The sequence below is a fragment of the Olsenella phocaeensis genome (genome assembly GCF_048189965.1).
GTDB classification, from domain to species: Bacteria; Actinomycetota; Coriobacteriia; order Coriobacteriales; family Atopobiaceae; genus Olsenella_I; species Olsenella_I phocaeensis.
The window spans coordinates 56,755-171,601 of sequence record NZ_DBEZHV010000007.1 but is presented as its reverse complement, the minus strand read 5'-3'; the positions used below and the strand labels follow the sequence as shown (position 1 = coordinate 171,601).

Here is a 114,847-nt window from a genome sequence, read left to right as displayed (position 1 = left end):
CGCCCACCATGGCGAAGATGAAGTCGTTGTAGGGGAAGGGCAGGTAGGAGTACTTGGCGCGCCCCATGCCTATGCCCACGCCGAAGAGCCCGCCCGAGCCGAAGGCATAGAAGCCCTGGATGAGCTGGTAGCCGTCCCCATAGGGGTCGCGCCAGGGGTCGAGCATGGTGAGGATGCGCGCGCGGGAGTAGCCGTCCTTGAGCGAGAGGAGCAGGAAGCCCAGGAAGCCCAGGGCGACGGCACCGGCGCAGAACCTCCAGTCGACGCCCGCGAGGTAGGCCATGACCAGGACGGTCACGGCGCAGACCATGGTGCTGCCCTTGTCGGGCTGGAGCACGATGAGCAGCAGGGGCACGCCCAGGACCACCGCCGCCCTGGCCAGGAAGCCCGGCTCGAAGCTGCCGCCCGTGCGACGGAACTCGTCCAGGAGCTCCGCGGCGGCGAGCACCACCGTGATCTTGGCGAACTCCGAGGGCTGGAAGTGCAGGGGCCCCACGGCGATCCAGCGCGTGGCGCCATAGGCGTCCTGGCCCGCGACGGGCAGGAAGATCAGGAGGAGCGCCAGCACGGTGCCCGCCCAGATGGCGGGGCCGATCCGGTGCGTCAGCGCGTGGTAGTCGATGCGGTAGAGGGCGTACGCGCCCACGACTCCCACGAGAGCGAAGCCCGCCTGCCTGGTCAGGTAGTAGGCGGGGTTGTTGCCCGCGTCGTCGGATATGAGGTTGAGGATGGACGAGGACGAGAAGACCATGACCAGGCCGAAGGCGACGAGTCCAAGGACGCAGGCCACGAACACCAGGCGCGGCCCCATGAAGCGCGCGGGGACGCCCATGATGAGGCCCTCGTCCGCGGCCTCCCTGCGAGGGCGCGCGCCTTGGTCCCGGCCTCCCTGGCCTCGACCGGCGTATGCGGCTCCGGGACGCAGGGCCATCTAGCGCCGCCCCTCGTCCGCGTGGGCGGCGACCAGTGACTTGAAGAGCCTGCCGCGCTCGGCCATGTTCGAGAACTCGTCGAAGGAGGAGCAGGCGGGCGAGAGGAGCACCGCGTCCCCCTCGCGGGCCTCCGCCACCGCGGCGTCGAAGGCCTCGCGCAGGTGGGGCGCCCGGACGACGCGGACGGGCGACGCCTGCCGGTCCCGCGCCGCCTCGACCGAGCGGGCGATCCTCTCCCCCGCCTCGCCGAAGCAGACGGCGGCCCTGCAGTCGCGGGCCACGGCCTCGGCGAGCGACCGCAGGTCGGTCCCCTTGTCGTGGCCGCCCAGCATGAGTACGACGCGCCCGGGCTCGAAGGCGGTGAGGGCCTTCTCCACCGAGTCGGTGTTGGTGGCCTTGCTGTCGTTGACGAAGCTCACCCCGCCCACCTCGCCGCAGGGCTCGATGCGGTGCTCGAGGGCCTGGAAGGAGGCGAGCGTGCGGGCCACGACATCGTCCGCGACGCCCAGCTCGAGCGCGAGAGCGGAGGCGGCGAGCCCGTTCTGCAGGTTGTGCTCGCCCCTCAGGGCGAAGTCCGCCGTGGCGCAGACGTCGTGCTCGACGCCGTCGAGGCGCACGACCATGCGGCCGTCGCGCACGAAGGCGGCGCATGGGGTGCCCGCGTCGCGCCTCGCATCGAGCCGCAGGACCCTGAGGCCGCGGGCGTCGAGCCTGTCCGCGATGGCGCGGCACCAGCCGTCGCCCACGCCCACGACGGCGAGGTCGCCGGGGACGAGGTTGGCGAAGACCCTCTCCTTCGCGGCGGCATAGGCCTCGAGGGAGCCGTGCCACTCGAGGTGGTCGGGCGTCACGTTGAGGAGCACCGCCACGCGGGGGTGCAGCCCGACGGAGGTGGCGAGCTGGAAGCTCGAGAGCTCGGCCACGAACCACTCGCCCTCGGCCCGTCCCGCCACCTGCGAGGTGGCCAGGGTGCCTATGTTGCCCACCGTGCGGGCGGCAAGGCCCGCCTCCCGCAAGATGGCGCAGGAGAGGCTGGTGGTGGTGGTCTTTCCGTTGGTGCCCGTGATGGCGACCCAGCGCCCGGGACTCTCGCGCCAGGCGAGCTCGGGCTCCCCTATGAGCTCGCGGGAGTGCTCCCGGGCGCCCCGGAAGAAGCCGCTCAGCTCGCTGATGCCGGGAGAGACCACGGCGAGGTCGTAGCTGCCCCGCACGTCCTCGCTGCCCAGCACCACGCGCACGCCGGCCGCCTCGAGCCTGGACGCGGCCTCGCCCGGCGCGGAGCTGAGGCCGCCGTAGAGCGTGACGGAGGAGACGCGGGCCTCGCCCAGCGACGCGAGGTAGAGCGCCACGTCGACGCCCGTCTTGCCCATGCCCAGCACCAGGACGTCGCCCAGGCGCCCCCCCTTGCCCGTCTGCATTCGAGCCTCCTAGCCCAGCTGGAAGTAGAGAGCGAACCCGAGCGCCGCGAAGGCGGCCGAGACGATCCAGAAGCGGATGACCACGGTGTCCTCCGCCCAGCCCTTCTTCTCGAAGTGGTGGTGGATGGGCGCCATGAGGAAGATGCGCCGGTGCAGGAGGCGGAAGCTCAGCACCTGGCCGATGACCGAGAGCGCCTCGATCACGAAGAGGCCGCCCATGACCAGCGAGGTGACCTCGGTCTTGGTGAGCACGGCGAGGGCGGCGAGGGCGGCCCCCAGCGCGAGCGAGCCCGTGTCGCCCATGAAGATCGAGGCGGGGTGGCAGTTGTGCCAGAGGAAGCCTATGCAGGCCCCGGCGATGGAGCCGGCGAAGACCGAGAGGTTTATCTCGTCGTAGCGGAAGGCGACCATGGCCATGGCCAGCATGACCACGGCGATGCAGCCGCCCGCCAGGCCGTCCAGGCCGTCGGTGAGGTTGACGGCGTTGGAGAGCCCCGCGAAGAGCAGGAAGACGAAGAGGACGTAGAGCCAGGGAATCTGGAGGAGGAAGCCCGACTTGAGGGTGATCACCGTGGTGAGGACGCCCAGGTTGACCGAGCCCCCACCCGGGAACTCCACCCAGGGGGCCACGCCGCCCAGGTTGACGCCCACGAGGCAGAAGGCGACCGAGATGACGCCCAGCCCCAGCATCTTCTGGCGCGGGGTGAGCCCCAGGGAGCGGCCGTGCGCCACGCTCTCGATGTCGTCGAGGAGCCCGATGGCCGCGGCGGCGAGGGTCGCCAGGACGGCCATGACCAGGTCGATGGTCCAGGAGGCCTGCAGGGCGCAGGTGAGCACCGTCCCCACCAGGATGACGGCCCCGCCCATCGTGGGCGTGCCCTGCTTCTGCAGGTGGCGCTGCGGCCCGTCGGCCCTCACCTGCTGGCCCACGCCCTCGTGGCGCATGAGGCGAATGAAGGGCGGCAGGAGCAGGCCCGTCACCAGGGCGGCGATGCCCACGGCGAGGAACACCTGATAGGTGGGATAGCTCGGGTTGCCAAGCATCAGGCAAGCACCCCCTTGACGAAGCGGTCCAGCCCGACGGAGCGAGATCCCTTTGCGAGGACCAGGTCGCCCTCCCCCAGGACGGGACCGATGATGCGCACGGCCTCCTCGGCCGTGGGGACCAGCTCGAGGCGGTCCTCGGAGAAGCCCATTGTGCGTGCCGCCTCGGCCATCTGCGCCGCGGCCTCGCCGCCCACGAGGACGAGAAGGTCGGGACCCTTTGCGGCGGCGTAGGCGCCTATGTAGCCGTGCAGACGGGCGGACTCGTCGCCCAGCTCGCCCACCTCGCCCAGCACCGCCACGCGCCTGCCCTCGTGCCTCATGGAGAGGAGCACGTCCAGGGCGGCGGCGATGGAGCTCGGGCTGGCGTTGTACGAGTCGTCGATCACGCGGGGGCGGCCCGGGGCGGTGACGACCTCGAGGCGCATGTGGGTCTGGGGCATGGTGGCAATGGCGTCCGCAGCCTCGGCGCGGTCCACTCCCAGGCGGTCAGCCACGGCCATGGCGAGGAGGAAGTCCCAGACCACGTGGCGGCCCGGGGTCCCCAGGGTGACGCGCCTCTCCCATCCGTCCGGGAAGGCGAGCGAGAGGGACGCACGGCCCTCCCCGTCGAGCTCGACCCGCTCGGCGCGGGCGACGCTGCCCTCGCCGGGCCCCACGTAGGCGACCTCGACGCCGGCGGGCCGGGCGTACTCGCCCTCGATGAGGGGGGCGAAGTCGTTGTCGCCGCAGAGGACGAGGCAGGAGGCGGGCACGTGGCCGGCCTCGGCGGTGGGGCGCATGCCCTCCAGGATCTCGGCCTTGGCGCGGGCTATGTTCTCGCGCGAGCCCAGCATGCCGATGTGGCTCGTGCCCACGTTGGTGATGAGGGCGAGGTCGGGCCTGGCGCAGCGCGTGAGGCGCGAGAGCTCGCCCTTGTGGTTCATGCCCATCTCGGCCACGACGACCTCGTCCGTCGCCGAGGCGGAGAGGAGGGTGAGCGGGAGGCCGATGAGGTTGTTGAAGTTGCCCGCGGTGGCGTGGACCCTGCGCCCCGTGGCGAGCGCGGCCGCGAGCATGTCCTTGGTGGTGGTCTTGCCCACCGAGCCCGTCACGCCCACCACGACCCACTGGGGGTTGCGCTCCCTCCAGAGGCCAGCGAGGCGCAGGAGGAACTCCTCTCCGTCGTCCCCCTCGGCGCGCAGGAGGGCGCAGCCGCGCTCGTGCGCCGCCGCGACGGTCGCGGCGTCGGGCTCGCGGGTCATGACGACGCAGGCCGAACCGGCCTCGACGGCAGGGGCGGCGAAGTCGTTGCCGTCCACGCGCTCGCCGGCAAAGCAGACGAAGAGGGAGCCGCCGCCGAGCCGGCGCGAGTCGGTCTGGACGTTGGTCACCAGCTTGGACGGGACCGCGACGAGCGCCTTGGCACCCGTCGCGCGAACGACGTCGTCAACCAGAAGTTCGAGCATGCGTCACTCCTCCATAGGGCAGATGTGCCACCTAGTTGGTGGGTGCGACGCCCAGGTCCGAAAGCGCCTCTCCCATGATAGTAGAGAACAGCGGGGCCGCCGAGGCGGAGGCCAGATATGGAGTTCCGTTGAGACCCACGTACACCAGGACCTTCGCGTCGGAGGCGGGCGCGAAGCCGATGAGCGAGCTCACGTAGCTGTAGTCGATGTAGCCGCCCGTCTCGCCCGCTTGCTCGCCGGTGCCGGTCTTGCCGGCCACGTCGTAACCCTCGACCTGGGCGTGGACGGCGGTCCCCTCCTGGACCACGGTGCGCATCATGTCGGTCACCGCGGAGGCCGTCTCGGCCGAGACGGCCTGCCCCGCGGGCCCCCACTCCGCCTCCTGGCCGCCCTTGCTCACGAGGAAGTGGGGGGCGTGGAGGGTGCCCCCGTCGGCGAGGGCCCCCACCGCCTTGACCATCTGGACCAGAGGCACGGCCAGCGACTGGCCGAAGGACATGCTGCCCAGGCTCGCCCCGTCGTACTGGTCGAGGGTCTTGACCAGGCCGGGGACCTCCCCCGGGAAGTCGATGCCGGTGTAGCTGCCGATGCCGAAGCGGGCTATGCCCTCCGAGAAGCGCTCCGCCCCGATCACGTTCTGGGCGAGGAGGGCGGCCCCGGCGTTGGAGGAGCGGCGCAGAATCTCGCGGACGCTCATGTCCATGCCGTAGTCGCGTCCGTCGTCGTCGCTCACGTAGTCGTCCCCTACCTTGAGGTAGGCGGGGACGTCGTAGGTGGTCTCGGTGCCCATGAGCCCGTCGTCGATGCCGATCGCGGTCGTGAGGAGCTTGAATATGGAGCCGGGCTCGAAGGAGGACGAGACGGGCTTGAGGCTCGTGGCGCCCTCCTCGATCTTGGAGGTGTCCGTCACGTCGTAGAGGGGCGTCGAGCAGGCCGCGATGATCTGGCCCGTCTTGGGGTCCGTCACCATGACGGAGCCGGATTCCGCGTCGAAGTCCTCCGTGCCCTTGGCGATGGTCCTCTCCGCCGCCTCCTGCACGTCGATGTCCAGAGAGATGACGATGTCGGTGCCGTCCTGGGCGGTGGAGGCCTGGGCGGACGTGCCGGCTATGGGCGTGCCCTTGGAGCCGGTCTCGAAGACGAGCTCGCCGTCCGTGCCCTTGAGCACGTCGTCGTAATAGAGCTCCAGGCCCGAGAGGCCGTCCCCGTCCGTGCCCACGATGCCCAGGACCTGGCTGCCCACGGCGCCGTAGGGGTAGACGCGCTTGACGTCGTCGAGGAAGTAGATGCCGTTCGCCTTGGCGTCCCTGAGGCTGTCCTCGACCTCCTTGGCCTTGTCCGTGTCGACCTGGCGGCGCACGTAGGAGAAGCTGGAGTCGCCCCTGAGCGTCGCGAGGTAGCTGCTTGCCTTGCCCCCCAGCTTCTCGGCCAGGATGCGGGCCGCCCCATTGGGGTCGTTGACCTTCTGGGGGTTGCAGTAGATGGTCTTGCAGGCCTGGCTCATGGCCAGGACGTTGCCGTCACGGTCGTAGATGGTGCCGCGGCGCGCGTGCACCGCCACCACGTTGGTGCGCTGGGCTGCGGCGGAGGCCGCGAGGCTGGGACCCTGTATGACCTGCAGCCAGACGAGGCGCAGGACGACCACCGCGACGAGGGCGGCGAGCACCACGAACAAGGGGCGGGCGACGCCCTCGAAGCCGTCGTCGGACCCGAAGCCGTCGTTCCTACCGCGCCGGGACGCCACGTCGTACGAGGCGCCTCTCGCTCCCATCCGCACCAGGCGGCTCTGTTCGTTGCGTCTGTCCACGGCGAAGAGTCTAGGACTCCGAGGCAGCCGACCCCGCCTCGTCCGAGTGCTGCGCATCATCTGCAGAAGGCTCGCCCTCCTGCTGCGAGGCGTCCTGGCCCTGGTTCTGGTCCTGGTCCTGGTCGTCCACCTGGATGGTGTCGGTGCTGGTGGCGAAGACCATGCCGTAGTTCTGGGTGGCGATGCGGTCTATGCGAGAGGAGCGGCAGAGCGACGAGCGCACGATCTGGAGGTTCTCGTTGGCGACCTTGGCCTCCTCGATGCTCTGGGAGATGCCCGAGTTGGCCTCGAGGACGCGGACGGTCGCGGTGGAGATGAGGACCCTGCTGCCCCCCAGGACGAAGACGGCCGCGATGAGGCAGAGGGTGACGCGGAAGGCCGCGACGAACTGGCTCGAGACGCCGCGACGCGCGCGGGCGTCCAGGCCGCCGCCTTCGACGACCTCGAAGGGCGCGTGGCCGCGCTCGTCGAGGCGGCGCCTCCCCTCGTTGGCGTCGAGGCTGTATGCCTCGGACCCTGCGTACCTCATGCCCTACCCCTTTTTCTGACGCGGAGTCGGCGGGCCTTGCGGCCCGCCTCCGCCCGCTCGTGCGTTTGTGCTGCGTCTGAGCTGCGATTCTGCTGCGTTGGTGCTACGTGCTGCTGCGTCGTGCCACGGTGGTGCCATGCAAGCGGCCCTAGGGCCGGTGTTGCCTTCGGGCGCTAGGCGTCGAGCTTGACCGCCACGCGCATGAGCGCGCTCCGCGACCGCGGGTTGCGCTCGATCTCCCCCTCGCTCGCCACGAGGGGCTTCCTGGTCCTGACCTCGAGTATCGGCACGTGACCGCACACGCACACCGGAAGCTCCGGCGGACATGTGCACCCCTGCGAGAGCTCCGCGAAGGCGTGCTTCACGACGCGGTCCTCGAGGGAGTGGTACGAGATCACGCAGATCCTGCCACCCGGATTCGCCCAGCGGACGGCGGCCCTAAGGCCCTGGTCCAGGACGTCCAGCTCGTGGTTCACCTCGATGCGCAGGGCCTGGAAGGTCTTGCGCGCCGGATGTCCCCCGTGGCGCCTCCCCGCCGCGGGAATCGCGGCCTTGACCACCTCTACGAGCTGGAGGGTGGTGAGGATGGGCGCCTTCTCCCTCGTGCGGACGACCTGCCGCGCGATGCGCGCGGCGAACCTCTCGTCCCCATATACGCGGAGAACCCGGGCGAGGTCTGCTTCGGTGTAGTTGTTTATGACCTCTGCTGCGGTTTGGGTGTTGTTGCCCGGGTCCATGCGCATGTCTAGCGGGGCGTCCTCATGGTACGAGAAGCCCCTCTCTGGGATGTCGAGCTGGGGTGACGATACCCCGATGTCGAAGAGGAAGCAGTCGATCCCGGGAACCTCCGCCTCGACCAAAAGCTCGTCGAGCTGGCCGAAGTTCCCCTTGAGGAAGCGCCGGTCTGCGCCGGGGACCTCGCGCTCGAAGCGCTCGGTGGCCGCGGCGAGGGCCATGTCGTCCTGGTCGATGCCGATCGAGAGGCCGTCGGGCTGGACGAGCCGGGCCAACTCCACGGAGTGGCCGGCGCCCCCCAGGGTGCAGTCGCAGACGACCTCGCCTGGCTTGGGGTCCAGCTCGCGGATGACCTCCTCGAGCATCACGGGCACGTGCCGATATTCGCCTGTCAAGTGGCTCGCCCTCCCCGCCTGCGCCTAGTCGCGGAACATGAGCGCGTCGAGGTCCTCGTCGAGCTCATCCATCTCCTGGCCGAAGCGGGACGCGTCCCAGATCTCGAGGTGGTCGATGTTGCCAACGATCACGACCTCGCGCTCGATGCCGCACTTCTCGAGGCATCCGGCGCCGATCTTGCCGAGCGCCACGCGTCCTGCGGAGTCGACGTCGACCGTGACGGTCTTCGACGAGAGCGCCCTGCGGAGCTTGTCGTCCCTCCTGCTGCGCGGGTCGAACCCGTCGGGGAAGAAGCTCTCGATCCACGCCTGGTGGCTCTGGGGGGTGAAGCCATAGATCGCGTCTCCGACGGGGACGAGGCACACCTGCTCCTCGAACTGCTTGCGGAACGGGGCGGGAAGCGTGACACGAGACTTGGCATCCAGGTTGTGCTGGTAGCTGCCAGTCAGGTACATGTCCCCCTCCCCTCTCTGCTCGCAGGGAGTCCCCCCTCGAAAACGTGAGACTAATAATAGGTCATCCGCTCCCTTTCGCAACACTTCCCCCCACTTTGGTACACCGAAGGCACCACATTTTGGGCTGAGCGGACCCGGAGCCTGGGTCATGCCCCACATGTCGTGGGAACGCCCGTTCTGGGCACAAGTTCGCATGGCAAGTTGTGTAGGACCTGTGAATCTGCTGGTAGAATGCATCTTCGCAGGTCAGATAGGGTGTTTTTCTCAGACGAGAGGAGTCTGCGGCCTCGGTGGGACGAGGTGTGGGGTGGAGTGCGGACGGAGGCCGGGCGGCGTAGGGGCTGGGCGGTGCCGGAGCCGCGGCACAAGCAGGAAGGCAGGCAAGAAGGCAGACCCTCTCGCTTGTCGGCACTTCTGGGGAGAGAAACCACCGACAAACGGGCCGACATGGCACGCTCACGTCCAGGACAGCCCACTTGTCGGCACTTTTGGAGAAGGAAGCCACCGACAAACGGCCGGCAATGACACGCTTATGGCCAGAACAGCCCGCTTGTCGGCACTTCTGGGGAGGGGAACCACCGACAAACCTGCCTCACCGCGCAGCGCATGCCCCGACGCCACCCCCCTGCCAGGCGCTCCAGCGCGACTACCCCTCCCGCAGGCCGGCCCTCGGATGGGCCTGGAGGTAGGCCATGCGCACGTGGGTGCGGTCGACGTGCGTGTAGAGCTGGGTGGTCGAGACCGACGCGTGCCCCAGGAGCTCCTGGACCATCCTCAGGTCCATGCCCCCCTCGAGCAGGTGCGTCGCGTAGCTGTGCCTCAGCGTGTGGGGGTGGAGTCCCTCGATCCCCACCATGCGGCCGTAGCGCTCGACGAGCGCGTGCACCGCCTGGCGCGTGATGCGGCTCCCCCTCTGGCTCAGGAACACGGCCGGTCCCGGCCGGCCGTGCACGGCGAGCAGGGGCCGCCATTCCTCGAGGTAGCTGACGAGGGCCCGCGCCGCCGTTCCCAGCACCGGCACGACCCGCTCCTTGGAGCCCTTGCCCATGACCCTGAGCAGCTCCTCGTCCAGGAGCACGTCCCTCAGGTCCAGGCCGCAGAGCTCGGAGACGCGCAGGCCGCAGCCATAGAGCAGCTCCAGGATGGCCTTGTCGCGCCGGAAGGCGGCCACGTTGCTGCGGTCGGGCTCGCCCGTCTGGCGCGCCTTGGGCCTGGGGTCCACGCGGAAGGGCTCGTCGAGGAGGCGTGCCGCGTCCTCGCGCGATATGACGTCCGGTAGGCGCTCGGGCTTCCTGGGCAGCGCGAGGTCCGCGGTGGGGTGGTTCTCGCAGATCTGCTCGGCCACCATGAAGCGATGGAAGCCCTTCATGGCCGAGGCCGCCCTCTGCACCGAGGAGGAGGCGAGTCCCATCTCGTGGAGCTCCCTCACGTGCGCCTCCGCGTCCTCCCTCGTCACGTCGTCGGGCGCGACCACGCCGCGCTTGGCCAGGAAGGCCAGGTAGCGGTCGAGGTCGCGCCCGTAGGACTGGATCGTGTTGCGTGAGCTGCCTCGCTCGATGGCAAGGTAGGCAAGGTAGTCCCGGCAGGCCCTGTCGAGGCTCGCGGCCAAACTACGCCTCCTTGGCCCCTGCGTGCAGGGGTTCGACGGCAAGACGGCCGCAGCCCTCGTGGTGGGCGATCGCGGCGCGCACGAACTCGCGGAAGAGCGGTGCCGGGCTGGTCGGGCGGCTCTTGAACTCGGGGTGAGCCTGGGTCGCCACGAACCAGGGGTGCACGTCCTCGGGGAGCTCGACCATCTCGACCAGGCGCTCGTCGGGCGAGAGCCCGCTCAGGCGAAGGCCGGCCGCCTCGAGCCTGGCGCGATAGGCGTTGTTGACCTCGAAGCGGTGGCGATGGCGCTCGTAGACGAGCTCCTCCCCGTAGGCCTCGCGGGCGAGGCTCCCCTCGCCCAGCTTGCAGGGATAGGCACCCAGACGCATGGTGCCGCCCTTCTCGGTCACGTCCTCCTGGTCGGGCATGAGGTCGATCACGGGATACTCGGCGTCGGGGACGAACTCGGTCGAGGTCGCCCCAGGCATGCCGCAGACGCTGCGCGCGAACTCGCAGACCGCCACCTGTAGGCCCAGGCACACGCCCAGGTAGGGGACGAGCTGCGTGCGGGCGCGGTGGGCCGAGAGGATCTTGCCCTCTATGCCGCGCAGGCCGAAGCCGCCGGGGACCAGGATGCCGTCGGCGCCGCCCAGGACCTCGTCCGCGTTGGACTCGTCGAGCTCCTCGCCGTCCACCAGGTCGATCCGCACGTGACGCCCATAGAAGACGCCCGAGTGGTGAAGGGCCTCGATGATGGAGAGGTAGGCGTCGGGCAGCTGGGTGTATTTGCCCACGACCTTGACGGTGACGACGTCCTCGCGGCGGTTGGCCTCGTGCATGGCGTCGGTGAAGCGGCCCCAGTCGGCCAGGTCGCGCTCGCGGGGCTCGAGGCCCAGGCGCTCGAGCACCTTGAGGTCGAAGTCCTGCTCGGCGAGGTGCGCCGGCACGTCGTAGATCGAGGGGCAGTCGGAGTTCTCGAAGACGCAGTCCTCGGCGACGTCGCAGAAGCTCGCGATCTTGGCGCGGATGGAGGCGTCGACCTCGTGGTCGGAGCGGCAGACGATGAAGTCGGGCTGGATGCCCATGGAGCGCAGCTCCTTCACGGAGTGCTGCGTGGGCTTGGTCTTGACCTCGTGGGCCGCGGCGATGTAGGGCACCAGGCTCACGTGGATCACGACGCAGTTGCCCACGCCCTTCTCCTTGCGGAACTCCCTGATGGCCTCGACGAAGGGCTGGCCCTCGATGTCGCCGATGGTGCCGCCGAGCTCGGTGATCACCACGTCGGCAGAGGTCTGCTCCTCGACGCGCAGGAAGCGCTCCTTGATGGCGTTGGTGACGTGGGGGACGACCTGCACGGTGCCGCCCAGGAAGTCCCCGGCCCTCTCGCGCGAGATGAGCGACTGGTAGATGGCGCCGGTGGTGAAGTTGGACTCGCGGGTGAGGTTCTCGTCGATGAAGCGCTCGTAGTGGCCCAGGTCGAGGTCGGTCTCCTTGCCGTCCTCGGTGACGAAGACCTCGCCGTGCTGGAAGGGGCTCATGGTGCCCGGGTCGACGTTGAGGTAGGGGTCGGCCTTCTGCATCATGACCTTGTAGCCCCTGGCCTTGAGGAGCCTTCCCAGAGAGGCGGCGCAGATGCCCTTCCCCAGGGAAGAGACGACGCCACCGGTGACGAATATGTGCTTGGTCATAAGATTGGGCCTCCCGCAACGAGTCGATGTGACTTATCCACGGGACTCGATTGTACGACGGGTGGTACGCCCGTCGGGCCTATGGAGGATTTTTCACAAAGCGCGAACGCAGGCGAGAGGGGCTGCGGCTAACGGGCCCGTCCCGCGGCCGCGGCCTCGAGCATCTGCCGGGCGTGGGCGAGGGACGCCTCGCTCGCGTCGCCCGAGAGCATGCGGGCGACCTCGACGACGCGCTCCTCCCCCTCGATGGGGCGGATCGTGGTCTGCGGGAGCGCGCCCTCGCTCTTCGACACCAGGTAGTGGCGCTCCGCCATGACCGCCACCTGCGCCAGGTGGGTCACGACGATGACCTGGTGGCTGCGGGCGAGACGGGCGAGGACCTGCGCCAGGGCGACGGCGGTGCTTCCGCCCACGCCCGCGTCCACCTCGTCGAAGACGAGCGTCTCCGTGCCGTCCGCCTCGCCCAGGACCACCTTGCAGGCGAGCATGACGCGGCTGACCTCGCCGCCGGAGGCGATCCTTTTGAGGGGGCGCGCCGCCAGTCCCTCGGCGGGGCGGTACATGAGCTCGACCGAGCTGGCCCCCGCGGAGGTCCACTGGGCGCGCGGCAGCCTCCTCAGGGCCACCTCGAGCCGCGCCGTCCCCATCTCGAGGTAGGCCATCTGCTCGCAGACGGCGCGGGAGAGCTCGGGCGCCGCGGCGGCGCGCAGCCCGTCGAGGGCATCGGCGCGCCGCGCGAGCTCCGCCTCGGCGGCGTCGAGCGCCTCCTGCGCGCGGGCGACGAGCCCGCTGCCGTCGCGGGCCGCGTCCACGAGCTCCGCGGCCTTGCGGCGCCGCTCGAGGACGTCCTCCATGCGCGGGCCGTAGCTGCGCAGGAGCCCCTGGAGCTGGGACATCCGCGCCTGCATGCGCTCGAGCGAGTCCTGGTCGAAGTCGAGGGAGTCGCGGTAGCGCCTGAGCTCCGAGGCCACGTCCTCCACGTCGATGAGGCTGGACTCGAGCCGGGAGGCAAAGCCCTCGAGCCGCTCGTCGTAGGCCGCCGCGTCCCTGAGCTCGGACACCGCGGAGGCGAGCGCGTCAGAGACGCCCTCGTCCCCCAGGATGGACTCGTGCGCCCCTCCGGCCGCCCTGAGCAGGGACTCCGAGTGCTCCGCCATGGGGAGCTGCTGCTCGAGCTCCTCGAGCTCCCCCTCCGCGGGCCCCACCTCGTCTATGCGCCTGAGGACGAAGGAGGCCTCGTCCACGCGCTCCTCCGCGGAGCGGCTCATCTCGACCACGCGCTCGAGCTCCGCCTTCGCGGCGCGGGCGTCCCTGAGAGCCTGCGCGTAGGACTCCCGCGCGCTCGTCACGCCCTCCCCCGCCCAGCCGTCCAGGAGGTCGACGTGGCTTGCCACCTGGAGGAGCCTCTGGTGCTCGTGCTGCCCGCAGAGGTCGATGCTCGAGCCCACCCCCTCGGCGAGCTCTCGCACCGAGGCCATGCGGCCGTCCAGCTGCACCCTGCCGCGGCCGCTCGACTCGACCTGGCGCCTCACCACGACGCCGTCCCCATCGCCGCCCGTGAGGAAGAGCCTGCCTTCGACGACCAGGCAGTCGCTCCCCTCGCGCACGGCGCCGGCGTCCGCCCGCTCGCCCATGAGCAGCTTGATGGACGAGAGCAGCGCGGACTTGCCCGTGCCCGTCTCGCCCGTGAGGACGGTGAGGCCCGCCGCGGGCTCGATGGTGGCGTCGTGGATGAGCGCCACGTCCTGCACGTGGAGCTGGTCGATCATCAGCGGTTCTCCCCGTAGAACACGCGCGAGACCGACTGGTAGAAGCTCTTCGAGCTGCGGTCCAGGAGGATGATGTCGCCCGGGCCGCGCCTCACGGTGGCGCGCACGCCGCGCGGGCCGCAGTCCATGGGCTGTCCGTCGGAGAAGAAGAGGCACTCGGCATGGCGCTCGGGGCTGATCGCGATCTCCACGACGTCGGAGGGCGCCGTGAGGAAGGCGCGGGCCCTGATGGAGTGCGGCGCCACGGGCACGCAGACCATGCCCGAGAACTCCGGCGTGACGATGGGCCCGCCCGCCGCGAGGGCGTAGCCCGTGGACCCGGTGGCCGTCGCCACCACGAAGCCGTCCCCCCTCAGGCGCTCGATGTGGTGCCCCGAGACCGCCACGTCGAACTCGATCATGTCCCCCCTCACGCCATGCGTGAGCGAGAGGTCGTTGAGCGCGAAGGAGCGCTTCGACTCTATGCTGCCGTCCGGCAGCTCGAACTCGACCTCGATGTCCAGGGTCGCGCGATGGGACGCGTGGAGCTCGCCCGCGAGGGCGTTCGCCACCGTCTCGATCATGTTGGATGGGCCGCCCGCCGTGAGGAAGCCCAGGTGCCCGTACGAGAGACCGAGGAGGGGTATCTCCTGGTAGCCCACGATGCGTGCCGCCCTCAGCAGCGTTCCGTCGCCTCCGAGCGAGACGACCAGGTCCACGCCCTCGGTGCTCACCACGCGACCGGGGAAGAGCTTCTTGTCGTGGGCCCACTGCAGCTCGACGCCCTCCCCCTCGAGCCACGCCGCAAGGCGGCTGGCGCCCTCCACGGCCTCGGGACGGGAGTAGTTGGGAACGAGCAGCACCTTCATCCTTGACACCCCTCATTTGGAACGCGTGTTCGGTCTTTGCAAGAGTGTAGCACGGAGCCGGAGCGCCTATCCAGTCGCGCCGGGACCGGGCGCGCGGTCGGCGTGCCGCGTGCCCGGCGCGTCCCACGCGACGCCGGCGGCGCGCGCCGTCTCGGCAACGACGCCGGCGAGGTCCAGCTCCGCAGGCGACGTGCCGCGCGTGCCCAGCAGCAGGAACTCCCTGTTGCCCTTGTGTCCGGCGATGGGGCTCGCGCAGCAGCCACGAGGGGCGAGGCCCCTCTCCTCGAAGGCGGAGGCGACCTTGGCAAGCGCCCAAAGCCATACCCCGGGGTCGCCCACGACGCCGCCCTCCCCCACCTGGGAGCGCGCGGCCTCGAACTGTGGCTTGACCAGCGTGAGGAAGGAGCCCTCGGGCGAGAGGAGCTCGCACACGGCGGGCAGCACGGTCGTGACTGAGGTGAACGAGACGTCACAGACCGCGAGGTCGACACGCCCCGCGCGCTCGGGCGAGGGGACGTCCACGATGTTGGTGCGCTCGAGGAGGGTGACGCGGGGGTCCTGGCGCAGCGTCCAGTCGAACTGCGCGTAGCCCACGTCCACGGAGAGCACGCTCGCGGCGCCGCGCTTGAGCAGGCAGTCGGTGAAGCCACCGGTCGAGCAGCCCACGTCCAGGCAGGCGAGTCCGGTTGGGTCGACCCCGAAGGCGTCGAGGCCGCGCTCGAGCTTGAGGCCGCCGCGGCCCACGTAGGCGATGTGACCCCTCACGTGGAGGGGCGCGTCGGGCGCGAGGAGCTCGCCGGCATGGTCGAGCCTCCGGTCGCTGGTGCTGACGTCGCCCGCGAGGATGGAGCGCAGGGCGTCCTGCGCGTTGGAGAAGAGGCCCCTCTCCACCAGGAGCTGGTCAAGGCGGCGACGGCCCCGGCCCATGCTAGTCCCCGCTGGTGGTCGGCTCTGCCTGCCCGTCACCCGCCGCCTGGGGCGCGTGGGAATCGGCAAGCTGGACCTGCTCGCGCGCGGAGAAGTCCGTCGCGTCGACCAGGTCCACCGCCTTGGAGCCCAGGGCTATGGCCTCGTCGAAGAGGTCGAGCGAGCGCTCGAGGGAGGTCTCCTTGTCACGGACCAGGTCTATGATCTGGTCGAGGCGTCCGCTGATGTCCTCGAAGGACTCGTACGCGGAGGTGTCCGGCTTCGCCATGGCCTACTCTGCCTCGACGGTCTGGGGTTCGGGGACCTCGGACTCCGCAGGAGCCTCCGGCTGGGGCTCAGCCGCAGCCTCGGAGTCGACGCCGTTCTCGCCTGGCCGGGCATCGGCCTCGCCGGAGTCGGCCCGGTCGAGGCCACCCTCGTCCTCCGCCTCTCCAGCCTCCACGAGCTCGGCGTCTGCCGCCTCGGCATGCCGGCGTTCCTCCTCCGCGCGGCGGGAGAGTTCCTCATGGGCGTCCGCGACCACGTCGCGACCCGCCTCCATGCGAGAGGCGACGCGGCCGAGAAGGCCGTTCACGAAGCGCGAGGACTCGTCGGTACCGTAGGCCTTCGCCAGTTCGACGGACTCGTCGATTGCCACGGCGGTCGCAACCTCGTCGACCTCGAGCATCTCATACAGGGCGATGCGCAGGAGGTTGCGGTCGACGGCGGGCATGCGCGAGAGCCTCCAGTTGGAGGAGGTCGCGTCGATGACGGCGTCGAGATCGGAGCGCATGTCGTCCGCCCCGCGCGCGAGGCGCTCGCCAAAGGGGTCGAGGGGGCCGTCCGAGAGCGAGTAGTCGCCCTCGAGGACCTCATAGACCGTGCGGCCAGTGGCCTCGGCCTGGAACAGAAGCTGCAGGGCCTGGCTGCGCGCAGTGGTGCGCGGACCGAAGTGCATGTTGGACAACGCTACTCCTTGGGAAATACGAGGCTGTCGATGCAGACGTCGACCGCCGCGACCTGGACGCCGACCTGCTCGGTAATGGCGGCGGCGACGGCCTCGCGAACGGCGGCGGCGAGCTGGGTGAAGGGGTACCCGTAGAAGACGGCCAGGTGGACGGAGACCCTGAGCTCGTCGTCCTCGACGCTGGACTCGACGGCCTGCGCCGCGGGAACGCTGCTGCGGGTGAAGACGGAGACCAGGCTGGAGGCGATGTCGTTGCCGCCCACGCGCACGACGCCCTCGACCTTTTCGGCCGCCAGGGTGACGATGGTCGAGACGACGTTCCGCGAGATGCCGATTCCGGAGATGAAGAGTTCGCTGTCTGCCATGGGAAGTCCTTTCGGGAGGGACGCTCCGTCGAATCCGTTTGCGACGCTCACGGGACCAGTATAGACGTTGGGCATGGCCGGGTGCCGTCGCCCACGAAGCCGCCGCGGGGACACGACGCCGGCACGCCGTTCGCGCGGGCAGGACGGGTGCCCGGTCGGACACGGGCATGCCGGACATGGAAGCCAACGCGCGGTCCCGGCCCTAAAGCGCGGGACCCACGTGCCGCTCGCACGCGGGTCCCGAAGGGGGCATGCCTGGGGGCGCTAGACGCGCGAGACGAACTTGCCGTCGCGGGTGTCGACCTTGATGACCTCGCCCTGGTTCAGGTACATGGGGACCTGGATGGTTGCGCCGGTCTCGATGGTGGCGGGCTTGGTGCCGCCCTGGACGGTGTCGCCCTTGAAGCCGGGGTCGGTCTCGGTGATCTCGACCTCGATGAACATGGGCGGGTTCACGCCCAGGAGCTCGGTGTCGGCGTAGAGGAGCTGGCAGGTGTCGTTCTCCTTGAGCCACTGGGCGTTGTCGCCGATGTAGGAGGGGTCGACGGGGATCTGCTCGTACGACTCGTTGTCCATGAAGACGTAGGCGACGCCGTCGTTGTAGAGGTACTGCATCTCGCGGGTGATGAGCTGGACGCTCTCGAACTTGGTGCCGGCGTTGACCGTCTGGTTGTTGATGGTCTTGCCGCTCTTGAGGTCCTTGATGGTGTAGCGGACGAAGGCGCCTCCCTTGCCGGGCTTGACGTGCTGGAACTCGACGAGGGTGTAGTACTTGCCGTTGATCTTGAGGCCCATGCCGTTCTTGAAGTCTGCGGTGCTGATGGTTGCCACGTGTCTCTCCTTCTCGCCTGCGCCCGCAAGCGCGAGGCGCGGGCTCTTAGTCATATGCGCAGGCAGTATAGCGCAGGGCAGGCTGTCGGCAGATGCTCCTGCCTGGGGCTTCACACAGCCAACAGTTGGCATCGCGACAGTTGGGGCGCCGTCGCGGCGCAGCCTGGCGCACGCGCCACTCGCCCGGCATGCCGTCACGCACACCGCAGCACCACCATGCACGTAGCCGCGCACGCTGCGGCGCCATCATGCACGTAGCCGAGCACGTCCCGCACCACCGCGCACGCCGTCGTGCACGCCGCGAGCGTTCTCCACGCGCGAACGCACGACGCGTGAATCCTCCACGCGCGAGCGCACAAGCTCCCAAGGCGGCAACTGGGCAAACGCCGAGGCGCGTGTGCGTTGGAGCGTGAAGGATGAAATGAGCGTGCGTTGACGCGTGCTCGATGAGACTGAGCGTGCGTTGGAGCGTGCACGGTGAGGCTGCGCGTGCACAGGCGCGTGGACGACGAAGGCGAGAGGCGCAGCCGCCCGCCCGTACGCCCACGCGACGCGCGACGGCGCTACTTCCCGGTGACGTCCCTGAACAGGCGCCGCACGCCTAGCCCGACCACGTCCAGGAAGCTCGGTGACCTCACGAGACGGTCCTCCCCCACGTACGGCCGCATCGCGCGCAGCGTTGCCTTGTTGTCCCTCGTGGAGAACGAGAAGCTGCCGTTCGTCTTCGTGAACACCGCGAAGCGCGAGATCAACCTGCCACCCAGCATCACGGACGCGGCGACGTGGTCCACCTCGCCCCAGGGAATCTGGACGTAGTCCTCGGCGTTCTTTTCGTTGTAGAACTCGATCGCCTTGTTGCCCACCATGAGGTTCCCGTAGGTGGCGAGCCCATGGTAGGAGGTCGCGCGCACGGCGAGGTCCACGCTGCTGTTCTGCGATTGCGCCATCTTCGGGCTCCGATCGGTCGGGGTCTATTCGTGGCGGCACCCGGGGCGTCCGCCAAACCATGCGTTCCAGTGCCAACAAGACGCCCGCTGCGATGGGCGTCCCGATGCGTTCCGGTGCCAAGCGAGAGGGGCCCGCCCCTCGGCTGGGAAGGCTCCCTGCCTCCCACAGCCTACTAGGCGCGGCCCCTCGCGTCGAGCGTCACGCCCGCCGTCGCGGGCGTGCTTCCTACATGAAGCCGCAGACGCGGCCGACGATGCCGAAGGCGAACAGCGCGAGGATGATCGCGATGGGCGAGACGTTCTTCTTCAGCAGCTTGCAGCAGAGCAGGGTCAGCAGCACAGCGGCGAGGCCGGGGATGAGCTGGTCGAGGTTCTGCTGGAGGGTGGTCACCTTGGTCGCGTCAAGGCCGTTGACGCCCAGGGCGCTGTACTGCAGGAGGGCGGTCTTGACGCCCTCGGCGCCGGCGGGCAGGTTGGCCCAGTCGATGTAGGCGCCGGCCTGCTGCGGGATCTTCGAGACGATCGGGGTGAACGAGATGGACACCCAGCGCTCGACCAGCGAGCCGATGATGAACATGCCGAGGATGGAAGCGCCCTCGGTGATCTTGCCCAGCATGCCACCCGAGAGGTCCTGCGCGATGGAGGCACCGGCCTTGTAGCCGAACTCCTGCGTGTAGTACTCGAACGCGAGGCGGATGACGTTCCAGAGGACGAAGAACAGGATGGGTCCCAGGATGTTGCCCGAGAGCGCCAGGGAGGCACCGAGGGCACCCAGGATGGGGCGCACGGTGAACCAGAACACGGGGTCGCCGACGCCGGCCAGCGGTCCCATCATGCCGACCTTGACGCCCTGGACGGTGGCGTCGTCGATGGGGTCGCCGTTGGCGCGGCCCTCCTCGAGCGCCAGGGTGACGCCCATGACCGGGGAGGAGACGTACGGGTGGGTGTTATAGAACTCCAGGTGGCGCTTGAGGGCTGCGACCTGGTCATCCTTGTTGGGATACAGGGCCTTGATGGCCGGGATGATGGAGTAGCACCATCCGCCGTTCTGCATGCGCTCGTAGTTCCAGGAGCCCTGGAGGAACTGGTGGCGCCACGCGACCGCCTTGCGGTCTTTGGCGCTGAGCGTGATCTTCTCTTCTGCCATTTGTCTTCACACTCCCTTGGGGCCTAGTAGTTGTTCAGGATGTCGCCGAGAGGGTCGCCCGAGCCGCCGGCACCGCCACCCTGGGTGGCAAGCTCCTTGAGGCCGAGGTAGATCAGGGCGAGGGAGACGCCGATGGCGCCGAGGGCGATGAGCGTGAGCTGGCTGATGGCGGCGAGGACGAAGCCCAGGGCGAAGAAGGGCCAGACCTCCTTGGTGGCCATCATGTTGATGACCATGGCGTAGCCCACGGCGGCGACCATGCCGCCGCCGACGGCCATGCCGCCGGACAGCCATGCGGGCATGGCGTTGAGGGCGTTGGTCACGGCCTCGGCGGGGATGACGCAGAGCGCGGCCGCCGGGATGGCGATGCGCAGGCCCTGCATGATGATGCCGGCGAACTGCCAGCGCTCGATGGCGCCGAAGTCGGCGCGCTCGGCGGCCTGGTCCATGGCGTGGACCATGCCGGTGGCCAGCGTGCGGGCGATCATCGTGAGGAAGAGGCCGGCGACCGACAGGGGGATGGCCAGCGCGATGGAGGCGTTGACGGCCGTGGTGGAGTCGGCGCTGCCGCCCGAGAGGGCGAGCACCATGATGATGGCGGAGGCGACGGAGGCCAGGGCCGCGTCAGGCGCGACGGCGGCGCCGATGTTGGCCCAGCCAAGGGCGATCATCTGGAGCGAGCCGCCCAGGAGGATGCCCTCGGTGGGATATCCCGTGACGATTCCGATAAGGGTGCAGGCGACGAGCGGCTGGTGGAACTGCCACTGGTCGAGGATGCCTTCCATGCCCGCGAAGAACGCGACGATGACGACGAGCAGGATCGTGATTGGCGACATATTCCCTCCTTCTTACTTGGTCTGGGCGGCAAGCTCGGACTTTGCCTTCTTCATGATGGCGTCAAAGGGCTCGGCGGAGTCGGCGGGCACCTTGCGCACGTCGAACTCGATGCCGTGGCCGGCGAGCTTCTCGAGCGTCTCGACGTCGTCCTCGCCCATGGCGATGGCGTTGGTCACGACGACCTTGCCCACCGAGTGGGCCATGGAGCCGAGGTTGACCTTCTTGATGTCGACGCCGCCCTCGACCGCGCGGAGCAGGTCCTGCGGGGTCTCGAAGAGGAGCATCGCCTTGGTGGCGCCGAAGCGCGGGTCCTTGGCGACGTCGATGATCTTCTGGACGGGAACGACGTGCACCTTGACTCCCGGAGGCGCCGCCTGGACGATCATCGTCTTGCGGAGCTGGTCCTTCGAGACGTCGTCGGATACCACGATGATGCGGTCGGGACCGGTCATCTTGGTCCAGGTCGTGGCGACCTGGCCGTGGAGCAGGCGGGTGTCGACGCGCACGAGCACGAACTTGATGTGGCCGTCGCCCAGGACCGTCCCCTCGGGGATGGCGCCCATGGGGGCGGCTGCGGGAGTCGGCGCGGCCGCGACGGCCTCCGCGGGCTGCAGGGACTCGGGCTTGACCTTGACGCCGCCCTTGGCCTCGGGATAGATCTCCTTGGCCACGTCGGCTGCGGTCTCGGCCGCCATGCGGGAGCCATACGCCGAGACGAGCATGGGCAGGCTGAGGCCGGTCACCGCGACCCAATCCTCCTTGCCCTCCTCCTCAAGCAGACGCGAGGTCTGGTTGAAGGGAGTGCCTCCCCAGAGGTCGACCAGGAACAGGACGTGGTCCTGGTCTTCGAGCTTAGCGACCGCTTCGAGCAGCTTGGCGTGATAGTCGTCCGGCCCCATGTCGGGGGTCAGGGCGACCGCCTCGACGCTCTCCTGGGGACCAAAGATCATCTGTCCCGACTCCTTGATGCCCGTGCAGAGCCCGCCGTGGCTTGCCAAAATGATGCCTACCATCGCTTACCTCCTTCGCCTTTCTTGTACTTCCTTGCCTACAGGTCCCGTGCGACGCGACTCGTCTCAGGTCAACTTGCCGAAGCCACCCGCACGTACATCGCACAGAACAAAATTATATTGTTTTGTGGTTTTCCTTTGACGAGCTGCCGTTCGTCGAACGCTAACTTGTTTGAACAACAATGCATATACAGACGTAGACAGTGCAGACGAATCAGATTAAATTCTTGGTCAAGATGCCGTCCGCCTATATCTTCTTGACTTTGCGGAACATTGCCAGTTTTTTTATCGCCCAAAATGCTCACCTTTGGGCTCTGGCCTGTCCCTTTGGCGCCCACGCGCTCCGTCTGGCACCTACAATCGGCTGGTACGCAAACACGAGGCCCAAGGCGAAGGGAGCCCGTGCCATGCAGAAGGGAGCCCCACCCATGCCCCGGCAAAGCGAGAGCGGCGTCGCGCCCGAGGTCGAAACCGCAAGCGACCGCCTGAGGCTGGTCATGGGCGACGCGGCCCTGGCGCGCGTGCAGGCGAGCCGCGTCATGGTGCTGGGGCTGGGTGGCGTGGGCTCCAACTGCGCGGAGGCGCTCGCACGAGGCGGCATGGGCTCCCTCGTGCTGGTGGACCGCGACGTGGTGGCCCCCAGCAACCTCAACCGGCAGGCCGTGGCATGGCAGCACACGCTGGGCCAGCCCAAGAGCGAGGTCATGGAGCACCTCGTGCGCGACATCAACCCCGACTGCCAGGTCACGGCCCTCCACGCCTTCCTGGGCAAGGACGGCCTGACCGACGCGCTCGCCGCCCTCCCCCGCCCCGACTACGTCGTGGACGCCATCGACACCGTGTCTCAGAAGCTGGCCATCGCCCGCTGGTGTCAGGACGAGGGCATCCCCCTCCTCTCCAGCATGGGAGGGGCAAACAAGCTCAACCCCTGCCGTCTGCGCTTCTCGACCATAGAGAGGACGGACGTGGACCCCATAGCGCGCGTGATGCGCAAGGAGTGCCGCAAGCGCGGCATACGCGGCCTCAGGGTCCTCTATTCCGACGAGCCGCCCATCCCCATCGAGGGTGGCACCGGCCCCGACGGCAGGCGAGACCGCAGCCACTCCATACTGGGGACCATGAGCTACCTGCCCCCCATCATGGGCCAGATGATCGCCGGACGGGTGATCTGCGACCTCGCGGGGCTCTCCAACGAGCTCGACCACCAGGGCTGGCGCTAGCGTGGGCTGGCGGCTGGCAGACATGCACTGCCACCTCGACCTCATGTCCAACGCGCGCGAGGTGGCCGCGGAGGCCGAGGGGCTCGGCCTGGCCATACTCGCCTGCAGCGTGACTCCGGAGGGCTACCTGCGGGCGCGCGAGGAGCTCAAAGACGCCCCCAACGTCCGTCTCGCCGTGGGGGCGCATCCCTGGTGGGTGGCGGACGGCCGCATGACGGACGCCGACGTCGCGCTGGCGGCACGGCTCGCCAGCCGGGAGGGCTTCGTGGGCGAGATAGGCATGGACCTCTCGCCTGCCCACGTCGACCTGGGAAGCGAGGCACGCCAGCTCGCGTCCCTCGAGCGCGTCTGCGCCGCAGCCGCATCGGGGCCCGGTCCGGACGGCAGGCCGCGCGTACTCTCGATCCACTCCGTGAGGTGCGTCGGCACGGTGCTCGACGTCCTGGAGCGCACGCGCGCCCTCGAGCGCTGCGCCTGCGTCTTCCACTGGTTCAGCGGCACCAGCGACGAGCTGCACCGCGCCGTGAAGGCGGGCTGCTGGTTCTCGGTCAACGAGATGATGCTCGCCACCAGGCGCGGCCGCGAGTACGCCCGACAGCTGCCCGAGGGCAGGCTCCTCACCGAGACGGACCTCCCACCCACGGAGGGCAAGTCCTTCTCGGCCGCCAATATAGCCGCTTCGCTCGAGCGGACGCTGGACCAACTCGAGGGAATACGCGGGCGAGACGTACGCGAGGCCTGCGCCGCCAACGCGACGGAGCTGCTGGGACTGAGCTAGGCGCGCGGCGGCGCGAACGCACGGCAGCCGAGCCCGTGCTAGGCGCGCGGCGGCGCAAAAAGGGAGAGAGGCGCACAGACCACAGCCGGTTTGCGCGCCTCTCAAGAAATACCTGCTAAAACGCAAGCTCGCGCGCAGACCACGGCTGGTTTGCGCGCGAGCGGACCACGTGTCCTACACCGCGCGGTGCTTGCCTGCGTCCTCGCGCACGACGCGAGGCAACGTGCCGCCGCCCACCGACTCGGGCGTCACGACGACCTTGGTGATGTCCAGGTCGCTCGGCAGGTCGAACATCGTCTGCTGCAGCGTGGACTCGCAAATCGCGCGCAGGCCGCGCGCGCCGGTGCCGCGCTCTATGGCCTGCCGTGCCATCTCGCGCAGGGCCGCGTCCTCGAACTCGAGCTCGACGCCCTCGATCTGGAACATGCGGCGGTACTGCTTCACGATGGCGTTGCGCGGCTCGGTGAGGATGCGCACCAGGTCGTCCTCGGTGAGCTCGTGGGTTGAGGTGATCACGGGGATACGGCCGACGAACTCCGGGATCATGCCAAACTTGTGCAGGTCCTGGGGCATGACCGCGGCCATGAGCTCGTCCTGGTTCTCCTCCGTCTTCCGGGAGAGCTCGGCGTTGAACCCGATGCCCTTCTTGCCTATGCGGTCGGCCACGATCTTGTCCAGGCCCACGAAGGCGCCGCCGCAGATGAAGAGGATGTTCCTGGTGTCGATGTGGATGAGCTCCTGCTGGGGGTGCTTGCGCCCTCCCTGCGGGGGCACGCTGGCGATGGTGCCCTCCAGGATCTTGAGCAGCGCCTGCTGCACGCCCTCGCCGGAGACGTCTCGGGTGATGGAGAGGTTCTCGGCCTTGCGGGCGATCTTGTCGATCTCGTCGATGTAGACGATGCCCAGCTGGGCCCTCTCCACGTCGCCGTCGGCGGCGGCGATGAGCTTGAGCAGGATGTTCTCCACGTCCTCGCCCACGTAGCCGGCCTCGGTGAGGGTCGTGGCGTCGGCGATGGCGAAGGGCACCTCGAGGAAGCGCGCCAGGGTCTGCGCCAGCAGGGTCTTGCCCGTGCCGGTGGGACCCAACAGCAGGATGTTGCTCTTGGCGAGCTCCACTCGCTCCTCGTCCTCGCTCGTCACGTCGTCGCCGGACACGATGCGGCGGTAGTGGTTGTAGACGGCCACGCTCATCGCGCGCTTGGCCTCCTCCTGGCCCATCACGTACTGCGACAGCTCGTCGTAGATGTCGTGCGGGGTCGGAAGATTCTGTATGGGGCCCTGGGCGAGGTCGAACTGGTCGAAGTCGCCCTCGGGCACGAAGTCCTCGTCGTTCTCTGCCATGATGTCGGCGCACTCGCTGACGCACTCGTCGCAGATGAAGACCCCGTTGGGCCCCTGGACGAGCTTGCGCACCTGGCTGCGGGTCTTGCCGCAGAACGAGCAGCGCATCTCGGGTGGGTTGTTGTCTATCGCCATCTGGCCTCTCCTCGAAGGGCGCGTCGCGCCCGCTTGCTACTCCGCCTGCTCCATGCGCGATGCGATGACCTTGTCCACCAGGCCGTACTCGCGTGCCTCCTCGGCGCGCATGTAGTTGTCGCGCTCGGTGTCGGCGTTGATCTTCTCGATGGGCTGGCCCGTGTTCTGGGACAGGATCTCGTTCAGGCGGTTGCGGATCCAGCGGGTCTCGTCCGCCGCGATCTGAATGTCCGTCTGCTGGCCCTGGGCGCCCGAGCTGGGCTGGTGGATGAGCACCATGGAGTTGGGCAGCGCCATGCGCTTGCCCTTGGCGCCGGCCGAGAGGAGCACGGCGCCCATGGAGGCGGCCATGCCCACGCAGATGGTGGACACGTCGGGCTTGATGAAGTTCATGGTGTCGAGGATGCCCAGGCCAGCGTACACGTCGCCTCCGGGCGAGTCGATGTAGAGCGAGATGTCCTTGTCGGGGTCCTGGCTCTCGAGGTGGAGGAGCTGGGCGATCACGAGGTTGGCGCTGTCGCGCGTGACCTCCTCGCCCAGGAAGACGATGCGGTCGTTGAGCAGGCGCGAGTAGATATCGTAGCTGCGCTCGCCGCGCGGGGTCTGCTCGACCACGTACGGGATGAGGGGGATGTTGGTGGGGTTGATCATGTCTCTCCTAACCTAGAGGAATGCGCTCCGAGAGTTGGTACCCCCGGAGCGCATCTACTAGTCGTGGGTCGCGCGAATGCGGAGGGGGCGTGGGGCAACTCCGAGCCTGCCCTCCCCCGCCGCGGCGGCTGCTACTCGCCGGACTCCTCGTCCTTCTTGGCGCGGGCCTCGGCGATCTCGTCGACCTCGGTGACGGTGGCGTTCTCGCTCAGCCACCTCACGGCCTTGGTGCGGCGGATGGACTCGCGGATGGCGGGCATCTGGCCGCTCTTGGTGAACTCGGCGACGGAGGCGTCGACGTCGTCCACGCCGGCGCGCTCGAACTCGGCGCGCACGTCCTCCTCGGTGGCCTTGAGCTCGAGCTTGGCGGCCAGGGCGTCGAGCGCGAGCGACTGGCGGGCGCGCTCGGCTGCCTGCTCGTGCAGGTCGGCGAGGAAGTCCTCGCTCTTGATCTGGCGCGCGGCGAGGTACATGTCGAGCGACATGCCCTGGCGCTGCAGCTGGCCCAGGACCTCGTTTGCCAGCTCGGAGAAGACCTGGTTCTGGTAGGCCTCGGGGATCTCGTCGAGGGTGAGGTGCTTGCCGATCTCCTCGACGACGCGGTCCTCCTTGAGACCGGGGAGGCTGTTCTTCTTGTCGCCCTCGATCTCTTCCTTCACGGCGTCGCGCAGCTCGGCCACGGTGTCGAAGCCGAAGCTCTTCTTGGCGAACTCGTCGTCGAGCTCGGGGGTGACGGACTTCTTGATGCCCTTGAGGGTCACGGTCACGGCGACATGGTGCTCGTGGTCGTCGTGGGCGCGGGTCCACTCGATGTCCTTGGTCTCGCCCTTGGTCATGCCAACGATGCCGTCGACGAACTCGGTGGGCAGGTAGGCGTTGGAGAGGCCCAGCTGGCGGTCGGTGCCGGCGAGCTCGGGCGCGCCCTCCTTGTTCTGGACGTCGGCCACGATTACGTCGCCGGCGACGACGGTGCGCTCCTCGGTCTCGTCCTCGTAGCTCACGTGGTAGCTGAGGAGCTGCTCGACCTGCATGTCGATCTCGGCCTCCGTGGCCTCCTGGGGAGGCATGTTGATGGCGGGGGCGTCATAGGAGTCGAGCTCGCAGGTGGGAGGGACGCTGACGGTGCAGGTCACGGTGAGGTCCTCGTGCTCGACCACGGTGACGGGGTCGTCGCCGTAGTTGGGACGGTCGACGGGGACGATGTCGAGCTCCTCGAACATCAGGGGCTGGGCCTCGTTCATGACGTCCTCGGTGGCCTGGGCCAGGACGGAGCTGCGGCCCACCATGCTGTCGATGACGGGACGGGGCGCGCGACCGCGGCGGAAGCCCTGGAAGGCGTACTTCTGGGCGATGTCCCTGTAGGTCTGGGCGATTGCCTTGTCGACGTCGGCAGCGGGCACGGTGAGCGTGGCGACTACCTGGTCGTTCTGGGGCCTCTCGGCGGTGACGGTGATGTTCAACGTTCCTCCAGTGTTGTTCTCCTGCTTGGCGGGAGGGCCCGCCTCGCACAGTTCCTCTGCGTCTGCGACGTGGTGCGGGCGAAAGGACTCGAACCTTCACGAGATTTCTCCCACTGGAACCTAAATCCAGCGCGTCTACCAGTTCCGCCACGCCCGCGCATGTCGCATGCAATTTATGGATTCTAGCAAAGGCAGCAGGCCGTGTGAGCTGACGTTGCCCGTCTTCACGCAAACGGGGAGAGGGACACGCCTGGCGTGGCCCGGCGCAGGTGCCGGACGCGGGGTCAGGCCATCAGCACGCCGGGTTGCACGGCCTCTTCGCCGTTGCCGTCAGCATCCTCCGACCGAAGCGGACCCATGCCTCCCCCCGCTCGTCGCACGCCCTGCCTTCGGGCGGCCGGGTCCGGGAGCCTCGGCCAGGCGCGCGTACACGCTCGAGCGGGTGACCCACTCCCTGCCGTCGACCCGTAGGGTCTCCAGATGGTGCTCGGACACCAGCTGAGATACGCGGCCAGGTGTCACGTGCAACATCCTCGCCGCCTCCGCCTTGCTGACCTTCTCGACGGTCTCCTTCCCTGCCACCACCGAGAACACGGCGACTCTGCCCCCGTGCCGCGCCTCGTTGCCAAAGGTGGCGGGAGGCAGCTCCCTCTGGTGCATCTCTGCATCCTCGAAGTAGGCCCTGAGCAGGTCAGCCACCATCTCGCAGCATTCCGCGAACGACTCTCCCTGCGTGCTTATACCGAGGTCGAAGGAGGATGCCACGAACCAGCCATCCTGCTCGAACAGCTCGAACTCATACGTGCCCTGCATGCTTCCCTCCGTTCACTGATTAGGAGCTAAATAATACTTTAGTATTTAGAGGTGAGGCATTGAACACCCATTGGTGTGGCCACGCAAAGACGCATGGACATGGAGCATGTAAGAAACAGACAGCGGAAGGGGCTCTAAGGGGCGCACCGTGCGATTCGGTGTTCTGCCGAATGAGAAGATCGCAGAGGGAAGGCACCGCCACCCCGCAGAATAGTGGCTTTCTTCATAATCGCTCAACGAAAAACCTTCGCACAGCGCACCGAATGTATGAAAATGTGACCAAGAGGCTTTCTGCAGCGCGGGGTATCCAGACAGAAGAGAGATGGAGGTTATTGATGATTCGAACCAAAGTCGTACACAGCAACACACCAAAGCCTTATAGAGCTGCAATCATCGAAGCATACAAGTGGGTAGCCGAAGAAGGCGGAACACTCATTTTTGATTTAATGAGTAGGAAAGGAGAAGCAGCCAGCATCCTTGCTGGGAGCATAGGCAAGCTACAAGTTCGAAATGACTTGCAGAGCAAGCGCGTACGCATTGGCGTAGCACGTGGTCAGCATTACGTGCTGGTCGGTCCGAGGATTGCTATTTTTGACGGCTCCAATACTGACATGAGCCGTATCGAGACGCTTCTGGATGACGAGTATTATGACAGCCACATCGCCGAATTGCGCTCATTTACAATGACAGTTGATACGCATCCAAAGTGGACCAACAAATACGCTCCCATTGTGATTGACCGGAGCTCCAATCAACAGCCTAGAAGATAATTATGTAAAATAACAATGAGGTTTATTGAGTTTTGCAATAACGCTCTCGTCGACAATGGTGCTGGCGTCTTCCGTCTCTGCCTGCCTTAATGACATAAGATGAGCAGAACTTAAACACAGTGAGTAGTGTGACACTCAGAAGGACAAATCGAATTGCCACAAAAAAGCGATTGATTCATACACTCTTAGGCCTTGGCAATTCCGGTAATCGAAAAACTCTAGGTAAGTTAGCTGTTGTGTGCCGTGACGTTGTTGACGCCGACTATGCGTGACATCGGCGGGAGGCCTCCGCAGGCGCTGTGGGGCCGCCCCCAATTGTAGTGCCCCAGGAAGGCCGGGAGCGCCCTGGCCCCCTCCTCGTCGCTCCCGTACGCGCGGGCGTACCGCCACTCCTGGGCCGGGGCGCGGTTCGTCCTCTCGACCCTGCCGTTCTGCCAGGGGCCGTACGGCCTGGCGTAGACGTGCCGGACCCCCGCCGCGTCGAGCCACTCGTTGAACGCCCTCGAGCGGTAGCCGCCGCCGTTGCCGGTCATGACCCCCTCGACCCCGACGCCGACGCCGCGGAAGAAGCCCCTGGCGCAGGCACGCGCCGGGACGCCCGTCTCGGCGGCCAGGGCGAGCGGCGCCAGCGGCAGGGACCTCCTCGCCGCCAGCGCCCTCGCCCCGGCCCCGGGCGGCGCGAGCCTGGCCGGCCCCCCCGGCCGGCTCCTGCGGTCGGGGAGGGGCTCGCCGGCCCTCGCCCTCGCGAGCCACTTGTGGGCGGTCTGTCGGCTGACGCCCACGTCCCGCGCGACGGCCGACGCGCGCTCGCCGGAGCGGACCCTGCCGACGAGCCTGCGGCGCCCGAAGGGGGTGAGCCTTGCGTTAGGATGCCGGAACAGGGGGGCTCCTCTCTCTCCGCCGCAACCTTCGACAAGTCACAGCTTGGAGGAGCCCCCCTCCTTGTCACCTGGAAACTGTCAACAACCTGTTGGCACACAACAGCTAGCTTGCCACCTGGCAAGCCTGAACAGCCCCGACGACCTGCGCTTCGGGCAGCTCTACCGGCCCATGCTCCGGAGCTTCGTGGCCTCCGAGGTCATGAAGGCGTGGCTGGCGGCAAGACGGGGACTCGACGGCTTCAGCTACCTCTTCGACGGGGAGGGCCGCGAGCTCGACCTGGTGCTGAGGGAGGGCAACGTGCTGCACCCCATCAAGGTGGACGCCGGTAGGGCGGCACGCGCCGACGAGGCCCAGAGGGAGTTTGCGAGCCTCCAGGGCGTCGACGGCTGCGAGCTGGGCTGGGGCGAGGTCGTATGCCTGGCACGGGACGCCGGTGTGGCAGGACGGGGCGTCGTCGTAACCCCCGCATGGCAGGTCTAGCGGTCAGACTTGTCCTGGCCCCTCTCTAATCCTAAAACCTAAAACTCGACGGGCTCCAGATGCATGTCCCCCATGTGCCCAGCTCCAACCAGCTGGTCCAGGAAGAGCAGCATGTAGAGCGGCAGGTAATAGACCGGCTTCCCAAGCCTCTGCTCGACGGACACGTTGTGCTCCGAGAGCACCAGGGCCTCGTCAATCCTCCAGTCGCTCGTCCTCAGCAGGTTGTTGAGGGCAAGGTGCAGCTTGTAGTCCTTCCCCGACTTGACCTCGAGCGGGATGACCCTGGCGTCCTCGGTCTGGAGCAGGAAGTCCACCTCGCCCTTCCTGCTGTTGTGGAAGTACCAGAGCTCCCTGCCCGACGATGCGAGCTCCTGGGCGACGACGTTCTCGTACACCGCCCCAAAGTTGGCATCCCCCTCGCCCGACACGACCCTCATGGCAGCGAGCCGCGGATATTGCGCCAGCAGGAGCCCGCAGTCAGACGAGTAGAGCTTGAACTTCTCCCCCACCTTGGTCCTTTGGAGGGGGTACTTGGGCTCCGTGACCGCATGAGCGGGAAGCACCACCCCGGCCTCCTCGAGCCAGGCGAAGTCGTCCCTCAGCCGCCCGTGCGTGGCCCCCGCCCTCACGGACGCCATCTGGAAGCGCTTGTTCTCCTTCGCGAGCTGCGAGGGCACGTTGGAGTAGATGGAGCGGACGTTGAGGCTCTTCTCGCCTGCGTACTTGGAGATGTCGAAGCCGTACTGCTCGACGATGTCCAGGCAGACTTGCCGGGCACCGCCGAGGTCCAGCCCGCCCTCGAGGAACGTCGAGACCGCCTCGGGCATGCCACCCACCACGATGTACTGCCTGAAGAGCCTCACCATGCGGTCGTGCAGAGAGTCCTCGACGGGAGTCCTTGCGTCAAGCGCCACATGGAGCTCGTCGATGATGGAGGACGGTACCCCGCTGGCCCAGCAGAACTCCTCGAAGTCCAGGGGGAACATCCGGCGGACCTGCGCGTATCCGACGGGAAACGACGTCACCCCGCCGAGCGTCGTGCCAAGAAGCGAGCCGGAGAGGATGAGGTCGAAGCGGCCGTCCTCCACGATGAACTTGGACAACGTGACGACGTCGTGCCCCAGCTGCTGCACCTCGTCGAGGAAGATCAGCGAGCCCTCGGGGATCGAGCGTCCCGCCACGAGCGAGAGGCGCGAGAGCAGCTCCGTCGAACTCGACGACGCCGCGAGGAAGGCACCGCTCTCCTGGCTCTCGATGAAGTTGACCTCGACGAAGGAGTCGTAGCTCTGCCGCGCGAACTCACGCACAGCGTACGTCTTGCCGACCTGGCGCGCCCCGAGCAGTATGAATGCCTTGCGAGCGCCTGCGGCCTTCCAGCCTTTGAGCTCGTGGAGCATCTTCCTCTTGAGCATGGCCACTCCGTTTCTAGAGCAGAAGGTATTTGCTCAATTATGTCTCTAACACAGAACGATTTCGAGGGTTTGTGTGTCTAAAACAGAAGGAATCTTGGCGATTTTGTTACTGACGCGCGTTTGCTTCGAAGTTTAATGCTTGTCGCGAGACGACGGCCTCGACCCGAGTGCGGCATGCGGGCCGGGGCTGGATGTCGAACGCCCGGGCCGCCCGTCGCCGCAGGCACGCGGGAACGCACTCCGATAACATCGTCCACGCCATCCCGCACGCCGTTGCGCACGCCATTTTGAACGCGCACGCGGTCGCGCACACGGACTCCTCCCGCCAAATGCGGAAACGCCAAGACCAATGTGCGCTTTCGCGTGCTGGGCGTAAGCGACGTGCGTAAGCGCGTGCGGGATGGCGGCTCGTGTGCGTAAGCACGTGTGGGGTAGCGGCTCGATAGCGGCTCGCATGCGCATGCGCGTGCGGAGCGGCGACGGGCGTGCGTTGTCGCGTGCTGGATGGCCGCCAGTCGCTGCCAAACGCCCGAGCCCCTCTCCCCTACTTGCCCTTCCTCGAGCGCGTACGGTGCGGCGCGGCGTTGACGCTTATGGGACAGTACTCGTAGCGCGGTTCCTGCACCTTGCGCACGATTCGGTCTATCGAGCGCAGCACGCGGTCGTGCTCGAGCGAGCTCACGACCTCCTTGCGCACGTACGCGCAGCCGCAGCCCCCGGCGCAGGAAAACTCGCCGAAGCCCTCGTCGTCGATGGTGACGTCCGGCTCCTCGAACCCCGCCACGCAGCAGAAGGTCGAGCCGGCGTGCCGCGCGCCCACGCGCATGCGCTTGGACCCGCCCTCGGCGTCGGTGAGCACCACGGCCACGCCACTCATGGGGTGGGCGTCGTCTCCCTCGCGGGTCCAGCCTATGAGGTTGGCGTCGTCCAGGTAGTCGTTCTGGGGACCGAAGGCGAAGCGCTGGCGTAGCTCCATGAGCAACGGGAGCTCGGCCACGGCGGGGATGTTGCCGTCGTTGGACATGCCGAAGAGGTCCCCGAAGAAGACGCAGGGGTAGCCCGCCTCGCGCAGGAGGATCAGCATGTAGGCGCTGGGCTTGAACCAGTCCTGGACCGTGCTCTGCAGCGCCTGGTTGGGCTGGGTGTCGTGGTTGTCCACGAAGGTGACGGCACGGATGGGCTCGCGCTGCACCAGCGTGTCGTCGAAGACGTGAGCCAGGTCCCTCTCGCCCATGCTGTTGGAGGCGTCAAAGAGCCGGTAGTGCAGCGGCACGTCGAAGAGGCTCATGGGCACCTCGCCCAGGTAGGCCTCCAGGTCGCCCACCTCGGGAGACCAGTACTCCCCCACCGTGAAGAGCTCCTTGCCCGTGGCCTCGCGCAGGCGCGTGAGCCACCGGTGGAAGAACGCGCGCGAGATGTGCTTGAGCGCGTCCAGGCGGAACCCGTCGACGCCGGTGGTCTTGAGGTACCATTCTCCCCAGCGGCCGAGCTCCTCCTCGACGGCGGGCTCGCTCACGTCCACGTCGGAGCCCATGAGGTAATCGTAGTTGCCGTTCTCGGACTTGTCCACGTCCTCGTCCCAGTGCTTGCCGTTAAAGAGGTAGACGCCGGACTCGTGGGTCGACTCGTCCCAGTCGGTGCCGTGGAAGCAGTGCCAGTCCCAGTGGAAGTCGGAGTACTTGTCGGCGCGGCCGGGGAAGCGGTAGCGCGTCCAAGCGCTGATCTGCCGGGGCTCGCCCGCCTGCTCGTTGCGGTTCGTGGGGTTGATGGGGGTCGCCAGGACGTCCTCGCACTCCTCCCCGCCGAAGCGCTGGTTGAGGACGACGTCGGCCAGAACCTGGATGCCCGCCTTCTGGAGGGCGCGGACGGCCGCGAGGTACTCATCGCGCGTGCCGTACTTGGTGCGGACGCTGCCGCACTGGTCGAACTCGCCCAGGTCCCAGGGGTCGTAGACGGCGTAGCCCACGCCCTCGGCCCCTTCGGAGCTCTTGTAGGCGGGCGGCATCCAGACGGAGCTCACGCCCATGTGCGCGAGGGTGGGCGCGAGCTCGGCCAGGCGCTTCCAGTGCGCGCCGTCCGCGGGTAGGTACCAGGAGAACCCCTGGAGCATCATGCCGTTTTCCATGTGAACCTCCGGAGTGTGGGGGTGGGTGGTTGGGTACGGGGCGGGCCGCGCGCGTGGGCACGTGCGGCGGCACCCTGGGTACGGGCGGCGGCGGTGCTGGGCGCGGGCGTGTCGCGGCAGACGCGGGTGCGTACGACGTGCGGCTACGTTGCGGCGCCTCTCTCGCCATGAAAATGCTAGCGCTCGCGAGGCGTAGGCGCAAAGCAGGGTGGCGACGCAAGGTGTCGGGCCAGAGCACCGTGCATGCAACTACGCACGTCGTTAGCGTCGTGCACGCCGTTGCGCACAACATCCGCAACAAGCACGCTGTTTCGCACGCCACACACAGCGAGCACGCTCGAACGCACATCTTTCAGAGCGAGCACGCTCGAACGCACATGGACGCTCTACGCTATCTGGGCAAACGCAGGAGTGCGTGTGCGCAACAGCGTGAACGTCGAAAAACGTGTGCGCAACGGCGTGCCCGACACGCGTAAGCTAGTGGCCGACGCCAGGTGACGCCACCAACAGAGGAGGCAGCATGCCCACGTGGACCAAGCGGCACATCGTCGACGGCTTCGTGCGCCTCCTGCACAAACACAGCTACCCCTCCATCACCGTCGAGATGATCCTAGCCCAGACCGACGTGAGCAAGACGACCTTCTACCGTTACTTCAGGAACAAGTCGGATGTGATGGATGCCTACTTCCAGCAGGTCTACGACGCTGCCATCCTGGACGAGGGCTGCCGCGACCTCGAGGACCTCTTCGCCGCCATCCTGGAGAAGGCGCGCAGCAACCCCGAGCAGTACCGCATGTTCGAGACCACGGGCTACAACTCCTACCTCCAGTTCATCTACCGCTACACCTTTTCCATGGGCAGCAGGATCATCGAGACCGCCTGGAAGCGGAGCCTGAGCGAGGCCAAGTCCCTGCACGTCGCCTTCTTCTGCGCCGGGGGCAGCCACATGACGGTCGAGGAGATTCCAGCCCCGCAATTCGCCTTCCTCAAGAGCCTGTTCTTCACGTACTACGGACCGACCGTCATCGAGGTCACCGAGCGGCTGGGCCTGGACTACGACGAGTACCGCTGCGACGTGGAGCAGGTCATGGCCGACGGCGAGATGACGACGTCGAACGCCCACATCATGCCGGGCACCATCGGCACGCACCACTTCGTGATGGCGACCTACGACCACGGCCGCGAGGTGGTGGGCTTCCACTTCAACCACAAGGGGTTGAACCAGATTCTGGCCGACTACAGCGTGGACAAGGCGATCGAGATCTTCGGGGAGCCCCACGTGAGGATGGACATCGACGGCATCATCGACCACGAGGACCCGTTCCTGACCAGCGCCGCGCCCAACGTGAACCTGATTCCGGCGATCGTGGACGCGGAGCCGGGCTACCAGGACGCGCTGGACATACCCTTCGGCCGCGTGCCGCGCTAGCAGGAGAAGGGCGCGGGTCCGCTGAAGGACGAGTGCCACATCATCGCCTGAGGCCCGAGCTAGTCGCGGAGGCGCCGGAAAAACTGCGCATGATTCCTCAGAGTTGTGGAGATGCACAAAGAGAATGAGCTCCTGAACTGGCCAGATGCTAATTTCGACCGAAGTTCGAAAATACCGTGCGCAGTTTTTTGGCCGCACACCTTGCTCCTGCCGCTCGCGCGCTCGGACGCACGACCGCCAGCGCCACCCACGCGCCAACGCACAAGCAAAACGACGAGCACGCTCGAACGCACATCGTCGCCTCACGTTACCTGGGCAAACGTCGAGGCACATGTGCGTAAGAGCGTGCGCGTTGCAGGAGTTGTGCGCAAGAGCGTGCTCGGCACCGGTGGCCGTGTGCAAGAGCGTGCGCGACGACGGTGGCCGTACCCGGTGGCGTGCATAAGAGCGTGCCAGGAGAGAGGCGCGGGCGCACGAGCGTGGAAGCCGCACGCACGCGACGACATGCACCTCTCGTCACGCGCCATCGCGCGTCCCTCTCGCTGCGACGACACGCGCCTCTCGCCTGCCCCTCTCGCCCGAGCCACGGCGCTACAGGTCCTGCAGCGCGACCACGTCCAGCGCGCCGCCACCTCGCGCCCTCACCGCCGCCAGCGCCTGCACCAGCGCGATCGTCGCGGACATCGCCGTCACGCAGCAGATGCCATGGTTCACCGCCGCCGCACGCAGCCGCGCCCCGTCGCCGCGTGAGGCGTGCCCGTGCGGCGTGTTGACGATGAACGCCAGGCTGCCCGACTCCACCAGGTCGAGCGCGTTGGGGTGCCCCTCCGCGACGCGCCTCACCACCTCGCAGGCGATTCCCGCCGCGCGCAGCGTACGAGCGGTCCCCTCGGTGGCCACGATCTTGTAGCCCATGTTGGCCAGCGCCAGCGCCACCGGCGCGATCGCACGTTTGTCGCGGTCGCAGACGGAGACGAACGCCGCACCCTCGCGGGGCATCTCATAGTCGATGGCCTGCCGGGTCTTGGCATACGCCTCCGGGAAGCTCGCGGCGATGCCCATGACCTCGCCGGTCGAGCGCATCTCGGGCCCCAGGACAGAGTCCGCCCCCGGGAAGCGCGCCCACGGCATGACCGCCTCCTTCACGGCGAAGTAGCCCAGCTCGCGCCCCTCGTCCGGCAGCTTGCCGGCAGCCCGGAGCCCCGCGATCGTCTCGCCCACCATGACGCGCGCGGCGAGCCGTGCCAGCGGCACACCCGTGGCCTTGGACGAGAAGGGCACCGTGCGGCTCGCGCGGGGGTTGAGCTCGATGACCAGCAGCTGCTCGTCCTTCACCGCGTACTGCACGTTGAGCAGCCCCACCACGCCCACCGCCAGCGCCAGCCGGTGCGTCACCTCGCGCACCTGCCGCACCATCTGGGCCGAGAGCGAGAACGGTGGGCAGCAGCAGGCGGAGTCCCCGGAGTGGATGCCGCACTCCTCGATGTGCTCGAGCACGGAACCCACGTGGCACTCCCGCCCGTCGCAGAGCGCGTCCACGTCCAGCTCGATAGCGTCCTCGAGGAAAGCGTCCAGGTAGACGGGGTGGTCGGGAGAGACGCGGGTAGCGCGCTCCATGTAGCGACCCAGGTCCTCCTCGCCGTAGACGATGGCCATCCCACGTCCTCCCAGCACGTAGCTGGGACGCACGAGGAGCGGGTAGCCCACGCGACGGACCACCTCGCGGGCCTCCTCGGCCGTGCTCGCCGTGGACGAGGGCGGATAGGCCACCTGCAGGCGGTCGAGCAGCGCGGCGAAGCGGTCGCGGTCCTCGGCCAGGTCGATGGCCTCGGGCTGGGTGCCCAGGATGGGCACGCCCGCGTCGCGGAGGCGCCGGGCCAAGTTGATGGGCGTCTGGCCGCCCAGGGTCACGATCACGCCGAGCGGACGCTCCAGCTCGACGACGTTCATCACGTCCTCGAAGGTCAGCGGCTCGAAGTAGAGCCGGTCGGAGCTGTCGTAGTCGGTGGAGACCGTCTCGGGGTTGCAGTTGACCATGACCGTCTGGAAGCCGCGCTCGCGCAGCGCCGCCGAGGCGTGCACGCAGCAATAGTCGAACTCGATGCCCTGGCCGATGCGGTTTGGACCGGCGGAGAGGATCACCACGCTGCGGCCCGCGGGCGCGGCCTGGGCGGCGGGGACAGGCGCGGCCGCGGCACGGGACCCAGCCGCGAGCGAGGCGCCAGCGCAACTCTCGCCTGGCAGGGCGGCCATGGCAGGCACGGAATCCGCAGGCGCCTCCCCCGCCGCGTAGCCGAAGTAGTGGTAGCCCGTGCGCGAGGCGAACTCCCCGGCGCAGCTGTCCACGCTGCGGCGCCGGGGCACGACGCCCAGCGCCTCGCGGACGCCGCGCACCACGTCCTCGCCCGAGCCGACGAGGCGCGCGATCTGCAGGTCGGAGAAGCCGAGCTGCTTGGCAGCGAGGAGCCCCTCCGCGCCAAGCCCCGCCAGACCCCGCCGCGCGATCTCGCTCTCCGCCCGGACGACGTCCCTCATGCGGCAGAGGAACCAGGCGTCCACGCCCGTGGCCTCGTGCAGGCGCGCCACGTCCCAGCCGCGCCTCAGGGCCTCGCCCAGCCAGAGGACGCGCTCCGGCGTGGGGCGCGACACCAGATCGAGCAGGCGGTCGTCGTTCGTCTCGTCCGCCTCCGGGGGGCTCACCAGGCCGGCCCAGCCGCGCTCCAGCGAGCGCAGGGCCTTCTGCAGCGCCTCCTCGAAGCAGCCGCCCATGGCCATGGCCTCGCCCACCGACTTCATGCGGGTGGTGAGCTCCTCGCTCGTGCCCTCGAACTTCTCGAAGGCGAAGCGCGGCACCTTGACCACGCAGTAGTCGATCGAGGGCTCGAAGCAGGCGGGCGTCGCGCGGGTGATGTCGTTCTGGATTTCGTCCAGGGTGTAGCCGACGGAGAGCAGCGCCGCCATCTTGGCGATGGGGAACCCCGTGGCCTTGGAGGCCAGCGCCGACGAGCGGCTCACGCGCGGGTTCATCTCTATGACCACGACCTCGCCCGTCGTGGGGCTGACGGCGAACTGCACGTTGGAGCCGCCGCAGGCGACGCCCACCCGCTCCAGGATGGCAAGCGAGTGGTCGCGCAGGCGCTGGAGCTCGCGGTCGGTGAGGGTCTGGGCGGGGGCCACGGTGATGGAGTCTCCTGTGTGGACGCCCATGGGGTCGAGGTTCTCGATGGAGCAGACCACGATTCCGTTGCCCGCGGAGTCGCGCATGACCTCCACCTCTATCTCCTTCCAGCCCTCGAGGTCCTGCTCCACCAGCACCTCGTGGGCGGGCGAGAGCGCGAGCCCCTCGCGCGCGATGTCAGCGAGCTCGACCTCGTCGTGGGCCATGCCGCCGCCGGCCCCGCCCAGGGTGAAGGCGGGCCGCACCACGACGGGGTAGCCCAGCTGTGCCGCGACCCCCGCGCACTCCTCGAGCGAGTGGGCCACGCCCGAGTCCGCCACGCGCAGGCCGATGTCACCCATGGCCCGAGCGAAGAGCTCGCGGTCCTCGCCGGTCTGTATGGAGGCTATGTCGCAGCCGATGACCTCGACGCCCCAGCGCGCGAGCACGCCCGCCTCGTCCAGCGCCACCGCGCAGTTGAGAGCCGTCTGACCGCCCATGTTGGGGAGAAGCGCGTCCGGCCGCTCCCGCTCGATGACCTTCTCCACGCTGGCCACGGTGATGGGCTCCACGTAGGTGCGGTCGGCGGTCTGGGGGTCGGTCATGATGGTTGCGGGGTTGGAGTTGACCAGCACGACCTCGTATCCCTCCTCGCGCAGGGCCCGGCAGGCCTGCGTGCCGGAGTAGTCGAACTCGCAGGCCTGGCCGATGACGATGGGACCGGAGCCGATGACCAGGACCTTGTGGATGTCGTCGCGACGGGGCATCAGAGGGACCTCCCTTCGGGGGCGGGGACGGCGGGCGTGGAGGCGGCGGGGGCGTGCGACGCAGCGGCTGGTTCGGGCGCGTGCGACGCAGCGGCGGGGACGGGCGACGTTGCGGCTAGTTCGGGCGCGGGCGCGAGGTAGTCCGCCTCGCCGTCCACGAGGCGCCTGAACGAGTCGAAGGCGTAGGAGGAGTCGCTGGGCCCGGGCGCGGCCTCGGGGTGATACTGCAGGCAGAAGGCGCGCGCGTCCAGGAACTGGAGGCCTTCGAGGCTTCCGTCGTTGAGGTTCACGTGCGTGAGGCGGATACGGCCGTAGCGCCCGTTGGCGACCACCGGCGCCACGCGACGGCGGCTCCAGTGCCTGAGGTCGTCGTGGTGGCGCGCCTCTCCCCCGCTGAGCTCGGGGACGAGCGGGCCTAGGCTCGCGAAGTCCGGCACGTAGTTGTGGTTCTGGGCCGTGACCTCGACCTTTCCCGTGAGGAGGTTCATCACGGGCTCGTTGCCCCCGTGGTGGCCGTAGGGGAGCTTCAGCACGCTGCCACCCGCTGCCAGGGCCATGAGCTGGGTTCCCAGGCAGATGCCGAAGACGGGGAGCCTGCCCAGGAGGGCGCGGGTGGCCTCCTGGGTCGCGCCGACGCTCTGGGGGTTGCCGGGGCCGTTCGAGAGGAAGGCGGCGTCGGGGGCCTGCGCCAGCGCCTTTTCGGCAGGGGTGTCCCAGGGCACGACGACGAGCTCGAAGCCACGCGCGCGCAGGGCGTCGGCGATGCCGCGCTTCATGCCGCAGTCGTAGGCGACGACGCGACGGGGACGGACGGCAGCCGTGCCCAGCGGGGAAAGCACGGTCCTCTCCCCCACGCTGACGTCGGCGACGTGGTTGTGGCTGCCTATGCCCGCGCTCGCCCGCACGCGCGCGACCAGGCTCCTCGGGTCGAGGTCCGTGGTCGAGACCGCCGCCCTCATGGCGCCCGCCTCGCGGACCCTCAGCGTGAGCGCGCGCGTGTCCACACCCTGGATGGCCACGACGCCCTCCTGCCGCAGGTAGTCGGGCAGGCTCTGGACGCTCTGCCAGTTGCTCGGCTCGAAGCACATGTCACGCACCACCAGGGCCCTGAGCGCCGGCGCCGCTGCCTGGCCGTCGCTGGCGGTAACGCCGTAGTTCCCCACCTGCGGATAGGTCAGCGTCACGATCTGGCCCGCATAGCTGGGGTCGGTCACGATCTCTTGGTAGCCGGTCATCGAGGTGTTGAACACCAGCTCGCCGAAGGCCTCACCCTCGGCGCCGCAGCACTGGCCGGCGTAGCAGCTGCCGTCCTCCAGCGCCAGGAGTGCCCTGGGCAGCCGGTCCGCACCCGCGAGTAGGTTCATCGGAGCTCCTTTCCCCTGCGACGCCCTGCGCAAAAAGGGGCACCCGCGGCCTGCGGATGCCCCTCCTGGCGAGGTGTCGCTTGCGTCCTTGGCGGCGTCTCGCGCCACCGTTAAAGGCTTGAACGCATTCTAGGTGCCAGATATTCAAATCTGCGCAAATTGCGAGAGCGTTTATCTGCTTGTCACAGTTCCAGGCGAGAGGGGCATCACGGACGTCAGCGGGGGCGTCGCGCACGCGCGAACGCACACGTGGCGCAAGACTGGCGACACCACGCACACGCGAACGCACGATCTTCTCGCCTGCCACGCATGAACGCACATGTTGCGCAGCCGTGGCGGCACCGCGCACGCGCGAATGCACATTTGACATCACCGCTCACGCGTGAACGCACGTGCCTCTCACCTTCCACGCGTTTGCGCACGCTTTTCTCATCCTCCACGCGCCAACGCACAATCAAACCATCGAGCACGCTCAAACGCACATCACCGCCCCACGTTACCTGGGCAAACGTCGCGGCCAATGTGCGCAAGAGCGTGCGCGCTGAAAAAGCCGTGCGTTCAAGCGTGCTCGATGCCAGCGGCAGTGCGCAAGAGCGTGCACGCTGAAAAAGCTGTGCGCAAGAGCGTGCTCGCGCTCAGATTCTGTGCGCAATTGCATGCTGGGTGAGAAAGGCATGTACGACGGCGTGAATGGCATGCACGACGAAGCGCCCGGCACGCAGGCGGCCACGGCGTACCCGACCGCCACCGGAGCGGCTCCCAATCATGTCCCACCCCTGAGCTAAGCTGTGTCCATCACACGACCCGTCTTTCCTCGTACCAAGGAGCGTCCATGGCAACCATCGTCTGCCCACACTGCCACCAGAGCTTCGAGCTGGAGAGCTCGGACTACCAGGACATCGTGAGCCAGGTGCGCACCAGCGAGTTCGAGCGCGAGCTGCACGAGCGCCACCAGCTCATGGAGGGGCAGAAGGCCTCCGAGCTGGCGGAGGAGCGCGCCAAGTCCCAGCTCGAGCTGCAGCGCTTGCAGTCGGAGCTCAACCAGGAGCTCGCCCAGCTCAGGGAGCGCCTCGCCGCCTCTGACGACGCGCGCGCCTCGGCGGTACGCGAGGCGCGGCTCTCGGTCGAGCAGGAACGCGTCAAGGTGGAGCGTGAGCGCGACGAGCTTGCGGCCCGGCTCTCCAAGAGCGAGGACGCCACGAAGCTCGCGCAGGAGAGGACCCGCTCCGAGCTCCAGGCCCAGCAGGCCGAGCTCCAGGCCGAGGTCGCGCGACTCAAGGCCGAGCTCCAGGCGCAGCAGGCCCAAGCGGCGCGCGAGCGTCAGCTGGCCGACGCCCAGGCGAAGTCCGAGCTCCAGGCCGAGCGCTCCCGCCTCGAGCTCGAGCTCTCCCGCGCCAAGGACAGCCTGGAGTCCCAGGCCCAGTCGGCACGCCAGGCGGAGGAGCTCGCCGTGCAGCGCGCCACCTCCGAGCTCCGCACCCAGTGCGTGGCGCTCGAGGGGCAGCTCGCCCAGCGCGACAGCCAGCGCAACGAGCTCGAGGCACGCTACCGCGAGAAGCTCAACGAGGCGCAGAAGTCCCAGGAAGAGATCGTGCGCATCAAGGACGACGAGATAGAGCGTCTCAAGGACTACCGCCTGCGGCTCACGGTGAAGATGACGGGAGAGAGCCTCGAGCAGCACTGCCAGCAGGAGTTTAACCGCTGGCGCTCCCAGGACCCCTCCTCGTTCAAGAACATCTACTTCGAGAAGGACAACGAGGCCGTCGAGGGCACCAAGGGCGACTTCGTGTATCGCGAGACGGACGACGAAGGCAACGAGCTTCTCTCCATCATGTTCGAGATGAAGAACGAGGAGCTGGGCTCCACCAACAAGAAGACAAACGAGTCCCACCTGGCCAAGCTTGACCGCGACCGCCAGAAGAAGGGCTGCGAGTACGCGGTGCTGGTATCGATGCTCGAGCTCGACAGCGACTACTACAACCAGGGCATCGTGGACATGTCATATCGCTATCCCAAGATGTACGTGGTGAGGCCTCAGTTCTTCCTGCTGATCATCGCCCTCCTGCGCAACGCCGCCCAGAAGTCCCAGGACTTGCGCCTGCAGATTGCCCAGATGAGGAGCGAGCAGATCGACATCACGAACTTCGAGGACGCCCTGGGCGACTTCCAGGACAAGTTCGGCCGCAACGTGGAACTTGCCAACAAGAAGTTCAACACGGCGGTGGAAGAGATCGACAAGACCATCACCCACCTGCAGAAGGTGAAGGAGAACCTGCTGGGCTCCCAGAACAACCTGCGCCTGGCGGACGAGAAGGCGAACAAGCTCACCATCAAGCGCCTCACCAAGAACAGCCCCATGCTGGCCGAGCGCTTCCGCGAGCTGGACGACAACAAGGGCTAGGGACGCCCGCAGGCGAGAGGGACACGCCTGCGGGGCCGGGGCAGGCTGTGCGCTGGCACCGCCGCCGTCTTGGCTCTCCCTAGCGCTGCCCGCGGGGCCGGGGCAGGCTGCCAGACGGATGCCCCGCATGTCTCCCGCACGGGCAGAGACCAGGCGCCGCGGGCCGCCGCCTTATCGCGGGCGTCGCCTTGCCGCTCCCGACCGCGACCGCGATCGCATGCCTCCCGCACAAGCAGGGGGGGAGCCGGACCAAGCCCGACTCCCCCCTTGCCTTGCAAGACGATGGCGGCAGCGCCGCCACGTCGGACGTGCTAGCAGACGCCCTGGGCCATCATGGCGTCGGCGACCTTGAGGAAGCCGGCGATGTTGGCGCCGAAGACGAGGTCGCCCTCGTGGCCGTACTCCTTGGCGGCGTCGTAGGCGGCGGCGTAGATGGAGTCCATGATGCCGTGGAGCTTCTCGTCGACCTCGTCGAAGGTCCAGGAGAGGTGCTCGTGGTTCTGGCTCATCTCCAGGCCGGAGGTCGCGACGCCACCGGCGTTGGCAGCCTTGCCGGGGGCAAAGAATACGCCGTTCTCCTTGAGGTACTGCGTCGCCTCGAGGGTGGTGGGCATGTTGGCGCCCTCCACCACGTAGCCGCAGCCGTTGGCAACGAGCCTCTGGGCGTCGGCGAGCTCGAGCTCGTTCTGGGTCGCGCAGGGCATGGCGATGTCGCAGTTCTCGCCCCAGGGACGCTCGCCCTCGTGGTAGGTCGCGCCGGGACGGGCGGCGACGTACTCGCTGATGCGACCGCGGCGGCCCTGCTTGATGTCGACGAGGGTGTCGAAGTCGATGCCCTCGGAGTCATAGACGTAGCCGTTGGAGTCGGAGGCGGTCACGACCTTGGCACCCAGCTGCTCGGCCTTCTGGATGGCGTACTGCGCGACGTTGCCGGAGCCCGAGACCGCGACGACCTTGCCCTCGATGGACTCGCCGCGCTGCTTGAGCATGTTGAGCAGGAAGTACACCGCGCCGTAGCCGGTGGCCTCGGTGCGGGCGAGCGAGCCGCCGTACGAGAGGCCCTTGCCGGTGAGCACGGAGGACCAGCTGTTGGTGAGGCGCTTGTACTGGCCGAAGAGGTAGCCGATCTCGCGCGCGCCGGTGCCGATGTCGCCCGCGGGGACGTCGGTGTCGGGGCCGATGTGCTTCACGAGCTCGGTCATGAAGGACTGGCAGAAGCGCATGACCTCGGCATCGGACTTGCCCTTGGGGTCGAAGTCGGAGCCGCCCTTGCCGCCGCCCATGGGAAGCGTGGTGAGGGAGTTCTTGAAGATCTGCTCGAAGCCCAGGAACTTGAGGATGCCCAGGTTGACGGAGGGATGCAGGCGCAGGCCGCCCTTGTAGGGACCGATGGCACTGTTGAACTGCACACGGTAGCCACGGTTGACCTGGACCTTGCCGGCATCGTCCACCCAGGGCACGCGGAAGATGACGATGCGCTCGGGCTCGACGAGGCGCTCGAGCAGGGCAGCCTTCTCAAACTCGGGATGCGCGTCGAGGGCGGGCTGCAGGGTCGTGAGGACCTCCTCGGCCGCCTGGATGAACTCCGGCTGGTCGGAGTAGCGCTCCTTCAGCTCGGCGATGACCTTCTCGGAATAGGACATGGTCTCTCCCCTCAAGGGTTGTGACGCAATGCGGACGGCTAAAGAATAGGCATCGGGTTGGGGGCGGGCTAGGACATTCACGGTGCGTAACTCAATCGACATGCATAAGAAACCGTACTTGCAGACCGTCTGCACGCAGGCGGGGCCGTCGAGTTCGCGGGCGGGGCGTGCCTTCTGGGCGCGCGGGGCGACGCCGGTGGCGAAGTTCTGCGACACGTGCGGCGGAATCCTGCAACACGTTAAGTCGGTTGCGGAGTTTGGGACTTTTAGAGCCTGCAGCTGACTCCAGGCTAACAGGTCGTTTACGGGCGAGAGACACCATGGGCACAGTCAGTTGCGGACTTCTCCCCTTTTAGAGTCCGCAACTGATGTCGAACGCGCGGCTGGACGGCCGAGCGTGCGATGGAACGGCATAGTGCGCAATCGAGCGGCCTCGCGTCAGTCCTTGGCGTTCTGCGGCCCGATGCGCCGGCGAAGTGCCTGGGCAGCCGTACCCGCGGGTCTGGCATTGCCCTCGTCCGCGGCGACGCGCCCTGCGGCAAGGCTCTCGTACAGCGCAAGCCGCGAGGTTAGGTCCTCGTATGCATCCATATCAAGGACTGCAAGGTCACCAGCACCGTTCTTCGTGACGAAGAGGGGTTCGCCGGTCTTATGGCACCAGTCGGAGAGCTCCGCGTAGTTGTTCCTCAGCGTTGTGCTGGAGATGATCTTTGGCATTGTCCCTCCAAACTAAAGTTATTCTTACTTTATTCCACTCTTATTAGTTAACTTTTCGTGCTATTGCAGAACATGGAAAGGTGGCCACACGATGCTGGCAATTGGCGCATAACCCCGCGCGATAAAAAAGCCAGGGCCCCAAAGGACCCTGGCAAGCGAGCGCATGGAGCGGCGGACGGGACTCGAACCCGCAACAGGTAGCTTGGAAGGCTACTGCTCTACCAATTGAACTACCGCCGCATGTGGTCGGGGTGACTGGATTCGAACCAGCGACCCTCTGCTCCCAAAGCAGATGCGCTACCAAGCTGCGCTACACCCCGGAGCCGCTCTAGGATTATACGAGAGTGCCCCGCCCGGGGCAACGCATTCCGCAAAATCGCACCGGTCCCCCCCGACTGCCCCTCCGGGCGGCCTCCGGAACCTGCGACAGAAGGCTCCGGGATTCAACCCCGCGGCAGAAGGAGCGCATTTCAGATTTCAAATGCGCACCCATCTTCGATGAACTGCGGTTTTGCGGAGAGGTGCGCATTTCACGCCTGGAATGCGCACTCCGGCCGTGCCGATGCGCCCCGACCGAGCACCCCGACCACGCCTCCGCGCCACGCCCGAGCGCGCCACCGCGCCCGGGCGCGCCTCTTCCCCCTGCCGCGCCACCGCGACGCTCCCCCGCCCCGACCGGACACGCCCCACCCCAAGTGCTTAGAATGATGGGGCACGGACCGCACCCGTCCCCGAAAGGCCCCCAACATGGCAATACTCAGGCTCGGTCGGACGCTCGTCGTGGCAAACCCCGCCTCGCACAGCGGAAAGGGGGCCGAGGCGGCGGAGCGCGCCCGGCGCTTCTTCGAGTCGTACACCTCTGCCACCGAGTCGTTCGAGCTGGTCATGACCGAGGGCCCCGAGGACGCCAAGCGCCTCGCGGCCGGCGCCGCCCAGATGGACACCCTCATCGTCCTGGGCGGGGACGGCGTCATCCACGAGGCGACGAACGGCCTCATGACCCTGCCCACCGACGCCCGCCCCGCCCTCGCCGTCATCCCCATGGGCTCGGGCAACGACTTCGCTCGCACCATCTCGGCCACCTACAACGACCCCGAGCTCTCCCTGGCCGAGCTTCTCGGCGGCCGCAGGGTCAGCATCGACCTGGGGCACGTGACCAACGAGCACGGCCAGGGCACCCACTTCGTCGAGACCCTCTCCTTTGGCCTGGACGCCGCCATCGCCCTAGACACGACCGACCGCCGCGCCGCCAACACGAGCCAGGAGGGGTCGATGCTCTTCGCCACCTCGGGCGTGAAGGTCTTCTCGTCCGGGCACAAGGGCTACCCCTGCTGCCTCCGCCTCGACGACGGCGACCCCCAGGAGCTGCGCGCCCTCATACTCGCGGTCCAGAACGGCCCCACCTACGGCGGCGGCTTCCGCGTCTGCCCCGACGCGCTGCCCAACGACGGAATGCTGGACGTCTGCTACAACGTGAAGGTGCCCTCCATCCCCCGCCTGCTGGCCCTCTTCGGCCTCGCCCGCTCCGGAAGGCACGTGCGCTCGCGCGTCATCAGGGCCGAGCGCGCGAGAAGGCTCCAGGTCGAGTTCGAGGGAGAGGGCATTCCCTGCCAGGTCGACGGCGAGAGATTCGAGGGCAGGCGCTTCGAGGTCGAGGTGGAGCCACGGGCCCTCGACGTGCTCGTGCCCGCCCGCTGCGGCTGGTAGGCAGCCAGGGACCGGCAGCTACGCCCAAGGCCGACAGTATCCCGGACCGGTAGCTACGCCCAGGCCCGGCAGTATCCAGCCCGGCAGCGCCCAGGCCCGGCAGCATCCAGTCCGGCAGCTACGCCCAGGCCCGGCAGCATCCCGGCCCACAGCCACGCAGCCACGTCCAGCCCACAAGTCCACAGGAAGGGGGACCGCCCGAAGACGGTCCCCCTTGCGTTCGTGCGCCTTCCCTGCCCGGTTGCGCGGGCGCGCCGGGCAGGAGCCGATGCCTACGCCCAGCCCTTGCCGTCGGAGCCGAACTCCTTCATGAGCTCGATGGTGCGGGTCTTGATGGCGTCGCGACCAGGCTTGAGGAGCTTACGGGGATCGTAGCCCTTACCCTCCTTGTCTGCACCGCTCTCGATGTACGTGCGGGTGGCCGCAGCAAAGACCAGCTGGAGATCGGTGTTGACGTTAATCTTGGAGACGCCCTCGGAGATGGCCTTCTGGATTTGGTCGACGGGGATGCCGGTGCCGCCATGAAGGACGAGCGGCAGGTCGCCCGTGAGGGCCTTGATCTCGGCAAGGCGCTCGAAGGAGAGGCCCGCCCAGTTGGCAGGATAGATGCCATGGATGTTGCCGATGCCGCACGCCAGGAAGTCGACGCCCAGGTCTGCGATCTGCTTGCACTCCTCGGGATCGGCGAGCTCGCCCTGTGAGGTCACGCCATCCTCGGTACCGCCGATGCCGCCGACCTCGGCCTCAACGGAGATGCCCTTGTTATGGGCGGCCTTGACGACCTCGGCGGTGCGCTGGAGGTTGGTCTGGAAGTCGGGCTCGTGCGAGCCATCGTACATGACCGAGGTGAAGCCCGCATCGATGCACTTGAAGACATCCTCGTAGCTACCATGATCGAGGTGCAGTGCCACAGGCACGGTGATGTTCTTGGCCTCGACAAGGTCCCTCACGATGTCGGCGACGACCTTGAAGCTGGTCTGCCACTTAGCGGCGCCGCTCGTGCACTGGATGATGACGGGAGACTGGAGCTCTTCGGCAGCATCGAGGATCGACGTTGCCCACTCGAGGTTGTTGGTGTTGAACGCACCCAGGCCGTAGTGACCCCTCTGAGCGCTCTGGAGCATGGCGGTAGCGTTGACTAGCATGGTGATACCTCCTATATGAGACACCCTGTCGAACCTACGCCCCCAATCATACCGCTCAGCTAGCCAAAATATTCGTGTAGTTGCCATGCCCGTGCGCATGGGCCCCGCGAGCTGGGTAATGCTTGTCTGGATGGACGCGTCTTCTTGGGAGGTTCTCCATGCGTGACCAGCTGAGGCAGGAAGGTGACCGTCGCGAGGACGAGGAGGGGCGCGGGGGCGTCCTGGGGGAGCTCTCGCTCTCGGCGATCGTGGCGAGTGCCCTCGCGGCGGCGACCTCGTTCGCCCTCTCGTCCAGGATCGGCCTCGCCGGCTCCATCATCGGCGTCGCCGTGGCGGCCGGCGCCAGCGCCCTGGCCACCCAGGTGTACAAGGGCATGATCAAGGCCAGCGCCCAGAAGCTCAAGGACCTCTCGTACGACCGCGACGACGATTCCGACGCTGCATGGTCCGGCGCCCCCCTCCCCGGCCACGACGGCAACACGAGCGCCATGCCCGCCGCCGTCCAGGCCCCGCCACAGGGCGAGCCCGAGCGCTCCTTCGCCGCCACGGGCACCCCCATCGCGCCCGCCAGCCTGCACAGCGCCGCTGCCCGCCAGCAGGGACGTCGCGTCGCCCGCAGGGCGGCGGTCGTCCTGGCGGCGGTCGCGGTCCTCGCCGTCCTGGCCTACGCCGCGGTGGTCAGCCTCGTCACCGCGGGACAGGGAATCGGTCCCAGCATCGACGAGGTGGCGCAATCGGTCACGAGCGAGCAGCCTGCCGCGCAGAGCGTCCAGGGCGAGAGTGACGCCACGAACTCGACCGAGGGAAACGCGTCGAGCCAGGAGGGGACGAAGTCCGAGGCGACCGGATCGACCACCACGGCTCCCTCGACCGAAGGTGGCACGTCCGCGAAGGATCCCTCCGCGGAGGCTGGCACGGGCACGTCCGGGTCCGGCACGGCGGGCACCAGCGGCAGTTCGGACTCGGGCTCGGCGGGCACCGGCTCCTCAAGCGGTGGCGCCTCCGGCAGTGGCTCCTCGGGCAGTTCTGCCAACTCCAGTGGCGGAAGCACGTCCTCGAGCGCTGGCTCCAGCGACGCCGGAGGCAGCGGCACGGGAAGCTCCAGCGCGGGCTCTTCCGCAGGCTCGGCAACAGGCAGCACGAGCGGCACCGCCGCCGGCTCGGGCAAGTAGGCCCACTCCCCGGAGGGGCGCCCCATCCGACGTCGACGCCCCGCCCCCCCTGTCAAAGGCCCCTTGCGCTAGACTCTTGAGGCGTGCTGCTCCCGCTTGGGAGCGACCCCTTCAAGCAGCCAAAACGAAGACGAGGCGGACCGTGGCGAAGCAGGCAGAAACCCCCAGCACCAAGACGGCCCAGGACGGCGTCCCCGAGGGGCCCAGGCACCGCCTCGCCCCCAAGCTCGTGGCCTGCGGCCTCGCCCTAGCCACGGTCTATGGCGGGGGCTGCGCGTACTTCTCGACCCACTTCACGCCGGGCACCACGGTGAACGGGCAGGACGTCTCGCTCATGACCAAGGAGGCGCTCTCGGCCTCGGTTGCGGACGCCGTGCGCGACTGGAGGCTCGAGCTCCAGGGGCCCTCCGGCTTCACGGCCCAGGTCGCGTCCGCCGACGTGGGACTCGCCGCCCGTGCGGACGACTACGCGGCCGACGCGTTCCGGAAGGCGGACGCGCGCGCCTGGCCCCTTGACCTCCTCTCCCGCCGCGTGATCTTCCAGGAGGACGGCGTGACCCTGGACGAGGCGAGTCTCCGCGACGCCCTCCAACCGGCGGTCGAGGCCTACAACCAGTCCGCCACGGCGCCGACCAGCGCCAGCTCCTCCTTCGACGCCGACGCGGGGGAGTTCAGGGTGACGGACGAGGTGCCGGGCACCATGCTCGACCTCGACCGCGTCGTCGCCAGCGCGTCGACGGCCGCAAAGTCGCTCCAGCGCAAGCTCGTCCTGGGCGACGCGGAGCTCGTCCAGCCAGCGGTCAGACATGACGACGAGCGGCTCGCGGCGGCGACCAAGAAGGCCAACGACGCGCTCGCCCTCTCCATCCCGCTCACGCGCGACGGCAGGGAGGTCGCGCGCGTGGACGAGTCGCTCAGCGCGTCCTGGCTCGTCGTGGGAGACGACCTCGCCCTCGGCGCGGACGGCGACGCCATAGGCAACTGGATCAACTCGGTGCTCGCGGCCAGCGTGGACTACTCCGACGAGGTCAACGACTACGCGGTGGACGACGCGAGCCTCGCCGAGTCCATCTACAACGCCCTCCTGGGCCAGCGCTCCGACCCCATAGAGATCCCCCTGCAGGTCGTAGGCTCGCGCCCGGCCGAGAGCGAGGGCGCGCGCGAGCGCGGACGGCACATCGACATCAACCTCTCCACCCAGTACGCGCGCTTCTACGACGCGAACGGAAGGGTCATATGGAGGTCGTACATCGTGTCGGGCAACACCTCGGAGGGTCGCACCACGCCAACGGGCACCTACGCCATCAACTCGAACATGGCCCGCGACACGGTGCTGGTGGGAGCCGACGAGGACCACGACGGCGAGCCCGACTACAGGAGCAACGTGTCGTACTGGATGCCCTTCATCGGCAACTCGGTGGGCCTCCACGACGCGACCTGGCGCTACAGCTTCGGCGGGTCGATCTACAGCTACGCCGGCAGCCACGGCTGCGTGAACCTCCCCTACCAGGACGCGAAGGCCCTCTGGGACCTAGTCCGCGTGGGGGACAAGGTGGTCGTGCACTGGTAGACGACACGTCGCTGCCGGCCTGCGCCAGCGCGTCCCGCCGGCGAGCGGTCGGCACGCCGCGCTGGCGCGGTTCGCGCGACTAGTACGAGACGCTGCACTCCAGGCCGAGCGCCCGCACCCGGGCCGCGATGGAGTCGAGCGCCTCCGGACTGGCCTTCCTGAGACCCTGGAAGGGCGTGTCGCGCGCGATGGTGTAGACCATCACCGCCTCGGGGCGAATCCGTGCGAGCGCCTCAAGCCAAGGTCCGACGTAGGCCTCACCCGTGTTGTCCACGCTCCTGCCGTCGAGCTCCCCGCCCAGGAACATGCTCTGGACCATCACCCTGCCGCCGAAAGCCGCCAGCGCGTCCACCACGCGGCCCACGTCGTAGCCGCCGACGGGCCGGTCCACCCTCCGGATGAAGTCCCCGTCCACCGTGTCCAGCTTGAGGATGTTGTCGTCCACGCGCAGGAGCGCGTCGCGCACGGCCGGCACGTGGGCCATGGTGGCGTTGGAGAGCACCGCCACCCGCGCCTTGGGGCAGAGCTCGTCCCTAAGCGAGAGGACCGCATCCACGACCTCGGGAAACTCTGGGTTGGCCGTGGGCTCCCCGTTGCCCGCGAGGGTAATCACGTCGGGGGGCTCGCCCGCCGCGGACATGTCGCGCAGGCGTGCGCCCAACGCCTCGGCGACCTGTGTGGCCGTGGGCCAGGGCGAGCTCGTGGGCCGCTCGTCGTTGGTGCCGTTCTCGCAGTAGACGCAGTCGAAGCTGCAGCGCTTGCCGTCCGCCGGCGCGAGGTTGACACCCAGCGAGACCCCCAGCCTTCGGCTGCGGACGGGCCCGAAGACGGGGCCTGGGTTCAGGTAGGTTGCCATGGCTTCTCTCCCCTCCTAACGCCGCCCGCGACCGTGCGGGCGAGCCCCATCCTAGACCAGCGAGCGCATGGAACGGGCGGCTCATGCCATAATGTCTTGAGAAATGGCACGACAGCCGCCTGTCGCAACGAATCCGGAGGGCCAACCCATGAAGAAGGTCATCACCTTCGCCATCCCCTGCTACAACTCCGCCGAATACATGGACAAGTGCATAGAGTCCATCCTCGTGGGGACCAACTACGCCGAGGACGTCCAGGTCGTCATCGTGGACGACGGGTCCACGAAGGACGACACGCTGGCCAAGGCAGAGTCCTGGCAGGAGCGCCACCCCAGCATCGTGAAGGCCGTGCACCAGGAGAACGGCGGCCATGGCATGGCCGTCCTCAAGGGCCTGGGAAACGCCGAGGGGACCTACTTCAAGGTCGTGGACTCCGACGACTGGCTGGACGCCGAGGCCTGCGCCACCCTCCTGGGCAAGGTCCGCGAGCTGGACGAGACCGGCGAGCGCGTGGACCTCATCATCAGCAACTACGTGTACGAGCACGTGGAGGACGGCAGCAGCCACGTGGTCAACTACCGCTCGGTGCTCCCCGTGGGCAGGGCCTTTGGCTGGAACGACATCCGCCACTTCAAGATGGCCCAGAACCTCCTCATGCACGCCCTCTGCTACCGCACCGACGTGCTGCGCGACGGAGGGGTGCCCATGCCGGCGCACACCTTCTACGTGGACAACATCTACGCCTACGTCCCCCTGCCGCGCTGCCGCACCCTCTACTACCTGGACGTGGACCTCTACCGCTACTTCATAGGGCGGGAGGACCAGTCGGTGAACGAGAAGGTCATGGCGGGCAGGATCGACCAGCAGGTCAAGATCACTCGCATCATGATGAGGTCCTACCACCTCTACCAGGACATCGAGTCGTACGCCCTGCGCAGCTACATGGTCAACTACTTCGTCATCATGATGATGATCTGCTCCGTCTTCTCGAAGCTCTCGGACCATGCCGACGCCATGGCGGAGCTCGACCGCCTCTGGAGCGACCTCTACGACTACGACCGGCGCATGTGGAGGCGTGCGCGCCTGGGCATCTGCGGCCTGGCCACCAACCTCCCGGGCGCCGGCGGGCGCGCGGCGACCATCGCGCTGTACCGGACCGCACAGAGGTTCATGAAGTTCAACTAGGCGAGGCACGACCAGGCCCGCACGCGACGAGTCACATGGCGGCCCGGACGGGGTGGACGACATCCCGTCCGGGCCCTTCCTTGTGTGGCGCGTGGGACTAGAGCCTTGCCGCAAGCATGGCCCTGGCGACCTCTCTGGCGCACGCCCCTCTCGCTTGGGTATACTTCCCTTGATAAATTGCGCACGATTAAGTCGTGCGGGAAGAGAGGATTGACATGGACGATACCAAGGTCACTGCCACCCAGGACGCCGCAGAGGGTGGGGAGCTCGACCCCCTGGCGCTCGAGAACCAGCTGTGCTTCCCGCTCTATGCGGCGTCGAAGGAGCTCACGCGCAGGTACAAGCCCTTCCTGGACCCCCTGGGCCTCACCTACACGCAGTACGTGACGATGATGGCCCTCTGGGAGCGGGACGGCGTCACCGTGACCGAGCTGGGACATAGGCTCTACCTCGACTCAGCCACCCTCACCCCGCTGCTGCGCCGGCTCGAGGGCCACGGCTACGTCAACCGCGCCCGCTCCAAGGCGGACGAGCGCGCCATCATCATCACCCTAACCGACGAGGGCAGGAGGCTTCGCAGGCAGGCGATGGACGTTCCCGCCTGCATCGGCGGTTGCATCAGCATGGAGCGCGAGGACCTCGTCAAGCTCAAGCACCTGGTGGAGAGGCTCCTCGCCTCCTTCAAGTAGGGCCCGCGCCCGTTCGAGCCCGCTCACGCCTCGTCGCGGCGGCACCATCCTTCGCGCCGCCGCCCAGGCCTGCCGCTAGAGCAGGAGCTCCGCGATCTGCACGGCGTTGGTCGCGGCGCCCTTGCGAATCTGGTCGCCGCAGCACCAGAGGCATAGCGAGCTCACGCCGTCAGGTGCGGAGAGGTCGCGCCTGATGCGCCCGACCCAGACCAGGTCCTGGTCGGAGCTCTGGAGCGGCATGGGATAGCGCAGCTCGGAGGGCTCGTCCACCACGAGCACCCCGGGAGCTGCCTCGAGAAGCTCCCGGGCGCGCTCGGGCGAGAGGGGCCTCTCGAACTCGACCGTGATCGACTCGGAGTGCGAGCGCATCACGGGCACGCGCACGCAGGTGCAGCTCACGCGCAGCTCGGGAAGGTGCATGATCTTGCGCCCCTCGTTCTGCATCTTCAGCTCCTCGGAGGTGTAGCCCTCCTCCTTGAAGCCGCCGATCTGGGGAATCAGGTTGGCGGCGAGCTGGTAGGCGAAGGGGTCGGTGGGCCCCATCTCGCCGCCCTGGGCGACGACACCCATCTCGCGCTCGAGCTCGCGCAGGCCCGGCATGCCCGCCCCCGACGCCGCCTGGTAGGTGCTCACGACGAGCCTCCTGATGCCGGCCTCCTGGTGCAGGGGCCAGAGGGGCACCAGGCCGATGATGGTGGCGCAGTTGGGGTTGGCGATGATGCCGTGGTGCCAGCTCACGTCGTCGGCGTTTATCTCGGGGATGACCAGGGGCACGTCCTCGTCCAGGCGGAAGGCGTGGCTGTTGTCCACGCAGGTGGCGCCCCGCCTCACGGCTTCGGGAAGGAGCTTGCGGGCGAGTTCGTCTCCCGCCGCGCCCAACACGACGTCCACGCCCTCGAAGGCCTCGGGCGTGGCCTCGCGCACCACCACCTCCTCGCCGCGGAAGCGCACGCTGCTGCCCGCGGAGCGAGCGCTCGCAAGGGGGACGAGCTCCCCCACCGGGAAGTCCCTCTCCTCGAGGCACTGGAGCATCTGGGTCCCCACGACGCCGGTCGCGCCGAGGATGGCAACTCTCTTGTCAGGCATGTCCTAACCCCCTACTGGGCAAGCTGCGGCATCTCGACCATCTCGCCGTCGACGAAGCGGTCGTAGATGCACTGGATGGCACGTTCGAAGTCGGCGTTGTTGACGCCCATGATGATCGATATCTCCTGCGAACTCTGGGTGATCATGCGGATGTTGATGCCCGCCTCACCCAGGCAGCCGAAGATGCGGCCCGAGGTGCCTGCGCGGCGGCTCATGTTGCGGCCCACGACGCTGATGAGCGCCAGGCTGTCCACCACGTTGATGCTGTCGGGCTCGAGCTCGTGTTGGAGCTCGTTGACGATGGAATAGATGCTGTCCTTCACGTCGGCGCCGTTGACCACGACGCCGAAGGAGTCGACTCCCGTGGGCACGTGCTCCACGCTCACGCCGTACTTCTCGAAGACCGAGAGCGCACGCCTGAGGTAGCCCACGTCGTTCGAGATGTGGGCGCGCTGGACATGGATGGCCATGAAGTCGCGCTTGCCAGCGATGCCCGTGATGAGGTGCTCCTTCACGTGCTCCTCGGCCGTCTCGCGGATGATGGTGCCCTTAGCGTCGGGGTCGTTGGTGTTCTTGATCTGGATGGGGATGTTGGTCTCGCGCACGGGGAAGATGGCCTCCTCCTGCAGGACCGAGGCCCCCATGTAGCTGAGCTCGCGCATCTCGTCGTAGGTGATGCGGTGGATGGAGCGAGGGTGGTCCACCACGCGCGGGTCGGCGGCGAGGAAGCCCGAGACGTCGGTCCAGTTCTCGTACACGCCGGCGTCCAGGCAGCGCGCCAGGATGGCGCCCGTGATGTCGCCGCCCCCGCGCTGGAAGAGCTTGATGCTGCCATCCACCGTGGCGCCGTAGAAGCCCGGGAGCAGGAAGCTCCCCAGACGCGTCGCGCGGTCGCGCAGGCGCATCGCCGTGCGCTCCATGTCCACGCTGCCGTCATGGTGGAAGACGATGACCTCCGCCGCGTCCACGAAGGGAAGGTCCAGGTACTCGGCCATGAGCTGGCCCGTGAACCACTCGCCGCGCGACACCACGTACTCGGGCGAGAAGCCCTTGACCTGCGCCGCGAACTCGCCGAAGCGCTCTGCGACGGGGTAGCTGAGCTCCAGCTCGTCGGCGATGTCCTGGTAGCGTGCCTGGATGTCCGAGAGGAGCGCCGTGCAGTCGACGTGATACTCGATGTGCGCGTTGACCAGCAGCAGGAGGTCGGTGACCTTGTTGTCCTGGGGGAAGCGCCTGCCCGAGGCGGAGACCACGACGAAGCGGCGCTCTGGGTCCGACCCCACGATCGACTTGACCTTGCGGAACTGCTCCGCGTCCGCGACGCTGGAGCCGCCGAACTTTGCGACCTTTATCATGCGTCAGCCCCTCGCGTCCAGCACGGCCATGAAGCTCGTCGGGTCGGCCCCGAGCACACGGTCGAGCGTCGCGCGCGCCTCCTCGGCGCTGAGGCCGCGAAGGAGGCTGACGCCAGGAGCCCACTCCTCGGAGCCCTCGGGGGCCAGGCCGCTGCGCAGCAGGTAGTCGCCCCGCAGCAGGCCGGGGTCGTAGGCGAGGTCCGCCGAGAGGTCGTAGCTAGGGCGCCGGCCATCCCTGAAGTCGAGGATATCCTGGACCATGGCGTTGCCGGTGGGAAGCGACCCCGCCCCCTGGCCGTAGAAGCCGAGCTCGCCCACGGTCTCGCCCACGAGGCTCAGCAGGTTGAAGTTGCCGGGCACGTTGGCCTCGAGGGCGCGATGGCCCAGCACCACGGGCTCGACGCTCGCGGCGAAGCGACCACCCTCCTGCACTGCGCGCCCCAGCAGCCTGAGCGAGAGCCCGCGCGACGCCAGGAGGTCGAGGTCCGCCTTCGTGAGGTTGCGGATGCCGGAGGTGGGGATGTCCGTCCTGCAGGCGCAGCCGAAGGCGACGCTCGCGGCGATGGCGGTCTTGTTGCGCACGTCGATGCCGTCGATGTCGGCCGAGGGGTCCCTCTCCGCGTACCCCAGCTCCTGGGCGCGGGCGAGGACGTCCGCGAACTCCGCGCCCTCGCGCTCCATCGCGTCCACGATGAAGTTGGTGGTCCCGTTCATGATGCCGCCTATGGAGCTGATCCGGTCGATGCGCCGGGCCTTCTCGATGCTGGCGATCCAGGGCACTCCCCCGCCGCAGGTGGCCTCGATGAGGAGGCTCGCGCGCGAGAAGCGCGCCTGGCTCGCGAACTCGTCCAAGTATGCCGCGACCACGGCCTTGTTGGAGGTGACGACGCTCTTGCCGGCAGCGAGGGCCGAGAGGATATAGCCGTGCGCCGGCTCGAGCCCTCCCATGCACTCCACGACGAGCTCGATCTGCCCGTCGCCCAAGATGTCCTCATAGTCCGAGGTCATGCGACCGTCGTCCAGGCGGCCCGGCAGCTCCAGGATCCGCGTCACCTCCACGCCGAGGTCCCTGGAGGAGAGAATCTGGTCTACCCCGCGTCCCACGACGCCGTGTCCCAGCAGCGCGACCTTCATGAGCTTCCAATCTTTCTACTGTGTGACGGTGACGGGAGGTCCCGCACCCTGCGACTATGATACTTACGAACGTTCTGCGAAACCCGAGGCTAGGAGCGCCACAGTGAGCATGTTCTATCACAGCACGCGCGGCGGCGGCGATTCCGTAACAAGCAGGCAAGCAATACTCGCAGGCATCGCGCCCGACGGAGGGCTCTACGTCTCGGACCAGCTGGGCGCCTCCGAACTCGGCGTCGAGGGCCTCGAGGCCGCCGGCTACCACGACATCGCGCGCCGCGTCCTGGCCACGCTGCTGCCCGACTTCTCGCCGGACGAGCTCGACGATTGCGTGCGCGGCGCCTACGCCCAGAACTTCGACACGCCGCTCGTGACCCCCGTCACGTCGCTGGGCGACGACTGGCTCCTCGAGCTCTGGCACGGACCCACCTGCGCCTTCAAGGACCTCGCCCTGCAGATGCTCCCCCGCCTCATGTCCCGCTCGCGCGAGGAAGACGGGCGCAGGGTCATGATCGTGACCGCCACCTCGGGCGACACGGGCAAGGCGGCGCTGGCGGGCTTCGCCGGCGTCGAGGGCACGGGGGTCACGGTCTTCTACCCCGAGGGCAAGGTGTCCGACGCCCAGCGCCTGCAGATGGTGACGCAGCGCGGGGCCAACGTGGCTGTCTGCGGCATCAGGGGCACCTTCGACGACGCCCAGACCCAGGTCAAGCGCATCTTCGCGGACGAGGGCCTGAGGGGGCGCCTCGAGCGGGAGGGCGTGGTCCTCTCCAGCGCCAACTCCATCAACGTGGGACGACTCGCCCCGCAGGTCGCCTACTACTTCAGCGCCTACGCGCAGCTTCTTGCGAGGGGTGTCATCCGCAAGGGGGACGAGCTCGACTTCGTCGTTCCCACCGGCAACTTCGGGGACGTCCTGGCGGGCTACTACGCCAAGCGCCTGGGGCTTCCCGTGGGCAGGCTCACCGTCGCCTCCAACAGCAACAGGGTCCTCTTCGACTTCCTCCGCACCGGCGTCTACGACCGCCGGCGCGACTTCGCCAAGACCATCTCGCCCTCCATGGACATCCTGGTCTCGTCCAACCTCGAGCGCATGCTCTACTACCTGACGGGGGGTGACGCCGAGCGCGTCGCCGCCCTCATGTCCCAGCTCCGCAGCGAGGGGCACTACGAGGTCACGCCTGACGAGCTCGCGCGCCTGCGCTCCGACTTCGACTGCGGCTGGGCCACAGACGACCAGACCCGCGCCGCCATCCGCGCGGCCTGGGAGGCGGACGGCGTGCTCATCGACCCCCACACCGCCGTCGCCCGCCACGTCATGGGCCAAGGCGAGAGGGGCGGCAACGTACGCGTGTGCCTCTCCACCGCGAATCCCTACAAGTTCTCGGCCGAGGTGCTGGGGGCGCTGGGACACGATGTGGAAGGGCTTGACGCCTTCGCCTGCATGGACCGGCTGCAGGAGCTCACGGGGACTGTGGCGCCGGCGCAGCTCTCGGCCCTGAGGGATGCCCCGGTGCTGCACGAGGACGCCTGCGACCAGGGCCAGATGGCCGACTTCGTGGAAACCGCCTGCCAGAGGGTCTTCGCGTGAGCGCCGCCCTCCCCCGTGGCGTGCGCGTCCGCGTGCCGGCCACCTCGGCCAACGTGGGCGTGGGCTACGACTGCCTGGGTCTGGCGCTGGACCTCATGGCCGAGTTCTGCTTCGAGCCGGCGGACGAGCTGGCCATAGACGGCTGCCCCGAGCGCTTCCGTGGCGAGGACAACCTCGCCTGGACCAGCTACCTCGAGGCCTGCCGCAGGCTCTACCAGCGTCCGCTCCCCCTGCACCTGCACATCGACTCCCCCATCCCGCTCTCGGGCGGGCTGGGCTCGAGCTCGACCTGCGTGGTGGCGGGGGTCGTGGCCGCACAGCTGCTCCATACGGGCGGGCTGGACCCGCAGGCAGCCCTGGACGTGGCCTGCGAGCTGGAGGGCCACCCGGACAACGTGGCCCCCGCGCTCTTGGGTGGGCTCGTGAGCTCGTTCGTGGACGGACGGAGCACGAGGTCGCTGCGCTTCGACGTGGCCGAGGGCCTTCGCTTCGTGGCCATCGCGCCGCCCTACGAGGTGCGCACCGCCGACGCCCGTCGCGTCATGCCCCAGAGCGTCCCCACCGAGGTCGCCGTGTGGCAGATCGGCCACTGCGTCGCCGCCGTGCACGCCCTTGCCACGGGAGACGCGGACCTGCTCTCAAGCGCCTGCCAGGACCGCCTGCACGAACCCTACCGAAGCGCGCTCATCCCCGACTACGAGCCTCTGAGGCGCACGGCGCTCGCCGCGGGGGCGGCGGCCTTCACCATCAGCGGCTCGGGCTCGACGATGCTCGCCATCTGCGACGGGGACGAGCCGGCGGGACGCGTGCTCGCCGCCGTCGAGGGCATGGTGGAGAACCGCGTCAATGGGCTCTGGGTCCGCGTGCTCCCCGCTCGGAGCCACGGCGTGGAGTGGGAGCTGGCCTAGGCTGCCAGCGGAGGCCGCCCGTCGCTCTCGCCTTGCCCTGGTGCTTCGCCCGTGGTGCGGCCGTGCGAGTCCGTGGCGAATGGCGCGCGTCCCTGCTGCGTCCGACGCGTGCAACTCGCGCACAGGCTCGCAACCACAGCGTCCGACACGTCCCGCACCGTCACGAAAGCGTCCGATGCGTACGAGCGCTTCGCGACAACGCCCGACGCGCTTGAACTCGCGACCACAACGCCCGACGCGCGCGAATATGAGACGACAACGCTCAACGCGTCTGACGACTCGATGTTTGCCCAGTTGGCGGAGACGAGAGAAACGCATTGGACGTTTTCGGCGATATTTCACGCGCACTGGACGTCGTCGATGGCCACACACACGTCGGACGCAATCGGCGGTTGCACGCGCGCGTTCGACGTTGTCGCGGTCCCGACACGCGCACGTTCGACTCTATCGGCGGTTGCACGCGCACGTTCGACGTTGTCGCGGCCCCGACGCACGCGTTGGACGTAGTAGCGGCGGGGATTCGCGCGTCGGACGTAGTCGCGCCCCCACCGCACCCGTACACGTGCGCATGCAACGCAAGCGAGCCGGGCCGCATCGCTGCGACCCGGCCCGAACCCCGCCGTAACATCCACGCGCAATCCACCCGCGTGCAAACGAGAGCGACTAACCCCCCAGATAGGCCCTCTTCACGTCGTCGTCGTGCAAGAGCGCGGCGCCCGTGCCGGTCTTGCTGATCGTGCCCGTCTCGAGCACGTAGCCGCGGTCGGCGATGGAGAGCGCCATCGAGGCGTTCTGCTCCACCAGGAGGATGGTGGTGCCCAGCTTGTTGAGCTCCTTGATGATGGAGAAGATCTCGTCCACCAGGATGGGGGCGAGGCCCATGGAGGGCTCGTCCAGCATGAGGAGGTCGGGCCTGCTCATGAGGGCGCGACCCATGGCGAGCATCTGCTGCTCGCCGCCGGACATGGTGCCCGCAGACTGCCCCACGCGCTCCCTCAGGCGCGGGAAGTGCTCATAGACGACCTCGAGGGTCTTGGCGTTCTCGTCGTCGCTCCTGGTGTAGCCGCCCATGTCGAGGTTCTCGGCCACGCTCATGCGCGTGAAGACGCGACGACCCTCGGGGCAGAGCGCCAGACCCCTCTCCACGATCTTGTGGGGCTTCACGCCCACGATGCTCTGTCCCTTGAACTCCACCTCGCCGCCCACGGGCCTGAAGAGCCCCGCGATGCAGTTGAGCGTGGAGGACTTGCCCGCCCCGTTGGCGCCGATGAGGGTGACGATCTCGCCCTCCTCGATGTCGAACGAGATGCCCCTCACCGCCTTGATGGCGCCGTAGGAGACGTGCAGGTCGCGCACGGAAAGGATCTTGGACACCTACCTCACCCCCTGCTTGCCCAGGTACGCCTCGATGACCCTTGGGTCGTTCTGGATCTCGTCGGGCGTGCCCTTCGCGATGATCTTGCCGTAGTCCAGCACGCCCACGACCTCGCAGACGCCCATGACCAGGTTCATGTCATGCTCGATGAGCAGGATGGCGATCTGGAACTCGTCGCGGATGCGCTGGATGTTCTCCATGAGCTCTTCGGTCTCGTTGGGGTTCATGCCGGCCGCGGGCTCGTCCAGGAGCAGCACCTTGGGATGCGTGCCCAGGGCGCGCAGGATCTCGAGGCGACGCTGGGCCCCGTAGGGGAGGTTGCCCGCCTGGGTCTTGGCGAAGCCCTCCATGTCGAAGATGCGCAGCAGCTCCATGGCCTGGTCGTGGAACTCCGCCTCCTGCCGCCAGTGCTTGGGCAGGCGGAAGATGTCGTCCATCAGGTGCGTGGACATGGAGTTGCCCAGGCCCACCAGGACGTTCTCCTCGACGGTCATCTGGTTGAAGAGGCGGATGTTCTGGAAGGTGCGGGCGATGCCCATCTTGTTGACCTGCACCATGGACTTGCCCGCCGTGTCGTAGCCGTCGATGAGGACGGTGCCGCGGGTGGGCTGGTACACGTTGGTGAGCAGGTTGAAGATGGTCGTCTTGCCGGCGCCGTTGGGGCCGATGATGCCCGAGATCTCGGTCCGGCCCATGGCGATGTTGAAGTCGTCCACGGCGGTGAGGCCGCCGAAGTCGATGCCCAGGTGCTCGGCCTGGAGCACGGGGATCTTGCCCATGTCGCGCTCGGGGATGAGGTTGGGCGTCTCCATCTGGACGAGGACGGAGTGCCTGCGCTTGGAGTTCGTGCTAGGCATCGGCTCGCACCTCCCCTTCCTTCGCAGAGCCTGCCTTGGGCCTGACGCCGCGGATGCGGTCGATCCAGGAGGTCAGCGAGAAGTCGTAGGTTCCCAGGAGCCCCTGGGGACGGAAGATCATGGTGATGATGAGCACCACGGCATAGACCACCATGCGGTAGTCGGCGAAGGCGCGCAGGGCTTCGGGCAGAATGGTGAGCACGGTCGCCGAGATGACGGAGCCCAGCATGGAGCCCATGCCGCCGAGGACGACCATGACCAGCACCTCGATGGACTTCATGAAGCCGAACTTGGCCGGCGCCATGACGCCGATGCAGCCGGCGTAGAGCCCGCCCGCGATGCCGGCGAAGAAGGCCGAGACCACGAAGGCGAGGGTCTTGTAGTAGGTGGTGTGGACGCCGGAGGCCTCGGCCGCGATCTCGTTGTCGCGGATGGCGAGGATGGCGCGGCCGTGGCGCGACTTCATCATCGTGTGGATGAGGAAGAGCGAGACGGCGACCACCACGAAGGTGTTGAGGAAGCTCGTGTAGCTGGGGATGCCCGTGAGGCCCTTGGCGCCGCCCGTGAGGTCGAAGCCCAGGACGCCGTCGATGTTGAGCATGACCACGCGGATGATCTCGGCGAAGCCGAGGGTGATGATGGCGAGGTAGTCGCCCTTCAGGCGCAGGGCGGGGATGCCGATGATCACGCCGCAGACGGCGGCCACGATGCCGCCGAAGAGCAGGCCGCAGGCGAAGAGGGCCGTGGCGGCGGGGCTGCCCGTGACGAAGTCGCGCGCGCCCACGCCGAAGACGGGCTGCAGGCGCATGATGAAGATGGCGCAGGAGTAGCCTCCCACCGACATGAAGCCGGCGTGGCCCAGCGGCAGCTGGCCCAGGTAGCCCGTGGCGATGTTGAGCGAGACGGCCATGATGACGTAGATGCCGATCTGCTCCAGCACCGAGGTCTGGTAGCGGCTGATGGCACCGCCGTCGATGAGCAGCTCGCCCACGACGAGGAACGCGAGCACGAGGAGGGCGTTTATGGCGTAGCGCACGGGCATGGAGAGGGGCTTCTTCTCCCCCGCCCCACCGGCCACGGTGATGACCGGCTTGGAATCGGGAACTTCCTTGACCATGGGTCGACCCCCCTACACTTTCTCGCTCATGGTGTGACCGAGGATGCCCGTGGGCTTCACGATCAGCACGATGATCAGGAGCAGGAACACCACCGCGTCCTTCCAGACAGACAGGCCGATGGCCGAGACGAAGACCTCGGCGAAGCCGACGAGCAGGCCTCCGATGACGGCGCCCGGTATGGAGCCGATGCCACCGAGCACGGCGGCGACGAAGGCCTTGGTGCCCAGCATGACGCCCATGGTGGGCGTGGCCTGCGAGTACGCCATGGAGTAGAGGACCGCGCCTATGCCGGCGAGGGCGGAGCCCATGGCGAAGGTGAACGAGATGGTGGTGTTCACGTTGATGCCCATGAGGCGGGCGGCGCCCATGTCCTCGGACACGGCACGCATGGCCTTGCCGAGCTTGGTGCGCTGGACCAGGAAGGTGAGGATGGCGGTCGAGACCGCGGTCACCGCGATGGTGAGGAGCGCCGTGGGCGAGAGCTGCAGGCTGGCGACCTCGATCGTGCTGGAGTCGATGAAGGAGAGCACCACCTTGGCGTCGGCCCCGAACACCAGCTGGGCGCCGTTCTCGAGGAAGTACGAGACGCCGATGGCGGTGATCAGGATGGAGAGGCGCGGGGCGTTGCGCAGGGGCGCGTAGGCCACCTTGTCGATGAGCACGCCCAGGAGCGTGCAGCCCACGACCGAGAGCAGCACGGCCAGGACGGGGCTGAGCCCGAGCTGGGACATCACGATCCAGGATATGTACGCACCCACCATGATGATGTCGCCATGGGCGAAGTTGAGCAGCAGGATGATGCCATACACCATCGTGTAGCCCAGGGCGACGAGTGCGTAGATGCTGCCCAGCTGCAAGCCATTGAGCACCTGCGTCAAGAACGTCACGGCAAACACTTCCTCTCTCTTGCTCCTGGGCGCCACGGCCATGCGGGGCGGGCGCCTGGTTGTGGCCCCCAGTCTAGGGGAGAGGGGCCGTCGACCTCACGGCAGGGGCGCCGGGAGACAGGCCCCCAGCGCCCCGTGCGATTCTTTGGATGGTGCCTACTCAGCCTCGATGGTGTCGAAGACCTCCTGCTTGCCGCCCTTGAAGGTGATGACCAGGGTCGGCTTGACCGGGTCGCCGCTGCCGTTGTACTTGATGGTGCCAGTCACGCCCTCGGCCTGGCCCTTGGCGATGGCGTCGATGACGGCCTGGCTGTACTCGTCGCTGCCGGCCTTCGCGCTGCCGGCCTCCTCCACCGTCTTGATGCCGTTGAGCAGGACCATGGCGGCGTCGTAGCCCAGGGCGCAGAAGTTGGTGGGCGCGCTCTTGTACTCGTCCTGGTAGGCCTTGATGAACTGCTGGACCTTCTCGTCCTGGTTCTCGCTGACGAAGGAGCAGTCGTAGAAGCAGCCCTCGAGGTCAGCCGCGGAGGCGTACTCCTCGCTGCCGCCCACGATGTTGGACCAGCCGTCGGCCCCCAGGAAGACGCCCTTGTAGCCGAGGGCGCGGGCCTGGGTGACGATCTTGCCGTCGTCCTGGTAGTAGTTGGGGGCCAGGATGGCGTCGGGGCTGGTGGCGATGATGGAGGTCAGCTGGGCGTTGAAGTCGACGTCGCCCGCGGCGTAGGCCTGCTGGGTCGTGACGGTGAGGCCCTTGGCCTGGGCCTCCTCGACGAAGGCGTTGTTCACGCCGACCTCGTAGTCGCCGCCGGAGTTGTAGATGGTGCCGACCGTCTTGTATCCCTGTTCGGCGGCGAAGTCCGCCATGAGCTTGCCCTGGTAGGGGTCGGTGATGCAGGCGCGGAAGGCATTGGATCCATAGCTGATGAAGTCGGCCGCCGTGGCGGATGCAGACACCAGGGGCATGTTGTCGGTGACGGAGGCCTGCGCCACCGCGATGGAGGGCGTGGAGGTGACGTCACCGATGATGCCCACGACGCCGTCCTCGACCATCTTGTTGTACACGTTGACGGCCTCGGTGGCGTCGCCCTTCTCGTCCTGGGTGTTGAGCTCGACCTGCTTGCCGTTGATGCCGCCGGCCGCGTTGACCTGCTTGACGTAGAGCTCGGCACCCTGCCTCACGGCGAGGCCGTACTGGGCCACGTCGCCGGAGTACGGCCCCATCAGGCCGACCTTGATGACGGAGTCGTCCGAGCCGCCCTTCTTGGAGCCACAGGCCGCAAGGATGGAAGCACCACCCAGTCCTGCAGCAGTCGCGCCAGAGAGCTTGACGAAGTCGCGCCTGGAAAAGTTCGTTGCCATGCTTCCTCCCTTGAAGATGGTCGTGTTGGCTGACAAGGCTACTGTAGGCGGACGGGTCGCAATCGCCCTCGGGGAAGTTCAAGGTTTTTATTTCTGTAACACGGGCTTCGCGCGCACGTAACGCGCCGGGCGGGCCCGGGGCGGGACGGGCCGCCAGGCGCGCCTAGGCTCGGGACGGATGCCGGCGGCACCAGAGGGCCAGGCAAGCCAAGGCGAAGCAGGCACCGCAGAAGTCGATGAGGACGTCGCGCGGCTGGCCCGCGCGTCCGGGCACGAAGCGCTGGATCGTCTCGTCCGCCACGGCCACTGCCAGCGGGTACAGCGCCGGGACGAGCCGCAGGCGCCGCGTCCTCGCGCTCGGGAGGGCGTCGAGGGCGCGGCGGGCGAGAAGGGCCAGGACCGCGTACTCGCCGAAGTGGGCGCACTTGCGCACCATGAAGGTCACCGCGTTGGCGTCGGTGATGCCGAGGGTATGGAGGAAGGGCGCCAGGAGGCTTGCCACGAGCCCGCTCTGGGCCGAGGACGCGGGCCCCGCCACGAGCGAGTTGCCCCAGACGAAGGCCGTCCAGAGGAGGACGGCGGCCACGCGGGGCGCGAGCCGGGGCTCGCGGCGACGGGCCTCCCTGAAATCGGGCACCGACTAGGCCTCGTTGGCGGCGAGCGCTGGGGCGAGGTGGCGAGGCGCGTGGGCCGATGCCCTCTCCTGGGCGTGGGGGCGCGCGGAGCGGCCGCGGAGCTTGCCCGTGGACCTGAGCTCCTGGCTGCCACCCTCGATGACCTTGAGGTAGTTCCTCGAGCTCGCGCGCGCCGACTCGGAGGAGTTCTGCGAGAACTCCTGGTCGAGGAGGTAGTCGACGTAGGTCTCGGTGTCTACGACCTCGGGATGTCCCGCCGGGGCCCTGAAGGGAATGAAGCTCGTGGGGTTCTCGAGGCCCTCGGGCTCGTCGATGGTCTCGGTGCCGCCGATGGCGTCGCCGAAGCTCGGGAGGGGTGCCACGGCCGCCACGGGCACGGACGCGATCTGGTCGATCCTCTCGCCCATGGCCTTGAGCGCCTGTTCCCAGATGTCGTCGTCGAGCTCGCGGGCGCTGCGCTGCTCGGGGTAGGCTCCCTGGTCGACCTCGGCGACGCTGTGCGCGATCCGCGCGGCGCGCGAGGGCGTGGGGGGCGCCGCCTTGCGGGAGGCACCCCGGCCCATCCAGCTGGGCACGGAGGGCAACGGGTCGTCGTCGGAGGGCTGGGCGTCCGTGCCGCCGCGCCTGGCGGTGTCCTGCACGCCCACGAGGCGCACGGAGTCGCCCATGCGCGCGTTCCACCAACCGGTCCCCACGTCTCCCACGGAGCCGTCGGCGCGCTCGATCACGGGAAGGCCCTCGAAGCGGTCCCCTCCCAGGCGCTCGGAGAGCACCTCGCGGACGCCGCGGGCGCGCTGGGCCATGCGCTCGGCGAAGCTCGCGCGGCGGACGTAGTTCTCCGCGACCTGCGTGTAGTCGGTGGCGACGTGCGCGGGACCGGACATGAAGGCGTTCCAAGCCTCCTCGTCCACCTCGGAGCGCTCGGCGTCGCGGCGGGCGGCGGCCCTGCAGGGCTCCTCGGGCTCTTCGGGCTCCTCGGCGGCATAGGCGGCCGCCTCGCCCTGACCCTGTCCGGCCCTGCGGAAGTGCTTGCCGCGCGGGAGGTCGTCCCCCTCCCCCGCGTCGTCCGACGCCGCGACATGGTCCGAGACGGGAGCGGGCGCGGGCTTGGCGATGACGGGCGCCGCCTGCTCGGAAGGTCTCGCGTCGCCCGTGCGCGGCTCGGGCTGGGTGGCGCGGACGGGCGCCCTGCGCGCGACCTCCCCCTCGGCCTGCCTGGCGAGCATGCGATGCAGGATGACGGCGCTCGTCCCCGCGGCGGCGGACGCCCCCACCACGACGCCGAGGCCAAACTGCACGACGAAGCCCAGGGTGGACTCAGGCGAGAGGAACGCCAGGTCCGACTGCGCGCTGGCCGCGAGGGCGAGGCTGGGGGCGGAGCCCATCGCCACTCCCATCAGACCTGCCACGATGGCCGGACAACGTCCCTCTCGACACATGCGGATGCACCTCCCATGCGGGCTCGGGCGCCCATGGACGGGAACGCGTGGCGGAGCAGGAGAGGCAGGCTTGGTCCAGCATCCAGGGGCTGCTGGCTCGAACAACGGCTTGCTTCGTCTGATCTTCGTGTACCGTCGTGATGTGGACGCCCAGGACCCAAAGCTCCCAGACTGTCTAGATAATACCTATATTCGTGAGTAGTTCAAGCTCAGACCGCATATTGGGGGTGCGAGAGATGAATGACGTCGCAGTGGTGACGGGTGCGAGCTCTGGCGTGGGTCGCGAGTTCGTGCGCCAGCTCGACGCGGGCGCGGGAGGGCCCCTCGACCAGATCTGGCTCGTCGCGCGCAGGAGGGACGTCTTGGACGAGGTCGCCGCCGGCTGCTCCACGCCCACCCGCGTGCTCGCGCTGGACCTCACGCGCCGCGAGGACCTGGACGAGCTCGCCGCAGCCTTAGACGGCGAGGAGGCCCTCAGGCTGCAGTGGCTCGTCAACTGCGCGGGCTTCGGGAAGTTCGGCGACTTCGCGGCGCGCCCGCTCGGAGAGGCGCGCGACATGCTGCTCCTCAACTGCCTGGCGCCCCTGGAATGCAGCTACCACGCCCTGCCCCACATGGTCGCCGGCTCGCGCATCGTCAACCTCTCGTCCATCGCGGGAGTCATCCCCCAACCCGGACTCAGCGTCTACTCGGCCACTAAGTCCTTCGTGCTGGAGCTCTCGCGCACCCTCGACCACGAGTTGGAGGGGACGGGCATCCACGTGACGGCCGTCTGCCCCAAGTTCATGCGCACCGGCTTCTTGGACGAGCCGGGGGACGCCGGCGTGGCGCGCGGCATGACGCGGATCGGCTTCGAGGACGTGGATAGGGTCGTGAGGCGCGCAATCGCCGGCGCGATTGCGGGGCGACAGGTTGTCATCCCCTCCTGGGACATGCGTGCGGCGGCCCTCACGGCAAGGCTCCTTCCCGCCCGGGCCGTCATGCGGGCCGAGGGGTGGCTGCTGCGGGAGGGATAGCGCCTCTCGCCTGGAGACACGTCGTCTCGCGCGCACCGGCACGACGTCTCGCGCGCTGGCACGAGATTTCACACGCTGATTCATCACCTCGCGCGCACTGGCGCGAGAACGGCTCCGCAGAAATAGAAATTCTGCGGAGCCATTTTCTGTGACCTGCGCCTTTGCGAGGGCGCTCGGCAAGATTTCAATTTTTGCGGAGCGGTGCCGCCCCACCCACCCCTACAGGTAGTCTGCCTGCTGGGCCTTCTTTGCCGAACGGATGAGGAACTCCTCGTTGTCGTTGGTCGCCTTGAGGCCCTTGACCAGGGCGGAGGCGGCGCGCTCGGTGCTGTTCATGTTGGCGAGGACGCGCCTGATGCCCCACACGAAGGGCTGGAGCTCCGCGTCTATCAGCAGGTCCTCGTTGCGCGTGCCGGACGAGACCGGGTCGATGGCCGGGAAGATGCGCTTGTCGGCCAGGTCGCGGTCGAGCTTGAGCTCCATGTTGCCGGTGCCCTTGAACTCCTCGAAGATGACCTCGTCCATCTTGGAGCCGGTGTCCACGAGGGCGGACGCGAGGATGGTCAGCGAGCCGCCGTTCTCGATGTTGCGGGCGGCGCCCAGGAACTTCTTGGGCGGGTACAGGGCCGCGGAGTCCACACCACCCGAGAGGATGCGGCCGCTGGCAGGCTGCGCCAGGTTGTAGGCGCGTGCCAGGCGGGTGATGGAGTCGAGGACCACCACGACGTCCTCGCCCAGCTCGACGAGGCGCTTGGCGTGCTCGATCACGAGCTCGGCCACGGCAGTGTGGTTGTCTGCCGGCATGTCGAAGGTCGACGCGACGACGGTGCCCCTGATGGAGCGCTCCATGTCGGTGACCTCCTCGGGGCGTTCGTCCACCAGGAGGCAGAAGAGGTGCACCTCGGGGTTGTTGGCGGCGATGGACTGGCACACGCGCTTGAGGACCGTGGTCTTGCCGGCCTTGGGCGGGGACACGATGAGCCCGCGCTGGCCCTTGCCGATGGGTGCCACGAGGTCGATGGCACGCCCCGTGATGGACTCCCTGCCATGCTCCATGACCAGGCGCTGGTTGGGATAGATGGGCGTGAGGTCGCGGAAGCGGGGGCGGTTGCGCATCTCCTCGGGAGGGCGCCCGTTGACGCTCTGGACCCTGTGGAGGGGCGGGAACTTGCTGTTGTTGTTGCGGGCGGGAGCCACCGAGCCGGTCACGTAGTCGCCAGGACGCAGGCCGTACTGGCGGATGAGCTGCTGGTAGACGAAGGCGTCATCGTCGCCGGACATGTAGTTGCCCGTGCGGATGAAGCCGTAGCCCTCGTTCTGTATCTCGAGCACGCCCTCGACGGAGCGGAAGCCCTCCTGGCGCGCCGCGGCGAGGTAGACCGCCTCGGCGAGGTCCTTCTTGCGGACGCCCACGTACTCGACGCCGAGCTCCGCCGCCTTGGAGCGCAGCTCGGCGACCTTCATCGCGGCCACGTCGTCGCGTGAGAGGCTGGGCTCCACCGACTGCTCCTGACGGCGGTTGCGGCGCTTCTGGTTGTTGCGACCGTTGCGCCCGGAGTTGCTGTTCCATCCCTGCTGGCCGCGGTCGCGCTGGCCGGGCTGCTGGAAGTCCCCCTGGTCCTTCTTGCTGCGACGACGGCGGCGGGGCTCGCGCTCGCCCTCCTCGCGCTGGTCGCCGGCGTCGTGGCGGACCTGCTCGTGCTGCCTTGCGCCAGCGTCTGCCTGGGCGGCGTCAGCCTGGGCGATGGTCGTGGCGGGCGCGGGCAGGAGCTCCCCCGTGGCGACGGTCGCCTCCTGGGTGACGCGAGTCATGGCGCCCACGTCGAGCGTGGTCTGCTCGCCCGCGGGACGCACGTGTCCGGCAGCCGTCGCGTCTCCGGGCTGGGCTACGTCCGTGGCCTGGTCGTCCTCGCGCTTCTTGCGGGGACGGCCGGGACGGCGGCGAGGCTTCTCCGCCGCCTCGGCGGCAGCGGCGTCGGGCGAGGGGGACGCCTGCTGGCCCGCAGCCGTCGCGGCCTGCTGGACTGTGTCGACGGTCTCGCCGGGCTCAGCCTCGGCCTTCTTAGGCCTCCTGCCGCGCCTGGGCTTGGGAGCGGCTGGCGCCTCCCCGGCCGTACCATCCTTCGAGGCGTCGGCCGTCGCCTCTGGTGACGCCTCGTCCGCCTTCGTGCTGCGCCGGCGGCGCCGGGGCTTGGGGGCCTCCTCCACCTGGGACTCCTCGCGCCTCTCGCCAGTCTGTTCTTGGGTCTCTTCCGCCATCAAGGCTGCCTTTCCGTCTGGGGCCGCCCTGCGGCCCACGGGCACGGACGGCCGCCCCTTGGCAGCCGGCTGCGTGCAGACATCGTATATGCGATTGCATTGTGCTTGGTTTTGAGTGGGATTGTTCACCTGCGGCGAACGTCGTTCGCTCGCCGGACAGCTGCACTATAGCATGACTGCGGCGCAAGTCAGGCAACATCAATGAAATGCGGGGTTTTTGCTTGCCTGGGCGTCATCTCTTCCCATAAGAAGACAGCCGGGGCGCCTCCGCCGCCGGCTGTCGCCGCAAATCGCATGCCTGTGGGAATCCTGCGCCCGCGGCCTACTTGGAAGCGCGCGGGCGACGATGCACGACGAGGCGCTCGATCTGGCCGTTCAGCGCGTCGGCACGCTCCCAACCCTCGTCGGTGAGGACCACGGGAGAGGTGCGCCCGGTCTCGCCCTCCTCGTCCTCCTCGCGCCTGACAAGACCTTCCTCGACCAGGGCGGCCACGGACATCGACACGGTGGGCTGCAGCAGTCCGAGTATCTCCACCAGGCGGGAGATGCTCACGGGCTCGCCCTTGGCGGAATAGAGGCCCAGCAGCGTGAGATCGCCCGCCATGCAGGTGAGCGACCCCATCGTGTCAACGTAGCGGCAGACGCGGGCGGCCGACGTGCGCGAGAGCGACTGCCCGTTGGGGATGGCCTCACGGCAGGCGGCGCAGAGGTCCTCCACGTACTGGCGGCCCTCGTCTGTGATGGAGCAGATCACGTTGCGGCGGTCGACCCCGCCCTTCTCGCGCGCGAGGAAGCCCAGCGCGGCAAGGTGCTTGGTGCGGTGGGTCATGGTGGGCCGCAGCGAGCCCTGGTACTCGGCGATGTCCGACGTCCTCAGGCTCTGTCCCTCGACAGAGAGCCTGCAGAGGATGGCGAACTCCGCGAAGGAGAGCCTCCGGGCTGACTCGACGTCCTGACGGACCAGATTGTAGGCACGTCGAATCGACAGGTACTCACGTAGGACCATAGCGCGCCCGCACCTCCCCCTTGCAAAGGTGCCCCGTCACAGAGTCGCGACGGGGCACCGCTAGCACCAACGTCCCTGACAAGTCTAGTTCAAACGCAAGGGACGGGGGTCCATATACGATAAAATGTTTATGAGCCTGAAATCATGGTCGACTTTGGCCCCTACATCACGTCGGGAGCAGACACGCCGATGAGCCCGAGGGCGACCTCGAGGTTCACGCGGACGGCGTCGCAGGCGACCAGGCGTGCGCGCGAGAGCTCCGCGTCCACCGGACGCCCCTCGCTGGGAAGCACCTGGCAGTTGGCATAGAAGCCATGGTAGCAGCTGGCGAGCTCCTCGCAGAAGTGCGTGATGCGGAAGGGCGCGCGGTCGCGGGCGCAGCTGGCGATGAGCTCCGGGAACTCGGAGATCTTGCGGGCGAGCGCGGCCTCGGTCGGGTCGGTCAGGAGAGAGAGGTCATAGCCCTCGCCGATGGCGCGGCGGGCGACCTCGTTCATGCCCAGCTCCCTGGCCTCGTCCTCGCTGACGCCGGCGGCCTTGCGCAGGATGGAGCAGATGCGGGCGTGCGCGTACTGCACGTAGAAGACGGGGTTGGCGTTGGTCTTCTGCTTCACGGCCTCGATGTCGAAGTCGATGGTCTGGTTGGAGGACTTGGAGACCAGGGTGTAGCGGGTGGCGTCGACGCCGACCTCGTCGATGAGCTCCTGGAAGGTGACCATGGTGCCGCGGCGCTTGGACATGCGAACGGGTTCGCCGTCGCGCAGCAGGTTGACGAACTGGCCCAGGTCGACCTCGAACTGGCCGGGATAGCCCAGGGCGTCGCAGACGTTGGTGACGCGGGCGATGTAGCCGTGGTGGTCGGCGCCCCAGAGGTCGATGGAGTAGTCGTCGCGCTGGAACTTGTTCCAGTGGTAGGCGACGTCCGAGGCGAAGTAGGTGTACTCGCCGTTGCTCTTGATCAGGACGCGGTCCTTGTCGTCGCCAAAGGTGGTCGAGCGGAACCACAGGGCCCCGTCGTCGGTCTTGTAGAGGTGACCCATGGCCTCGAGCTTGGCGAAGGCGCGGTCGACCTGGGAGGTGCCGCTCTCGTCCTTGGCATAGAGGGAGCGCTCGGAGAACCAGACGTCGAAGGGGCAGCGAACCTCGTCGCAGGTGCTCTTGATCCTGCCGAGCATGGCCTGGTAGGCGCGCTCGCGGAACTCGTCGGCGCGCTCCTGCTCGTCGGCGTCGACCCACTTGTCGCCGTCGGCGTCGAAGAACTCGCGGGCGATCTCGATGATGTAGTCGCCGCCGTAGGAGTTGCCGCCCAGGGCCTCGTTGAAGCCGTCCATGAAGGGGTGCTGCTCGGGATGCTCGTCGCCCTCGTCCTCGACGTAGCGCTCGCGGTCGGCGAGGAGCGCCTCCATGGCCTCCTGGCTGCCCACGCCTTGCTCGCGCATGACCTGGCAGAGCTGGAGGTAGCGCATGACGACCGAGCCGCCGAAGACGTCCATCTGGGAGCCGTGGTCGTTGATGTAGTACTCGCGGTCGACCTGGAAGTTGGCGTGCTCGAAGACGTTGCACATGGAGTCGCCGAGGGCCGCCCAGCGGCCGTGGCCCACGTGCAGGGGACCGGTGGGGTTGGCCGAGATGAACTCGTAGTTCATCTTGAGGCCGTCACCCACGTTGCACTTGCCCCAGTCGCCGCCGGCCTTGCGGACGCTGTCGAAGACCTCGTTGTTGGTGGCGGCGTTGAGGTAGAAGTTGATGAAGCCAGGGCCTGCGACCTCGACCTTGGCGATGGCGGGGTCCTGGGGCATGGCATCCACGATGGCCTGGGCGATCTTCGCGGGGGCCATGTGGGCGAGGCGCGCGGAGCGCATGGCGACGGTGGACGTCCAGTCGCCGTTCGAGGAGTCAGCAGGTCGCTCCATGCCGCAATCCTCCACCTCGAACTCCGGCAGGTTGCCAGCCGCCTGGGCGGCTGCGATCGCTTGCTTGACAAGCTCCTCGATAGACTCGGGCATGCGCTACTCCTTCTTCGGCCTTGTACCACGACTGATATGCGGACACAGTTATCTGGTGAGTCTAGCAGAGCGGGGCCCCGCAGGGCCCCGCTCCACAAAATAGCGTCAACGACGTGCCCTTTGGCCCCAACGTCGAACGAGCCTGAGGTTCAGCCTTTGGCCCCGACGTCGAACGAGCCTGAGGTTCAGCCTTTGGCCCCGGAAGAGGAGAGCGAGAGGGGACGCGCGTCCCCCGCAGGCACCGCGGCGCGCGGCCTACTTGCGCCCCGAGCCCATGAGCTCGCGGGTGGCCAGCTCGCGGCGGAGCCTCGCCAGGCCGAGCTCCAGGCCCACCGGGTACCCCTGGGGGTTGAGGAAGCGCCTCACCGCGGGGTCCAGGCGCATGAGCGCCTCGCGACAGCGGGCCTTGGCCTCCTCGATGCCCTCGCTGGCGGGCAGGGGCTCGCCGCCGTCCACGAGCTGCACCAGGAGCTCGCGCGACTCGAGGCCCGAGAGGTCGTAGGAGGCGAGGTCGTCCAGGACGTCCACCATCTGCGTCCCAGGGTCGCCCTGCGCGGACTCGTCGCAGATCATGTCGCCCACGGGGCAGCCCGAGGCGTCGAAGAAGCGGCGGACGGACTGCACGCCGGGGATGGTGCGCTTGTAGGCCATCTCGGACAGCTTGATGACCGGCTCCCAGGGGTCGCCCGCGGTCGGGCGCGTGGCGGACAGCTTGTAGACGCCGCCGAGCGAGGGCTGTGGGTCGCAGGTGGCGAGCTTGGTGCCCACGCCGAAGGAGTCGATGGGGGCTCCCTGGGCGAAGAGCGACTGGATGGTGTACTCGTCGAGGTCGTTGGAGACCGAGATCCTCACGTAGTCCAGCCCCTCGGCGTCGAAGGCTCCGCGGGCCTCCTTGCTGAGCTTGGCCAGGTCGCCGGAGTCGATGCGCACGGCCGCGAGCCTCTCGCCCGCCGCCTCCATCTCCTTCGCGACGACGATGGCGTTTCTTATGCCCTGGTGGACGTCATAGGTGTCGAGGAGGAGCACGCAGTTCTTGGGGCTCGACTTGGCGAAGGCACGGAAGGCGTCGAGCTCGTTGGGGAAGGCCATGACCCAGGAGTGGGCGTGCGTACCGAAGACGGGGATGCCGTAGACCTTGCCCGCCAGCACGTTGGAGGTCGAGCCGGCGCCGCCGATGTAGGAGGCGCGAGCCACAGCCAGCCCGCCGTCGGGACCCTGCGCGCGGCGCAGGCCGAAGTCAGAGACCGGATGGCCCTCCGCCGCGTGCACCACGCGCGCGGCCTTGGTGGCCACGAGGGTCTGGAAGTTGACCAGGTTGAGGAGGGCGGTCTCGAGCAGCTGGCAGTCGATGATGGGGCCCTGGACGCGGACCATGGGCTCGCGGGGGAAGACCAGGTCGCCCTCGGGGACGGCCCAAACCGAGACGCGCATGCGGAAGTCGCGCAGGTAGTCGAGGAAGCCCCGCTTGAACATGGGGCCGCCGCCGGGCGCCTGGACGCCGGCGAGGTACGAGACCGCGTCCTCGTCGAAGCGGAAGTTGCGCACGAGGTCCGCGATCTGCCCCATGCCGCAGGCCACGGCGAAGCCGCCGTCGAAGGGGTTCTCGCGGAAGAAGACGTTGAAGCAGCCCTCCGCGTCCATGAGGCCGGACTCCCAGAACCCCTGGGCCATGGTCAGCTCGTAGAGGTCGGTGTTCAGCGAGACGTCGGTGGGCTTGGTGCAGTCGGTCAGGGCCATGGGTGGAATCCCCTCTGCTCGCACGCGACGCGGCCCCGCTGCGAGGCCGCTGCTCCTGTGTTCGTCCCAGCGTAGCACGAGCGGCGCGGCTGGGGTCGCGCCGGCGTGGCGCCTCGACCTCGCCCGACCCCCAGCCGGATGCCCTACCTGGCCCCGCCCAGCAGCATGGACAGGACGATGGCCAGCACCAGGCAGGCCAGGCCCATGAGCACGTACCTCTGCGCCTTGGGCATGCTCAGGTCGTCACCGGGCTCCATGGCGCGGGCGTTGCGCTCGCGCAGCTCACGGGCATGCTCGTCCTTCGCCGCCTCGCGTTCGGCTCGCTCGCGCTGGGCCTTGAGCCGCTCCAGCTCCTCGCGCTCCCTCTTGGCCTGCTCCTCCGCCTGCCTGCGGTCGCGCTCCGCCCGAAGCTCCTCGAGCTCGGCGCGCTCCTCGGCAGAGAGGCCCCCGTTCTGCTCTGGCATCTCTTCTCCCTCGTCCCGTGCGAGACGGCCCGGGCCGCGCCCGCCGTCGCGTGACATTATCCGCGAAGCGGGGCCGCGGCGGCGCGAGAACAGCCAGTCGTGGCCTGCTCGAGGGCGGCCGCGCGCGTCTCTCCCCTAGCCGAGTTCGAGGCCGCGGACCCCCGTCGCGTCGAAGCCAGGGACGAAGCTCTCTGAGACCGTGCCGCCCTGCTGCCACCACAGACGCTCGAAGCCTAGCTCGTCGGCATGGTCGAGGACCGCCTCGTACTCGTCGTCGCCAAGCGAGCGGGCCAGGTCGCCCCCCATGCTGCGGCAGCGCTCGTTGGGCGTGTACTGGTTCATCACGCTGAGGTCGACCTCGTTTCCACAGGCCTGCCACACGCGGTCGAGCACGGCGAGCGAGTCGTCGACGTGCCCGGGCATGACCAGGTGGCGCACCACGATGCCACGGAGCATGCGACCGTCGGGGCCCTCCGCCCGCCCGCCGTGCGCACGGAGGGAGCGAAGCATCGCCTCGAGCGCCGACAGGGCGACCTCGGGGTAGTCCGGCGCGCCCGAGAGCGAGCGCGCGAGCTCGGACGAGGCGTACTTGAAGTCGGTGAGCCACACGTCCACGACGTCCGACATGCCCTCGACGACGGAGGCGAGCTCGTAGCCGCTGGTGTTGCACACGACGGGCAGCGCCATGCCGGCCGCGCGGGCCAGACCCACCGCCTCCCTGACCTGCGGCGCGAAGTGCAGGGGGGTCACGAGGTTGACGTTGAGCGCGCCCTGCGCCTGGAGCTCGAGCATCATCTGGGCGAGGCGTGGCGTCGTGACCTCGAGGCCGAAGCCCTCCTGGGATATCTGGTGGTTCTGGCAGAAGACGCAGCGGAGGGGACAGCCGGTGAAGAAGATGGCGCCGGAGCCCGCCTCGCCTGATATGGGGGGCTCCTCCCAAAAGTGGAGCGCCGAACGGGCGACGCGCAGGGTGGAACTGGCGCCGCAGAAGCCCGGCCTGCCTGCCGCGCGGGAGGCGTGGCAGCGACGGGGGCAGAGCTCGCAGCTCGCATATGCTTCGGACGAGAATTCCATGGACGTCCTTCCTGGCGGCGCTCCTGTTGGACGGGGTCGTTGCCGGTTGCGGCACGGGGGCGACGACGGCGCGGCGACGCCAGAGACTCTATCACTGCCGGACGGACGCCACGGAGCCGCCACGCGCCCATCCGCGCGCTCGTGAGCCTCGCCGGGCGGCCGAGAACGCACGCCACTCTCGCCTGCCACGCGCGAACGCACGATCAACATCATTCCGCACGTCGCTGCGCACAGCGATTTCATCGAGCACGCATGAACGCACAGCGATTTCAGCGAGCACGTCGTTGCGCACAGCGATTTCAGCGAGCACGCTGTTGCGCACATCCGCCGCCGCGTTTGCCCAGTTGGTGCGACGTCCAGTTGTGCGTTGGAGCGTGGAGGATGCCTGACGTGTGCGAAACGGCGTGGAGGAGGCAGCCGACCGCCGCGCAGACGCCCGGCCGCGCAGACGACGTTATGCCCGCGGCACACCAAAAGAGTCGAGCAGCCGTGCGAAGCGTCCTCGGTCGCAGACGTCCGCGAACGAGAAGCGCACGACCCGGGCCACGCGGGTGAGACGGGACTCCCTGAGGCGCTCGTCGGCGAGCAGGTCGACCGTCGCCCTCCCCCGCGTCATCGTCGGGTCGACGTACTTCTGGCGCCCGTCGAGCTCGCCCGCCACGAGGGTCCCGTCGGGAAGGTGCCAGAGAAAGTCCACCCTACTCACCTGGCCCGACAGGGGGTCGACGAACTCCGCCTGGAGCTCGGGGGCCGCAAAACCGAGCTCGATCATCGCCGCACGGGCAATCGACTCCCCGCCGCTCTCCGCACGCCGGTCGGCACGGGCCGCCGTCGCCAGTGCCCGTCTCACCCCAGGCCGCCGCCTGCCAAGGTCCCGCACGAGGCCCTCGAGCCATCGCGCGTCCCTGCCCGTCCGGGCGAGCGCGGCGTCCGCCACGACGAGCCCGTCGGAGAAGCCCATCATGAGGAGGCAGTCGACCACGCTGCGCTCGAAGGTCGTGACGGGGATGCCGGAGGCATGTGCTCGTTCCAACCCGCCCTCGCAGGCAAGCTGGTGAAACGCCACGAGCCTCGTGCCGTGCCGTCCGCCCGGCCCATGCGCGACGTGTATGCGGGCCAGCTGCCCGAACGAGACGGGAAGGCCATGCGCCACGGCGGCCGTGGGACCGCAGAACGTCCAGTCCGGATGTGCCCTCGACAGTGACCTTGCGAGATGCAGGTGGCGAGAAGGCACGTCGAGTGCCTCCCAGTAGCCCCGGCGGGCAAAGTGCCCGCGCGCCAGGCGGACGAGCTCCCCCGAGCCGACCATGCGTCCCATCGCCATCCCGTCGGCATGGCTGGATGGCGCGACGCATGCCCCGCGCGCCTCTCCCTCGCCCAGCATGCAGCCGATGTGCTCCCGCCTTGAGCCACCTGCGTCCAAGTCCCCTCCCGTCCTCGCCGTCCTACCTGGGCCCGACCATATCGGAGCGGAGGCCAAAGTCGTGGCTGACATCCAAAAATGTCAGCTCAATTTCTGGCGGACCGTTCGCCGAACTTTCTGGCGGACCGTTCGTCGAACACGCAATCGCGCACATCACAGGAGTCTTCCACGCGTGAACGCACATTGGAGCGGCACATCAACTGGGCAAACGTGAAGGTGACCGTGCGTGCGTGCTTACTGGATTTGTTGTGCGCAACGGCGTGCGGGATGCCGCAGGACGTGCGCCGGAGCGTGCGGGATGCCGCAGGACGTGCGCAACGGCGTGCGGGACGCCGTAGGACGTGCGTCGGAGCGTGCGCGACGCCACCAGTCGCCGGCGTGCCTTGGCGCGCCACAAAAAAGCCCGGGCCACGACGGCCCGGGCGACGACGCCTATGGTGGAGATGAAGGGATTCGAACCCTCGGCCTCTGCCTTGCGAAGGCAGCGCTCTCCCAGCTGAGCTACATCCCCAAAAAACGTGCAAGGGAGAGTATCGCCATTCCCCGGCCCCCTGTCAAGCCCGAGTCAAGGCAATGTCGCCCCCTGCGGCTGCGAAATGAACCCACCTTTCTAAGGTGGGTGCCCTCGTCGCCTGTTCCAGCTTCCTCAACAACGGAGGATCCCTGTAATGGGGACGATATGCGGGCTCCCTCAAGACGCGTGTCGGTTCACCCAGTTGTGACCGCAGGGGGACGACAGCTCAAATATAGATGAGCCCCCCGCGATTACCAGTCTTGACATGGCGCGGGTTATGGCCAAAAGTGAGAGGAGCTGGCGTCTGCGCCCGCCCCCGCGGCGAGGACGCGTCGTCCCTCTCCCCCGCCAGGCCGATTCGCCCGCTCGATACCTGCGCGTTTTCCGCTTGGCCCTGCTTTTCGCTATGATTGTCCGGTCAGTGTGAGAAGAGGCGACGCAACGGGAGGCGAGCATGCACCAGCCGTGGCTTCCCTACCTGTGCGTCTTCCTCGCCGCCGGGCTCACGACGCTCCTCATGACGCCCCTCGCGCGCAAGGTCGCCTGGAAGCTGGGGGCCGTCGACTACCCCAACGCACGCCGCATCAACCGCGAGCCCATCCCCCGCATGGGCGGCATCGCCGTCTTCCTGGGCATCACCGCCGCCTTCGTCGTGCAGTACCTGGGCACGACCTACCTGCGCTGGCCCATGGTGCTCGCCCCCTCGCCCCACCTCAAGAACATCCGGTACTGGTCGCTCGTGGGGGGCTTCGTCTGCATCTTCCTGGTGGGTGCCATCGACGACGTCTTCCAGCTCAAGCCCCTCCACAAGCTGCTGGGCCAGGTCGTCGCCTCCTCCATCGCCGTCTGCGGCGGCCTGGTCATCGGCGTCATCGTGAACCCCTTCACCGAGGGTCCCCTTTGCATGGGCTGGCTCAGCTATCCCGTCACCGTCGCCTACCTCGTCGCCTACGTGAACATCTTCAACCTCATCGACGGCCTGGACGGGCTCGCCTCGGGCCTCACCGGCATCGCGAGCCTCACGATGTTCACCCTCGCCGTGATGGCGGGACGGACCGACGCAGCCACCCTCGCCATCGCGACGGCGGGCGCCTGCCTGGGCTTCCTGCACTACAACTTCCACCCCGCCTCGGTCTTCCTGGGAGACTCCGGCTCGCTTCTGCTGGGCTTCTCCATGGGCGTGGTCTCGCTGCTCTCCGTCGCGCGCATCGCGGGCCTCACCACCATCATCGTGCCCCTGGTCATCGCGGGCATCCCCATCATCGACACGCTCTCGGCCATCGTGAGGCGCAGCCGAGCGCACGTGAGCATCGGGCATGCGGACCGCGGCCACATCCACCACCGCCTCATCGCCGAGGGCTTCGACCAGCGCCAGGCCGTGCTGATCATCTATGCCTGGACAGCCCTGCTCTGCCTGGGCACGCTGGTCATGACCCAGGTCTCGGTCGTGCCGCGCATCGCGATCTTCTTCGCCCTCCTCCTGGCCTCCGGCGCCGTCGCGCGCAAGCTCCACCTCTTCCGTCCCGTCCTGCTGCACCACACCAACCCGAAGACCGGCGACGACGAGCTCGTCTGCCCGCAGGACCCAGAGTTCCCGGACGAGGAGGAGCGCTTCAGGGAGCAGGAGTCCCAGCGCCACCACGGCCTGCGCTAGCCTCCGCCGCCCACGCGCCGGGGACAGGCGAGAGGACCTTGCCGCCTCGATTGTCACCGCACCCACGTGGGGCTCGAACCACGCCGGCACTGCCTCGAACCACCTCGACACTGCCTCGAACCACCTCGACACTGCCTCGACCCACACGGCGCAAAGAGGCCCGCCCCCGGGAAGGGAGCGGGCCTCGACGGCTGCGAGATGCGCGACGCGAGCTACTCGGCGTCGGCGAGGGCCTTCTTGGCCACGTTGGCCAGGTCGGCGAAGGCGGCCTCGTCCTCGTAGGCGACCTGCGCGAGGACCTTGCGGTCCAGCTCGACGCCGGCGAGCTTCAGGCCGTGCATGAACTTGCTGTAGGAGAGGTCGTTCATGCGGGCGGCGGCGTTGATGCGCTGGATCCACAGGCCGCGGATGTCGCGCTTCTTGTTGCGACGGTCACGATAGGCGTACTGGCCCGAGTGCTGGACCTGCTCCTTCATGCCGCGGAAGGTGCGGGAGCGGACTCCGTAGTAGCCCTTGGAACGCTCGACGAGGGTCTGGCGCTTCTTGCGACCAGCGACTGCGCGCTTGACACGTGCCATATCTAATCAACTCCTAAAGAATGCCATCGAAGGGGCGACGTGCCCGCTTAGTTCTTGGAACCCATGCGCTGGGAGACGACCTTGACGTCACCGGCGGTGAGCTCGGCCTCCTTGCGGAATCCGCGGATGCGCTTCTGGGACTTCTTGGTCAGGATGTGGCTCTTGAAGGCCTTGGCGCGCATGATCTTGCCGGTGCCGGTGCGGCGGAAGCGCTTTGCCGAACCCTTGTGCGTCTTCATCTTGGGCATGCTAGTTCTCCTTCTCCGTCTCTGCGTCGTCCTCGACTGCCTTCTCATCGAAGGCGCCCTTGATCGGGGCGACCAGCATGTGCATGTTGCGGCCCTCCATCTTGGGGGCCGACTCGACCGTGGCGTAGGGCCTGAGCTCGTCAGCCAGACGGTCGAGCACCATCCTCCCCTGCTCGGGGTGGGCCATCTCGCGACCGCGGAACATGATCGTGATCTTGACGCGTGCGCCCTTCTTCAGGAAGCGCATCACATGGTTCTTCTTGGTGGTGAAGTCGCCCACGTCGATCTTGGGACGGAACTTCATCTCCTTGACCTCGACCTTGGCCTGGTTCTTGCGGGCGGCCTTGGCCTTGCGGTCCTGCTCGTACTTGAACTTGCGGTAGTCCATGACCTTGCAGACGGGAGGCTCCGCGTTGGGAGCAATCTCCACCAGGTCGAGATTCTGCTCGTCGGCGATGCGCTGCGCGTCGCGGACTCCGAACAGGCCGAGCTGTGAACCGTCAACGCCGATCAGGCGGCAGGTGCGCGCCGTGATCTCGCCGTTGATCCGAGGACCCTCGTTCTTCGCTATCTCTTACACCTTCCTTCGCTCGTGCGGCTCGCGCCGCATGAAAAAACTCCCAGAACTATGGCAGCATCCAGGAGACAGAGGACCCACTCGCAATGGGCCGGCTATTTGTCTGACCGGACGGCTGCCCTTGGCGCCGTGCAGGTGGGGACCACGTGCGTCCCTCTTTGCGATAAGCACTTTGTCGATGCTAGCCGCTCGGCGACGAGTTGGCAAGCCCGTTCGCCCGCACATGCCTTTTGCACAAGCGGACGAACGGGCCCGGGACGCCCCCTAGCGCCCCTCGCGCGCGGCGATGCGCTCGTCCAGCCAACCGGTGAGCAGGGGCGCCACGAGGGCGGTGATGATGACCGCGGCCGCGATCTGGGCGGTGGCCACGGGCACCAGCGCCGCGTAGGAGGCATCGGAGGCCGCGACCGCGGGAGGGGTGGTCATGGCCGTGCCCGCGATGGTGGAGCAGGCCATGCCAGCCTTGCCCGTGCCTCCCGTGAGGCGGTCGAAGCCAGCCGTCGCAAAGCCGATGGCAAGGCAGATCACAGCCAGCACGATGCCCGAGATGCCGCCTGCGACCAGGCTCTCGAGGCTCATGCCGCAGCCCAGGGCGAATCCCAGGACGGCGATGCAGGGGTTGACGCCCGGCGCCATGAGCTGCTTCACGAAGGGGAAGAGGTTGCCCAGGACGATGCCCAGGACGATGGGCAGCAGCGAACCCACGAGCTGTCCCACCGAGATGTCCGCGATGCCGGCGGCGCCCAGGGCGATCATGGTGATGGTGGGGCCGGCGGTGAAGCAGAGGATGCCCGCCGCGCCGCGCTCCGCCTCGTCGCCGTACTCGGCCATGATGCCGGTGTAGAGCGCGATGTTGCAGAAGCTCACGCCGCCGATGATGGCCAGCGAGCTCAGCCCCAGCAGGTCGTCGCCCATGAAGAAGGCGACGCAGAGCCCAAGCGCGATGGAGAGCACGAGCTTGGGGATGATGATCATGATGCCGGTCTTCACGGCCTTTGGGGTGGACCTGAAGTTGATGCCCACGCCGATGCCGAAGAGGATCACGAAGACGAGGGCGTTGCCGCCGTGCACCACGGCCGTGGTGAAGCCGCCGATCTCGAGCAGGCCCGGGACGAAGGAGTGCAGGAGCAGCCCCAGGAGCATGGGATAGATCATGATGTCCCCGGGAAGGCGCGGTATCCTGAAACGTCCCTGGGTCTTCTCCGCCTCTGCCTCGGCCATGGGTGCCCCTCGCTCTCGTCGCGAATTTTTGTTGGGCGAATGTACCAGAGGAGAGGGCCACCGCGCCACGCGCGACGGCACGGCGACACGAACGCGTAACGAAAGGGGCCGCCCCGAGGGACGGCCGCCTGCGCATTCGCATGGTGCCCGAGGTGGGACTCGAACCCACACTCTGTTGCCAGAAGCGGATTTTGAGTCCGCCGCGTCTGCCAATTCCGCCACTCGGGCAAAGTCGCAGGACCACTATATCAGAGAGCGGCGGCTACGAATCGGCCATCGCCCACGCCAGAGACATGACCGTGGCCGAAGGTGCGGCGCTGAGCGCGCATTCTATTTTTCAAATGTACACCCCTCTCCGCTGACCTGCGGTTTTGCGGAGAGGCGCGCATTTCACGCCTGGAATGTTCGTCTCGAACCGCGCGCCACGCCCAATCGCCCCCAAGCCGCGCGCTGCGTCCCAATCGCACCTCGAGCTGCGCGCCACGCCTCGATCGCGCCCCAGCCGCTCCCGCGCCGCGTCTAGTGCATGCCGTCCGAGACCGCGTCCGGCTGCAGCCAGGGGTTGCCCTCCAGCTCCTCCATCATGGTGGTGGAGTCGCCATGGCCGCAGAAGAGCGTGGTGCGGGCGGGTATCTCCTCCCGCAGGCGCGCGAGAGTGGCCATGAGGGCGTCGTGGTCGCCGCCGGCGAGGTCGGTGCGTCCGCAGGAGCCCTTGAAGAGGGTGTCGCCCACGAAGGCGACGCCATCGGCCGTCCCCTGGCCCAGGAGCACGATGCCGCCCGGCGTGTGGCCGGGGGCCCCGATGACGCGGAAGCTCGCCGTGCCCAGCTCGATCACGTCGCCGTCGGCGATGGTCTGGTCGGGCTCGGGGGCATCGTCGTCGTAGGAGCGGCCCAGCTCGCTCGCCTCGCCCGCGCGACCTGCAAGCTCGACGTCCGCCTCGTGCATGAGGAAGCGGGCGCCCGTGGCGTCCCTCAGCGCCTTTACGCCGCCCACGTGGTCCCCATGCCCGTGCGTGGCCACGATGGTCGTCACGCGGACGTCCTCGAGGTGACGAGCGATGGCGGCGCCGGAGTTGCCCGGGTCGACCACCAGGCACTCCCCCTCCGAGACGTAGGCGTAGCAGTCGGTCTCGATGGGCCCCACGATGAACATGCGGATCTGGTCGTCGCTGGCGTTGTGGCCGCAGCCTCCCCCGCAGCAGCCGCCTCCATGGTGCCCGCAGCAGCCGCCCTCGTGGGAGTGGCCCCCCTCATGCCCATGGCCACCGCAGCCATCGCCATGGCCCTCGTGGTCGCCGCAGCAGCCGCCCTCGTGGCTGCCGCAGCCGCAGTCCTCGCTGGCGTCATGCTCGTGACCGCCGCAGCAGCAGCCCTCGTCCTCGTCCCTGCCCTGGATCATGCTAGACCCTCCTCTTCATCTGATTGGCGCCCTCGCCCGGCATGATGCGACGGGCATCATACACGCTGGGCACGCGGTTGACGGCGGCGAGCAGCGGCCCCAGCCGGCTCACGTCGGAGATGGCGATCAGGAAGCGCAGCCGGGCGGCGCCGGAGCTCGAGGTCTGGGTGGCGGCACTCAGGATGTTGCCACCACCATCCCCCAGGGCGATGGTGACGTCCTTGAGCAGGCCCATCCTGTCCGTCGCCTCGACCACGATCTCGACCTGGAACTCGGTGGCACCGGTGGCGTCCCACTCCACCTCGATCATGCGCTCGGGATGTGACATGAGGCTCTTCACGTTGGGGCAGTTCGCGCGGTGCACCGACACGCCGCGCCCACGGGTCACGAAGCCCACGATCTCGTCGCCGGCGACGGGGCTGCAGCAGTGGGCCAGGTGCACCAGGAGGTCCGGGTCGCCCTTTGCCACGACGCCGCAGTTGCTGCGCCGCCTCTTGTCCGAGGCGGCGCGCGCCGCGGCGTTGACCAGCGGCCTGTCCTCCGCCATCGCGCGCTCACGCTCGTCGCGGCGCGCCGCCTGGCGCTCCGCCTCCACCGTCTTGGTGGAGGCCTCGCCCAGCGCCTCCTCGATGCGGTTCGCGATCTGGCGTGGGCTCAGCTTGCCCGTGCCCACGGCGGCGAAGAGGTCGTCGCTGCGCACGAGGTCGAGCTGGCGCACCACCTTGTCGATGGCCCTCTGCACCCGCTGGGTCGAGATGCCGTACCCGCGCTTGCGCAGCTCGTGGGCGAGGTCGCTTCTCCCCTGCTCCGCGTCGTCGGTCTTGGAGAGGGTCGTGAAGTACTTCCTGATCTTGGCCTTGGCGGAGGGCGTCGCCACCAGGTGCAGCCAGTCGCGGCTTGGCTTGGAGTTCTTGTTGGTCAGGATCTCGACCCTGTCGCCGCTCTGGAGGCGGTAGGTGAGAGGAACGACCGAGCCGTTGACCTTGGCCCCCACGCAGTGGTTGCCCACCTCGGTGTGGACGGTGTAGGCGAAGTCGAGGGGGGTGGAATCGCGCCTCAGGCTCATGACCTCGCCCTTGGGGGTGAAGACGAATATCTCGTCCTCGAAGAGGTCGACGCGCAGGTTGTTGAGGAACTCGTGGGCGTCGCCCATGTCGTCGTCCACGGCCCAGTCCAGGCTGCGGCGGATCCAGTTGATCTGGTTGTCTATCTCGCGCTCGCCCTGGGACATCTGGCCGCGCGACCCGCCCGACTTCTTGTAGAGCCAGTGGGCGGCGATGCCGTACTCCGCCTGGTCGTGCATCTCGTAGGTGCGGATTTGTATCTCGATGGGGCGCGCGTCAGAGCCGATGACCGTGGTGTGCAGCGAGCGGTAGCCGTTGGGCTTGGGCATGGCCACGTAGTCCTTGAAGCGACCGGGCAGCGGGTGCCAGAGCGAGTGGACGGCGCCCAGCACGCTGTAGCAGTCCCCCACGGAGGGCGTGAGGACGCGCAGGGCGATGAGGTCGTAGATGTCGCTGAACTCCTTGCCCTTGCGCGTCATCTTCTGGTAGATGGACCAGAGGTGCTTGGGGCGGCCGGTGATCTGGTAGCCCGCGAGCCCCACCCGCGCGAGCTCGCCGTCCAGGATGCGGATGGCCTCGGCGGTGTCCTGCTCGCGCTGGGCGCGGGAGTCCTGCACCATGCGCGCCACGCGCTCGTACTCGGTGGGCTCGAGGTAGAAGAAGGCCAGGTCCTCGAGCTCCCACTTCACCGACGAGATGCCCAGGCGGTCCGCGAGGGGAGCGTAGACGTCCATGGTCTCGCGGGCCTTGAAGGCGCGGCGGTCGGGCTTGAGGGCCGCCAGGGTGCGCATGTTGTGCAGGCGGTCGGCCAGCTTGATGATGACCACGCGGATGTCCTTGGACATGGCGAGGAACATCTTGCGCAGGTTGAGGGCCTGCTTCTCGTCCATGGAGGCGACCTGGATCGAGGTGAGCTTGGTGACGCCGTCGACGAGCTCCGCCACGGTCTCGCCGAAGCGCACCGAGATGTCCGCCAGGGTCGCGGGGGTGTCCTCGACCGTGTCGTGCAAGAGGGCGGCGCAGATGGAGTCGCCGTCCATCCTGAGGTCCTTGGCCAGGATCAGCGCCACCTCGACGGGATGGTTGATGTAGGGCTCGCCCGAGCGCCTGCGCTGGTCGGCGTGAAACTCGGCCGCGAAGGAATAGGCCTCCTTGACGCGGGCGAGCTCGCCGCCGTCGAGGTAGTCGGAGCAGGTGTTGCACAGGACCCGCCAGTTGTCGGCCTGCGGGGTCTCCCTTCGTCGGGCGGGAGCCGAGTCTGCGTTGGCCATCAGGACCTCCTAGCCGTCCACCACGTCACCGAAGCCGGGCGTGATGGGCCTGTTGATGCGATCGAGAAGCTCCTGCGGGCTGCTCGAGAGCGCCCAGTCGCGAAACGCCTGGAACTCGTCGCGAAGGCGTAGCCCCTCAAGATAGCGAATGGAGCGGTCGAGCTGGACGTGCGAGGGGCTCTGGGCCATGGTAATTCGGCGGGCGGAGCCGTAGCCGTCCGTGGAGAGGAAGCCCAGCTCCCGGAAGACCGAGATGCCGCACGACACGGCGCGCTCGTCCAACTGCGAGGCGGGATGGCGCAGGAGCGCCTCCTGGGCGAGGTCGGCGTTGGTGAGCCTCAGGCCCGTGGCCGCCGCCTGCCCGTCCGCGAGCTCGCGGAGCACCCGGTAGAGCGTCACGAGCTCCGAGCGCTCCGGGGCCGAGGCGGCGAGGATCCTCTCGTTGATGCGCGCGTCCCTGCCGCCGAAGAGCAGCCAGACGCAGGCGTCCTGGCCGTCCCTGCCCGCCCGGCCGCTCATCTGGTTGAACTCGATGGAGCCGAAGGGCATGTGGTAGAGCATCACGTTGCGGATGTCGGGCAGGTTGACGCCCTCGCCGAAGGCGCTCGTGGACACGATGCACTTGAGCTCGCCCGCACGGAAGGCGTCCTCGACCCTGCCGCGGTCGGCGCGGGTGAGGCCGGCGTTGTAGAAGGCGATGCGCCGCGCGAGCTCGGGGACGGCCTTGCGCAGCATCCGCGCGAGCGAGACGGACTGCTCGCGCGAGTTGACGTAGACCACGGTCTTCATGCCCGTCGCGACGACCGAGACCAGGGCGCTGTCACGGTCGCGGAGCTCGCGGCAGTCACGCACACGCAGGTTGTCGCGGACGCTCGCATCCACCACGACGTCGCGCTCGTCGATGGAGAGGAGCCGGCAGAGCTCGCGCGCGACCCCCGCCTGGGCCGTGGCGGTCACAGCCAGCGCGACGGGGTTCCCGAGCCGCTCCAACACCCGTGGGAGCTGGGCGTAGGCGCTGCGCCCGCCCGTCTCGCCCGCATGGTGGGCCTCGTCCACCACCACGAAGCCGACGCGCCCGGAGGAGGCGAAGCGGTCCGCGTGGATGGCCAGGAACTCGGGCGTGGTGAGGAGGACGTCCACCGCGCCGGATGCCAGGCCGCAGAAGACGTCGTCACGCTCGCCGCGGGAGCTCTCGCCCGTGAGGACGCGCACGCTCATGCCGAGCTTGGCGAAGGCGGCGGCGAGGTGGAAGGACTGGTCGCTCACCAGCGCGCGCAGCGGGTACACGAAGACGCTCGCCTTCCCGGCGCGGAGCGCCGAGATCGCGGCGTGCACGTGGAAGACGAGGGACTTGCCGCGGCCCGTCGCCATGACGCAGAGCGTGGAACGGCCGGCGGCGAGCCGGTCGAGAGCCGCGACCTGGGCCGGAAGGAGCTCGTGGTCGCCGATGAGGGAGCGCACCAGGCGCGCCCTCAGCTCGCCCGCGCCCAGCGAGGCGAGCTCGGCGCGCACGGACGAGGGGGCGCAGGCCGCGTCCCCTCCCGTCGGCTCGGTTCCGGCCACGCGCTCGAGGCGCAGGTTGACGCCCAGCGTGGGTCGGAGCTCGTCTCCCCCGGTGACGTCGAGCACGCGCGCCTCGTAGCGTCGTCCCGCGTCCACATGGGGCGCGAGGGCGGCCGCTATCTGGCGGCGCAGGTAGCCGAGGCGCCTGCCCGAGCCGTCGAACACCGCGATCGCGTTGGGGTCGTCGGGGTTCTGGGGCTCGCGCCCGAGCCGGAGGTCGTCGCCTGCGGAGAGGCCGCGCACAAGCTCCTGGCGCCCGGCAAAGCTCACGCCCATGAGCTTGGTCACGAAGCCCTGCGCCTCGGCGATGCCCGCGAACTCGTCGCGCGAGAGTACCTCGGACGCATGCGAGAAGAGCTCCTCGGCCACGCCGGCCTCCCCCTCACGGGCAGGCTCGGGCTCGTCGCGATAGAGGATGTCCTTCACCATGAGCTTGGGCTTCGTGCGGCCCTGCCAGGTCTCTGCCACGGGCTCGAAGACCAGGTCGACCGCGGCGTCGCAGTCGTTCGCGCGCTCGATATCGGGCGCGCGGAACATGATCGCGGGAACCGAGGACATGCCGTCGGTGGCCACGAAGCGCAGGTGGCTGCCGTCGGAGCCCACGCGGGTGCGGTTGCGCATGCTCACGCCGCGCACGCCCAGGAGCGGCTTCTTGTTGCCCTGGCCGAAGGGCTGCAGCGTCTCGAGCGCCTCGATGTTGAGAACGGTCATCTCGGCCAGGTCCACCAGGGCGCAGACCTCCCCCCTGTCCTCGAACTGGGAGTCGGGGAGCTCCGCCATGACCTCCCCCAGGCGCACCCTGAAGGCGTCCAGGTTGGCGACGTCGCAGGTGACGCCCACGGCACCGGCATGCCCGCCGAAGCGGACGAGGAGGTCGGAGCACTGCTCCACGGCGCGGAAGAGGTCCACGGAGCCCACCGAGCGGCCAGAGCCGCGCGCGATGCCGTCCGAGATGGAGAAGACGATGGCGGGGACGTGGTAGCGGTTGGTCATGCGGCTCGCCACGATGCCCTTCACGCCCTCGTGCCAGCCCTCGCCCGAGACCACGACCACGCGGCCCCCGTCGAAGGAGGAGTCGACCTTGGCCATGGCCTCCTCAGTGAGCTGCGCCTCTATCTCGCGCCGCTCGGAGTTGACCTGCTCGAGGCGGGCGGCGAGCTGCTGGGCGCGCTCCAGGTCGTCGGTGAGCAGGAGCTCGAAGGCCACGTCGGTGGTGCCCATGCGTCCCGCCGCGTTGAGGCGGGGCACAAGGGAGAAGGGCAGCTGGTCGGAGGTGATCGTCGTCACGTCCACGCGGGCGGTGGCCGCCAGGGCGACGATGCCCGGGCGGGCCGCCTCGCGCATGCGGGAGATCCCGTCGGCCACGAGGGCGCGGTTCTCTCCCGAGAGGAGCATCATGTCTGACACCGTGCCCAGGGTCGCGACCTCGGTGTAGGAACGCCAGAGGTCGGGGGCGCCCAGCCGCCGGCCCAGCTCCTGGAGGAGCTTGAGCGCGACGCCGGCCCCCGCAAGCTCGCGGCTCGGGCAGTCGTCGGCGAGCTTGGGGTCAGTCACGGGTATGCCCTCGGGCACAAGCTCGGCGGGCTCGTGGTGGTCCGTCACCACGACGTCGACGCCCTGTCCCACGAGCCAGGCGACCTCCTCGCGGGCGGCGATGCCGTTGTCCACCGTGACCACGAGGTCGGGGTCGCAGCCCTCGATCACGCGGCCCAGGGCCTCGCGGCTGAGCCCGTAGCCCTCGCCGAAGCGATGGGGTATGTAGGGGTGCACCTCCGCCCCAAGCTCGCGCAGGCCCAGGGTGAGGAGGGCCGTGGCGGACATGCCGTCCACGTCGAAGTCGCCGAATATCGCGACGGTCTGGCCCGTGCGGACGGCCCTCTCGATGCGACCCGCGGCGTCGGCCATGCCGGGGACGAGCAGAGGGTCGCACCAGTCGCGCGCGAGGGAGGGAGTGAGGAACGCCCGCGCCTCGTCGACGGAGGCGACGCCGCGCGCGGCCATGACGCGCGCCACCAGGGGCACAAGCCCCAGCTGCGACGAGAGCTCGCGCTCGAGGGCGGGGTTCGGGGCGCAGAGCTCCCAGCGCCGGCTGCCCATGAGCCCGGCCACGCTACTCGGCTTCCTTCGGGGCCGCCTGGGCGGCGGCCTCTCCGTACCTCTCCTCGAGCTTCCTCCACTTGGGCTCGCGCGTCTTCCAGATGGCCAGGAGCGGCGAGGCGACGGCGAAGCTGGAGTAGGTCCCCAAAAGCTCGCCCACCAGCATGGCGAAGGCGAAGTCCTTGAGGGTCGCGCCGCCCAGGGCGAGCATGGCCACGACGGGCACGAGCGAGGTGATAGTGGTGTTGATGGTGCGGACGATGACCTCGTTGATCGAGAAGTTGCAGATCTGGTAGTAGGTGCGGTGGCGCGGGTCGCGCGGGCCCTTGGCGTTCTCGTTCATGCGGTTGAACTCGACCACCGTGTCATAGAGCGAGTAGCCCATGATCGTGAGGAGCGCCGCGACGACGTTGGGCGTGATTGCAATCTGGGTCCAGGCGTAGACGCCCACGATGATGAGCAGGTCGTGGACCAGCGCGACGACGGCCGTGATGGACATCTTGAACTCGTAGCGGATCGACACGAAGGCGATGATGGCCAGGATCGCCAGGCCGAAGGCCAGGGCGGAGGTGCGCGTCACGTCGGCGCCCCAGTCGGGCCCGATGGTGGTGACGGTGTAGTTCTGGTCGGTGAGCCCCAGGACCTTGGCCGCCTCGGCGGCATGCTGGTTGGCGACGCTTGGGTCAACGGTGTCCGAACGCACCAGGAAGCCCGCGCTGCCGTCGCTCACGGTGGTCTGGACGGTGGGGTCCGCCTCGCCCGCGGCGGTGAGGGCGTCCCTCATCTGCTCTATCGTAAGCTCGCCGGTGCCGGTGAAGTCGACCTCGGTGCCCCCGCGGAACTCGATGCCGAAGACGAGGCCGCGCAGGGCGATGCCCAGCACGGCGAGGACGACCAGGGCGCAGGAGAGGCCCAGGAGCTGGCGGCGGTGCTGGATGAAGGGAATCTCGCGCTCGAAGTGGCTACGCACGGGCCACACCCCCCCTCTGGCGCTCCGCGTCCCCCTGGCCGGAGGCTGCCTCCTCGAGGTCCTGGGCTATGCCCCAGAAGCCGGGATGGCGCTGGATGGGGCCGAGGGCGAGGAGCCTGAGCGCCGGCGCCTTGAAGCAGAGCATGGTCACGACGTCGCAGGCGATGCCCAAGGCCAGGGTGAGGCCGAAGCCCTTGACGGGGCCCACGGCCACGAGGAAGAGGGCGAGGGCCGTGACCAGGGTAACGGCGTCGGCGTCGAGCGAGGTCAGGATGCCGTGCCGCGCGCCCGAGACGGCGGCGTTCTTGATGCTGCGGCCCATGCGGACCTCCTCCCTGAAGCGCTCGAGCACCAGTATCGAGGAGTCCGCGGCCGAGCCCGTGGTGAGCACCATGCCGGCAAGGCCGGGAAGCGTGAGCGCGAAGGAGCCGAAGTGCGAGAGCAGTGCGAGGAGCCCCAGGTAGAGCAGGGCGAAGACGGCGAGCGAGCCCATGGTGAGGATGCCCAGGCCGCGGTAGAAGAGGAAGAGGTAGACGACCACCGCGGCCACGCCCACGGCGATGGCCACGACGCCCTTCGAGAGGGAGTCCTGGCCCAGGGTGGGGCCCACCACGCGGCTCTCGGAGTAGGTCAGCGTGACGGGCAGCGAGCCGGAGTCGAGCACGGTCTTGAGCGACTTCGCCTGCTCGAGGGTGAAGTTGCCCGAGATCGAGACCTGGCCGCCCGTGATCTCGGACTGGACGGCGGGGGCGGAGTTCACGACGCCGTCGAGCACGATGGCGATGCGGCCCTTGTGCGGCGCGAGCTCGCGGGTGACGTCGGCGAAGGCGGCCGAGCCCTCGGGGTCGAGGCTCAGGTTGACCACGTAGTCGCCGGTCGCCGAGGAGGAGCTCTGCGCCACGGCGGTGCTCGAGATGTGCGAGCCGTCGAGGAAGGCAGTGTAGCTCTCCTCTTCGAGCCGCACGCCCTCCGAGCCCGCGTTGAGCTTGGCCAGGGCGTCGGCGTCGCCTATCTCGTCCATGCGGACGAACTCGAGCTTGCCCGTCTGCCCGATGGTCTGGATGGCCGCCTGGGCGTCGGTGGCGCCCGGAATCTGGATCAGGATGGAGTTGGTGCCCTGCTGCTGGACGGAGGTCTCGGAGGCGCCGAGGGAGTTGACGCGGCTCTGGACGATGCTCGTGGCGGTGGCCATCTCGTCGGCGGTGGGGGCGGAGCCGTCGGGCTTCGAGGCCGCCATGATCACGGACACGCCCCCGCGGATGTCGAGGCCCTGCGTGATGCGCTCGCCCAGGGGCGTGAAGCCCACGGCGCAGGCGACGAGCAGGACCGCGAGGGCGACGAGGGTCCCCAGGTAGCGGCGGGCATGAGCGGACGCGTGCGGACCGGTGCCCCTTCCCTTGCGGCGGCGGTCGCGGCGGGGCTTCCCGCCCGCGGCCTCCGTGGCCTTCCACCGGTCCACGCCGCTGGCGCGCTCCGGGCTCTTCTCTTCCGACATCGGCACTCCCGTCCCGGGGCGCAGGGCGCCCCTCTCAAAAAGTCAACCCCGTCATTCTAGCCCGACATGGGCGATGACGTGGGACGGGACCCGGGGAGGGCCGGGGAGGGGAGCTGGTCGGCAGCTCTCGCCCGCAAAGCTGCCGACAAATGGAGGGCCAGGAGGTGTCCTTGCCCTCAAAGGGCGAATTGTCAAAGGGCGAATTGCCGGCAGCTCTCGCCTGACGAAGCGCCGACGAGCGTCGAGGCGCGCCCGTCCGAGCCCCTCCCCTACCAGTCCCTGGCGGCGGGGAGCTCGTCCCAGCGGGACACGAAGGAGGCGTACTCTCCCCTAATGATGGCCTCGCGGGCGCGTCGCATGAGGTCCAGCAGGTAGTGGACGTTGTGAATGGAGAGCAGGATGGAGCCTAGCATCTCGTCCTGCTTGACCAGGTGGCGGATGTAGGCGCGGGAGTAGCCGCCCGTGCAGACGGGACAGCCGCAGGCCGGGTCGATGGGGCCGTGGTCGCGGGCGAAGCGGGCGTTCCTGAAGTTGAGGCGCCCCTCGCTGGAGAAGGCCGTCCCGCTGCGCGCGGTGCGGGTGGGCAGCACGCAGTCGAACATGTCGATGCCGCACTCGACGCCGTGGACCAGCGTGGTGGGGTTGCCCACGCCCATGAGGTAGCGGGGCTTGCCCTTGGGCATGTGCTCACTGGCGAGGGGCGCCAGGGTCTCGAACATGAGCTCGTGGCTCTCGCCCACCGAGTAGCCGCCGATGCCGTAGCCCGGGAAGTCCCCCATGGACTCGAGCCTCTCGAGCGAGCGCAGGCGCAGGTCCATGTGCATGCCGCCCTGGACGATGCCGAAGAGCGCCTGGTCCTCGCGCCGGTGCGCCTTCCAGCAGCGCTCGGCCCACATGCTCGAGAGGTCGACGGCCCGCTCGACGAAGCGGCGCGTCGCGGGGTAGCCCGGGCACTGGTCGAGCTGCATCACGATGTCGGCACCCAGCTCCTCGGCCATGCGCATGTTGGACTCGGGCGTCCAGTGCACGTAGGAGCCGTCGTAGTCGACGGTGCGGAAGGTCACGCCCTCGTCGCTCAGCCTCACGTTGGAGCCGTGGCTGAAGACCTGGAAGCCGCCCGAGTCGGTGAGGATGGGGCCGTGCCACTGCATGAACTCGTGCAGGCCGCCCATCTCGGCCACGAGCCCGGTGCCCGGGCGCTGCGAGAGGTGGTAGGTGTTGGCGAGGAGGATCTTGGTGCCCAGCTGCTCGAGGTTCTGGGGGAGGAGCCCCTTCACCGTGGCTTTGGTGCCCACGGGCATGAAGATGGGCGTGGGGACGTCCCCGTGTGGGGTGTGCAGCACGCCTGCCCGGGCGTGCGTCTGGGGGTCCTCGGCCACGACGTCGTAGCTGAACCACTTGTCCTTGGGCACTACGGCCTCGCTCATCTGCGTTCCTCTCGCCTTGCTCCTCGTGGGCCCTGGCCGTGGCCTGCTCCGCGGACGGCGGCGGCCAGCGCAGGAGCGTCCTGAGCCACGGCGCGCCCGTGCGACCCACCCGCCTGCGCCACGGCAACGACCCCGGTGCCCTCACAAAAAAGAGCCCGGCTGGATGCCGGGCTCGCTTGGGTCCGATTCCCTGGGAGCGAGTCTACTCGCCGAAGAGGGTCTCGTCGCCGTCCTTGATGCCGAGGAGGCCGCCCAGGGCGTCCTGCTCGTCGGGGCCGTCGCAGCTGATCTCGACCTTGGTGCCGGTGCCCAGACCAGCGGCCAGAATCATCATGATGGACTTGGCGTTGACGGGAGCGGTACCCTTGTCGACGTCCTTGATGGTGACGGCGCTCTGGTACTGCTTGGCAACCTGAACGAACTGGGAGGCCGGACGCGCGTGAAGGCCAGTCGCGCTGACGATCGTCACTTGCTTGGAAACCATTGTGCTCTCCTTTGACATCATGCAGGGTTGCCCCGGCGGGACCTGCTTACGGATTCATACTAGCAAAACATTCAGGCTCATGGATAAGCCATGGGTCTGAATTTGGCGTGGCGTTGGGACCCCTCCGCGCGGAAATCCTCCCCTGGCGTGCCGGCCGACGCCCATGCGCCCCCCGAGTCCCGCCTCGGGGAAGTTCGCCGCAAAGCGCTGATTGTGGGCAGATGGCCGGGCGCGCGTTGCCAGCGCAGGCCCATGGGGCAGAATGAGGGGATATGAGGAGCTGCCGGGGACACCTATCCCCTGACCGGAAAGGAGCTCGCCATGGCTGACGAGCCCAACACTGAGCGCGATGAGGCCCGAGGGATGCGGGAGGCACCCGGCACCCAGGAGCCCATCGAGACCATCTCCCCCGAGGACGCCCAGGAGGGCGAGGGCGAGAATGGCGCCGGCCTCTCGGTCGCGGCAAGCACCGCGCGCGAGGCCGGCAGGTCGCTGCGCGAGGGGCTCGAGGCGATTCGCAACGTCCGCGCCGCGTCGCGCGAGCACTCCGCCGGCCGCGAGCGCGCCAAGGCGCTCAGGGAGCAGATCGAGGAGGACGGCGCCCGCCTGGGCCACCGCGACGAGGTCGAGGCCGACTACCAGGGCATCATCCAGCGCCAGGGCGACGCGCTGGCGCAGCTCGACCGCCAGCTCGCCGAGCTCGCGGACGCCTGCCAGGCCGCCTCGGCCCGACGCGACCAGCTCCAGCAGCAGCTCGACGAGCTCAGGCGGGACAACGAGGAGCGCCTCAGGCCCTACCGAGAACTCATGGAGTCGACCAAGGGGCGTTCCGACGACACCGCGCGCTCACTCTCTGACATCAGGCGCGCCGTCAAGAACGCCGACGCGCAGATGGCCGACGCCGTGAAAAAGCGCGAGCAGCGCATCGCGGCCGCCAACCGGGCGGTTGACAGCGCCAAGGACCGCCTCCAGAAGATCGAGGCGGAGTTCAGTGCCCTGCAGAAGGACGGCAGCGCCGCCCCCGCCGCCCTGGGCAAGCTGCAGGGCGAGGTCGTGGCCGAGCAGGCCCACCTGGGCGCCGCCCGCGACGAGGTCACCCGCGTCACCGCCGAGTGCCAGCAGCTCGTGGACAACGCCCAGACTCACCTCTGGACCCAGAAGCAGTCGCTCGAGACCGTGGAGCGCCAGAACGAGGACGCCCGCAAGGAGGCGGACGCGCGGCGCGAGGAGTTCGAGGGCATGAACAACGAGGCACTCACCGCCGAGAAGGGGCTCGAGGAGCAGATGTCCGCAGCGAAGGCGGAGCTCGACGAGGGAGAGAGGCGCGCCGCCAAGCTCCGCGAGGAGCGCGAGGCGGAGCAGGCCGTCCTCGACGACGCCAACCAGATCCACGCCACGCCGGAGCTCACGGCCCAGCTGCGCGCCGACGTGGCCGAGGCGAAGGGCGAGCTGGAGCGCCAGGAGGCGGAGGTGGCCCGTCTCGCCAGCACGGAGCGCCACCTGCGCGAGACCACCCGCGCCAAGCGCTTGCTCTTCCTGGGCGTGGTGCTCGCGGCGCTCGTCGTGCTCGTCGTGCTGCTGGCCGTGCTGCTCCCCCGCTAGGGGCGGCAGGAGGCCCGCTAGGGGCGGTAGGAGGCGGTTCTCGCCCGAGGGTGGAGGCACCAAAAGCTGAGCGCCCGCGCAGGCCATTCCTGGTTTGCGCGGGCGTTCTGTGTTTGGACAGGTGGACGAGGTTTTGCGCGCAGGTCGTGCGTGGATTGCGCGCCGCGACCGCCTTTCGCGCTGCATCCAAACCCGCGGCCAGGGGGGCGTTCCCTCTCGCCCGCCATCCCCCTTACCCCACGCTTGCCCGCTAGAGGATCAGCATCGCGTCGCCAAAGCTCAGGAAGCGGTAGCGTTCGTCCATGGCGGCCTGGTAGGCAGACATAATCTGCTCGCGGGTGGCGAAGGCCGAGACCAGCATCATGAGCGTCGAGCGGGGCACGTGGAAGTTGGTGATCATGGCATCGACCACGTGGAAGGTCGAACCTGGCATGAGGTAGAGGCCGGTGGTGGCGTCGCGCCTCTCCACCAGGTCTCCCCTGTCCAGGGCCGCGGCGGAGTCGGCCGCGGCCTCGAAGCGGCGGGCCACCATCGCGGGGCTCGCGGCGGGGACGCTGGGGTCGAAGGCACTCTCGAGCGAGCGGACCGAGGTCGTGCCCACGGCCACCACGCGATGCCCCGCCGCCTTGGCCGCGTGCACCGCGTCGACGACGTCCTGACCCACGTGATAGCGCTCGGTGTGCATGACGTGCTGGGTGGGGTCGTCCTCCTCCACCAGTCGGAAGGTGTCGATGCCCACCTCGAGCTCGACGTTTGCCCAGTTGACGCCCTTGTCGCGGAGGCGCCCCATGAGCTCGGGGGTGAAGTGCAGGCCCGCCGTGGGCGCCGCGGCCGAGTGCTCCTCCCGCATGGCGTAGACGGTCTGGTACTTCTCGGGATCGCCCTCGTACTCCGTGATGTAGGGCGGCAGGGGCACGTGGCCCGCCTTGTGGATGGCGGCGTCCAGGGTGAGGCCCGCGGCGGGGACGAAGCGCAGGAGGCGCCCGCCGCGGTTCTCGTCCAGGTAGTCGATGACCTCGCCCGTGAGCACGACCGGCCAGTCCTGGGGCGCGTGGATGCCGCCCTCGCGATACTCGACCACGGTCCCCTGCTTCAGGCGCTTGCCCGGCTTGACCAGGCACTCCCAGACGCCGCCCAGCGGGTCCAGGTCCTCGCGGCGTCTGAGCAGGAGGGTCTCGGCCACGCCGCCGGTGCCGCGCTTGTGGCCCATGAGGCGCGCGGGCAGGACGCGGGTCTTGTTGGCGACGAGGAGGTCGCCGGGCTCGAGGTAGTCGAGGACGTCGGTGAAGCGGCGGTGCCCGACGGAACCGTCCTCGCGGTCGAGGACGAGGAGGCGGCAGGAGTCGCGGGGCTCCGCGGGGGCCTGGGCGATGAGCTCGTCGGGAAGGGGGTAGTCGAAGTCGTCGGTGCGCATGGGCATGCTGGTTCCTTGCTGTTGGCGACGGCGCCGGCGGAGGGCCGGCGAGCCGTGTGGGTCGTGGCGGGGAGATTATAGGGTGCCGGCGCGTGCGTTGTGTGTCGGAGGGAGCGGCGTGCCGGGGCTGCTGCGGCGCGGGCTGCGGAGGCGCGGGCTGCGGCGCGAGCTGCGGAGGCGCGGGCTGCGGAGGCGCGGGCGCCCATTTCGCACATGGCGCGTCACTCACATCCTGCTTGCCGCGCGCGGTGGCCGATGTGGGTGGTTCTCGCCTACATGCGAACCGGAGTTCCGCCCACTTCGGCACTCCCGCAGCGCATGGCTACCCACTTCGCTGTTCCCATGACACCGTGGCCACACACTTCTCGCCTCTCGCGCGAGCGGCTCGATGTGGGTGGTTCCGCATGGCAGGCCACCCCGAAAACCACCCACTTCGCAAGTCCCGCAGCATCGCAGCAACCCACTTCGCAAGTCCCGCAGCAACCCACTTCTCGCCTCCCGTGGCGGGCTCGCGCCTCCCGCGGCGGGCTCGCGCCTCCCGCGGCGGGCTCGCGCCTCCCGTGGCGGGCTCGCGCCTCCCGCAACAGGCGCCAAGCCCCCACGCGTCGCGCAAAGGCAAAGCCCCAGGTGAGAACGTCCCCGGCCTAGCCCGGGAAGTACTCCGGGGGCGCGACCACCAGCCTGCCCTCGCGCCGGGCGGCGCGGGCGGCCTTCCGGGCGTCGCGGGCGCGCTGCCGCTCCATGGCAGCCTCGGCCGAGGAGAAGCGGCAGCCACAGTAGTTCTGGCGGTACATCCCCAGCTCGCGGGACTCGATCGTCGCCTCGGCGTAGTGCGGGCGGAAGTCTCGCCAGACGGCCGTGAGCCCGTTGGCCCGGGCAAGGCCGAGCAGCACGTCCTCGCAGGCGTCGAAGAGCTGGTAGGGAGAGACCGCCAGCGTGGTCGAGACGTACTCGAAGCCGCGCTCTCGGGCGACACGACAGGACTCCGCCAGGCGCAGGGCATAGCAGGACCTGCAGCGGCGCTCGCGGTCGAAGCCCGCGGGAGCGACGCCCCTCTCCCATGCCCCTCGGTCGTCACCAGCGACGACGACTTCCACGTGGGCGACGTCACGCGCCCAGTCGAGAAGCGTCCTCAGCCTGCGGTCGTGCTCCGCCACCGGCTGGATGTTGGGGTTGGACCAGCAGATCGTGGGCTCGAAGCCCTCCTCGCGCAGGAGCCGCAGCGGCTCCAGCGAGCAGGGCCCACAGCACGCGTGCAGGAGGAGCGGTACGCCTCTGCCGTCCGTCGCCATCGCCCCCCTACTCCGCCAGCGCGTCGAGGGCGAGCTGGCGCCACTCCACGCCGCCCATGGCATCGTGCGCCAGGACGTTCACGTGCGTGAAGCCGCAGTCGATCGCCGAGGCCACCGCCACGTCGAAGCCGCCGTCCAGGAGCTCGGGCTGGTGGGCGTCCGCGCTGATCAGAATCTCCCCGCCGAAGTCGTGCAGGGCACTCAAAAGCTCGTGTCTCGGATAGAGCTCCGCCTTGCGCCCGCGGTTGACGGCACCGCAGTTGATCTCGAAGGGGACGCCCTGCCCCACCAGGCACTCCATGGCCTCGAGCGCGGGGCCGAGGTAGGCGGAACTCGTCTCGTCCACATAGCGCATGGAGTCGTTGAAGCGCGTCACCAGGTCGAAGTGTCCCACGAAGTCGCAGTTGGTGCGGTCGTGCACCTGCGCCTCGAGCTCGTAGTAGGCGCGGCAGAGCGCGAGCCAGTCCCCGTCGAAACAGCCCTCGCAGAGCTCGCGCAGCTGCTCCTCGCTGCTGTCCACGCTCATGGGGAAGGGCGTCTGCACATCCAGGAAGTGGGTGGAGCCGATGACGTACTCGGCGCCCGGGCAGCAGGCGGGATCGTAGAGGTTGTCCAGCTCGACGCCCATCAGGATGTCGATACGCCCTGCGTACTTCCGCTGCAGACGCCTGACCTCGGCCGTGTAGGCGGGCCAGTCCATGTGGATCTCTGGGTCCATGTGGCCCGAGAACCCCAGTTGCTCGAAGCCCTTGCCCAGGGCCGCCTCGACCACCTGTTCGGCCGAGGCGCTGCCGTCGCAGAAGGTGGTGTGGGTGTGGAAGTTCGCGCGCAGCTTGGACATGGCCGTCCTCTCGGTCGTCGCGGGGTCGGCCCTGCGGCCGCTCCCCCAGTCTATCCCAAGCGGCAGTGGCTATCCCAAGCGGTAGTGGCCGACGATGCGCCCCCAGTCGTCCAGCCGGTCCTCCTCGTAGCGCAGTTGCAGGGGACCCCAGTGGTGAATGACGAAGGGCATGCCGTCCGAGCGCCGCCGGTCAGAGACCACGCCCACATGCCCCTCCCACATCACGATGTCCCCACCCTGCCAGACGGCCACGTCGGAGAGGTCCGTCGTGAGGACCTGCGCGTTCCGCTCGAAGTAGAGGGTGAGCACCTGCGTGCGGCGGAAGTCGATGTCGGGGTCGGGCGCGGCGATGCCGTATGCCTCGGGATGCGCGCCGACGTCCGCCGCCACGAGAGCGCGCAGGTCGATGCCCGCCCCGAGGAGCGCCCGCGCAACCACGTCGGTGCAGACGCCACAGCCGTCGTCCGGCCAACCTCCCGCGTAGTAGCGGCTCTGGTAGCGCGGCCGCGTCGCCACGTATGCGCGCGCGGACTCGAGGATGTCGGTCTGGTCGTCCACGCCGTCCGCGTCCGTGTCGCGGGGGCTTTGGTAGCGCTCGATGCCCAGCTCCTCGCTGGAGTGGCTGGGGTGCGGGACATAGTTGAGCTGCCAGGCAAGGAACAGGGCGCAGGCGAGAGTTGCCACGGCCGCCGCGGTGACGACCATCCGCCCGCGTCCGTGCCTACGCATGTCGTCACCCCCCTGATGCGGACGGAGCCCCCTCTCGCCTTGCGCCGTCCCTGTTGTCACCATCCCCTGACGTGCCATTCTCGCCTTGATTCTATATGCAGGCGAGAGAAGCCGCCCCTTCCGTGCCGTCGTGCACGCGGCTACGCACGTCTGTCGCCGTCGTGCACGCGGCTACGCACGCGCCAAAAATCCTTCACGCTCGAACGCACAATGCCGTCCTCCAGCAACTGGGCAAACGCAGCAGGCGACGTGCGCAAAAGCGTGCTCGCTGCCGATGGGTGTGCGCAACGGCGTGCTCGTTGCCGGTGGGTGTGCGCAACGGCGTGCTCGACGCCATCGGCACGCATGGACGCGTGCTCCGACGACCGATGCGCCCTGGCACCCCGGTACGCCCTAGCACTCCGGTGCCCACCCGCGACCGCGCCGCCGCCCCGGCGCGTTGTGGGATACTGCAGGGGTTACACAGCAGCCACAAGCAAAGGAACTCCCACATGGCAGCAGAGCGCGAGGCCCTTGAGGCCGCCCGTCCCACCTTCCCCCGCCGCGCGGTCATCACCGGCGGCATGCCCTACGGCAACAAGAACCTGCACTTCGGCCACATCGGCGGCGTCTTCGTGCCCGCAGACTTCTTCGCCCGCTTCCTGCGCGACCGCATCGGCGCCCAGAACGTGCTCTTCGTCTCGGGCACCGACTGCTATGGCTCCCCCATCATGGAGGGCTACCGCAAGCGCGTGGCCGAGGGCTACCAGGGGACGATCGTGGACTACGTGGGAGAGAACCACGACGCGCAGAAGTCCGCGCTCGACGCCTACGGCATCAGCCTCGACCTCTTTGCCGGCTCTGGCCTCGAACCCGCCCGCGAGTTCCACGAGCGCCTCACCGCCGAGCTGATCCGCCGCCTGCACGACCGCGGCTACCTGCACAAGATGAGCACCCGCCAGTTCTATGACGTGGAGGCCGGGCAGTTCCTCAACGGCCGCCAGGTCCAGGGCCGCTGCCCCGTCCGCGGCTGCAAGAGCGAGAAGGCCTACGCCGACGAGTGCGACCTGGGCCATCAGTTCGACCCCGAGGAGCTCATCAGCCCCGTGTCCCAGCTCACCGGCACCACGCCCGAGCTGCGCCCCGTCGACAACTGGTACTTCGACCTGCCCGCCTTCGAGGGCGAGCTCAAGGCCCTCATGGACGAGTGGGACCTCGACGAGCAGGTCAGGCCCATCGTCACCAAGACCGTGCGCGAGTCGCTCGTGGCCCCCGTGATCTACGTGCAGGACAAGTTCCGCGCCGCCTTCGACGCCGCGCGCGACCAGCTCCCCGACCACACCCTGCGCGAGGCCGAGAAGGGCCAGCAGTCCTTCTCCGTCGAGTTCTCGCGCTGGCAGGACCGCGACGAGGCGCGCGGCATCCTGGAGGCCGCCGGCGTGCGCTTCCGCACGGGCAAGTGCCTGTTGCCCTTCCGCATCACCGGCAACATCGAGTGGGGCGTGCCCGCGCCGGAGCTCGAGGGCGTGGGCGGCCTCACCGTCTGGTGCTGGCCCGAGAGCCTCTGGGCCCCCATCAGCTTCACCCAGGCCGCCCTGGCCACGAGCGACGAGGGCCGCTACTCCAGCCGCGACTGGCGCGACTGGTGGTGCGACGACGACGCCCGCGTCTACCAGTTCATCGGCCAGGACAACATCTACTTCTACTGCGTGGCACAGCCGGCGCTCTGGAAGGCGCTCGACTGGGGGCTCTTCCAGGACACGCCCGTGGCCAACTACCACATCCTGTTCATGAACAAGAAGGCCTCCAGCTCGGGCAAGGTCAAGCCGCCCATGGCCGCCGAGCTGCTCGACAACTACACTCCCGAGCAGCTGAGGTGCCACTGGCTGAGCCTGGGCCTGGACCAGAAGGCCGTGAGCTTCTCTCCCAAGCCCTATGACACCAGCGTGAGCCACAAGGACAAGAGGACCGGCGAGGACGTCCTGGTCAAGGACGACCCGCGCGTGGTGGACCCCGCCCTCAAGGAGAGCGCCTTCCTCACCAACATCTTCAACCGCCTGGCGCGCAGCTGCCTCTACGGCGCGCAGAACGTCTGCGGCGGTAGGCTGCCCTCCGTCGAGGCGGACGCCGAGGTCGTGGCCGCCTGTCGCGAGGCGACGCTGGCCTTCGAGCGCTGCGCCCACGGCTTCGATGCCCACGGGGCGCTGGGCGTGGCTGAGGAGTTCGCCCGCATGGCCAACAAGCGCTGGGGTGACGAGTCCAAGGCCGCCAAGGGTGACGACGCCGCCTACGAGCACGCGCTCGCCAACGCCTTCGCGGCGCTGCGCACGACGACCCTGCTCATGCACCCCGCGGCGCCCTTCGGCTGCGAGCGCATCTGCAAGCGTCTGGGCTTCGCCGCGGCGGACTTCTTCAGCTGGGAGAACGCCTTCCTGACGCCGGCCCAGCTCGCCGAGGCACTGGGCGAGAGGCCCTCCGAGCACGAGCTCGTGCCGCTGCCTCCCCGCTTCGACTTCTTCGAGAGGCACGAGAGCCAGGACAGGTAGGCCACGCCGAGCGGAAGGCCACCGAAAGCCGTCACCCCCTGCACGGGGCGCATCGGAGCGCGACCGTCACCTTGCGGAAGGCGGCGGTCGCGCTCCTCTCACCTAGAATCTGGGCAGCCACGCAGCCAGGAGGAGCTTCCATGAGCAACGACGCACCCGCCCTGCCCGAACGTCACGTCCCCCGCCCCTACGCGCGCCCCACGGCGCCGCTGGATAGACGTCTGCAGGTCAAGACCCCCGACGGCGCGCGGATATCCGCCTTCTGCTACGCGCCAGCCGCCGACGCCGCCGTCACCGCGAACGCCGCCACGCCGGGTGTCTTGCCGGTCCTCATGCTCCATGGCAACGGAGAGGAGCACGGCATCTTCGGCGTCCTCGTCGACGCCCTCGTGGCCTGCGGACGCCCCGTGGTCGCCGTCGACTCGCGCGCCCAGGGCACGAGCACGCGCGGGACGGCGCGGCTCACCTACGAGCTCATGGCGGACGACGCGCTCGCCGTCCTCGATACCGCCGGACTCGCGCGCGTCCACGTGCTGGGCTTCTCGGACGGCGCGATCGAGGGGCTGCTGCTCGCGCGCGACCACGCGGAGCGCGTCGCGTCCCTCATGTCGGTGGGCGCCAACCTCTCTCCCGAGGGAATCCCCGGCAACGACGAGCTGGCGGCGGCCGCGGGCGAGTGGGAGGCCTGGGCGACGGCGGGTGACGAGTCCGCCCTCTACGAGGACGGAACGCCCGCCCCCAGCCGCAGGCAGGCGGCCCAGATGGCGGAACTCCTCCGGCTCATGCTGGTCGAGCCGCACATCGAGGCAGAGAGCCTGGGACGGATCTCCTGCCCCTGCTGCGTGATGGCAGGCGAGCTCGACCAGATTCCCGCGGACGAGACCCGCCTCATCGCGCGCTCGATACCCGGCTCGCGTCTGGCCTTCGTCGCGGACGCCGACCACACCCTTCCCAAGGTCGCCCCCGAGGCTGTCCTGCGCGAGCTCCTGGTGACGATTGCCGAGGCCGAGCACGGCGTCGATTGGTCGCAATTTCCCCGCAGCGTCCAACGCGTCTGAGCGGTTCCGGTGACCTGGGGCGTTGCGAGCGCCCCAGACGCGTTGGACGCTTTCGGATGGGATTCGCACGCGTTGGACGCCATCGGGCACGACGCGTGCGCAGAGCTGCCGTTCTCTATGCCACTTCCTGAACCTCGGCTCCTTCTCTATGCAAATTCCTGAACCTGGATCTCTCCCAACTGGGGTTTTACATGATCGATTTCAGAGAATGGCATAGAGAACGCAGGGGGAGGTCGATGGCGGGAGCGGACGGGTGCCACGACGCCGGCGCCACGACGACGGGGGCCACGACGCCGAGGCTGCAATGTGAAGATTGCAAGGTACCTCTCAAATGATTCCTAGGTACCTTGACATCGATTTGCTAGGTACCTACCATCCCTCAGGTCAAACAACGCGAGGAAGGAATCTGGTGACCACGGAAGACGAGATGAACAGGGAGCTGGAGGAGGCATCGAAGTCCGTCGAGCGACGCATCCTGCGCCGCCTCGGCTACTTCGGCCACTTCCTGCACGTGCACGCGGGAGGGCGGGGCGGCAAGCAGTTCGTCCTCGTGCGCCTGCTGCACTGCGGGGGCCAGCTCACCCAGCGCGAGCTGCAGGAGAGCGTGGGCATAAGCTCCGCCGCCCTCTCGGAGGTGCTCGCGAAGCTCGAGGGAGAGGGACTGGTCGTCCGCACCCGCTCGGAGCAGGACAAGCGCCAGCTCAACATAGCCCTCACCGAGGCGGGCCGCGAGCTCGCCTGCGAGGTCGCGCGCAAGAAGATCGACTTCGAGCGCGAGGCCTTCGAGCCGCTCGACCAGGCGCGGCGCCTCGAGCTCGCGGACGACCTCGACCGGCTCATGGAGCACTGGAAGCTCATCGAGCAGAAGGAGAGGGAGGCAGGGAATGAGTAACGAGGAGAAGGCGATGCCGGGCCTGAGCTACGGCCAGATCCTCTCTACCCTGGGCGGCAGCGTCAGGGAGTTCAAGTCCACCTCCGTGTGGACGCCCATACTCGTCGTGGGCGAGGTGGTCATCGAGTGCATCATCCCCTTCATGACCGCCCAGCTCATCGACCAGCTCAACCTCGGCGCGGGCATGGACGTCATCGTCCGCTACGCGCTCATCCTGGTGGGGCTCGCCCTGGCGTCCCTCGCCTTCGGCGCGGGTGCGGGCTACACCTGCTCCGTCGCGGCCACCGGCTTCGCGCGCAACCTCCGCCACGACATGTTCCAGAGCATCCAGGACTTCGCGTTCTCGAACATCGACCGCTTCTCCACGAGCTCGCTCGTGACGCGCCTCACCACCGACACGACCAACGTGCAGCAGGCCTACATGATGCTCATCCGCACGGCCATCCGCAGCCCGCTGATGCTGGTCTTCGCCATCGTCATGGCCTTCATAACGGGCGGCAGCATGGCCGCCATCTACGTCGTCGTGGCCATTCTCCTCGGCTTCTTCCTCTTCGGGATCGCGGTCAAGGTCATGCCCATGTTCAGGCGCGTCTTCCGCGAGTACGACCGCCTCAACGACTCCGTCGAGGAAAACGTGTCGGGCATCCGCGTGGTCAAGTCCTTCGTCCGCGAAGAGTTCGAGAAGCAGAAGTTCAAGCAGGCCTCCGGCAACCTCTACCACGACTTCGTGCATGTCGAACGCCTGCTGGCCTTCAACGCCCCCATCATGACCCTGGCCATCGACGTCATCTACACCGTGGTCATCTTCTTCGGCTCGCGCGCCATCATCCAGAGCCAGGGTGCCCTCATGAACGTGGGGCAGCTCTCGGCCCTCATCACCTACGGCTTCTCGATGCTCATGAGCCTCATGATGTTCTCGATGGTCTTCGTGATGATCACCATGTCCGAGGAGAGCGCGCGGCGCATCTGTGAGGTCCTGCTCGAGAAGAGCGACCTCACCAGCCCCGAGGGCGGCCTCACCGAGGTGCCCGACGGCTCCGTCGACTTCGACCACGTGGACTTCGAGTACTCCCGGAAGGCCGAGCGCATGGCCCTCTCCGACATCGACCTCCACATCAAGAGCGGGGAGGTGATCGGCGTCATCGGCGGCACGGGCTCGTCCAAGTCCACGCTGATCCAGCTCATCAGCCGACTCTACGACGTCACCAACGGCAGCGTGCGCGTGGGTGGCCACGACGTGCGCGAGTACGACCTTGACACCCTGCGCGACCAGGTCGCCGTGGTGCTGCAGCGCAACGTGCTCTTCTCGGGCACCATCAAGGACAATCTGCGCTGGGGCAACGCCGACGCCACCGACGAGGAACTCGTCGAGGCGTGCAGGCTCGCGCAGGCGGACGAGTTCATCCAGCTCATGCCCGACAAGTACGACACCTACATCGAGCAGGGCGGCACCAACGTCTCGGGCGGCCAGAAGCAGCGCCTCTGCATCGCCCGCGCGCTGCTCAAGAGGCCCAAGATCCTGATTCTGGACGACTCCACCAGCGCCGTCGACACCAAGACCGACAAGCTCATCCGCGCCGGGTTCAAGAGCTTCATCCCCTCCACCACCAAGATCATCATCGCCCAGCGAACCTCCTCCGTGGAAGACGCCGACCGCATCGTGGTCCTGGACAGGGGCCGCATCTCGGCCGTCGGCACCCACGAGGAGCTGCTGCGCACCAACGCCATCTACCGCGAGACCTACACCAGCCAGAACAAGCAGTCGCACGACCAGAAGATGGGCGCCCTTGCCTCGGACGGCTCGGCTGAGGGAAGGGGGGCGAAGTCCCATGAGTAGCAAGGACACCAAGGACCTGCAGGCAAAGGCAGGCGCGGGCGGAGAAGCAACGTCCAAGGCGGACGAGGCCACGCAGCCCGAGGGCGGCCGCGGGCACGGTCCCGCCAACCCCATGAAGGTGCTGGGACGCACGCTGAGGCTCGTCTTCGGCTTCTATCCCGTGCAGACCGTCACCATGGTCGTGTGCATCGTCGCGGCAGCGGTCATCGCGTCCCTCCCCTCCATCTTCCTGCAGCAGGCGCTGCAGGTCGTGACCGAGCACTGGCAGAGCGGCGACTGGGCGGGCGCGTCCGGCCCGATCCTGCAGATCGTGGCGTCGCTCGTCGTGCTCTACCTCACCGGGCTCGCCTTCGTCACCGCGCAGGGGCAGCTCGCCGCCGTCGTGACCCAGGGCACCCTCATGAAGGTCCGCAACACCATGTTCGACCACATGGAGGACCTGCCCATCCGCTACTTCGACAGCACGCAGCACGGCGACATCATGAGCCACTACACCAACGACGTCGACGTGCTCAGGCAGCTCATCAGCCAGGCGCTGCCCAACATCCTCTCGACCCTCATGGCCATGGCGTCGGTGCTCGCCATCATGCTGTGGTACTCCCTGCCCATGACCGTGGTCGTGCTGGTCATGGTCGCCGTCATGGCGCAGTCCGTGAAGGTGCTGGGCGGCAGGAGCGCCCACTTCTTCCTGGCCCAGCAGCGCTCTCTCGCCAAGGCGGAGGGCTTTGCCGAGGAGGCGATGACGGGCGAGAAGGTCGTCAAGGTCTTCACCCACGAGCGCCAGATGGTACGGGACTTCGACGTCGTCAACGACGAGCTCTTCGAGGCTTCCAAGAGCGCCAACATCTACGGCAACACGATGATGCCCATCCTCATGAACCTCGGCAACCTCGCCTACGTCGCGGTCGCCCTCATGGGCGGCGTATTCCTGGCGCTCAACGTGCCCAACCCCTCTATCTCGGGACTGGCGCTCACCATCGACATCGTGGTGCCCTTCCTCAACCTGACCAAGCGCTTCGCCGGCTCCATCGGCCAGGTGTCGCAGCAGATCAACTTCGTGGTCATGGGACTTGCCGGCGCGGAGCGCATCTTCGGCCTGCTCGACCGCGAGGCCGAGGTGGACGAGGGCTACGTGACCCTGGTCAACACCGAGCGTGACGCCTCCGGAGAGCTCGTCGAGTGCGACCGGCGCAGCGAGACCTGGGCCTGGAAGCACCCCCATGGGGACGGCAGCGTGGAGTACGTGCCCCTGGCGGGCGACGTGCGCCTCTCCCACGTCGACTTCGGCTACACGCCCGACCACACCGTCCTGCACGACGTGACCCTCTTCGCCAAGCCCGGCCAGAAGGTCGCCTTCGTCGGCGCCACAGGCGCGGGCAAGACCACGATCACCAACCTGATCAACCGCTTCTACGACATCGCCGACGGCAAGATCCGCTACGACGGCATCAACATCAACAAGATCCGCAAGGGCGACCTGCGCCGCTCCCTGGGCATCGTCCTGCAGGACGTGAACCTCTTCACCGGCACCGTCATGGACAACATCCGCTACGGCAGGCTCGACGCCACCGACGAGGAGTGCATCGGCGCCGCCAAGCTCGCGGGCGCGCACAGCTTCATCGAGCGCCTGCCCCAGGGCTACGACACCATGCTCACCGACAACGCCGCCTCGCTCTCGCAGGGGCAGCGGCAGCTCCTCTCCATCGCCCGAGCCGCCGTGGCCGACCCACCCGTCATGATCCTGGACGAGGCCACCTCCTCCATCGACACGCGCACCGAGCAGATCGTCCAGAAGGGCATGGACGCCCTGATGTACGGCCGCACCACCTTCGTCATCGCCCACCGACTCTCGACCGTGCGCAACTCGGACGCGATCATCGTCCTGGACCACGGCCACATCATCGAGCGCGGCACCCACGACGAGCTGATCGCCCAGAAGGGCACCTACTACCAGCTCTACACCGGGGCCTTCGAGCTCGAGTAGGCAGGCTGGCGCCGCGCCGTCTCGACGTCGCGGCAGGGACGAGGCGCGCCTCGCGGGCCCGTGCGGAGTGATCCGTGCGGGCCCGTCGTCGTTTGGTGCGACAGCATCGCCTGCGAGCCTCCCCGCCGTTTGGCGCGCTTCCCACCGTTTGGCGTTTCCGTCCCGCTCGCGCTACCATGGTCGCCACGCCACGAGCCAAGGGAGAGAGACATGCGGAGCCAGGACCGGATTTCCAACCAGGGTGGGGAGCTTCTTCCCATGAGCCGCCGCACGCTCCTCTCGCTTGCCCTGGGCATGGGCGGGATACTCGCGCTCTCTGCCTGCGGTGGGGCCTCGGGTACGGCCACGAGGTCAGGCGAGAGTGGCACAGGGGACTCCGGCGCAGGCTCCCCCGGCGACGGGGCCGCCAGCGGATCCGGCGTCCTCACGGCGCCGCTGGACAACGGCTACGGAAGTGGCACCCACCACGCAAAGATCGAGGTCGAGGGCTTCGGCAGCATCGAACTCGAGCTCAACGCCAACGCCGCCCCCGTCACCGTGAGCAACTTCGCGGACCTTGCGGGCGCGGGCTTCTATGACGGGCTGACCTTCCACCGCGTAATCAGCGGCTTCATGATCCAGGGCGGAGACCCCAAGGGAGACGGCACCGGCGGCTCCGACCGCCGCATCAAGGGGGAGTTCAGCGCCAACGGGGTGGTGAACCCCATCATGCACAAGCGGGGCGTCATCAGCATGGCGCGCAGCAGCGACTACGACTCCGCCAGCTCCCAGTTCTTTATCGTGCACGAGGACGCGGGCTCGCTCGACGGCCAGTACGCCGCCTTTGGCAAGGTGACGGACGGCATGGACGTGGTGGACGCCATCGCCCAGAAGACGCCCGTCCAAGACTCCAACGGCAGCGTCGCCGCAGCGGACCAACCCCGCATCACGCGGATTTCGATGGTCGACTAGGGGCGCTTCCCGCACGTGGCCGGCCCATCGCGCTTCTCTCGCACAGCAAATCCATCGTGCTTCTTCCGTCGGCCAGGCCCATCGCCCCTCTCCCACGCGTCTAGACCTATCGCGCACGATGTAGTTGTATGCTGTTTTTCGCTTAGAACTTTGATTTATTCTTTCAGCTGTTTGCGTTTTCGCAGGTAGATGCGTTACATCATTTCGGAGTTGTATGCGGAATCCGCAGACAACTCTGGGAAGGCGGCTCCAGGGGGAGCGCTTCGTCATCATGGGAAGGCGGCTCCAGGGGGAGCGCTTCGTCATCATGGGAAGGCGACTCCAGGGGGAGCGCTTCGTCATCATGGGAGGCGGCACGCAGGCGGCACGCGCACGCCAGGCGGCAACACGCCCACGGCCGCAAACCCTCAAGTACAGATTCATGTTTTTTCTGCCAGGGGTCCCGTGGGGTCATATCATGTCAAAGATGCCCATTCGCCAACGAGGGTCGGGCAAGCTTCCAAGCTGCGGCCAACCCGGCCCCAGCGCGCCGCCCTCGCCCGAGGAGGACCATGTTTGACCTAAAGCCCATCAGCAGCAGGGTCGCGCGCGTGGCCGGAGCCGCCGCCGTCGCCGGTCTCCTCTGCCTCGCGAGCCCCCACGTCGCACTGGCCGACCAGAGCCTCGAGTCCCTCGAGCAGGCCGCCATCCAGGCAGCCGACAGCTACCAGGCCGCGACGGAGAAGGTCAGCCAGATCCAGGGGCAGATCGAGGACAACGCCACCCACAAGGCAGAGCTCGAGGCCGAGCTCCCCGCCCAGCGCGAGCGTGCCGCGTCGGCCATCAGGGCGCACTACAGGCTCCAGCAGGACCAGGCCAACCTGGTCTCGATGCTGCTCTCGGCCGAGGACTTCAACCAGTTCCTCTCCCAGGCGCAGTACCTGACCGCCATCACCACCAGCAAGCTCAACGAGATGGTCCAGCTCACCCAGATGGAACAGGACCTGGACCGGACCAGCCAGGCGCTGGAATCCGCCAAGGCGGCGGCAGAGGTCCAGGCGAGCGAGGCCCAGGGCGCCTACGAGCGGGCGGAGGCGGCGAAGCAGGCCGCCATCCAAGCCGCCACCGCCAACGCTGCCGCCCAGCAGGCGGCCTACGAGCAGCAGCTCGCCGCAGGCACGCCGGACCAGTCGACCAACCAGGCCATCGAGGCTGCCACGGCCAAGCAGGGTGCCGACGCGGCCGATGCCTCCGCCCCCAAGGGCGGGCAGGGCCAGGACGAGACGACCCCCACCGCCAAGGCCGAGGAGCCCCAGCGGGAGGCGACGCCAGCCCAGCCCGCCAAGCCCAGCTACAACTACGTGGGAGCCTCCACCTACGGCGAGGGCGACGGGCTCATGTACAGCGCCACGGCCTCCGGTGACGTCGTGACCCCCACCTCCATGGGCGTCGCCATGAAGAGCGTGCCCCTGGGCACCGTGGTGGAGATCAGCTACGGCGGCAACACCGTCACCGCCGTGGTCAACGACCGCGGCCCCTTCGTCGCCGGGCGAGAGATCGACCTCCAGCCCGCCGTCGCCCACGCCCTGGGCTTCGACGGCGTCGGCACGGTGGGCTATCGCATCGTAGGCTAGCCACGAGCGAGGCCCAACGCTCCCAGCGCACAACGGCGCCCCCGCGGTCCTCGGGCCGCGGGGGCGCTCGTCCCTCTCCCCCGGACGTCCGCCCCTAGAGGCGCTCCGCCATGTCGCGCACCAGGCGCTCGCTCGCGTCCCACCCCAGGCAGGCGTCCGTGATGGACTGGCCGAACACTCCCCCGCCCACAGGCTGGCTGCCGTCCACCAGGTAGGACTCCACCATGAAGCCCCGGAAGAGCCCCGCGACGTCGGTACTCCGGCTCACACTATCCAGCACCTCGTCCACGATGCGCGCCTGCTCGAGGGGCCGCTTGCCCGAGTTGTCGTGGTTGCAGTCGATGACCACGGCGGGGTTCTGGTACCTCTCGCCCTGGTACTTCTGGGCCAGCCGCTCGAGGTACTCGTAGTGGTAGTTGGGATAATTGATGCCGCCGAGGCCCTGGTAGCCGCGAAGCAGCGCGTGCGCCAGGGGGTTGCCCGTAGTCTGGACCTCCCAGTTGCGGTAGATGAAGGTCTGCGGTGCCTGGGCGGCATAGATGGAGTTGAGCATCACGTCTGTGGAGCCGCCCGTGGGGTTCTTCATGCCCACGGGAGCGGCGATGCCACCCGCGACCAGCCGGTGCTCCTGGTTCTCGACCGAGCGGGCCCCCACCGCGACGTAGCTCAGCAGGTCCACGAGGTACTGGTAGTTGTCCGGGTACAACATCTCGTCGGCAGTGAACATGCCGCACTCGCGCACCACGCGCAGGTGCATGCGGCGGATGGCGCGGATGCCCCCAAGGAGGTCGGAGCCCCCTTCGGGGTCGGGGTTGTGCAGCAGCCCCTTGTAGCCCGTGCCCCTGGTGCGCGGCTTGTTGGTGTAGACCCGGGGTATCACCAGGACCTTGTCCCTGACCTCCTCGGCAAGGCGAGAGAGGCGGCCCATGTACTCGAGCACGGAGTCCTCGCGGTCGGCCGAGCAGGGGCCCATGATGAGGAGGCGCCGCGGACTCCTGCCGCAGATGACGTCGGCGACCTCGGCATCGAAGGCCCGCTTGCGCGCGACCTCCTCGGCGCTGAGGGGCATCTCGTCGCGAATCTCCCTGGGTATGGGAAGGCGACGCTTGAAGTTCATGGGCATGCTGGGGGACCTCCGGACGTTAGTCTCGCAACCATGGTCGGGCGGCTCGGGCTCGGCCGTGGGCCCGCAGGCTGGCGCCTCGGGCTCTGGGAATTATGGCATGCCCGACGTCACATGCGCGGGCGGCACGACGGCGTTCTCGCACGCGACACATACGCCTGCCTCACACCCGGCCGAGGCGGCCCGCACGACTAGGCCAGGAGTCCCGCCAGCCAATCCAGGGCGATTCCCACCGGTGTCCGCCCGTCTCGGTCCTGGAGCGCCTCCCGAACTCGCGGCACGTCGTCGGTTATCACGCCGTCCACGCCGTTCTCCACGACGCGCAGCACGTTGGACTCGTCGTTGACCGTCCAGGCCAGGACCTCGCGACCCTGCGCGTGCAGGTAGCCCACGAGCTGCGCCGTGCAGCTCGTCTCCTCCACCGAGAACAGGTCCGCCGCGTCCAGCTGGCAGAGGTCGCCGTACGCCAGGGTCATCACGTAGGCGCGCCTGACCTCGGGCGCCGCCTCGCGCAGGCGCAGCAGGCAGTCGTAGCTCATCGAGGTGAAGACGCACTGGGAGCCCATGCCCGCCTCCCTCACCTGGCGCGCGACCTCACCCTCGAGGTCGCGCTCGTGGCCTGTGGGCTTGAGCTCGATGTTCAGCCTCATGCCGGTCTCCTTGGCCCAGGCGAGGACCTCCCCCAGGGTGGGGTAGCGCTCCTCGGCGAACTCGGGCGAGAAGTGCGAGCCCGCGTCGAGCGCGCGAACCTCTTCCAGCGTGAGCTCCCAGGCGGCCTTGTCCACGCCCGAGACGCGCTTGAGCCGCGCGTCATGGCTCACGAAGATGCCCCCGTCCGCGCTCTGCTGCAGGTCGAGCTCGACCCAGTCCGCGCCTTGCTCCTGGGCCTGGCGGAAGGCGGCCATGGTGTTCTCGGGGGCCTCCAGGCACGCGCCGCGGTGGGCGGTCAGCTGCACGGCGGCTCCCCCCTGGCCGAAGGGCTCGAGCAGCGCCGGTCCGAAGGCGAGGAGCAGGGCCGCGCACGCACAGACGCCCAGGCCTGCCAGCCCCGCCACCAGGGCGACCCTTTCCCTGTCCCACGCACGTTGCGTCCGCGCCACGGCATGGCGCCCCTCTCGCGCCAGGTAGAGCGCGCTCACGCTCGCGTATCCCAGGGCGGGAGAGAGCGCCAGGCACACCACCGCGAAGAAGGCGAGAGGCGCCAGCACGAGGGACGAGGCGACGGCCGCGGCGACGGGCCGCTCGGAGAGCGCCTGTGCCAGGACGCCCGCCGCGCCACCACCTGCGAGCAGCACGAGGCCGGCGACAAGCGCGGCCAGCGCCTGGATGCCCACGAGCCAGAGGAGGTCGCGCAGGCGCCGACGCCGGCCTAGCTCGACCGAGCGGGCGAGGCTCTGGCGAAAGTCGAGCCCCTCCCACACGAAGGCGTTGAGCGCGTAGGACCAGCGCACGAGCAGGACCACGACGAGGACGAGCGCGAGCGCGTGGGCGACCGTGAGCGCGCCGCTCTGGTAGATGAACTCCTCCACGAACTCAGGCACGGCGAGCGAGCGCACCACGCCGGTCGAGACCCCCAGGTTCACGAGGGGGACGAGCACCAGGACGTAGGCGGCGAGGCCGAGGTTGCGCGGGGCGAGGGCCCGCAGGGAATGCCGCGCGGCCAGGGGCAGCAGCTCCCGGAGGCCCATCGCCTCTCCCCTGCTCCCACGCTCGAGGGTGACGAGGACACCTGCGAGCTCGAACACCGAGAGGAGCATGAGCAGCGTCCCCACGACGACGACCAGGGCCACGCTGAGCGGACGCAGCAGGAAAGATCCCACGTTCTCCCAGGTCAGGTACGCATAGCCCTGGGCGGCCATGGCGGCGTCGAGCAGCAGGCGGAGGAGCGGCGCCAGCCCCAGCGCCGTGCCGGCCCTGAACAAGAGCTCGAAGAGGGCCAAGGTGCGCCAGTTGGCGCACAGGAGTCGCAGGACGTCGCGAAGCGTCTTCATGGGGCCCTCTCTCCACGGGATTCGCCAAGACAGACTAGCAGAAGCCCCGGCGGACCCGATGCGGCTCCCTGCCGCGCGACGACTTCCCACGGACCTATCATGAGAGGGCACACGAGACGAGACGAGAAGCGGAGGTACCCATGCCCTGCACCACCCTACTGGTCGGCAA

At 68.4% G+C, this 114,847-nt stretch carries 92 protein-coding genes and 5 tRNA genes (2 of these 97 running past the window's edge); 24 read left to right on the top strand and 73 right to left on the bottom strand.

What is annotated here, in order from left to right; genetic code table 11:
• The 21 genes from ACMPH2_RS04055 to ACMPH2_RS03955 form a co-directional block, all read right to left on the bottom strand.
• Positions 1-931 carry the 5' portion of an FtsW/RodA/SpoVE family cell cycle protein gene (locus ACMPH2_RS04055; protein ID WP_062530152.1) on the bottom strand. 659 nt of this gene lie to the left of the window's left edge, so the window shows 931 of its 1,590 coding nt (coding positions 1-931); its start codon is at positions 929-931; its stop codon lies beyond the left edge, outside the window.
• Positions 932-2,350 carry a UDP-N-acetylmuramoyl-L-alanine--D-glutamate ligase gene (gene murD, locus ACMPH2_RS04050; protein ID WP_417118698.1) on the bottom strand — a complete coding sequence of 473 codons (1,419 nt, stop codon included), beginning with the start codon at positions 2,348-2,350 and terminating at the stop codon, positions 932-934.
• A gap of 9 nt (positions 2,351-2,359) precedes the next feature.
• Positions 2,360-3,394, bottom strand: a complete 1,035-nt coding sequence (gene mraY, locus ACMPH2_RS04045) for a phospho-N-acetylmuramoyl-pentapeptide-transferase (RefSeq protein ID WP_417118697.1) — start codon at positions 3,392-3,394, stop codon at positions 2,360-2,362.
• Positions 3,394-4,842 carry a UDP-N-acetylmuramoyl-tripeptide--D-alanyl-D-alanine ligase gene (locus tag ACMPH2_RS04040; protein ID WP_417118696.1) on the bottom strand — a complete coding sequence of 483 codons (1,449 nt, stop codon included), beginning with the start codon at positions 4,840-4,842 and terminating at the stop codon, positions 3,394-3,396. Before ACMPH2_RS04040 ends, mraY begins: the two co-directional genes overlap by 1 nt.
• Positions 4,843-4,873: 31 nt before the next feature.
• Positions 4,874-6,613: a peptidoglycan D,D-transpeptidase FtsI family protein gene (locus ACMPH2_RS04035; RefSeq protein ID WP_417118695.1), complete on the bottom strand. Its 1,740-nt coding sequence runs from the start codon at positions 6,611-6,613 to the stop codon at positions 4,874-4,876.
• Positions 6,614-6,659: 46 nt separating this feature from the next.
• Entirely contained in the window at positions 6,660-7,178 is a 519-nt protein-coding gene (locus ACMPH2_RS04030; RefSeq protein WP_417118694.1) for an FtsB/FtsL family cell division protein, read from the bottom strand.
• Between the two features lie 173 nt (positions 7,179-7,351).
• Complete coding sequence (gene rsmH / locus ACMPH2_RS04025) at positions 7,352-8,308, bottom strand: 16S rRNA (cytosine(1402)-N(4))-methyltransferase RsmH (protein ID WP_417118693.1); 957 nt, start codon at positions 8,306-8,308, stop codon at positions 7,352-7,354.
• Between the two features lie 24 nt (positions 8,309-8,332).
• On the bottom strand, positions 8,333-8,764 hold the full coding sequence (locus tag ACMPH2_RS04020) for a division/cell wall cluster transcriptional repressor MraZ (RefSeq protein ID WP_009279434.1): 432 nt from the start codon (positions 8,762-8,764) through the stop codon (positions 8,333-8,335).
• A gap of 646 nt (positions 8,765-9,410) precedes the next feature.
• Complete coding sequence (locus ACMPH2_RS04015) at positions 9,411-10,373, bottom strand: site-specific tyrosine recombinase (protein WP_417118692.1); 963 nt, start codon at positions 10,371-10,373, stop codon at positions 9,411-9,413.
• Position 10,374: 1 nt separating this feature from the next.
• Positions 10,375-12,042, bottom strand: coding sequence for a CTP synthase (locus ACMPH2_RS04010; protein ID WP_417118691.1), 1,668 nt, complete (start codon positions 12,040-12,042; stop codon positions 10,375-10,377).
• 128 nt (positions 12,043-12,170) lie between these two features.
• A complete protein-coding gene (locus ACMPH2_RS04005) occupies positions 12,171-13,811 on the bottom strand; it encodes a DNA repair protein RecN (protein ID WP_062530130.1) in 1,641 nt (546 codons plus the stop codon).
• The gene (locus tag ACMPH2_RS04000; RefSeq protein ID WP_417118690.1) at positions 13,811-14,659 is read right to left on the bottom strand and encodes an NAD(+)/NADH kinase; all 849 of its coding nucleotides are present in this window, start codon (positions 14,657-14,659) and stop codon (positions 13,811-13,813) included. The genes ACMPH2_RS04005 and ACMPH2_RS04000 overlap by 1 nt, the downstream gene beginning before the upstream one ends.
• Before the next feature lie 66 nt (positions 14,660-14,725).
• The gene (locus tag ACMPH2_RS03995; RefSeq protein WP_062530126.1) at positions 14,726-15,586 is read right to left on the bottom strand and encodes a TlyA family RNA methyltransferase; all 861 of its coding nucleotides are present in this window, start codon (positions 15,584-15,586) and stop codon (positions 14,726-14,728) included.
• A 1-nt stretch (position 15,587) separates the two neighbouring features.
• Positions 15,588-15,854, bottom strand: a complete 267-nt coding sequence (locus ACMPH2_RS03990) for an exodeoxyribonuclease VII small subunit (RefSeq protein WP_417118689.1) — start codon at positions 15,852-15,854, stop codon at positions 15,588-15,590.
• A 3-nt stretch (positions 15,855-15,857) separates the two neighbouring features.
• Entirely contained in the window at positions 15,858-16,523 is a 666-nt protein-coding gene (gene nusB, locus ACMPH2_RS03985) for a transcription antitermination factor NusB (protein ID WP_417118710.1), read from the bottom strand.
• Positions 16,524-16,534: 11 nt separating this feature from the next.
• On the bottom strand, positions 16,535-16,897 hold the full coding sequence (locus ACMPH2_RS03980; protein ID WP_009279443.1) for an Asp23/Gls24 family envelope stress response protein: 363 nt from the start codon (positions 16,895-16,897) through the stop codon (positions 16,535-16,537).
• A 264-nt stretch (positions 16,898-17,161) separates the two neighbouring features.
• Positions 17,162-17,728, bottom strand: coding sequence for an elongation factor P (gene efp / locus ACMPH2_RS03975; protein WP_009279444.1), 567 nt, complete (start codon positions 17,726-17,728; stop codon positions 17,162-17,164).
• A 563-nt stretch (positions 17,729-18,291) separates the two neighbouring features.
• Positions 18,292-18,675: a DUF956 family protein gene (locus ACMPH2_RS03970; RefSeq protein ID WP_417118688.1), complete on the bottom strand. Its 384-nt coding sequence runs from the start codon at positions 18,673-18,675 to the stop codon at positions 18,292-18,294.
• A gap of 226 nt (positions 18,676-18,901) precedes the next feature.
• Positions 18,902-19,822, bottom strand: a complete 921-nt coding sequence (locus ACMPH2_RS03965; RefSeq protein WP_062530120.1) for a PTS system mannose/fructose/sorbose family transporter subunit IID — start codon at positions 19,820-19,822, stop codon at positions 18,902-18,904.
• 23 nt (positions 19,823-19,845) lie between these two features.
• Entirely contained in the window at positions 19,846-20,658 is an 813-nt protein-coding gene (locus tag ACMPH2_RS03960; protein ID WP_009279447.1) for a PTS mannose/fructose/sorbose transporter subunit IIC, read from the bottom strand.
• Between the two features lie 12 nt (positions 20,659-20,670).
• Complete coding sequence (locus tag ACMPH2_RS03955; protein WP_062530118.1) at positions 20,671-21,672, bottom strand: PTS sugar transporter subunit IIB; 1,002 nt, start codon at positions 21,670-21,672, stop codon at positions 20,671-20,673.
• A 425-nt stretch (positions 21,673-22,097) separates the two neighbouring features.
• Here ACMPH2_RS03955 and ACMPH2_RS03950 point away from each other — a divergent pair, with 425 nt between their 5' ends.
• Together ACMPH2_RS03950 and ACMPH2_RS03945 are read left to right on the top strand one after the other, a co-directional pair.
• Positions 22,098-22,889: a tRNA threonylcarbamoyladenosine dehydratase gene (locus ACMPH2_RS03950; protein ID WP_417118687.1), complete on the top strand. Its 792-nt coding sequence runs from the start codon at positions 22,098-22,100 to the stop codon at positions 22,887-22,889.
• Between the two features lie 22 nt (positions 22,890-22,911).
• Positions 22,912-23,667: a TatD family hydrolase gene (locus ACMPH2_RS03945; RefSeq protein WP_072500424.1), complete on the top strand. Its 756-nt coding sequence runs from the start codon at positions 22,912-22,914 to the stop codon at positions 23,665-23,667.
• A 174-nt stretch (positions 23,668-23,841) separates the two neighbouring features.
• Here ACMPH2_RS03945 and clpX read toward each other — a convergent pair whose 3' ends face one another.
• From clpX to ACMPH2_RS03920, 5 genes are all read right to left on the bottom strand, one after another.
• Positions 23,842-25,143: an ATP-dependent Clp protease ATP-binding subunit ClpX gene (clpX, locus tag ACMPH2_RS03940; RefSeq protein WP_009279451.1), complete on the bottom strand. Its 1,302-nt coding sequence runs from the start codon at positions 25,141-25,143 to the stop codon at positions 23,842-23,844.
• Between the two features lie 36 nt (positions 25,144-25,179).
• Complete coding sequence (locus ACMPH2_RS03935) at positions 25,180-25,794, bottom strand: ATP-dependent Clp protease proteolytic subunit (RefSeq protein WP_009279452.1); 615 nt, start codon at positions 25,792-25,794, stop codon at positions 25,180-25,182.
• 131 nt (positions 25,795-25,925) lie between these two features.
• The gene (gene tig, locus ACMPH2_RS03930; RefSeq protein WP_417118686.1) at positions 25,926-27,254 is read right to left on the bottom strand and encodes a trigger factor; all 1,329 of its coding nucleotides are present in this window, start codon (positions 27,252-27,254) and stop codon (positions 25,926-25,928) included.
• 70 nt (positions 27,255-27,324) lie between these two features.
• Positions 27,325-27,411 (bottom strand) — tRNA-Leu (locus ACMPH2_RS03925).
• Positions 27,412-27,584: 173 nt separating this feature from the next.
• Positions 27,585-28,067, bottom strand: a complete 483-nt coding sequence (locus tag ACMPH2_RS03920; protein WP_072500599.1) for a hypothetical protein — start codon at positions 28,065-28,067, stop codon at positions 27,585-27,587.
• Positions 28,068-28,402: 335 nt separating this feature from the next.
• On the opposite strand from ACMPH2_RS03920, the gene ACMPH2_RS03915 reads away from it, so the two are divergent.
• A complete protein-coding gene (locus ACMPH2_RS03915) occupies positions 28,403-28,837 on the top strand; it encodes a hypothetical protein (protein WP_129583261.1) in 435 nt (144 codons plus the stop codon).
• Between the two features lie 227 nt (positions 28,838-29,064).
• Here ACMPH2_RS03915 and ACMPH2_RS03910 read toward each other — a convergent pair whose 3' ends face one another.
• Positions 29,065-29,718: an integrase core domain-containing protein gene (locus tag ACMPH2_RS03910; RefSeq protein ID WP_417118709.1), complete on the bottom strand. Its 654-nt coding sequence runs from the start codon at positions 29,716-29,718 to the stop codon at positions 29,065-29,067.
• A gap of 61 nt (positions 29,719-29,779) precedes the next feature.
• Here ACMPH2_RS03910 and ACMPH2_RS03905 point away from each other — a divergent pair, with 61 nt between their 5' ends.
• Positions 29,780-30,199 carry an ATP-binding protein gene (locus ACMPH2_RS03905; RefSeq protein WP_417118685.1) on the top strand — a complete coding sequence of 140 codons (420 nt, stop codon included), beginning with the start codon at positions 29,780-29,782 and terminating at the stop codon, positions 30,197-30,199.
• A gap of 38 nt (positions 30,200-30,237) precedes the next feature.
• Here the strand turns inward: ACMPH2_RS03905 and ACMPH2_RS03900 are convergent, their stop codons facing one another.
• Positions 30,238-31,611 carry an ATP-binding protein gene (locus ACMPH2_RS03900; RefSeq protein ID WP_417118684.1) on the bottom strand — a complete coding sequence of 458 codons (1,374 nt, stop codon included), beginning with the start codon at positions 31,609-31,611 and terminating at the stop codon, positions 30,238-30,240.
• Between the two features lie 544 nt (positions 31,612-32,155).
• Positions 32,156-33,736: an alpha-amylase gene (locus ACMPH2_RS03895; protein WP_417118683.1), complete on the bottom strand. Its 1,581-nt coding sequence runs from the start codon at positions 33,734-33,736 to the stop codon at positions 32,156-32,158.
• Positions 33,737-34,256: 520 nt separating this feature from the next.
• On the opposite strand from ACMPH2_RS03895, the gene ACMPH2_RS03890 reads away from it, so the two are divergent.
• Positions 34,257-35,165, top strand: a complete 909-nt coding sequence (locus ACMPH2_RS03890) for a TetR family transcriptional regulator (RefSeq protein WP_417118682.1) — start codon at positions 34,257-34,259, stop codon at positions 35,163-35,165.
• A gap of 591 nt (positions 35,166-35,756) precedes the next feature.
• Here the strand turns inward: ACMPH2_RS03890 and carB are convergent.
• Complete coding sequence (carB, locus tag ACMPH2_RS03885; protein WP_417118681.1) at positions 35,757-39,089, bottom strand: carbamoyl-phosphate synthase large subunit; 3,333 nt, start codon at positions 39,087-39,089, stop codon at positions 35,757-35,759.
• Positions 39,089-40,453 (bottom strand): glutamine-hydrolyzing carbamoyl-phosphate synthase small subunit, encoded by a 1,365-nt coding sequence (carA, locus tag ACMPH2_RS03880; RefSeq protein ID WP_417118680.1) that lies wholly within the window; start codon positions 40,451-40,453, stop codon positions 39,089-39,091. Before carA ends, carB begins: the two co-directional genes overlap by 1 nt.
• Positions 40,454-41,285: 832 nt before the next feature.
• Between carA and ACMPH2_RS03875 the strand changes: the two genes are divergently transcribed.
• On the top strand, positions 41,286-42,854 hold the full coding sequence (locus tag ACMPH2_RS03875) for a DUF2130 domain-containing protein (RefSeq protein WP_417118679.1): 1,569 nt from the start codon (positions 41,286-41,288) through the stop codon (positions 42,852-42,854).
• Between the two features lie 311 nt (positions 42,855-43,165).
• Here the strand turns inward: ACMPH2_RS03875 and gdhA are convergent, their stop codons facing one another.
• The 4 genes from gdhA to ACMPH2_RS03855 form a co-directional block, all read right to left on the bottom strand.
• Positions 43,166-44,497 (bottom strand): NADP-specific glutamate dehydrogenase, encoded by a 1,332-nt coding sequence (gdhA, locus tag ACMPH2_RS03870; RefSeq protein WP_417118678.1) that lies wholly within the window; start codon positions 44,495-44,497, stop codon positions 43,166-43,168.
• 438 nt (positions 44,498-44,935) lie between these two features.
• Positions 44,936-45,214 carry a type II toxin-antitoxin system Phd/YefM family antitoxin gene (locus tag ACMPH2_RS03865; protein WP_417118677.1) on the bottom strand — a complete coding sequence of 93 codons (279 nt, stop codon included), beginning with the start codon at positions 45,212-45,214 and terminating at the stop codon, positions 44,936-44,938.
• 164 nt (positions 45,215-45,378) lie between these two features.
• Positions 45,379-45,454: transfer RNA gene (locus ACMPH2_RS03860), tRNA-Gly, on the bottom strand.
• Positions 45,455-45,457: 3 nt separating this feature from the next.
• Positions 45,458-45,534 (bottom strand) — tRNA-Pro (locus ACMPH2_RS03855).
• 427 nt (positions 45,535-45,961) lie between these two features.
• On the opposite strand from ACMPH2_RS03855, the gene ACMPH2_RS03850 reads away from it, so the two are divergent.
• On the top strand, positions 45,962-46,921 hold the full coding sequence (locus tag ACMPH2_RS03850) for a diacylglycerol/lipid kinase family protein (RefSeq protein WP_417118676.1): 960 nt from the start codon (positions 45,962-45,964) through the stop codon (positions 46,919-46,921).
• 272 nt (positions 46,922-47,193) lie between these two features.
• Here ACMPH2_RS03850 and fba read toward each other — a convergent pair whose 3' ends face one another.
• Entirely contained in the window at positions 47,194-48,066 is an 873-nt protein-coding gene (gene fba, locus ACMPH2_RS03845) for a class II fructose-1,6-bisphosphate aldolase (protein WP_062530059.1), read from the bottom strand.
• Positions 48,067-48,224: 158 nt separating this feature from the next.
• Between fba and ACMPH2_RS03840 the strand changes: the two genes are divergently transcribed.
• Positions 48,225-49,238, top strand: coding sequence for a hypothetical protein (locus ACMPH2_RS03840; RefSeq protein ID WP_417118675.1), 1,014 nt, complete (start codon positions 48,225-48,227; stop codon positions 49,236-49,238).
• Positions 49,239-49,380: 142 nt separating this feature from the next.
• A complete protein-coding gene (locus ACMPH2_RS03835) occupies positions 49,381-50,808 on the top strand; it encodes a L,D-transpeptidase (protein WP_417118674.1) in 1,428 nt (475 codons plus the stop codon).
• A gap of 79 nt (positions 50,809-50,887) precedes the next feature.
• Here ACMPH2_RS03835 and ACMPH2_RS03830 read toward each other — a convergent pair whose 3' ends face one another.
• Positions 50,888-51,664 (bottom strand): radical SAM protein, encoded by a 777-nt coding sequence (locus tag ACMPH2_RS03830; protein ID WP_009279479.1) that lies wholly within the window; start codon positions 51,662-51,664, stop codon positions 50,888-50,890.
• A 148-nt stretch (positions 51,665-51,812) separates the two neighbouring features.
• Here ACMPH2_RS03830 and ACMPH2_RS03825 point away from each other — a divergent pair, with 148 nt between their 5' ends.
• Complete coding sequence (locus ACMPH2_RS03825) at positions 51,813-52,847, top strand: glycosyltransferase family 2 protein (protein ID WP_417118673.1); 1,035 nt, start codon at positions 51,813-51,815, stop codon at positions 52,845-52,847.
• A gap of 215 nt (positions 52,848-53,062) precedes the next feature.
• Positions 53,063-53,536 (top strand): MarR family winged helix-turn-helix transcriptional regulator, encoded by a 474-nt coding sequence (locus tag ACMPH2_RS03820; protein ID WP_417118672.1) that lies wholly within the window; start codon positions 53,063-53,065, stop codon positions 53,534-53,536.
• Between the two features lie 75 nt (positions 53,537-53,611).
• Here ACMPH2_RS03820 and ACMPH2_RS03815 read toward each other — a convergent pair whose 3' ends face one another.
• From ACMPH2_RS03815 to ACMPH2_RS03805, 3 genes are read right to left on the bottom strand one after another with little or no spacing between them, the layout of a single operon-like run.
• On the bottom strand, positions 53,612-54,622 hold the full coding sequence (locus tag ACMPH2_RS03815; protein ID WP_062530047.1) for an aspartate-semialdehyde dehydrogenase: 1,011 nt from the start codon (positions 54,620-54,622) through the stop codon (positions 53,612-53,614).
• 11 nt (positions 54,623-54,633) lie between these two features.
• Positions 54,634-55,977: an aspartate kinase gene (locus ACMPH2_RS03810; RefSeq protein WP_417118671.1), complete on the bottom strand. Its 1,344-nt coding sequence runs from the start codon at positions 55,975-55,977 to the stop codon at positions 54,634-54,636.
• A gap of 3 nt (positions 55,978-55,980) precedes the next feature.
• Positions 55,981-57,111 (bottom strand): homoserine dehydrogenase, encoded by a 1,131-nt coding sequence (locus tag ACMPH2_RS03805; protein ID WP_417118670.1) that lies wholly within the window; start codon positions 57,109-57,111, stop codon positions 55,981-55,983.
• 103 nt (positions 57,112-57,214) lie between these two features.
• On the opposite strand from ACMPH2_RS03805, the gene thrC reads away from it, so the two are divergent.
• Together thrC and thrB are read left to right on the top strand one after the other, a co-directional pair.
• A complete protein-coding gene (gene thrC / locus ACMPH2_RS03800) occupies positions 57,215-58,699 on the top strand; it encodes a threonine synthase (RefSeq protein ID WP_417118669.1) in 1,485 nt (494 codons plus the stop codon).
• The gene (thrB, locus tag ACMPH2_RS03795; protein WP_417118668.1) at positions 58,696-59,607 is read left to right on the top strand and encodes a homoserine kinase; all 912 of its coding nucleotides are present in this window, start codon (positions 58,696-58,698) and stop codon (positions 59,605-59,607) included. Before thrC ends, thrB begins: the two co-directional genes overlap by 4 nt.
• 663 nt (positions 59,608-60,270) lie before the next feature.
• Here thrB and ACMPH2_RS03790 read toward each other — a convergent pair.
• The 7 genes from ACMPH2_RS03790 to ACMPH2_RS03760 all read right to left on the bottom strand — a co-directional run bounded on the left by ACMPH2_RS03790 (position 60,271) and on the right by ACMPH2_RS03760 (position 67,277).
• Positions 60,271-60,981, bottom strand: a complete 711-nt coding sequence (locus ACMPH2_RS03790; RefSeq protein ID WP_009279489.1) for an ABC transporter ATP-binding protein — start codon at positions 60,979-60,981, stop codon at positions 60,271-60,273.
• Positions 60,982-61,839, bottom strand: coding sequence for an ABC transporter ATP-binding protein (locus ACMPH2_RS03785; protein ID WP_009279490.1), 858 nt, complete (start codon positions 61,837-61,839; stop codon positions 60,982-60,984).
• On the bottom strand, positions 61,832-62,956 hold the full coding sequence (locus ACMPH2_RS03780) for a branched-chain amino acid ABC transporter permease (RefSeq protein ID WP_009279491.1): 1,125 nt from the start codon (positions 62,954-62,956) through the stop codon (positions 61,832-61,834). Before ACMPH2_RS03780 ends, ACMPH2_RS03785 begins: the two co-directional genes overlap by 8 nt.
• A 12-nt stretch (positions 62,957-62,968) precedes the next feature.
• Positions 62,969-63,844 carry a branched-chain amino acid ABC transporter permease gene (locus tag ACMPH2_RS03775; RefSeq protein WP_471752464.1) on the bottom strand — a complete coding sequence of 292 codons (876 nt, stop codon included), beginning with the start codon at positions 63,842-63,844 and terminating at the stop codon, positions 62,969-62,971.
• Between the two features lie 156 nt (positions 63,845-64,000).
• Positions 64,001-65,203, bottom strand: a complete 1,203-nt coding sequence (locus tag ACMPH2_RS03770; RefSeq protein WP_062530033.1) for an ABC transporter substrate-binding protein — start codon at positions 65,201-65,203, stop codon at positions 64,001-64,003.
• Positions 65,204-65,366: 163 nt separating this feature from the next.
• Positions 65,367-65,840, bottom strand: coding sequence for a VanZ family protein (locus ACMPH2_RS03765; RefSeq protein WP_417118666.1), 474 nt, complete (start codon positions 65,838-65,840; stop codon positions 65,367-65,369).
• A 3-nt stretch (positions 65,841-65,843) separates the two neighbouring features.
• Positions 65,844-67,277, bottom strand: coding sequence for a hypothetical protein (locus ACMPH2_RS03760; protein WP_417118665.1), 1,434 nt, complete (start codon positions 67,275-67,277; stop codon positions 65,844-65,846).
• Between the two features lie 236 nt (positions 67,278-67,513).
• Here ACMPH2_RS03760 and ACMPH2_RS03755 point away from each other — a divergent pair, with 236 nt between their 5' ends.
• Positions 67,514-68,293, top strand: a complete 780-nt coding sequence (locus ACMPH2_RS03755; RefSeq protein WP_009279496.1) for an SDR family NAD(P)-dependent oxidoreductase — start codon at positions 67,514-67,516, stop codon at positions 68,291-68,293.
• 219 nt (positions 68,294-68,512) lie between these two features.
• Here ACMPH2_RS03755 and rho read toward each other — a convergent pair whose 3' ends face one another.
• From rho to ACMPH2_RS03715, 8 genes are all read right to left on the bottom strand, one after another.
• A complete protein-coding gene (gene rho, locus ACMPH2_RS03750) occupies positions 68,513-70,552 on the bottom strand; it encodes a transcription termination factor Rho (protein WP_083823517.1) in 2,040 nt (679 codons plus the stop codon).
• 322 nt (positions 70,553-70,874) lie between these two features.
• Positions 70,875-71,558 (bottom strand): MarR family transcriptional regulator, encoded by a 684-nt coding sequence (locus ACMPH2_RS03745; RefSeq protein ID WP_009279498.1) that lies wholly within the window; start codon positions 71,556-71,558, stop codon positions 70,875-70,877.
• A gap of 161 nt (positions 71,559-71,719) precedes the next feature.
• Positions 71,720-73,564, bottom strand: coding sequence for an arginine--tRNA ligase (argS, locus tag ACMPH2_RS03740; protein WP_417118664.1), 1,845 nt, complete (start codon positions 73,562-73,564; stop codon positions 71,720-71,722).
• Between the two features lie 255 nt (positions 73,565-73,819).
• Positions 73,820-75,301, bottom strand: a complete 1,482-nt coding sequence (locus ACMPH2_RS03735) for a nicotinate phosphoribosyltransferase (RefSeq protein WP_303132664.1) — start codon at positions 75,299-75,301, stop codon at positions 73,820-73,822.
• Between the two features lie 143 nt (positions 75,302-75,444).
• A complete protein-coding gene (locus ACMPH2_RS03730) occupies positions 75,445-75,765 on the bottom strand; it encodes a hypothetical protein (protein WP_314640309.1) in 321 nt (106 codons plus the stop codon).
• Between the two features lie 135 nt (positions 75,766-75,900).
• On the bottom strand, positions 75,901-76,839 hold the full coding sequence (locus ACMPH2_RS03725; protein WP_417118663.1) for a radical SAM protein: 939 nt from the start codon (positions 76,837-76,839) through the stop codon (positions 75,901-75,903).
• Between the two features lie 454 nt (positions 76,840-77,293).
• Positions 77,294-78,262 carry a hypothetical protein gene (locus ACMPH2_RS03720; RefSeq protein WP_417118662.1) on the bottom strand — a complete coding sequence of 323 codons (969 nt, stop codon included), beginning with the start codon at positions 78,260-78,262 and terminating at the stop codon, positions 77,294-77,296.
• Positions 78,263-78,697: 435 nt separating this feature from the next.
• Positions 78,698-78,773 (bottom strand) — tRNA-Ala (locus tag ACMPH2_RS03715).
• Between the two features lie 457 nt (positions 78,774-79,230).
• Here ACMPH2_RS03715 and ACMPH2_RS03710 point away from each other — a divergent pair.
• On the top strand, positions 79,231-80,430 hold the full coding sequence (locus ACMPH2_RS03710; RefSeq protein WP_417118661.1) for a glycosyltransferase family 4 protein: 1,200 nt from the start codon (positions 79,231-79,233) through the stop codon (positions 80,428-80,430).
• Positions 80,431-80,642: 212 nt separating this feature from the next.
• Here the strand turns inward: ACMPH2_RS03710 and rplT are convergent, their stop codons facing one another.
• From rplT to ACMPH2_RS03650, 12 genes are all read right to left on the bottom strand, one after another.
• Positions 80,643-81,008, bottom strand: a complete 366-nt coding sequence (gene rplT / locus ACMPH2_RS03705) for a 50S ribosomal protein L20 (RefSeq protein WP_062530016.1) — start codon at positions 81,006-81,008, stop codon at positions 80,643-80,645.
• A gap of 47 nt (positions 81,009-81,055) precedes the next feature.
• Positions 81,056-81,256, bottom strand: coding sequence for a 50S ribosomal protein L35 (gene rpmI / locus ACMPH2_RS03700; RefSeq protein ID WP_009279506.1), 201 nt, complete (start codon positions 81,254-81,256; stop codon positions 81,056-81,058).
• Between the two features lies 1 nt (position 81,257).
• Positions 81,258-81,827 carry a translation initiation factor IF-3 gene (infC, locus tag ACMPH2_RS03695; RefSeq protein ID WP_072499664.1) on the bottom strand — a complete coding sequence of 190 codons (570 nt, stop codon included), beginning with the start codon at positions 81,825-81,827 and terminating at the stop codon, positions 81,258-81,260.
• Between the two features lie 270 nt (positions 81,828-82,097).
• Positions 82,098-83,054, bottom strand: coding sequence for a 2-keto-3-deoxygluconate permease (locus ACMPH2_RS03690; RefSeq protein ID WP_009279508.1), 957 nt, complete (start codon positions 83,052-83,054; stop codon positions 82,098-82,100).
• Positions 83,055-83,195: 141 nt separating this feature from the next.
• Positions 83,196-83,282, bottom strand: a tRNA-Leu gene (locus ACMPH2_RS03685).
• 291 nt (positions 83,283-83,573) lie between these two features.
• Positions 83,574-84,455 carry an MBL fold metallo-hydrolase gene (locus ACMPH2_RS03680; protein ID WP_062530014.1) on the bottom strand — a complete coding sequence of 294 codons (882 nt, stop codon included), beginning with the start codon at positions 84,453-84,455 and terminating at the stop codon, positions 83,574-83,576.
• A gap of 1 nt (position 84,456) precedes the next feature.
• A complete protein-coding gene (locus tag ACMPH2_RS03675; RefSeq protein ID WP_072499663.1) occupies positions 84,457-86,790 on the bottom strand; it encodes a RelA/SpoT family protein in 2,334 nt (777 codons plus the stop codon).
• A 9-nt stretch (positions 86,791-86,799) separates the two neighbouring features.
• Positions 86,800-90,462, bottom strand: a complete 3,663-nt coding sequence (recJ, locus tag ACMPH2_RS03670; protein WP_417118660.1) for a single-stranded-DNA-specific exonuclease RecJ — start codon at positions 90,460-90,462, stop codon at positions 86,800-86,802.
• 1 nt (position 90,463) lies between these two features.
• Positions 90,464-91,420, bottom strand: coding sequence for a protein translocase subunit SecF (gene secF / locus ACMPH2_RS03665; protein ID WP_417118659.1), 957 nt, complete (start codon positions 91,418-91,420; stop codon positions 90,464-90,466).
• Positions 91,413-92,915, bottom strand: a complete 1,503-nt coding sequence (secD, locus tag ACMPH2_RS03660; protein ID WP_417118658.1) for a protein translocase subunit SecD — start codon at positions 92,913-92,915, stop codon at positions 91,413-91,415. Before secD ends, secF begins: the two co-directional genes overlap by 8 nt.
• A 269-nt stretch (positions 92,916-93,184) precedes the next feature.
• Positions 93,185-94,342 carry a tRNA guanosine(34) transglycosylase Tgt gene (gene tgt, locus ACMPH2_RS03655; RefSeq protein WP_417118657.1) on the bottom strand — a complete coding sequence of 386 codons (1,158 nt, stop codon included), beginning with the start codon at positions 94,340-94,342 and terminating at the stop codon, positions 93,185-93,187.
• Between the two features lie 202 nt (positions 94,343-94,544).
• The gene (locus ACMPH2_RS03650) at positions 94,545-94,826 is read right to left on the bottom strand and encodes an HPr family phosphocarrier protein (RefSeq protein ID WP_009279515.1); all 282 of its coding nucleotides are present in this window, start codon (positions 94,824-94,826) and stop codon (positions 94,545-94,547) included.
• 321 nt (positions 94,827-95,147) lie between these two features.
• Here ACMPH2_RS03650 and ACMPH2_RS03645 point away from each other — a divergent pair, with 321 nt between their 5' ends.
• Positions 95,148-96,428 (top strand): coiled-coil domain-containing protein, encoded by a 1,281-nt coding sequence (locus ACMPH2_RS03645; protein WP_417118656.1) that lies wholly within the window; start codon positions 95,148-95,150, stop codon positions 96,426-96,428.
• 250 nt (positions 96,429-96,678) lie between these two features.
• On the opposite strand, the gene queA is transcribed toward ACMPH2_RS03645, so the two are convergent.
• From queA to ACMPH2_RS03625, 4 genes are all read right to left on the bottom strand, one after another.
• Positions 96,679-97,842 (bottom strand): tRNA preQ1(34) S-adenosylmethionine ribosyltransferase-isomerase QueA, encoded by a 1,164-nt coding sequence (gene queA, locus ACMPH2_RS03640; protein ID WP_417118708.1) that lies wholly within the window; start codon positions 97,840-97,842, stop codon positions 96,679-96,681.
• A 644-nt stretch (positions 97,843-98,486) separates the two neighbouring features.
• A complete protein-coding gene (locus tag ACMPH2_RS03635; protein WP_314639669.1) occupies positions 98,487-99,134 on the bottom strand; it encodes an epoxyqueuosine reductase QueH in 648 nt (215 codons plus the stop codon).
• Positions 99,135-99,141: 7 nt separating this feature from the next.
• The gene (locus tag ACMPH2_RS03630) at positions 99,142-99,975 is read right to left on the bottom strand and encodes a histidinol-phosphatase HisJ family protein (RefSeq protein ID WP_417118655.1); all 834 of its coding nucleotides are present in this window, start codon (positions 99,973-99,975) and stop codon (positions 99,142-99,144) included.
• A 69-nt stretch (positions 99,976-100,044) separates the two neighbouring features.
• Positions 100,045-100,704, bottom strand: a complete 660-nt coding sequence (locus tag ACMPH2_RS03625) for a DUF1287 domain-containing protein (RefSeq protein ID WP_062529999.1) — start codon at positions 100,702-100,704, stop codon at positions 100,045-100,047.
• A 491-nt stretch (positions 100,705-101,195) separates the two neighbouring features.
• On the opposite strand from ACMPH2_RS03625, the gene ACMPH2_RS03620 reads away from it, so the two are divergent.
• From ACMPH2_RS03620 to ACMPH2_RS03590, 7 genes are all read left to right on the top strand, one after another.
• The gene (locus ACMPH2_RS03620; protein WP_417118654.1) at positions 101,196-103,229 is read left to right on the top strand and encodes a class I tRNA ligase family protein; all 2,034 of its coding nucleotides are present in this window, start codon (positions 101,196-101,198) and stop codon (positions 103,227-103,229) included.
• Between the two features lie 140 nt (positions 103,230-103,369).
• Positions 103,370-104,287 (top strand): alpha/beta fold hydrolase, encoded by a 918-nt coding sequence (locus tag ACMPH2_RS03615; protein WP_314639657.1) that lies wholly within the window; start codon positions 103,370-103,372, stop codon positions 104,285-104,287.
• Between the two features lie 409 nt (positions 104,288-104,696).
• Complete coding sequence (locus ACMPH2_RS03610; protein WP_417118653.1) at positions 104,697-105,179, top strand: MarR family winged helix-turn-helix transcriptional regulator; 483 nt, start codon at positions 104,697-104,699, stop codon at positions 105,177-105,179.
• Positions 105,172-107,016 carry an ABC transporter ATP-binding protein gene (locus ACMPH2_RS03605; protein WP_417118652.1) on the top strand — a complete coding sequence of 615 codons (1,845 nt, stop codon included), beginning with the start codon at positions 105,172-105,174 and terminating at the stop codon, positions 107,014-107,016. The genes ACMPH2_RS03610 and ACMPH2_RS03605 overlap by 8 nt, the downstream gene beginning before the upstream one ends.
• On the top strand, positions 107,009-109,000 hold the full coding sequence (locus tag ACMPH2_RS03600; protein WP_417118651.1) for an ABC transporter ATP-binding protein: 1,992 nt from the start codon (positions 107,009-107,011) through the stop codon (positions 108,998-109,000). The genes ACMPH2_RS03605 and ACMPH2_RS03600 overlap by 8 nt, the downstream gene beginning before the upstream one ends.
• Positions 109,001-109,210: 210 nt before the next feature.
• Positions 109,211-109,951, top strand: coding sequence for a peptidylprolyl isomerase (locus ACMPH2_RS03595; protein ID WP_062529992.1), 741 nt, complete (start codon positions 109,211-109,213; stop codon positions 109,949-109,951).
• A 551-nt stretch (positions 109,952-110,502) separates the two neighbouring features.
• The gene (locus ACMPH2_RS03590) at positions 110,503-111,564 is read left to right on the top strand and encodes an RlpA-like double-psi beta-barrel domain-containing protein (protein ID WP_417118650.1); all 1,062 of its coding nucleotides are present in this window, start codon (positions 110,503-110,505) and stop codon (positions 111,562-111,564) included.
• Between the two features lie 94 nt (positions 111,565-111,658).
• On the opposite strand, the gene ACMPH2_RS03585 is transcribed toward ACMPH2_RS03590, so the two are convergent.
• Together ACMPH2_RS03585 and ACMPH2_RS03580 are read right to left on the bottom strand one after the other, a co-directional pair.
• Positions 111,659-112,687, bottom strand: a complete 1,029-nt coding sequence (locus ACMPH2_RS03585; RefSeq protein ID WP_417118649.1) for a 3-deoxy-7-phosphoheptulonate synthase — start codon at positions 112,685-112,687, stop codon at positions 111,659-111,661.
• A 191-nt stretch (positions 112,688-112,878) separates the two neighbouring features.
• Complete coding sequence (locus ACMPH2_RS03580; RefSeq protein ID WP_062529986.1) at positions 112,879-114,678, bottom strand: glycerophosphodiester phosphodiesterase family protein; 1,800 nt, start codon at positions 114,676-114,678, stop codon at positions 112,879-112,881.
• Positions 114,679-114,818: 140 nt separating this feature from the next.
• Between ACMPH2_RS03580 and ACMPH2_RS03575 the strand changes: the two genes are divergently transcribed.
• Positions 114,819-114,847, top strand: partial view of a C69 family dipeptidase gene (locus ACMPH2_RS03575; RefSeq protein WP_072499655.1) — the 5' end (the start) only. 1,480 nt of this gene lie beyond the right edge of the window; 29 of the gene's 1,509 nt are visible here — the first part of the coding sequence; its start codon is at positions 114,819-114,821; the stop codon falls past the right edge of the window.

Excerpts from the sequence above, each read along its gene's own strand:
- ACMPH2_RS03810 (WP_417118671.1), bottom strand. The coding sequence starts at position 55,977 with ATGATAAAGGTCGCAAAGTTCGGCGGCTCCAGCGTCGCGGACGCGGAG.
- ACMPH2_RS03900 (WP_417118684.1), bottom strand. The coding sequence starts at position 31,611 with ATGCTCAAGAGGAAGATGCTCCACGAGCTCAAAGGCTGGAAGGCCGCA.
- ACMPH2_RS03615 (WP_314639657.1), top strand. The coding sequence starts at position 103,370 with ATGAGCAACGACGCACCCGCCCTGCCCGAACGTCACGTCCCCCGCCCC.
- ACMPH2_RS04035 (WP_417118695.1), bottom strand. The coding sequence starts at position 6,613 with ATGGGAGCGAGAGGCGCCTCGTACGACGTGGCGTCCCGGCGCGGTAGG.
- ACMPH2_RS03760 (WP_417118665.1), bottom strand. The coding sequence starts at position 67,277 with ATGTGTCGAGAGGGACGTTGTCCGGCCATCGTGGCAGGTCTGATGGGA.
- ACMPH2_RS03830 (WP_009279479.1), bottom strand. The coding sequence starts at position 51,664 with ATGGCAACCTACCTGAACCCAGGCCCCGTCTTCGGGCCCGTCCGCAGC.
- ACMPH2_RS03680 (WP_062530014.1), bottom strand. The coding sequence starts at position 84,455 with ATGATCCAGGGCAGGGACGAGGACGAGGGCTGCTGCTGCGGCGGTCAC.
- ACMPH2_RS03965 (WP_062530120.1), bottom strand. The coding sequence starts at position 19,822 with ATGGCAGAAGAGAAGATCACGCTCAGCGCCAAAGACCGCAAGGCGGTC.
- ACMPH2_RS03735 (WP_303132664.1), bottom strand. The coding sequence starts at position 75,301 with ATGGCCCTGACCGACTGCACCAAGCCCACCGACGTCTCGCTGAACACC.
- ACMPH2_RS03635 (WP_314639669.1), bottom strand. The coding sequence starts at position 99,134 with ATGGCGACGGACGGCAGAGGCGTACCGCTCCTCCTGCACGCGTGCTGT.
- ACMPH2_RS03955 (WP_062530118.1), bottom strand. The coding sequence starts at position 21,672 with ATGGTAGGCATCATTTTGGCAAGCCACGGCGGGCTCTGCACGGGCATC.
- ACMPH2_RS03755 (WP_009279496.1), top strand. The coding sequence starts at position 67,514 with ATGAATGACGTCGCAGTGGTGACGGGTGCGAGCTCTGGCGTGGGTCGC.
- ACMPH2_RS04030 (WP_417118694.1), bottom strand. The coding sequence starts at position 7,178 with ATGAGGTACGCAGGGTCCGAGGCATACAGCCTCGACGCCAACGAGGGG.
- rpmI (WP_009279506.1), bottom strand. The coding sequence starts at position 81,256 with ATGCCCAAGATGAAGACGCACAAGGGTTCGGCAAAGCGCTTCCGCCGC.
- ACMPH2_RS03650 (WP_009279515.1), bottom strand. The coding sequence starts at position 94,826 with ATGGTTTCCAAGCAAGTGACGATCGTCAGCGCGACTGGCCTTCACGCG.
- secD (WP_417118658.1), bottom strand. The coding sequence starts at position 92,915 with ATGTCGGAAGAGAAGAGCCCGGAGCGCGCCAGCGGCGTGGACCGGTGG.
- argS (WP_417118664.1), bottom strand. The coding sequence starts at position 73,564 with ATGCCCGAGTCTATCGAGGAGCTTGTCAAGCAAGCGATCGCAGCCGCC.
- ACMPH2_RS03590 (WP_417118650.1), top strand. The coding sequence starts at position 110,503 with ATGTTTGACCTAAAGCCCATCAGCAGCAGGGTCGCGCGCGTGGCCGGA.
- ACMPH2_RS03990 (WP_417118689.1), bottom strand. The coding sequence starts at position 15,854 with ATGGCGAAGCCGGACACCTCCGCGTACGAGTCCTTCGAGGACATCAGC.
- ACMPH2_RS03770 (WP_062530033.1), bottom strand. The coding sequence starts at position 65,203 with ATGGCAACGAACTTTTCCAGGCGCGACTTCGTCAAGCTCTCTGGCGCG.
- ACMPH2_RS03890 (WP_417118682.1), top strand. The coding sequence starts at position 34,257 with ATGCCCACGTGGACCAAGCGGCACATCGTCGACGGCTTCGTGCGCCTC.
- ACMPH2_RS03730 (WP_314640309.1), bottom strand. The coding sequence starts at position 75,765 with ATGCCAGAGCAGAACGGGGGCCTCTCTGCCGAGGAGCGCGCCGAGCTC.
- ACMPH2_RS03785 (WP_009279490.1), bottom strand. The coding sequence starts at position 61,839 with ATGCCTAGCACGAACTCCAAGCGCAGGCACTCCGTCCTCGTCCAGATG.
- ACMPH2_RS04000 (WP_417118690.1), bottom strand. The coding sequence starts at position 14,659 with ATGAAGGTGCTGCTCGTTCCCAACTACTCCCGTCCCGAGGCCGTGGAG.
- ACMPH2_RS03625 (WP_062529999.1), bottom strand. The coding sequence starts at position 100,704 with ATGCGTAGGCACGGACGCGGGCGGATGGTCGTCACCGCGGCGGCCGTG.
- fba (WP_062530059.1), bottom strand. The coding sequence starts at position 48,066 with ATGCTAGTCAACGCTACCGCCATGCTCCAGAGCGCTCAGAGGGGTCAC.
- carB (WP_417118681.1), bottom strand. The coding sequence starts at position 39,089 with ATGCCCCGTCGCGACGACATCCACAAGGTCCTGGTCATCGGCTCCGGT.
- ACMPH2_RS03815 (WP_062530047.1), bottom strand. The coding sequence starts at position 54,622 with ATGCCTGACAAGAGAGTTGCCATCCTCGGCGCGACCGGCGTCGTGGGG.
- ACMPH2_RS04010 (WP_417118691.1), bottom strand. The coding sequence starts at position 12,042 with ATGACCAAGCACATATTCGTCACCGGTGGCGTCGTCTCTTCCCTGGGG.
- ACMPH2_RS03780 (WP_009279491.1), bottom strand. The coding sequence starts at position 62,956 with ATGGTCAAGGAAGTTCCCGATTCCAAGCCGGTCATCACCGTGGCCGGT.
- carA (WP_417118680.1), bottom strand. The coding sequence starts at position 40,453 with ATGAACCTACTCGCGGGTGCGGACCGGCTGCCCAGGGCACTCCTGGCG.
- ACMPH2_RS03595 (WP_062529992.1), top strand. The coding sequence starts at position 109,211 with ATGCGGAGCCAGGACCGGATTTCCAACCAGGGTGGGGAGCTTCTTCCC.
- ACMPH2_RS03840 (WP_417118675.1), top strand. The coding sequence starts at position 48,225 with ATGCGTGACCAGCTGAGGCAGGAAGGTGACCGTCGCGAGGACGAGGAG.
- ACMPH2_RS04005 (WP_062530130.1), bottom strand. The coding sequence starts at position 13,811 with ATGATCGACCAGCTCCACGTGCAGGACGTGGCGCTCATCCACGACGCC.
- ACMPH2_RS03580 (WP_062529986.1), bottom strand. The coding sequence starts at position 114,678 with ATGAAGACGCTTCGCGACGTCCTGCGACTCCTGTGCGCCAACTGGCGC.
- ACMPH2_RS03995 (WP_062530126.1), bottom strand. The coding sequence starts at position 15,586 with ATGGGCCGGGGCCGTCGCCGCCTTGACCAGCTCCTGGTGGAGAGGGGC.
- mraY (WP_417118697.1), bottom strand. The coding sequence starts at position 3,394 with ATGCTTGGCAACCCGAGCTATCCCACCTATCAGGTGTTCCTCGCCGTG.
- ACMPH2_RS03945 (WP_072500424.1), top strand. The coding sequence starts at position 22,912 with ATGCACTGCCACCTCGACCTCATGTCCAACGCGCGCGAGGTGGCCGCG.
- ACMPH2_RS03895 (WP_417118683.1), bottom strand. The coding sequence starts at position 33,736 with ATGGAAAACGGCATGATGCTCCAGGGGTTCTCCTGGTACCTACCCGCG.
- ACMPH2_RS03980 (WP_009279443.1), bottom strand. The coding sequence starts at position 16,897 with ATGGCAGACAGCGAACTCTTCATCTCCGGAATCGGCATCTCGCGGAAC.
- ACMPH2_RS03710 (WP_417118661.1), top strand. The coding sequence starts at position 79,231 with ATGCACCAGCCGTGGCTTCCCTACCTGTGCGTCTTCCTCGCCGCCGGG.
- rho (WP_083823517.1), bottom strand. The coding sequence starts at position 70,552 with ATGGCGGAAGAGACCCAAGAACAGACTGGCGAGAGGCGCGAGGAGTCC.
- ACMPH2_RS03690 (WP_009279508.1), bottom strand. The coding sequence starts at position 83,054 with ATGGCCGAGGCAGAGGCGGAGAAGACCCAGGGACGTTTCAGGATACCG.
- ACMPH2_RS03745 (WP_009279498.1), bottom strand. The coding sequence starts at position 71,558 with ATGGTCCTACGTGAGTACCTGTCGATTCGACGTGCCTACAATCTGGTC.
- rplT (WP_062530016.1), bottom strand. The coding sequence starts at position 81,008 with ATGGCACGTGTCAAGCGCGCAGTCGCTGGTCGCAAGAAGCGCCAGACC.
- ACMPH2_RS03675 (WP_072499663.1), bottom strand. The coding sequence starts at position 86,790 with ATGGCCAACGCAGACTCGGCTCCCGCCCGACGAAGGGAGACCCCGCAG.
- ACMPH2_RS03820 (WP_417118672.1), top strand. The coding sequence starts at position 53,063 with ATGGACGATACCAAGGTCACTGCCACCCAGGACGCCGCAGAGGGTGGG.
- queA (WP_417118708.1), bottom strand. The coding sequence starts at position 97,842 with ATGCGCACCGACGACTTCGACTACCCCCTTCCCGACGAGCTCATCGCC.
- ACMPH2_RS03825 (WP_417118673.1), top strand. The coding sequence starts at position 51,813 with ATGAAGAAGGTCATCACCTTCGCCATCCCCTGCTACAACTCCGCCGAA.
- ACMPH2_RS03970 (WP_417118688.1), bottom strand. The coding sequence starts at position 18,675 with ATGGCGCAATCGCAGAACAGCAGCGTGGACCTCGCCGTGCGCGCGACC.
- ACMPH2_RS03605 (WP_417118652.1), top strand. The coding sequence starts at position 105,172 with ATGAGTAACGAGGAGAAGGCGATGCCGGGCCTGAGCTACGGCCAGATC.
- tgt (WP_417118657.1), bottom strand. The coding sequence starts at position 94,342 with ATGAGCGAGGCCGTAGTGCCCAAGGACAAGTGGTTCAGCTACGACGTC.
- ACMPH2_RS03620 (WP_417118654.1), top strand. The coding sequence starts at position 101,196 with ATGGCAGCAGAGCGCGAGGCCCTTGAGGCCGCCCGTCCCACCTTCCCC.
- ACMPH2_RS03600 (WP_417118651.1), top strand. The coding sequence starts at position 107,009 with ATGAGTAGCAAGGACACCAAGGACCTGCAGGCAAAGGCAGGCGCGGGC.
- ACMPH2_RS03805 (WP_417118670.1), bottom strand. The coding sequence starts at position 57,111 with ATGAAGGTCGCGCTGCTGGGACACGGCGTCGTGGGACGCGGGGTAGAC.
- ACMPH2_RS03585 (WP_417118649.1), bottom strand. The coding sequence starts at position 112,687 with ATGCCCATGAACTTCAAGCGTCGCCTTCCCATACCCAGGGAGATTCGC.
- ACMPH2_RS03865 (WP_417118677.1), bottom strand. The coding sequence starts at position 45,214 with ATGCCAAAGATCATCTCCAGCACAACGCTGAGGAACAACTACGCGGAG.
- ACMPH2_RS04040 (WP_417118696.1), bottom strand. The coding sequence starts at position 4,842 with ATGCTCGAACTTCTGGTTGACGACGTCGTTCGCGCGACGGGTGCCAAG.
- ACMPH2_RS03850 (WP_417118676.1), top strand. The coding sequence starts at position 45,962 with ATGGCAATACTCAGGCTCGGTCGGACGCTCGTCGTGGCAAACCCCGCC.
- gdhA (WP_417118678.1), bottom strand. The coding sequence starts at position 44,497 with ATGTCCTATTCCGAGAAGGTCATCGCCGAGCTGAAGGAGCGCTACTCC.
- clpX (WP_009279451.1), bottom strand. The coding sequence starts at position 25,143 with ATGGCGATAGACAACAACCCACCCGAGATGCGCTGCTCGTTCTGCGGC.
- ACMPH2_RS03645 (WP_417118656.1), top strand. The coding sequence starts at position 95,148 with ATGGCTGACGAGCCCAACACTGAGCGCGATGAGGCCCGAGGGATGCGG.
- ACMPH2_RS03630 (WP_417118655.1), bottom strand. The coding sequence starts at position 99,975 with ATGTCCAAGCTGCGCGCGAACTTCCACACCCACACCACCTTCTGCGAC.
- ACMPH2_RS03950 (WP_417118687.1), top strand. The coding sequence starts at position 22,098 with ATGCCCCGGCAAAGCGAGAGCGGCGTCGCGCCCGAGGTCGAAACCGCA.
- ACMPH2_RS03725 (WP_417118663.1), bottom strand. The coding sequence starts at position 76,839 with ATGGAATTCTCGTCCGAAGCATATGCGAGCTGCGAGCTCTGCCCCCGT.
- ACMPH2_RS03920 (WP_072500599.1), bottom strand. The coding sequence starts at position 28,067 with ATGCAGGGCACGTATGAGTTCGAGCTGTTCGAGCAGGATGGCTGGTTC.
- murD (WP_417118698.1), bottom strand. The coding sequence starts at position 2,350 with ATGCAGACGGGCAAGGGGGGGCGCCTGGGCGACGTCCTGGTGCTGGGC.
- ACMPH2_RS03960 (WP_009279447.1), bottom strand. The coding sequence starts at position 20,658 with ATGTCGCCAATCACGATCCTGCTCGTCGTCATCGTCGCGTTCTTCGCG.
- ACMPH2_RS03935 (WP_009279452.1), bottom strand. The coding sequence starts at position 25,794 with ATGATCAACCCCACCAACATCCCCCTCATCCCGTACGTGGTCGAGCAG.
- ACMPH2_RS03915 (WP_129583261.1), top strand. The coding sequence starts at position 28,403 with ATGATTCGAACCAAAGTCGTACACAGCAACACACCAAAGCCTTATAGA.
- ACMPH2_RS04020 (WP_009279434.1), bottom strand. The coding sequence starts at position 8,764 with ATGTACCTGACTGGCAGCTACCAGCACAACCTGGATGCCAAGTCTCGT.
- ACMPH2_RS03875 (WP_417118679.1), top strand. The coding sequence starts at position 41,286 with ATGGCAACCATCGTCTGCCCACACTGCCACCAGAGCTTCGAGCTGGAG.
- nusB (WP_417118710.1), bottom strand. The coding sequence starts at position 16,523 with ATGCACTTCGGTCCGCGCACCACTGCGCGCAGCCAGGCCCTGCAGCTT.